We start from the raw sequence: 95,190 nt of genomic DNA, 5'->3' as shown, positions 1-95,190 counted from the left end.
TTCCTGGCCGACGGCATGGCCGACCGGTTCGCCGATCAGCATCTGGTGTTTGACCGCGACGCGTTCCTCAGCGCGGCAGGGCTGCTCGACGCTGTGGAAGCCGTGGCCCCGACTCCGCACTACGGCCGCAAGGTAGACGCCCCCACCGCGTTCGACGATGTCCGCGTCGGTGACTGGCTGTACTTCATTAACTCCGGTGGCAGGGACTTCGTGGGCCAGGTTGATGGCATGACCGACAAGACCATCAGGATCGCGGCAGGATTCCAAGATCAGGTGTCTGGCGTGCGTTTCGGTGGCCCAACCTCGCTGCGGCGGGCGAACTGGTCCCGCCTGCAAGTCCACCTGTGGGAGCCTGCCCCGACAGCAGAGACCGACGCCGAGCCAGCGAGCAAGTCCCGCAGCGCCGGCGGGGCAGCCCAGGCATTCCCGCGCTCACTGCGGCCGGTGCAGTCGGCGGTACAACTGGCCGCCGCCCCGATCTTTGGAGCCGGGCCTGGGCGCCCGGACAGCCCGGGTCGGCGCTCGCGGTAACGCCGACGTGGTAGCGGCGCCGCTCACGCCACGGCTGGCGCTGCTGCCTCCGCAGCCGGACCAGGGGTCGCCGAGCGATTGGCGTCTGTGACCCCCGGGCCGTCTCTTGCCAACAATCCTCGAGCCCTGTGAGAGGGAGGACCTGTCGTGTCCACGCCAACGTCTCGTCTGTTCGGCGGGCGCACGGAGATTGCGATCATCGTTGCGCGGGCTGGGTGGACTAACCGTCGCCGCGCGGCGGTCGCATTCTGGGTGGTGACGGGTCTGGTCGGTCTGTTGGCCGGCGTTACCGCCTCGTCGTATCTGCCGCCGGTGGCTGGGTGTCTGGTCGGTGCCCTCGTTGGTGCGGCGTGTGGTGTGGTCGCGTTCGCGTTGGTCGCCGCCTGGCCCGTGCTGCGGGCGTTGTGGCACTGGCTGCCGGAGTTGGTCCTGTCGGCGCTGCTGTTGTGGGGTTGGACCGCGCTGATGGATGCCGCGAACCTCGTCGTGTCGCTGCTGCTGATGGGCGTGGTCGTGGGGGTTCCTGCGGCTGTTCGTCCGCTGCGCCGACAGGTCGTCGGCTGGCTCTGGTGCTTGGTGGTGCGGCATCGACTGCGGATGTGTCTCGCCGCATTCGTCAAGACCAGGGGTCGTAACACGTTGCCGTTGATCGGGTGGGCCAGGCCGACGCCGGCTGGTGAGCAGGTGTGGGTGTGGCTGCGCGGTGGCCTGTCGCTCAAGACGTTCGAGGATGAGGGCCAGGTCCAGAGCCTCGCGGTCGAATGCTGGGCGAGCGAGGTCCGAGTCGCCCGCGCCTCGGCGCGGAATGCCGCGCTGGTGCGGTTCGACGTCACCCGCCGCGATCCGCTGCGCCACACACGGTGGCCTCGCCAGTGCCGGTATCTGCCGTCGGAGTTCGAATGTGACGCGCCGGTGTCCCCGAGCCACGGCGGCGGTCGGAGCGGAAGGCCGAGCGCCATCCGACCCGGCAACCTCGGCCGCCGCAGTAGCGCACGGGTGGTAACGGGAGCGCTCACGCCGCTGGCAACACCTCCACCGCAGGGTTGGCGGCGATGGATGCCAAGCAGCAGACGCCGCGTGCCCGGCATCGGGCCCATACGACGCCGGGCCGGCCGCATGCCGTGCTGGTGCGGCTGTCGGATGAGGAGAAACGCCTCATCGAGGCTGCCTCGGCGGCGGCGCACCTGACGCCCACCGGGTACACGGCGAAGGCGGCGCTCGAGGCAGCGGCGGCCGGCCAGGCGCCGACCGGTGCTGCTGGGGATCTGCGGGAGCTCCAGCACGAACTGTTCGCTGCTCGCCGCGCGGTGAACATGTTCGGCTCCAACGTCAACCAGGCTGCCGCGGCGTACAACGCCACGGGCGAGTTGCCCGACTGGGTTGCCGATGCAGTACGGCTGTGCACCGCCGCGGTGACCCGGCTGGACGAGGTCACCGCCCGCGTCAACCGGAAGTTGCGATGAGTCCCGCAGTGACCGAATCGGCTTGTTGCGGCGAAACCCCAACCGATCACGGGTCCGCCGGTTGGGTCCAACGCGATGCCTCCGACGAGGTCCTGCGGACGCGCCGACCACGCACCGATCACCCGCGCCCGGCCCAATTACTACGTCAGACCACGCCGCCACGACGGCGGCGTTGCCCGCGCACCGGAGGTACCTCATGACCGAACACGTGCCGGACCTCGACTACGTGAAGATGCTCGGCGCAGAGCTCGGCAAAGCGCTCGATCGCCGTGACGGCCCCGGAGCTGTCAATCTTCTTGAGCTGATCGGCGAAGAGATCGGCCGGGACAGGTTGAGGGTCATCGTCGACGGACTCATCAACATGGCCCTGCAGCGCATGGAGCAGACCGTCCACTCCACGTCTCAATCGGCCCAATCGGCTCAGCCGGCCCAGCCGACCCGATCGAACCCGACGCCGGTCCGAGCCGCGGTGGGATTTCCGCCGCTGCGGGTTGCCTCCGGGCCCGCGAGCGCTGCGCGGGGGCCGGCCGCGCCGGTCAACAGCGGGTATCAGCCCGGGGTGCACCGGCCAGGGCGCGGTTGATGATCACCCGAGTGCATCGGCGGGGCAGCCGTGTCGGAGGACTGCTGCGCTACCTGTGGGGCCCGGGCCGTGCCGAGGAGCACGTCAACCCGCGGCTGGTCGCCGCATGGGACGGCGCTGGCGAGCTCAAGACCCTGGAACCACCGGTCACCGTGAACGGCAAGCGGGACTACCGGGCGCTGACCGCATTGCTCGAGGAGCCGGTGCGGGCGGGCCACCGCCCGCCGAACAAGCCGGTGTGGCACGCCTCGATGCGCCTGGCTCCGGAGGATCGCGACCGGGTCTACACCGACGCGATGTGGGCGCGGATGGTCCGCGAGATGCTTACCGAGGCCGGGGTGGCCACCGCCGTCGACGACCCGGGGCTGCGGTGGATCGCCATGCGCCACGGCGACGACCACGTGCACATCGTCGCCACCCTGGTTCGTGAGGACGGGCGTACCAACTGGCTGCGCAACGACTACCCGCTCTGCGTGCAGGCCACAGACAACGTGGCTCGCCGGTACGGTCTGCGCCGGCATGTGCCGCCGGCCGACCGCACCGCGCACCGCCGCCCGCACCCGGTGGAGGTCGGCAAGGCCCGCCGCACCGGCCGGTCGCAGACCCCTCGCGACGAGCTGCGCCGGAAGGTCCGCACCGCCGTGGCCGGTGCCGCCGACGAAGACGAGTTCTTCGCCCGGCTGCGTGACGCCGGAGTGCTGGTGCGACTGAGGCACAGCGCAACCAACCCGGACCAGGTCACCGGCTACGCCGTCGCGCTGCCGGGCAACCGGGCCGCCGACGGCAGCCCGATCTACTTCAGCGGCGGGCGCCTCGCACCGGACCTGACCCTGCCGAAACTGCGGCAGCGTTGGGGCACCGCCCCGTCGGCGAACATGTCGTCGCCGGGGCCGCGGTTCAGCCGGGCCGAGCGGGTGGAAGCGCTGCACCAGGCGGCCACCGCCACCCAGGCCGCCGCCGAGGACATCCGTCGCGGCGCCAACACCGCGCCGCACCAGGCGCAGGCCACCGCCCAGGCCACCGCCGACCTGCTCACCAGCCTGGCGTATGCGGTGGAGGGCGAGCGGCGCGGACCGCTGCACCGCGCCGCCGAGGTCTTCGACCGCGCCGCCCGCGACCTGTACGGCAGGGTGGCGCGTGCGACCTCACGGTCCCAGCAGATGCGCGCGATGGCGCGGTTGGTCGCGCTGATGGGCCGCATCTCCGGCGATGACGACACCATCGCCGCCCTGGCCCTGGTGCTGGATCTGGCCCGGCTCGCCGACACCCTGGAGGAGCTGCGCACGGCGCAGCAGCGGCTGCACCAGGCCGAGGCGGCGCGCGCAGCGGCAGCGGCGCTGCGGGCGGCTGCCGACGTCGGCCGGCCGGTGGTAACGGCGCCGCCCATTCCGACGGCAACCGCCGAGCCGACAGTGGACGGCGGCCGACGTGTCCCACGCGGCCGGTAGCAACCCCAAGGGGAGGTGACCATGACCGATCAATTCCAACCGGCCTATGTGCCGCACGACGACCCGTTCGGCGAGGCCCGCGACCGGTGGCTACAGGGCCTGAGCGTGCTGGCCACGCTTGGTGAGGCCGGAGCCCGCATGGCCGCGGTGGAAATCCAAAACCGCGCGGCAACACGGGAGTGGCAGGCCCGTCAGGACGAGGCGGCGGCCGCGGCACGGCGAGAGGCCGACGCCCTCACCGCGAAGGTCCGCGGCGAGCGACAGCGGATGGCCGACTCCCTCGACGAGGACTGGCTGATCAACCACGCCTCATTTTCGGAGGCCGCCTGGGTGTGGCGCACCGCAACCGTGTACGCCACCGGCGACGACCCACTGGCGGGAAGGGCGGCCAACCTCGCCGAGGACCGGCTGCGCAAGCTCCACCCCGACCTGATGGCCGCCTATGACCGGCTCCGCCAGCCCGGCCCGCACGGCCCAGGCCTGTCGAAAGCCGAGGCGATGCGGGAGGCTGCCTACGAGGTATGGCAGAACGCGGCTGGCAACGACCGGGCACCCGGGCCGCAGGCGCGCCCACACGGCAACACCTGGCCCAGGCCCGAGGTGACCAACTACGACGAGGCCACTGCGGGACTGCGGGCCCGACGGTCCGACCAGGCGGCGCTGCCCGTGGGTGGCTGGCAGGTCCTCGACGAGCTCGACCGGCAGGTGCGGCTGGAGGTGGCAGAGCTCGCCGAGTATGTCAGCCTGGAGGCCCTCGAAGATCTGCAGCGCAGCTGGCGCAGTCTCGGGAAGCTTCCCCCCGCCGATCCCACAGCACTCTTGCGGGCCCACCTCAACGAGGCCGTGGGCCGAGGCCACCTGCAGCCGGTAGTCGCCGAAGGGATCATCAGCAACCTTGAGGCGCAGGCCGCAGTAGAACGCGCCAACGGTCGGCGGGCTGGCGGCGCTGCCGATGACCCCCGCACCGGCGTTGACGAGCACACCGCCGGCCAGGTCGCCAGCGTCGTCAGTGACGATCGCGCCGACCAGACGGCAACCACCGCCGCGGCGATGCGCCACAGCGAGCCAGCCACCGCCCCACCTTCGGCGGCTCGCACAGGCGAGCCGTCGCACCGCGCGGCGCAGCCGGTCGTTGCCCAGGGGTTCCCCGGCCCTCTGCGCGTCCGTGCCGCTCACCCGAGCGCGGCGAGCAGGCAGCCGACTCAGCCCACGATCACGCCCGTCCAGGGGAGGGCCCGATGACGACCAACACCCCGCCCACCACCCCGAGCCGCCGTTCGAGGTCGACCGGTCCATCAACTGGTCCATCCACCGGTCCGTCCACCGACGAGCTCGCCGCGCAGGTCGCTGCGCTGAGCCAGCAGGTCGCCGAACTGCAGCAGATCGCGGCCGACCGGGCCGCGACGGCGCCGGCCGCCGGCGAGGGCCAGGACCCGCTGTACGCGAACGTGGAGGCGTTCGTGCGTGATTATCTGCTGCCGACGTTCCCCCGCCCGGTCGGCGAGGTCGGCATGATCCGCTGGCATTGGTGCGAGCAGTGGTGGCGCCACGACGAGGCCGTCACCCGGCTCACCGCGCTGTGGTACGGCTGGGAACACGCCCGGTTGGAGATGACCGGCATGCTCGGCTGGCTGCGCGAACTGGACTACCACCTGCCGATCCTGTGCGGCGAGGACGGCCCGTTCCGCAACTGTGCCCCGGGGGCGACGGTGGCCGGCACGGCCGCGACTGCGTTGACCGGCGAGGTCACCGCTCGCCATGACCTGCCACCGGTCGCCGCCGTGCAGCCGGCGCCGGAGCGCTGGTGGATTTGGTGGGACTGACGCCCGGTCAGCGGCCCGAATACGGGCGGGGCGCGGCGAGCAAGTCGGCGGGGGTGGGCTTGATGCCCGCCCCCGCCGCCGCGCCGGGCCCTGCCGCAGCAGCGAAACTCCCGACCGAGGGTGCCCGGGACAACCGAGGCGGCGCCGAACGAGGCCAGCCCCGGGGCTTCAACCCCTGTCTGAAGGGCCGCACCACCCGGTCGTCGTGGAGGAGGTCAGTGCCCACGGAAGACCCGATTGGCTGCACCCGCCGCGTGCGGTGTAACGCCGGGCAGGAACGCGCTTGGTCCGGATCCGGCGGGCGAGCCTGTCGCCACCCGCTGCTGTAGCCGGGGGAAGGCGGCGGCAGCAGCGGGTGGCGGTGGCCGGCCCGTCGGCGGCGTCGGTAACCGTTGCGCCGGGCCGGCCCCGAGCTGCGTGACGGTGTCCTGCAGGTGCTCGACGGCGGCGTCGACGACGGTGGGCAGACCGACGCCGGCGCGCCGGGCGATATGCCGGGCAATCCGGGCCGCTTCGGCGGTGTCGACGGCGCCGAACACACGGGGTGCGACGGCCCGCGCGACGGTGTGGCGACCGGCGATGTCCTCCAGCGCCCGGGGGTGCTTGGCGAGGATCCGGTTGAGCTGATGGTCGGCGACAGCCAGGGCGAGAGGCCGGGTCTGGCGTTGCAGCGCCGCGCGAAGCTGTGCCCGCCCGTTGGGCCGGGTGAGCAGATCGGCAGGGTCGGCGCCGGCGGCGAACTCGGCGGCGAGCAGCGGCCCGGGCAGCGGCCTGGCCGGAGCCGGGTGGCGCAGGAGCTCGAATGCGGCGTCGGCAGCGGCCTGTCCGGCGGTGTCGCCGTCGAAGGCCACCACCACGCCGCGGGCAGCGCCGGGCATCGCACGCAGCATGTCGGCCTGTACGGCGCCGAACGCGGTGCCGCACGGAGCGACGGCGACGGCGCCGTGTGTGCCGGAGCGGGAGTAGGACAGCCACACGGCGATGGTGTCGGCGGGGCCTTCGACCAGCACCGGCGTCCAACCGGCGCGGAGCCGGTCGTGCTGCTCGGCGATCCCGAACAGCAGCTGGTCCTTGTCGTAGATCGGCGAGGCGTGGGTGTTGATGTATTTCGGCGTGTCCGGCTTGTTGCGCACCGCCGCCGGGCTGGCCCGGCCGATGAACGCCACGACGTGCCCCGATGGTGACCGGATCGGGAAGACGATCCGGTCGCGGAAGACGTCGATGAGCCGGTCCGGGTCGTCATGCGTGCGGGCCGACAGCCCGGCGGTGACCAGTTCGTCGGCGCTGAACCCGGCCGCGGTCAGGTGCCGGGTGAGCAGGTTCCAGCCCGGCGGGGCGTACCCGACCCGCCACGGCCACTCCCGCTCGGCCAATACGCCGAGGCCGCGCTGCTGCAGGTAGCGACGCGGGCCGTCGGCGCCGACGAGCTGGGCCCGGAAGAACGCCACGGCGGCGTCGTTGGCCGCCAGCAGCCGGCGCACGTCGGCGCCGACATCGGATACTGCCGGACGGGTCGGCACGGTTGCGGCCACGACAGCCTCCTCAGCACCGCAGGGCCGGTCAGCCGGTCACGGCCTGGCCCAGCTGGGCCGCGGCGCTACGGGCGTTGGCGGTGATCTGGTCGTTGGCCGCGGCGGCCGCTCGGGCGAGCTCGTCGGCGTGGGGCCCGGCGTACCAGGGCAGCAGGTCGAGCATGGCGGCCCGGATGCCGGTGGCCAGCAGCAGCGCGGTGCCCTTGGGCATGGCCCGGATCTGCGCCGGGTCGAGGATGCGCTGCCGGCGGGTCGAGATCTGGTGTGAGGTGTTGCCCTGCCCGTCGCGGGTGCGGGAGGCGACCGAGATGTCGTGCTCGCCGATCAGCCGGGACAGGTCCTCGGCGAAACGGGCGTCGTCGATGCCGGCGCCGACGAGCTTGACGGTGGCGGCCGACCACAGTGCGTCCATGCCACGCTCGCCCCAGACCCGGGTGCCCTGCCGGTAGGACTGCAGGATGGTCAGCGGGATGATGCCGCGCGAGCCGAAATGGGAGTACAGCTCCGGCAGGTCGCGGATCTTGCAGATGTTCGCGGCCTCGTCGAGGCAGGCGATGAGCGGGGCGTCGAGCCGGCCGCCGCGTCGTTCGGCGGCAGTGACGGCAGCGTGCAGGATCTGGTCGGTCAGCCCGGCAACCAGCGGCGCGGCGTTGCCGGCGCCGTCCTTGGAGAGCAGGTAGACGGTGTCAGAGCTGGCGGCGAATCCGGCGACGTCCAGGGTCGGCAGCGATCGGAGCGGCGCCGGCGTCACCCAAGCCATGATCTGCGGGTTGGCGAGGCATGCCGCCGCGGTGCGGGCGGTCTCGTAGATGCCCTCGCGGGTCTCCGGAGCACCGGCTTGCCGGCCGGCGAGCGCTCGAGCGGAGGCGGCGAACCCGTGGCTGCGCAGGATTCCGGCCGGGATCCGGGACGTGGAGTCCGACAGCCACATCTGCACGTCGTTGAGGCTGCCGCCGTTTCTGGCGGCGGCCAGGATCAGCGCGGTGAGCAGGTCCAACGCGCCGAGGCTCCAGAAGTCGTCGCCCCGCTCGCCGCGGATCTGCTGCACGAAGTGGTCGGCCAGGCGGTGGGCGTCCTCGATGGTGTCGATCGCGGCGAGCGGGTTCCACCACCACCGTTGCGGGGTGCGGGTGATGGCCTGCGGGTCGAACACCCACACCTGGCCGTGCTCGGCCCGCCAGCCGGCGGTGACCGCCCACAGGTCCGGCTTGTTGCTGGTGGCGATTACCGCACCGGGCGCGTTGACCACGGCCGGCACGGCCAGCCCGGTGGTCTTGCCGGCTCGGGGTGCCATCACGGCCAGCAGCACGTCTTCCCAGCTGGCGTACAGTCGCCCGCCGCGCCTGCCGCGGCGGCGGTGCGCGCCGAGCAGCACCCCCGCCGACTCCGGCTCGATGTGCTTGGCCGCCTGGCTGGTGAGGCTGGGCCGCAGGCGGCGGGCCCGGTCGACGACGCCGACCAGGCTCATCGCCTGCAACGCCGTCGGGTCGGCCAGCGATGGCAGCGGGTCGTCCGGATCGGCCCGGTGGCGCTGCCAGAGCGCGACCGCGACCGTGACCGCCGCGATCACAGCGCCCAGAAGCACCGCGTACACCGCCGCGACCGCGACCGGCGGCACGCCGGGCCAGACCGCCGCCCAGTCCGCGCGCAGCAGCGCGGTGACGAACTCGGTACCGAACCCGGGCCCGGCAACGGCGTTGCCGGTGATCAGTGCGGCAAGCCGACCGGCGGCCCAGGCCAGCCACAGCAGCACGATCACTGCCCAGGCCATACCCAGCACAAGGAACGGGGTGAGTGGACCGCCGGCGTTGCCGCGCGGTTCAACGGGGCGGGTGGCCATGGATGATCCTCCGGGTCGCAGGCAGGGGACAGCTGCGGGTGTTACCGCCCGAGTCGGTGCGGCTGCGGGCTGGTCTGCGGCGACGCCGTGGTAGTGGCCGCCGGAGCGGTGTCGGTGCTGACCTGGCGCAGGGGCGGAAACGTTGCCGCCGTTGCCGGTCGCGTGGGTGTCGCTGGTGCAGGGCCGCGGTGTGGTCCGGTACCGGCGCTCAGGTCGCCGGCGGCCGGCGGATCGATGGGCTTGAAGCCGAACCGGGCGCAGGCGTAGAACCGCTGGTCGATGGCCACCACGTCACCGACCGACAACGACCGGTGGCCCTGCGCCCGGTAGGCCACGGCACGAGCGTCCGGCGTGCCGAACTCGGGATCGTCACCGACGTTCAGCGTGCAGAACACCTGCTCGCAGATCGCGAGGTCCCCTTCCGGACTGCGCATCACTGTGGTCTCGAAGGCCAGGGCCAGCGCGTGGCCGGTCGCGTAGCCGTCGAGCATGCCCAGCGGCCGGCCAAGCGCGTCCTTGGCCATGTTCAGGAAGGCGCGTACCTGGATCGTCCTTGTCATTGCCCACTTCCTCGTGTCGTAGCGGACTTGCGGGAGGGGGCCGGTCGACCGGTGCGGGCTGCCTCGACGCGTTGGCGGAGCGTGCGCCCAGCCGCGACAACGTCCGGCTCGCGGAAGGGCACGCCCAGGCCCATCGCGCCGTCGCGCTCGCGGCTCGGGTCGAAGTGCTCGAGCACGTCGGCAGGAGTCATCGGTGTCGCCCGATACTGGGATCGGGAGCTGGCGCGGGCCCGGTGCCCGGCGCGGGCGGGGCCCCTCCCTGTGCCGTGACGGTGCGCAGTCCCGGGAAGCCGGCCGCCCATGCGGGTCGGGCTGCGCCCGCTGGCGCTTCGGCCTTGGCAGCGGGGTGGACGGCGGCGGTGGTGTTCGCACGATCCGCAGCCCGGGCTTTGGCGCGGTCCAGTACTGAGAGCCGGGCGCTGGACACGTCGGTGGTGGACCGGTCCGCGTGGTCGTCCTCCCAGGACGCGAAGATGCCGCCCACGGGCTCGATGACCGCGCCAGCGTCGTAGAGCTGACCGGTGGCATGGCGAGGCCACGGGAGGCGGGATTCCGGCGGGCCAGCATCGGCCTCGAGCCGGTCTTCCAGCTCCGCGGGAACGAGCGCATACTGCTGTGCCTCGCGCAGGACAACCCGCGGATCGGTGACCTCAACGGTCTTCTCGCCGAGCCTGAATCCCCAGGCCCGTTCCGGGCCGTGCCCGACGTCGCGGAGCAGGGCGACGTCGAGGAAGAACGTGGCGCGGTCCTGGCTCCAACCGATGAACACCTGTGCGTCTGCAGACTCGGTGGGCAATTGGTAGAGGCTCATGCGGCGGCCCTCACGTTGGTGTCGGTGTCGTACAGCTGCCATTCGTCGCCGACCAGCGACAGCGCCACCGGCAGGCCGGGCCGCTCGCCGGTCTTGATCAAATACTTGCCACGGCCGGGGTGCGTGGAGCCGGTGAACCACGCCTCCGGCGCGGCCCAGGAGGACACGAGGTCGCGTTCGGGTCCGGACAGCTTGATGACCTCGTTGACCCGGGCCAGCTCACGCGGCGGCAGCCCGGCCAGGATCTTGATGGCGGACCGTTCGACGAACCCCTGTGCCTTGGCCCGGTCCTCCTGGGTGGGGAGGGCGTCGAGGTCGGCCAGGGAGTGCGTGACCATGATCGAGGCCATGCCCCGCTGCCGGTTGAGTCGGGTGAGCGCGTCGGCGTGTTCGACGAGCCCGGACGCGCCGCGCAGCGCCCGCCACAGTTCGTCCATCACGCCGACGTACTGCCGGCGTGGGGCGAGTCCCTGGTCGGCCAGCACACCGGCCGCGTCGACCATGGCGTGGCCGTAGGCCCACACACACAGCATGGCGGCGGCGACGAGCTGGTCGCCGGCCGCGGCGACATTGGAGATGTCGACGCTGACGGCGGGCGCGTCCAGGTCCAGCGGCTTGCTCGTCTGAGCGTCGAAGACGCCGCGGAGCGACCCTTCGCACAGCAGGGCGAGGGTGGGCACGAGCTGGTCGACGCGGCGGCGGTACTCGCCGTCGGAGCGGGCCCGCGCCGCGACGCGCAGCTCGTCGCTGCCGGTCTCGATCATGCCCAGCACGTCGGGCACGGTCGGGTCGCGATCGAGGCGCTCGGCCAGCACGTCAACGGCCCGGCCGAGGATGATCTCCTCCGGGTTGGTGATCGCCTGGCCGCGGACCAGCGCACATAGTGCGAGCAGCAGCGACATGCGCCGGCCACGGATCTCCAGGCGCAGCTGCCGGGCGTCGGTGGCCCCCATGCGCTTGACCGCGGCGCCCAACGGTCCGCTGTCGAGGGGGTTGAGCCGGTCCAGGCCGCGGCCGATCCGGATGACCTGCCCGTCGAGGTACTCGACGAGCTTGGTGTAGTCGGGCTTGGTGTCGCCGAGGATCAGTGCGCTGGTGCCGCAGGCGGTCATGCCGGTGATCAGCCGTTTGACGATGGTTGACTTGCCGACGCCCGGCTGGCCGAGGACGAACATGCCGGGGTTGGTGACGAGGCCTTCGCGAAGCCATTCGAGGGGGTCGAGGCAGACGACCTCGCCCCAGAGCATGTGCCGGCCGATCGGCACGCCGGTGGTGGGCGCTCCGGAGCCGGCCACGAACGGGAACAGTCCGCACAACTGCACGGTCGTGCCCTGGTACTCCATGCCTGGGTCGACGTGGGAGGCCCGGCCGGCGCCGGGGACGCGGTGCCCCCAGGCGGGGGCCAGGATCTCCTGCTTGGTGCTCGGCTTGGTGCTCATCGGTGGGCTGCTCCGTGCCGTCTGGCCGGTGACGTCGTGTCGGCCGGCGTTGGATGGTTGGAAGCACTGGCGGAGGAGGCGACGGCGATCGGACCGAACGCCAGCGCTGATCGCGGCTTGGCATGGCCTGCCTGGGTGGCGTCCTGGTCGGCGGCGCCGCCGCCGGCGGCCCGGCCTGTGGGCGCCGGATGCACCGAGGTGCCGCCGGTCAGGTCCAGCTCCTCGACCACCGGCACCCCGCCGCGAACAGCCACGACAACGTGGGCGCTGGGCCGGGTGTTGTTGAACGGCCGGTATTCGCGGGCCAGTCGCCGTGCCTCCTGCTCGTCGGCGACCACACGCTGCTCCGACCGTCCGTTGATCGCGTTGGTGAATCTCACCGTGATCTGGCCGATCAGCGCCGCGTCGCGTTCGGCCAGGAACACCGCGGTGCGTTCGGCCCAGTCAGTGGCGGCCGTCGGCATGTTGGGCAGGCCGGGAACCTGCGCCAGCATCCAGCTGAATGCGGCCGCCTGCTCGGCGGGCCCGGACCGGGCGGCGGCCAGCAGCTGCCGCGCCTGGTGTGCGGCCCGGTCCAGGCTGTGGCCCGGATGCGCCGCCGTCGCCTCCAGCCACACGGCGGTGCCGGCGCCGACGGCGTCGCGTACCACGCCGGTCACGGTGGGGAGACCCGCCGGGGCTGTGGCGACCTGCCAGCGCGTGGCCGGATCGGTGACGGCGCTGTGGATGCGGGGCAGCACCAGGGCGAGGGCCTGCGCACTGACCAGCGGCTGCAGCGGCTGTCTGGGCAATCGAGCCAGGTTGAACAGGTCCCACTGCGGGTCGCCGGGTGCGATCGTCAGGGCCAGGCTCAGGCTCAGATTCCCCAGGGTGGACTGGCGCGGAGGATGCGCGGTCAACGTCTGGCTGATGATCTCGAACTGCCACGGCACGTGGCTGCTCCGGACGGTCCAGCCTTCGTGGAGTTCGCCGGACCGGTTGACGTTGTGGTCTGCCATTGCGTGCGCTCCTGGATGATCAGGGTCGGTGCTACCGGTCGGTGCGGTCAGTGCGGCCACGGTCAGTGCGGCCACTATCTGGCCAGTTGGGGCGGACAGACGCCGCACGGCAACGTCGTGGCGAAGCCGGTGGCCTGGCTGGCCCGCAGGCGACGGAGTCGGATCTTGGCCACGTCGGCGCGGGACTCGACGTCGGCGACGGCTTTGCCGAGGTCGCTGGACTCGAGCACGGTTGTGGTGACGAACAGGGTCATGAGGCCGACGCCGGCGCCGGTGGCTTCCTCGCGGGCGGTTTGCAGCGCACGTTCCCGGTCGGCGAGGTCGCGGGCGGACTCGTCGCGTCGCTGCGCACGGTGGTACGCCGCCCGGAACGCCGTGGCGTTGACCTCGGACTCGACGATGCGGGCGGCCTCGCCGGCCGGGAACGGCCGGTACACCAGGCTGACCCGCTTGGGGTACGGGCCGGGGGCCACCAGCCGGGCCAGCACATCGGCGTGCACCTGCTGGCGTGGCGCTTCGTGCCAGGCCCACGAGACCGACGTCGCGTCGTCGTGCTCGTAGCGGTCCATGTGCTCCTCGGCCGCCACCGGGCCGACGTTGGCCCAGTCCAGCCACCGGCTCAGGTCCACGCCGGAGCGGTGGGACAGGCTGGCGATGTCGCCGCGGGCGCCCGGGTCGAACGCGGTGCGCACGATCGCGGCCAGCTCGGCGGCGCTGGCCCGGCCCAGCACCGTCAGGCCGCAGCTGCCCAGCGAGTCCTGCAGCCCGGGCAGGGTCCGGCTGATCTCGGCCAGGGCCTCGCCGAGGTTCGCCGGCTTGGCCGGTGAGGCCGGTGGGTAGAACGTGATCGAGACCCGGGTCTCCACGTCGGCGGCCGCCGCCGGGGACACCTCGACTAGTTTCTGCAGGACCTGCCGCGCCGATGCCGGCCCGTTCGGGACGATGCGCCGGCTGACGTAGTCGGTCAGCCGGGAGCCGGAGTCGGGGGCGGTGTCGACGGTCACCGTCACGTGCCTGACCATCGGCACGTAGCCGAGGGTGGCCAGCCAGCCGCCCCAGTTCGCCACCCAGCCGGCCGTGGCGTTCGGGTCGGCCAGCCACGTCGACGTCGCCGCGCAGCGCAGCGTCACCGTGATCATGCCGAGCCGCTGGTTGTAGACCGCTCCGTACGGGCCGTGGCTCTCGTCCGGGACGTCGAGCAGGGTGGTGGCGGCGAGCACCCCGGGCAGCTGCCAGGCGTGCTCGCCGGCCACCATGACCCCGGAGCGGTAGGAGGTGTAGCCGCGGGTCGTGCCGACCAGCCACCGGACCCGTCGGGTGATCCCGGCCGACAGCGGCACACCGTCCCAGCGCAGCAGGATCATCGCGATCGTGACCAGGCATGGCACGGCCACGATCGCCAGCAACTGCAGCCCCACCGATGCAGTGATGATCAATGTGACCAGCGCTCCCAGCACGGCGACGCTCTGCGCGGGCCCGAGGCCGAACAGGCCCATCCCACGGCTGCGCCGCCATCCGCCGTAGGTGCGTGCCTGGTTGCTGCTCATCGCGCGTCCTCTCCGTGCATCGTCGAGCCGGCCGCGGCCGCGCTCCGCCGCGCGCCGTCAACGGCGCCCTTGCCGACCATCGCGGCCCCGGCCACGGCGATGCCGATCGGCCCGCCGGCTGCGCCCGCGGCTGCCGTGCCGCCCGCTGCCGCACCTCCAGCCGCACCTCCAGCCGCACCGCTGGCGGCTCCGGTCGCACCGGCGCCGCCTGCCATCCCGCTCATTGCCCCGGCCGTCGGTGCCGTGGCACCGGTGCCGCCCGCGACATTGGTTTGCACGGTGGCCTTCGCCGTGGTGGAGACGGTCTCGGCGAGCTCCCCGTCGATGACCTTCGGCTTGGCAGGCCCGTTGCCGCCGCTGGGACCCGAGCCGGGCGACGGCGGTGTCGGTACCGCCCCGGTGGGGCCAGTGCCGCCGTGACCGCCGCTGCCGGGGCCCGTGGTTTCCAGGTAGCGGGCGTGGTCGTTGGCGTTGTTGCCGCCGACAGCGCCGCGCAGCGACGACGCGGCGTGCATGCCAGCCGCCGCCCCGGCGCCGAACATGCCGATACTGCTGTTGCCGCCGCCGACGCTGCCGGTGAAGATCGTGAAGAACTTCAGCAGGACCGGCAGGGCGATGATCGACATGCCGAGCATCGCGAGTCCCATCACGAAGTCGCGTGGGGTGCCGGCCATCATCGCGAACGCCGCGGCGTAGGCGGTGCAAGCCGCCGGTTTGTACAGGGCCAGGGCCAGCGACCAGCTCAGGACCTTCTGCAGCCACTGCGAGGTGGTGCCGCGCGAGATGGTGCCGGCAGCGGCCAGCTGCGTCAGGCCGGCGAGGATCACCACCGACCCCTCGCGGAACACCATGAGACAGACCTGCAGCAGCGCGACGACCATCGTGAGGGTGCCAATGATGATGATCACGAACGGGGCGATCATTCCGCCGGTCGCGGCTGAGGCCGGGACGAGGAGCGCGACCAGGGCGGCGCTCATCGTTTCGTTGGGCGGTTTCGCGGAGTCGCTGAAGATCGCCTTGTCGAGAATCCACCACGAGTAGGCGTCGCCGGCCTTGAGCAGGGCGTGCGTGCCTGCGATGCCGATCGCCGTCCACAGTGCGGTGTTCCACAAGCCCCGCGCGACCTGCAGCAGGGGTTCGCCTTTGCGGCTGATGGTGGCGTTGATGGCTTGCCACAGCACTGCGCCGACGGCGACCAGCAGGGTGATCGGCAGCAGGTAGCCGCGCAGCTGCTGGGCCGGATAGTCAGCGCTGTTGCATTGCTGGATCCAGTCGGTGGCCCATTCGGCTGGCGACTGCTCGCCGGTGGGGCACAGGTTGCTGGACGGGATGAGCACCCACACGGTCAGCTGCTGGGCGACCCACTCGACGCCCATCTCCACTGAGGCGGCCAGGCTGGCAATGACCTGGTCGGCGACGGCGTTGCCGACCACCTTGGGGGTGATGAGCGGTGGGAAGACTCCCGGGCACGTGACGGGTTGCATCGGGTTACACATCGCTGGCCTACCTGCCTGCCGTGAACGGGACGAACTGCTCGATGTCCTGCTGCGTGGCGCGGGTGACGTCGGCGTCGAACGAGCCCCCGGCCGGTGCGACCAGGGCCCAGTCCGAACCGGTCCACCGCATCCGCACCTGTGAGGCGGCCAGGACCGTGCCGCTGCGGCCGTCGCCGGCCTCGGTCAGCAGCCCCAGCGTCGCCTCATCGGCGATGTAGCTGGTGATGCGGTAGCCGCGCAGGGTGGTGTACAGGCGGCCCAGCGGCTGCCCATACGCCACCCCGGCCACGCCGCGCAGGTTGTCGTAGTCCTGCGCGACTCGCACCCGCAGCGCGTCCGCGTCGGGTCCGACGACTTGGGTGCGCAGCGTGGCGTCGAACACGGATGGGCCGACCTGCGGGGTGGTGCGCACGAGGATGTGCACGGCGGCCAGGACGGCGCCGCCTCGGTCATGCGCGAACCCGCGCGCCAGGCCCCCACCCGTGGCGTGGGGGCCCGACCGGCTGGACACCGGCAGCGACACACCGGACACATCGGCCCAGGTCAGATCACCGGGCAGGTCCGCCGCGCCGTCACCGGCAGCACCGGTGGGGACGCCGGAACGGACCGGCTCGGTGGTCGCGCCCGGTGCACTGGCGGGCTGGCCAGCGCCGGTTACCGAGACCAGCACCACGGTGACGAGCCCGGCGACCGCCGCGGCGGCCAGGAAAACGGCGGTGGCGCGGCGGCGCGTGCTGCGACGGGCACGGGCGATGACGTCGTACGTCATGATGCAGCCCCGGCTCAGCCCGGCAGGACCGCGCCGACGATGACGGCAGCGACTGCCCCGAGGGTCAGGCCGCCGAGCACCCACGGGATGCCGGCGGCGCCGTCGGCGGCGAACGCCGAACGGTTGCGCCGGCCGACGGTCATCATGATCCCGCAGGCGAGGAGCCCGCCCACGCCACAGACGACCAAAATCCATTTCAGCCAGCCGATGAACATGTTGCCGACGGTGTCCAGGCCGGGCGGGGCGGCAGGGGCCGGAGTCGGCGGCGCGGCCAGGATCAGGTCGGCGGCGCCGGTCAGCACATCGAGGGTCACAGCATGCTCCCGAGAAGGTGTCGGTCGTTCGGTGCGCCTAACCGGGCACCTGCCGACGACGTTGCCCGCGCAGGGCTGACGGGAGCGTTACCGACGCCGTAGTTGCCAGCGTTACCGGCGCTGCGAGCGCGTCCTGGCAGCGGTAACGGCGCTGGTCGATCGCCACCGTGGGGCCATGTACCCGTCTGCGCGCGCCGCCGCGCTCGCCACGCTGCTCATGCTGGTCCTGGCCGGCTGCGGCGGCCCACCCCAGCCCAACGGACTGTCCGGACCGTCCGGCTGGCCAGACCTGCTCGGTCATACGGCAGCCGATGAGACCGGTGCCCCCGCCGCGCCAAGCCTCGCGCCGACGGTGAGCCCGCCCGTCGAGCCGGGTTTCGACTACGCGGACTCGAGCGAGGTGTGCCGCCGCTTCCTGGCCGCGCTGTACAGCGCCGACACCACACGCGACCGCGGCCCGGGCGACGCCTACGCCCGCGCCTCCCGGTATGTCACCGGGGCGATGGCGGGACAGAGCGCGGCCGCCGAGCACGACGGTCGGTGGGCGACCTGGGTCGACCACGGCGCCCGGCTCGAGACCCAGCTGACGGCGTACGTCGACGGCGAGCAGATGCCGGACAGCACCGTCGCGGTCTACCGGGCCTACCGGGTGACCGTCACACCAGTGGGCGCCGACGGCTGGCGCGGGTGGAGCGAGCGCAGTCTCATCTACTGCACGTTGCACCGCGACGACGGCGGCTGGCGGGTCGCCGGCTACGACCTGTACCCGGTGAGGCCCTGATGAGCCGGGCCCTGCCGATCGCGTTGGCGGCCGCGGCCGTGCTGATCCTCGCACCGGTGGTGTTGGTCGTGCTGGTCGCGGCCACCGTCGTCGGCAGCAGCCCGGCATGGGCGTGTACGGCGGTTCCGCTCACGACCAGCGCCACCGGCCCGACCGGCGACCCGGCCGCGACCGGCGATACATGGCCGGCTGAGGGCTCATGGAGCGGCGAGCAGGTCGGCCATGCCGCGACCATCGTCGAGGTCGGCGCCGAGCTGCATGTGCCGCCGGCCGGTTGGACCATTGCGGTGGCCACCGCTATGCAGGAGTCCTCCCTGCGCAACCTCGGGCATCTCGGCGGCCGCAACGACCACGACTCGCTCGGGCTGTTCCAGCAGCGGCCTAGCCAAGGCTGGGGCACGCCGGAGCAGATCCTCGATCCGCGCTACGCCGCCGGGAAGTTCTACGAGGCTCTGCTCAAGGTCGACGGCTGGCAGAGCATGTCGCTGACCCAGGCCGCGCAGCAGGTCCAGCGCTCGGCCTACCCCGACGCCTACGCGAAATGGCAGGCCGAGGCCGAGCACCTGGTCGAGCTCATCAAGGGCCGGCTGGGCATTACCTGCAGTGCCGGGGGCACGGGACCGTGGCGGCTGCCGCTGCCCGAGGGCAGCTACGAGTTCGGCAGCCCCTACGGCCCGCGTGGCGGCGCGATGCATCGCGGCGTGGACCTCATGGCCTCGTACGGCACGCCGATCCTCGCCGCCGCGGCCGGGACGGTCACCTCCGCCGAGTGCACCAGCCCGTTCTGCGACCGGCCCGGTGACCGCGACCGCAACGGCTACGGCATCACCCCGGGTTGCGGCCTGGCGGTCGAGATCCAGCACGCCGACGGCATCGGCACCACCTACTGCCACGCCTCGTCGCTGAGCGTCCACGTCGGCCAGCAGGTCAACGCCGGCGACGAGATCGGCCGGGTCGGATCCACCGGCCACTCCAGCGGCAACCACCTGCACTTCCAGGTGCACCAGCCGGCCCCGCCGATCAACAACAGCACCACCATCGACCCGGTCCCGTTCATGGCCGGCGTCGGCGTCCACCTCTAACAAACTGAGCTGTAGGTTCTCACGCCCGATGTCGCTTTCTCCCCGACATGTCACCGGCAAATGTCGCCCGCCTGGCCAGAGCCGCTGCATCTCGTGCCGACGCGCTCTCGCCCGTAGGAAAACGACACATCGATGAGAAAAATCCGCCGACATATCGATGAGTAACCGCTCCTCAGGTCCTGGTCAACGACCCGGGCACCGACATCTCAGCGGAGAACCTACATGAGCAACGGGGGACAACCCATGGACGAGAGCAGCACCGCCCGGGCCGAGCGCTACCTGGAGCAACTCAAGCCCGGCACCGCACTGGGGCACGGCACCGGACCCGTCACGCCGCCGTCGCATCCACGGCGGTGGCAACCGATGGACGAGGCCAGCGTCCGGCAGGCCCTGCTGTCCGTGGCCGACCTCATGCCCGATGCGGCACCGGGCCAGCTTACGGGCGCTGTCATGCGGGCCTGGAACAGCGACCGTGACGGCCTAGCCGATCTGGAGCGCGCGCAAGCCGACGTCGTCGACGCCGCCTGGATCCGCGGCTACTGGAGCGGAGCCCAACTCGCCCACCATCACACCGTCACCCGGTATCACGACCGGGCCATGCAGGAACTGTCCAACATCGCACGCGCCGCGGCCGCCAACGCTGAGGCGCCGAACCACCCCGATGCGGTCAAGGTTCTGAGGGCCGTCGCGAGCGCCGCCAACGCCGTGGCCGACGAAGGCGTTGCCGTCGAGGACCCAGGGCCAAGCCACGGCGACTACGCGACCGCCCGCGCCGCCCGGTTCGACGACAGCCATTCCGCACGGGTGGCCGCCGCCGCAGCGGTCGGGTGGAGGAACGGCCGCCGCGCGGGCGCCGGCGATGCGACCTGGTCCGCCGGCGAGGCGATCGCCGGCTACGTCATCACGTGGGCCGGCGCCGCCGTCGACACCGCCCACATCGGCGGCTTGCCGGCCCGCCGCTGGCTCGCCCGCCTCCAGCACGACGACGCCCAGTTGGCCGGCCCCGGCCGAACCGCTGCAGCACAGCCAGACATCACGCCACAACGTCAACGGGCGTCAACGAGCTCCCGCAGCGCGTTCTGGCTCAGCCGCAGGTTCGGGCACGAGGACGCCGCGCCAGCCATTCCTCCTAGCGCCGGCGTCGGGCAGGCCTTCGCCTCGCCGTTGCGCCTCAACGCCCTTGGGACCCCGCACGCCAGTGTCGCCGCCGCTGCCGGAGCGGCTAGCCCTGTGACCGGACCGGTGGCGATGACCGCGGCGTCGACGGCAGCGGTGGCCGCAAACAAGCTGCTCGGCCAGCGTGGCCGCCGATGAGGACGCCGCAGTCCGCGAAAGCGGTCTGTGTCCGCCGCCCGCCACCTGAGGGAGTGACTGCCATGCCCGACCTGAACGACCGGCAAGCTGATGCACCATCCCCAGGGGCAGGTGCGCACCGGCTGTCCCCGCCCGACCCGGCCGCCACGGCCCCGGTCGGCTCGACGCCGACTCACCGGCCGGACCCCGGCAGCCGCCATCCGGTGGGTGGCGCGCTGATGCAGCCACCGCGGATGGACCGCGATGCGGTGATCGCGGCGCTGCAGGACCAGATCGACGACCTGACCACCGTTGTCGAAGCCCACCGCAGGCAGCTCGACCAGCAGCAGCTGATCATTCGACGGCTCGCCGCCCGCGTCGGAGTGCCCCTCGAAGGCGTGAACTGACGTGGCGCCGCGGCGTAGCAAGCCGCCCAGCGCGCAACAGCGCGCGAAATGGGACGCCGAGCGGCGGGACAAGCTCGCCGTGCTGCAGCAGCGCATCGTCGATGAGGTCGGCAAGCTCACCGACGGCGAGCAGTGGCGCCAATGGCTCAGCTTCGCGGCGAACTTCCACGACTACTCGTTCGGGAACACCCTGCTCATCTGGTCGCAGCGGCCGGACGCGACGTTGGTGGCCGGATATCAGCGGTGGCAGGAGATCGGCCGTCAGGTCCGCAAGGGCGAGACCGGCATCGCGATCCTGGCCCCGATCACCGTCCGAGCCTCCTCCACCGCAGACCACCGCGACCGAGTCAGCGCCGCCGGCCACGGTGCACGCGGCGGTGAGCAGGACACCCACGACGCCACGGCGGGCGAGGACGTGGACCAGCCGACGCGGCTGCGCTTCAGGGTGGTCCATGTCTTCGACGTCAGCCAGCTCGACGGAGGAGGGCCCGAGGTGCCGACCAAGCCGAACGCGGCCACTCTGGCCCCGCAGCTGCTCACCGGTCAGGCACCGCATGGCGTGTGGGATGCGCTCGCCTACATCGCCGAGAGTCGCGGCTACACGGTCGCCCGCGGTGACTGCGGCAGCGCCAACGGCTACACCGACTACGCCAACCGGCTGATCAAGATCCGCGACAACGTCGACGACGCGCAAGCCGTCAAAACCATGATCCATGAGCTGAGCCACGTGGCCCTGCACGAGCCGTCCGACTTCGGGTGGGCCACGACGGCCGACTGCCGGGGCGCCAAAGAGGTCGAGGCCGAGAGCGTCGCCTACCTGGTCGCGGCGCACTACGGGATGGACACAGCGACCTACTCGTTCGCGTACGTCACCAGATGGGCCGAACGCGCGGCCGCGGAGACCAAGAACAGCCCGGAAGACGTCGTACGAGCCAGCGGTCAACGCGTCATCAAGACCGCGTTGGCCATCACCGAGGCAGCCGACGCCGCACTCGGTGCCGCGCCGCCGGAACCGTCGCCGGACCTCGCCGCCCGCGTCAGCGCCGGCGCGGAACGCACCGCCGCGTTGCGCGACGCCGCCGAGGCAGCCGAGGCGCAGGCGGCGCTGTTCGACCACGCCTCCGGCGACCCGGCCGAGGTGGTGGACGCGGCGAGGCGCACGTCGGCGGCCCGCGCGTTCCCGCCGTTTGCCGCCCTCAACCCCGGCGCGCGGCCCCATCCCGCGCCGATCCCGGTCGCGGCGGCCGCCCTGCAAGCGGGACGGCGGAAATGACCACCGCACCTGCGGGCCACCCGCGCTGGCGGTCCACGCCACGAACACCCGGCCCCGCCATGAGCACCAAGAGTCTCAACGCCTCCGGCCACCACCACGGGAGAAAGTGATCCCACATGTCTCGGCACGATCCGAACCAGACAATATTGGGCAGCCTGTGGGCGGCCGGGCCCGGACGCACCGGAAATGACGACCGTGACGATCGAACGCCCGGACCGGCTCCAGCGGGGCAAGCCGCCGCCGTGCCCACCGACAGTGCTGCAGCCCCCGCTGCGACGGCCCCGCCCTCGGCCACCTCACCGCCGGAGAACTCAGCGGACGACGGAGGGCCGCCCGGCGCAGCGCTGAACCGGGCTGCCGAGGCGGATCCGACCCAGCACACGACCGCCGAAACATCGGCCAGCCAGGCAATCCCGGGCGACGCCACGCCGGTCGACGGCGTCGACGGCTATCACGTCACGCGCACCGACCGGCAGATCACGGTATACGGCCCGGACAATGCACCCGTGGCGACGGGGCAGCGCCTCGGCACCGGCATCACCGCTGGCGTGGTGGACGGGGTCCGTATTCCCGCCGCTGGGTACGGCACCACCGACTGGGCGCAGCTCGCGGCCCGTCAGCACCGAACTGCCCGCCTGCCCGTACAACAGCAGGACCGGGTCCGGGTAGAGATTGCACAGGACCAGACCGCACAAGCCGGCTACATCGTGGAGGTCTACGGCGCGCTCAAGGGGAATACCTCCGACTACCGGGCGTGCAAGGGCGTCGCGCACTTCATGTGGTCCGGTGAGAAGCAGGCGTGGGTCAGTGGCCGGAAGTGGAAGCCGGAGACGGTTGAGGCGAACTTCGGGCGCCTGCTTGCGGAGTTCGCCCGGCAGGGCCGAATGGTCGTGGTTCGCAATGCCGGCGTCGACCGCGCCAACGTGCCGACCGCAGCACAGGAAGCGGTCAGCGCCCCGCAGCCGGAGGCCGCACCAGATCCGCAGTCGTTGAGCGACTCGGAGCTGTCCGAGGCGATCAGCAGGGAGGACGCCCGGGTCGGCTACGAACTGTATCGCAACGAGGCGGCTGCTGAACGTGCTGCGGTGCTGAAGGCCGAGCGCGAGGACCGCGTGTTGCGACGTATCACCGCCGCGCCGGACGTGACCGACATGAGCGACGAGGAGCTGACCGCCGAGCACCGGTGGCTGACCGGGTCGTTCGTGTTCGGTGCCTTCACGACTGGAAGCGACGGCGACCGGACCGTGAAGGCCCGCCGCGGCGCCGTCGTGGCAGAGCGGCAGGGGCGCGAGGCCCGCACCGTGCTGGCTGGGCCGGCGCCACAGGATCTGGACGACGAGACGCTGGACGCGGTGCACGAGCAGGCCTACCAGCTGTGGGTTCGCATGTCCTCCGGTCATGAGCTGCACGACGCGGTAAAGCAGCACCGCGAGGACTTGCGCACTGAGAAAGCGGTCCGCCGGATTCGCCACTACGAACGGCGGCCCGACGTTGCTGGCATGACCGTTGAGGAGCTGGCTGCGGAGAGGGTCGAGCTGGCCGGGTTGAAGGAGGAGTCCGCGTTGTCCGACCGCGCCGACGTCACGGCCGCCCGGCGGGCAAGGTCGAGGGCCGTCGACGCCGAGATCGAACGCCGCGAGAGCGACAAGTACCCCAACGAGTTGGCTCGCGCGGAGGTCGGCACGCGCGACGGCGCGTACGGACGGGCGGTGAGTATCGACGGGATGCCGGACGTGTATGGCCACGTCAGGACTCCGGCTGACCGGCGAGGTGTCGAAGCCCAGCTCGGCTACACCATCGAGAAGTTGGGCGTGTTCCTGTCCCAGTCTGCAGCGGTTGCCGCTCTGGTGCGGCACTACGACGAGAACCCCAACACCTTTCCCCAGCGGACCTGGGGAAAGCCTCGGCAAGCGTTGCTGCCGGTAGGTGCCCGGGATGAGCTGGTCGCGTGGCTTCGGCCGCGATCCGGCGAGGACGGCACTGCCGAGTGGCGCCGCCTGTGGACGATCCTGCAGAAGGTGCCGACCCGGGAACCGCACCGCAATCCGCTGACCGGCAAGACGATGCTGGCCTTCCCGTACATGGTCGAGGAAGGGCTGCTCAGCGAGTTGTCCCGGGTCGCTGACCGGGCCACGCAGGCTCTGCGCGAACGGTCCGTCAACCCAGAGGTACCGCGGCCGGAGCAGAAGGCGGCCAAAAGCCGCATCCCCGCCATGGGTGCGGCCCTGCACAACATCAACGGCCTTCGGGACCGGATGGCCGCCGCCGGCGTCGACACCGACCGCCGCGCGGTGGACCCGAACGAGGTGGCCGCCCAGCTCGCCGCCCTGGCGGCCGGTAGCGTCGACAACAGCGGCGAGACAGGGGGCAGCAGTGACGGTGAGCCGGTACAGCCTGAGGGCCAGGCGGCACTGGGAACAGTTCCGTCCCAGGGAGCTGGCGGCGATGCGGGACCCGGAGGCATTCTTCGCGCGGAAGGGCCGGGAGTTGCAGAACGCGGTGATCGCGGCGCAGGAGGCGCTGGAGGAGACGCTCGAGCCGGAGACGGACTACTCCGCGCGGGTGGGCCAGATGGAGCAGATCCGGGCCAGCGCCGAGCAGCAGGTGATGGCGGAACTGCTCCCGGAGCCGGAGGAGGACGAGAACCCGCCGACGCCGCCGAGTCCGGCGAGCCCGATCCAGGACGAGCTGGACGCGATCAGGCGGGACGTGAACAACCTCTAGGCCGGTTCCGGCCGGACCCAGCCGACACCCCCCGAGGCCCGCTGGCCCGGTCGGCGGCGAACCTCGAGGCCATCAAGGTCCTACGCCGTCTCGAGGCGGAACGGCGCCGCGCCACCAACGACGAGCAGCGCATTCTGGCCCGCTGGTCAGGGTGGGGCTCGATGTCGATCGTCTTCCTCGAACAGCCAGACGAGAAGAATCCCACCTACCGCCAGGGTGGTGACCGTGAAGGACGCTACGCACAGGACCTGATGCGGTGGGAGGAGTACTCCCAGATCCGCAACGAGCTACGCGACCTGCTGGACCCGTTTGAGTGGAAGGCGGCCACCCGCGCCACCCTGTCCGCCCACTACACCCCGCGGGCCCTGGCCCAGGCGATGTGGGACGGCGTCGACGCCTTCGGATTCGACGGCGGAGAGGTCCTGGACGCCGGATCCGGGTCGGGAGTCTTCCTCGGCGCTGCCCCCGAACGTGACGCGGTACGGCTGACCGGCATCGAGCTCGACCCGATCACCGCCCGGATCAGCCGGTACATCTACCCCCACGCAAACGTCCTGTGCGAGTCCTTCGCCGACACCGACGCCCCCGCCGGCGCATTCGACGCGGCGATCGGGAACGTCCCGTTCGCGCAGGTGCCCTTCACCGAACGCCGCTACGGCGCGACCGGCCACAGCCTGCACAACGGCTTCCTCATCAAGGAACTGGCGCTGGTCCGGGAGGGCGGCCTCGTCATGGCCATCACCTCGCGGTGGACGCTGGACGGCGAGGACGACGCCGCCCGCCGCCAGATGGCCCGCTACGGCGACCTGCTCGCCGCGTACCGGCTGCCCGCCGGCGTCTTCGCCGAGACGGCCGGCACCGACGTCGTCGTCGACGTCCTGGTCTTCCACCACCGCCCCGAAGGGCAGGAACCCGCCGACCAGGCCTGGCTGGACGCCCCCAAGCGTGACCTCAACGGCAGCACCCACACCATCAGCGCCTACTTCACCGCCCACCCCGAGCACGTACTCGGGGCGCTGACCACCACGCCGGGACCGTTCGGGCCGACGGTGACCGTCAAGGGCGACCCGGTCCGCGCCGTGGAGGACCTACGCGCCGCGCTGCGCCGGACCGCCGAGCAGGCCAACGCGGCCGGCCGCGGCTACCAACCGCACCCGGCCGGCGGCGGCCGCAAGCCGCTGAACCTGCAGACGGCCCGCGACAAACACGCCAACGACTACACCGGCCGCCTCTACGTCGGCGACGACGGGCGGATCTGGCAGCACATCAACGGCGCTGACCCCGTTGAGGCGGTCCCCGCCGACGGCAACACCGCGCAGCTGCTCGCCCTCATGCGGTTGCGTGACGTCGCCGCCGAACTGAAGGAACTCGACCGTACCGGCGACGAACCCGACCGTGCGGACGGTCTACGGGCCCGGCTCCGACAGCTACACGCCGCCTACGTCGAGGCGCATGGCCCGTTGTCCCGGCCCCGGCAGACCCGGATGGCGGCCGCAGCCTCGGTCCGCGACCAGGCCCGGGCCGAAGGTCGGGAAGTCCGCGAAGACGAACGCACCCCGACCGCCTGGGGCTGGTTCCGCGAGGACCCCGACGCCGCCAAGGTCCTTGCGCTGGAGTCCTGGAACCGCAAGCGCGACGTGCCGGTGCTGTCCGAGGTCCTCACCCGCCGCCCCGGCGCCCTCGCCGGCGGCCTGCAACGCACCGGCGATCCGAAGGTTGCCCTGACCGCCGTCATGGCGGCCACCGGCCGGGTCGACCTGATGCGCATCGCGGAGTTGCTCGGCACCGACCCAGACGACGCCCGCCAGCGCCTGGGCAACGAGATCTTCGACAACCCGGCCACCGGGAAGCTTGAGCATGCCGGCACCTACCTGTCGGGCGCGGTCCGGCGCAAACTCGACGAGGCCCGCGCGGCCGCGGCCACCAACCCGGCGTACGCCGTGAACGTGGCCGCACTGGAGACGGTGCAGCCTCGCGAGAAGCGCATCGGCCAGTTCACGCCCCAGCTCGGCGCGCACTGGATCCCCGCCGCGCTGGTCCAGGGGTTCCTCCGCGAGTATCTGGCCGACCACACGCTGCGGGTCGACCACGACGATCGATACGGCTGGTCGCTGTACGCGGGCAAGGTCCCCGACGCGATCAACGCGGTGAAGGGCACCGGCCGCCGTACCGCGCTGCACATCGCCCGCGCGGTCCTCGGCCACGGCTCCCTGACCGTCACCGACGCCGTCGCCCAGGGCGACAAGATCGTCCACGTTGTGGACGAGGACGCCAGCCGTGCCGCACGGCACAAGGCCGACGCGATGCGGTCGGCGTTCGAGGAGTACCTCACCGCAGACAGCACCCGCGTCAAGGTCCTGACCGACGCCTACAACCGGATCATGAACGGGCACGTCGTACGCAACTACGACGGGCTGGCACCCTCCCTTGCCGGCTTCACCGACAAGCGCACCCCGCACCCGTGGCAACTGGCCGGCGCCGCTCGCATGCAGTTTGAGCGGGGCGTGATCCTCGCCCATGACGTCGGGCTCGGCAAGACCACCACCATGATCATGGGTACTCAGGCACTCAAAGCGTCCGGACAGATCCGCAAACCGTTCGCCGTGGTGCAGAAGCACCTCGCCAAGCAATGGCTTGACGAAGCCGAGTTCCTGTACCCCAACGCCGACATTTGCCTGATCACCAGCGACATGCTCGCCGGCGCCGAACGCCGCCGAACGCTGGAATGGCTTCGGGCCAACAGCCCGGACCTCACGATCTTCACCGAAGAAGCGTTCACGTCGGTGAAGATGAGCCCGGAGTACCAGGAATGGTACGAGTTCCAGGAAGTCGACAACCTGCGCGAGCAGATTTTCCGCGAGCGTGGAGTCCCCGACAGCGGCCTGGCGAGGAGAAGACTCGAACAACGCCTGGCCAACCTGGAAGCCCGGCTGCGCCGCAACGCGGCCCCGATGCGCACCCCAGGCGAGCTGTACTGGGAGGACCTCGGCTTCGATTACGCTACCATCGACGAACTTCACCGGTTCGAGGGTGTGGAGTTCCGCTCCAAGGAAGCCGGCGGCAGCGACACCGTGCAACGCGCGGTCAACCTGCACCAGGTGCTCACCTACATGCACCGCCAGGCCGCCGCGCAGGGCGGCAAACCGACCGTCACCGGCGGCACGGGCACCCCGCTGACCAACTCCATCGCCGGGCAGTACAAGTTGCTCGCCCAAATATCGCCGTGGGTACTCGAGGCGTACGGCGTCGCCGGGCCGGACCTGTGGGCAGAAACCTTCGGCCAGAAAGTACAGCGCATCGAGATGGCCCCGGACGGCTCTGGGCTGAAGGTCGTCGAACGCTTCTCCCGGTTCGTCAACAAGAGCGCGATGAAGACCATGTGGGGACTGACCGTCGACACGAAGACGGCCGACGACGTCGGGATCAAACGCCCCAAGGTGGCCGGTGGCGGCCCACAGCTTCTTCTCAGCGAGCCCATCGCTGACCAGAAGGCCCGCTTCAAGAAGCTCATCGCCCGCGGTGCCGCCATCCACGCCGGCGCGGTCACCCGCGACGAAGACAACATGCTGGCCGTGGCCAATGAAGGCGACGCCATTGCCTGCTCCCCGCGGTTCGTGGACCCCGACGCACCCATCGGCCCGAAATTCGACGATGTCGCCGACTGGTTCGCCGACCGTTACCACGCGAACAAACACCGCGTGTACGCCGTATCCACCAGCGACCCGACCCCGCACCCTGTGCCGGGCCCGCTGCTGATCGGGTTCCTGAACAAGGGCACACCCGGCGGCAACAACAAGGGCAACTTCAACGCCTACGCCGTGCTCCGCGACATGTGCATCGCCCGGGGTGTGCCGGCGGAGAAGATCGCATTCGTTCAGGACCACAACCACAACCCCGAAAAACTGGCGGAACTGTTCCGCCAGTGCCGCGAGGGCGAAGTCGCAATCCTCCTGGGCAGCACCGGGACCTTGGGAACGGGCGCCAACATCCAAAACCGGGCACTAGCCCTGGCGCACATCGACCTCGACTGGACACCGGCGAACATCATGCAACGTGACGGCCGCATCCAGCGGTACGGCAACCAGCACGACGAGGTCGAAATCGCGATCTTCGCCCTGCGCGGAAGTATGGACTCCTGGCGGGTAGGCATCCTCGCCTCGAAGGCCGAAGGTTTACGCGACATTCAACGGCCCGATGTCCGCGACGACGACAGCAACACCGTCCTGGAGATCGACGAAGCCGACTGGGACTTCGAGACCATGCAGGCCGAGATCGGCGGCAACCCCTACATGGGCCAGCTGATGAAGGCGCGCATGCACCTCGCCGGGCTGGAATCCGACCGCCGCAACCACGCCGCCGACCGGCTCCGGCAGGTCGAACTCCTTGGCCGCAAGGAACGCGAAGCGGCCGACATCCGCCAAGCCATCGCGAGGCGTGACGAGGTTCTGTCCCTGATCACGTCCGTGCGCGGCGACGACTTCACCATCCAGATCGACGCAACCACGTACGGGCAGCGTCAGAACGCCGGCGCGGCCCTGCGCCATGCGGCGACCGCCACCCTCATGCAGCACCGGGCACCGGGCATCAGTCCCTGGCAGGTCATCGGCCGCTTCGGCGGGCTCCCGTTCGGTGTGCGGCCCGAGATGACCGAACAGGGCCAACTGCAGGCCCGGATCGGTTTCCCCGATCTGCGTCACAGCGACCCCGTCTACACCGTCAAGGACCTGACCAGCGAGAAAGTCGGCAGCACCATGTTGTCCCGGCTGGCAACCGCCCTGGAGAACGCGCAGCAGCACCAAGAACTCGACCGTGCGCGGCTGCCTGGACTGCTCGAAGAGATCGCCCTGCTCACCCAGCAGCAAGCCGCCGCGGACTTCGGTGAACGCATCGAGCACGCCCGCCGACGCGTCGAACTACTCGACGACGTGGTGGCCGCCATCGCAGAACGCGACAAGCTCCCCGAGCTCAGCGCCGAAGATCTCGACCCCGCGATGTACCCGACCCCTCAGCGGCGCCAGCAAGCGGTCGCCCAACGTGTCAAGGATCGCCAGCCCATGCAGGCTGTGATCGACCAAGCCGTCGACCGGTTCGAGACCTTCGACCGTGACCACCCCGCACCACAGGTCTCGGACACCGCTGTCGAACCCGCGCCTTCCACTGCCGACGACCAGGAAGGTGACCGCGGCCGGCCGGATACAGTCGAGACCATCAGCACCGGGGTTTCCGTAGCCGACACGCCCGGCGCGGGAGAGCCCGCCGCAGCCGACGTCAACGCCGGCCCGGGTCAGCCGGAGCCAACGGCGCCGACCACCGTTCAGCGCGATGCGGCGGATGCCTCGGTCAGCGCCGCTCACCTGGCGGCGCCGCCGCCGAGCACACCGCCTGACCTCGCGCCGACGCCGGATCCGGCGGTACTACCAGCACTGCCCGCCGAGTTCGAACCTGTCGCCGCTGTCGTCGAGGAGTTGCTGGTCGCGGCATGCGGCGACGGACCGCTGCTGCTCGCCGCCCGCACCAACGAACTGGACGACTTCGCGACATTTGCCGGCGCCCGCATCGCCGACTCGATCGCCAAGTCCGCCAACCGCGGGGGTGCCGACCAGGAGCTGACCGACTTCCGCAGGCTCTACCTCGGCAGCGCAACCAGCAACGAGGCGCTGAACACCTACCTCATCGCGCAGGTGTCCGCGTATGCGAACACCCCCGCCGCACTGTCGGCCGACACCCCTGTACCCGACCTGTGGACGATCACCCATCCGTACGCTCCCGACAGCCGGAATCGGACCAGCCTGATCACGGCCAGCGGCGTTGCGTTCCTGGTCCGCGAGGACGGCCGCGACCCGCAGACAATGCGGATCGACCGGGACGGCCAGCGGACCACCGTGCGTTGGGTGGACGACCGCAGCACCGCCTACACCGCCGAGCCGGCCGAATTGCCGTGGCGTGGTTGGCTGCCGATGGAAGCCGCCACGCTTGACCTCGGCAAGGGCCCGCTGTGGCACGTACAGCCGGACCGTGACGGCAAGGGCTTCCTGTGGCGCCAGGGCGACGTGCGGGACGTGCTGCTCCAGGCGCAACGCGACGGCAGCCCGGTCGCCGTCACCGACTGGGGCATCGCCACCGTCTACGGCGGCGGGCCGGTGGTGTTCATCCGCGACGGCGCCGCCATTCCGGACGTGCCGGATGTGCCCCCCGCCGAACTCGAGCCTGCGACCCATTCCGAGCCCGGCATGCCAGCAAGCCTGCAGCCCTTCGACCCGGCCGCGGTCGGGTTTGAACGCCACCGGGCGAGCGTCACGCAGGGGGAGGTGTCGGTGTCCTACCGCGGCGAGTTGCTTGGCCGGTTCGGCGACGACATTCAGCTCTGCACCGACAACAGCCACAACCACGGGGGCGGATCATGCTTCGGCGGGTTCCACGGCCGCGGAGACCGTTACTGGGTCGAAGCCGCCGCCGCGATCGTGGCGCAGCGCCAGACGGTCGCAGGGGCGCCTGCGGAGGCGGAGGACCAGGCCGCCGACGAGTTCGTGTCCGGCCCGTGGGCGGTCAATGCGCCGCCCACCGACGCGGCAGCGCCGGCCAGCGACGCCAACCAGGACGAGACGCGTCGCGCCGAGTCTGACGTGCCCGCGGGCGAGCCCGCGCCGGGCCCGTGGATCATCCGCGGGCCGCTCCCGCCGGTATCGGCCGTGCCCGTGTGCGACGTCGGTCGCGAGGACCTGCCCCGCGATCACATGTGGTGGCTCGTGGCACTCAACGACCCGGGCGACCCGGACGACCGGCACGCCGCGTGCGCAACGCACACGGGCGTTGACCCAGTGCCGTTCATCCCGCCTGTCACGCGCAACGCGTACGGAGACGCTGTCACGGCCCAGCTGGAGATGGCGGTCGAGCGCGAGGCGCACGAGGCTGAGCGCGACCGGGGCGCCGGGCTGCCGCTCGACATCCGACCGGGCCGCAGTGGTGGAGGAAATGGGCTCCCGACGCCGCGGGCTGACACTGTAAAGACCACCACCGGTGAGCCAGTATCCGACACTGCCGCGCAACTCAGCGCGGGCGCTGCTGCGCAGCCCACCGACGCAGCAGCACCCCAGGTGCCTGCCCCCGGCCCGGATAAGCGTCACCCCGCGGAGCTGGTTGCGTGCACCTGTTGTCAGCCCGCCGGCCGCGACGGTGAAAGTTCGGCGGTCGCCACCGACGCCGGCAAGCCGCCACGCGGCCGCTTCCAGTTCGAAGCGGGCTCCACTCTTGGGGTGGTTGCCGGCCGACGCTGGCTGAAGGTTGTCACGATCACCGACGGGGCACCGGCATCCGCCCTCGCCTTCGTCGACCCGAAAACGGGGGAGTGGTACGCGGCGGCCTCGTGGAGCTCGCCGAACATGAGCCACGCGATCAACACCGGCGACCGTACGTGGCTGGCCGCTCGGCTGCCCTACCTCGCCCCTTCTGCCGCCGTCGGCGACGACACGTCACCGGCGGAAGCGGCCACGCCCGCGGTACCAGCATCAGCGGCTGCGGCCGAGCCGGACTCGCCGGCTGGCGACATTGTGCAGTCGTTGCCGACGGCGCCCGCAGAGATCGCCTCTGCAGGGCGGGACGACAGCAGCGTCAGCCCGGCGGTGTCGGCGCCCGAACTGGGCGTCGACCGTTCGGCCGCGCATGCGACCGCGCCGGCGCTGGCCGAGCCAGGCCGTGACGATGCCTCAGCTGACGCACCCCAGGCATCCAACCTCATGCCGGTGACCAACTCGACTCCGGTGTACGACACTCTCCTCGCCACCGACGTCCCTGGCGCGGTGCGGAACAAGAGCATGCGGCGCCTCATCGAACAGATGGAGGCGCACGGCTGGGAACTCACCGGTCAGGACCAGCTGGTCAGCCTGACCGACTGGAAGGCGCCGGACGGCCGGGAGCTGCGCATCCAGTTCATCGGCGGCAAGCAGCCGGTCATCTACGACGGGCCGGGCTTCCGCAGCCGCACCCTGACGTTCAAGGCCGCCACGGCACACGTCGTTACACCCGCCCCCCTTGAGGAAGTCGGCAGGCCTAGCGTCCGGGGCGCGATGAAACGGCTCGGTCTGCCAGAGATCGACCCATACAGTCACGACCCTTACCTGACTCCGTTGAAGGACGCGGAACGTGACCTGCACCCCGGCCCCCACTCCGGCAAGGAAGCCAAGGCGCTGCCGGACGTAACGGCCAGCCTCCGCAAAGCCGCGCGCCGCAACCGGGAGAACGCCGCGAAGGCCGACGAGCTGTTTGGCTACGGCAGTGCCCGCGATCAGCGCTCAGAAATGTGGGAGCAACGCGCCGCCGAGTTTGAGCAAGTCGCCGACGAACTGGAGACGATGGCGGTTCAGCGCATGGCGTACGAGGCCGAACGCGACCGGAATGCTGGGCTGCCGCTCGACATCCGACCGGGCCGCAGCGGTGGAGGGAATCGGATCACGACGCCGCGGGCTGGTACTACGGACGCCGAGACACACTCCACGGCGCCGGCGGATGACGCCAACCCCGCCAGCGACCAACGCCTCGAGACCGCCACCGCCGAGCCGCAGGACCGCACGGTGTCCGCAGCTGACGCCATGGTGCGTATCGGCCCACTCATCAGGGCGGGGGACAGCCCGTCCATCTATCTGCTGCTGGCAAACACCACCCGCGCCGACGTAGACCTTGACGAGGACCTTTCCGCCAAGACCGCCGCCGACGTAGCGGTCGTCATCGCGCAGAAGATGCGCGCTCTGGTCGAAACCACCAAAGGTGCACTCAGTGAAGAGCGGCTCACCGAGTTGGAGCGCCTGCATGGTTTGGTTGACCTGCCTGGGTGTGCACCGGAGGTATTCGCAGGGATCGACCCCAACAACATGTCACCGAGGCCGCTGCCGACCCCGCTGGATATGAGCACCACTCAGCGCGACGCGGCGATCGTCGACGGTGGGCACACGCTGTGCACCTGGCACCCAGAGGTCGCCGGGCGCGAGCCGGAACGGCCGTGTGAGGGCAACTTGCAGCTGGTGCTGTGGCACGACTCCACAGACTTCGGCGCGCCCTACATCTACGTCTGCCAGGCGCACGGGCCGGTTGGCGGCCGCCGGATAGAGCTCCCACCCGACCATCCGCTCGTGGTCTGGGACCGCATCCGCGGGTCGGTGCGCAAGGAACCGTGGGACCGGCCACCCAGCCCCCGCTACGGCCGCATCACCGCCGCCGAGCACGCCGCCCACGGCCTGCCCCTCAATGCGCCGGCCGTGGAGGTCCGCCGGGCTGAGAGCTTCGAACCGCGCATGAGCGTCGACCCGCGGGCTGAGGGCATTGACACACGCGTCGCCTACCGGTGGGCGCTGCCGTACCTGCGGGCGTACGCCAACTTTGTGGACCCAAGTCAGGCCGACGACATCGACCTGGCCGCGCTGCCGTTCAGGGTTGCCGCGCCGCCGCGCCTGGAGTTGCAGCAGCAGGCGATCGCCGATGTCGTCGACCTGACCCTGTGGCCGGACGAGCAGAGCGACGCGGTACGCCGCGTTGACGGTGCCCGCGGGAGAGAACCCGCGCCGGACGGCGCAGACCAGCTTCGCCTGATGCCTGACTCGGCCGTGGCCGAGCAGTCGACTGCCCATCTGGCCGCCGGGACCCGCCCGCCAACCCGGCATCTGCCGGCCGAGTTGGCGGGAATCGAGATCGACCAGGAGGTGATCACTGCTGATGGGCAACACAGTGTCTCCCGCAGGGTGAGTCGTTCCGGCCTGACCGTGCACGTGGACGCTCGGCATCCCCAGGTCGGCATGCTGCCGCGCGGCAGGATAACGCTGCTGCCCCCTCAGGACGGCAACAGCACCGCCCCACGGTGGGAGGTCATCGACTACGACAGCAACCCGCTGGACATGTTCACCGGGCCCTATGTCGCCGCGGAACGGCAACTGCTGGCCGCCACCGCAGCACTGGATGAGCTGATGTCGCCGGAGGAACTCGCCGAGATGGCCGACGAGGCGACCGACGACACGATCAGCGAAACGACCGAAGACACGACCAGGGCCGTCGCGGAGGATGCCATGGCTGGACGCGTTGCAGACGCTGCACCAACGGACGCGGAGCCGGCCCCGGTGTCCACCGTTGCCAAACCCACAGCCCAGCTGGTTGCCGCAGACGGGATTCGGCTGGAGGTCGGGCGTGGGGTGGCCGTCAAGGGCACCACCGGCGGGTCGGACGAGGCAGAGCTACGTGAACTGCTCAAGCTGCACGGCTTCAAGTACAACAAGGACAGCAACAACAACGTGGTGTGGCGCTACCGTGGGGGAACCGCCGGCCGCGCAGCGGCGATCGCCGCCGCGCAGGAGTGGCTTGACAAGCAGAAGACGCCAGGGAAGTTCCCGCCGACCCCGCAGCAACAGAAGATCATCGACGCCTACCTGGCCGGCCAGGACATCGTCGTACAGGCCCTCGCCGGGACCGGCAAAACCTCCACGCTGCAGATGCTGGCGGCGGCTCGCCCCGAACTGCGGGTGGCCTACATCGCGTTCAACGCGTCCATCGCGGCCGAGGCGGCGAAGAAGTTCCCCCGCAACGTCACCGCCAGGACCAGCCACGGGTTCGCCCGCGTCGCCCTGATGTCCACGGAACTGCGCGCCAAGGTTGAACAGGCCAGCCCCGGCAACCGGTGGCCGAATGACGTTGCGCGGATCCTTCAGATCCGCGACTGGCACCACGGCGACGAGGTGATCGAAGCCGAAACGCAGGCCGGGCTGGTGATCGCCACCATCAAGACGTTCCGCGAAAGCGACGCGGACACAATCGGTGACGAACATCTGCCCGAACGCCTGCGGGAACCGGGCATGGCCGCGCTCGCCGGGCCGACACTCGAGTACGCGCGCCACGCATGGGCGGACATCACCGACCCGGTCGGCGAACTTAAGTTCGAGTTCGACGACTACCTCAAGATCTGGGCGCTCGGCAATCCCCGCCTGCCCTACGACGTGATCTTCTTCGACGAGGCGCAGGACATCAACCCGGTACTGCGCAAAGTCATCCAGGACCAGCCGGTACAGACCGTGGTGGTCGGCGATTCCAACCAGTCCATCTACACGTTCCGCGGGGCGATCGACGCCCTGAAGCGCTGGCCGGCTGACGTCACCCTGCCGCTGACCCAGAGCTGGCGATTCGGTCCGTCGATCGCCGAGGCCGGCAACGTGTTCTTGAACCTGCTCAAGTCGCCGCATCTGCTGACCGGCAACCCTGGTATGACCAGCAGCATCGGCCCCGTCGATGCACCCGACGCAGTGGTGACCCGTACCAACGCCGGCGCCGTCGCCGCCGTGTTCGAAGCCTTCGCCGAGGGCAAGAAGGTTGCCCTCGTCGGCGGGGGCGGCGCAATCAGGGACCTCGCCAAGGCAGCGAAAGAACTGCAGAACGGAAGTCGCACCAAACATCCCGAACTCTCCGCGTTCCGCGACTGGGAAGCGGTGCAGAACTTCGTCGAGGACGAAGACAACAACGCTCAGTCGCTACGGGTGTTCGTGCGTCTGATCGACCGGCACGGGCCGGACGAGCTGATCCAGATGGCCGAGGATCTGGTCCCGGAGGAAGCGACCAAACCGGACGGGACACCCGCATGGGACTCGATCGTCTCCACCGCACACAGGAGCAAGGGCCGGGAATGGCCCAATGTCCGGCTCGGCGATGACTTCCCGCAACCGGAGGCGGATCTCAAAGGCAAGGTACGCCTACCCGATCCGGAAGAGCTGCGTTTGCTCTACGTCGCAGTAACGCGGGCTCAGAAGAACTTGGACCCGGGGTCAGCGACGGCGTACCTCGACCTCCCTGCCGAATCGCTGCAGGTTGCTGGCCTGAGCCGAGCTGCGGCTCAGCCGCAGCCGGAACCAGCGGACCTGGTCGAAGTTGCTCGAACAACGGATGCCGCGGTTCCCCAGGCCGACATGACGCAGACACGCCTGTCCATCGACAGCCAGCTCAAGCAGGCAGCGAACCTCCTGGACCTGCCGATCGACGTCAGCACGGTCAACGGAGCGCTGGCCTACGCAATCGCGGGGCAGCGCATGTCGCCGGGTGAGGCCTCCGACTACCTGCTGGAGGGCGGCATCAAAGGTGCGCTCGGACGGGCCGAGACACTCGTGCATCCGGACCGGCTGGCCGAACGCGCCCAGGCCGCGACGACCGGCCCGGACCCTGCCGCGCCCCCGGCCGCGAACATCGGGACGACCCGGGCTGCCCCTGCAGCAGTGCAGCCGGGCGCGGTTGCGGCCGGGATCGACCCGGGCCCGTTTACCCGGCTCGAGCTGGCCAAGATCCGTGCAGCGGTGCAGGACCACGCAGCAACCTACTACGGCCAGCGCGGGGCGCTGCGTTTGAGCGAATCCGACGCCGCCCGGTACGTGTCTGAGGGCCACCTCGACGACCTGGCCCGCACATACGGCCTCAGCGCCGTGTGGGATGCGGTGGCGGCAACGATCGCGCAGGACCCGACGGTGCTGACCCACGACCCGAAACCCGTGCGGGCAGCGCTCGACGCCGCGTCGGAAACGGCGTCGAACGAGATCCGGCAGTTGCTCGACGCGGAGGACTACGAGGGTGCGCTGCACCACCTCGACGCTGCCGAACTCGACAACCCGAACTACCAGGTCGACGGCCGGCGCTCGTGGAACGACATCCGCACGATCATCCAGACACACGCGAACGGCGGCGTCGCCCCACGGCGTGGGGGAGTCCTCGGAGTCCTCGACGAGCTCTTCACGGCGCTATACGACACGCCCGGGGTCCCCCCAGCCGAGCGGGAACGCCTCGGTGGAATCACTGTCCGGATGCGTTCCAACGTCGAACGGGGCTACAACTCCGACGAGCAGGTCCGTGCAATCCTCGAGGGATTGGTCGTCGAGCACGCGGACACCCCGGTGCTCGCGGCCCTCCTTGACCGAGCGGCGCGGCAGGCGCACGGTGAACCCGAACCGGCACCCGAGACCGCACCGGACCCCGCCCCCGGCATCGCTTCGCTGCCGCATGACACGCTATCCACGCCTCAGGGAGACGAGGGGCTGCGGCAGGCCGACGCGACCCGAGACGAGACCGCCGGCCCGGCAGTCGCCAATCCCATCCAGGCCGCCGCCCAGCCGGATCCACGTCAGGATGGGCAGCCCGTAGCGGGCGAGGCGCCGGTCAAGCCGGACGCAGCGGAGGCAATCGCCGCGACGGCCAGTGTCGACGATGCGGTTGGCGCATCCGTCGCGTCCGGCGGTGGCCCAGTGAATAACTACCCGCCAGTCCACGCGAGGTCGCCTTTCGGGCTCGGCGCACGTGTGCAGTTGCATGGCTATGCCGGATATCCGCCCGGGCCACGCCGTGACGGCTGGCGCGGCACCGTTGTCGGCGGGTTCGGGACGAACGCCCTGTGGGTACACACCGATGCCGGCTTCGACGCCGTCGAGGAGTGGTCGCACCTGACGCCCGAGGGTGTGCAAGAACAGTCCGCCGTCGCCTGTACCTGCTGCAACGGAGACCCGGCAATCAACGCCCGCCACCAGGCTGCCGCCCAGCCGGCGCCCCCGGATACACGCGGCGCGACGGCAGACCCACAGCCGGCGGTCGTGGAGCCGCACCAGGCCTCCGCAATGCCGGTGCCAGCAACGGCCGGGGTGCCGGTCGAGTCGGAGGCGGCGAACGCCTCCGCCACAGTGGGTCCTGACCCTGGCGAGCAACTGGTGGCAGGCCTTGGCGCTCCGGCCACCGAGCTCGACACCAACCCGGAGCCAGAGACTCTGCCGCTCCCGGTCGGCGGGTGGGGGCAGCAGGGCCCCGAGGCCGTCCGAGCCGAAGACTCGGCCGACCGCGGACCGAGCGCCAGCCCTGCGTACGAATCCCGGCTGGGACGGTTGCTGCAGCTGGCCGACGCCGCCGCGCCGCGACTGGCCGCCGTGGAGGTCACGTACGTCGTCGACGGCGCGTACGCCAGGGTCGACGGCACCCTGCCCGATGGCAGCGCCACCAGCATCGCCGGCTACGTGCTCGATGTGCGGGACGTCGTGCAGAACTACCAGGGGTGGACGGCCAGCGCGTGCACGGTCGTCACGTTGGGCGAGGACCCGAACATGCTTGACGGCGTCGCGATCGCCGTAGCGAGCGACCAGTCCGTCACCATCCTGCAGCCGCCCGACGACATGCCGCCCGGAGCGCCTGCGCCGTGGCGGCGACCTGACAGCCACGAACTCGTTGTGGCGGCGCTTGCCGAGCTCGGTCTTGCTCTGCAGGAGGCCCGCGACCACCTCGGCCGGCCGGCATGGCGAATCCCCGGCGTGGACCGGGTGTTCGCGGGCACTGACCCGAGCGATCGGATGGCCGGCTTCCTGCTGTCGCCATCCAGTGGCGGCGGGCGGCCCCGTCCGCTGCTGCACCAGCGCCACATCGACGAAGCGATCGCCGAAGGCCGTTGGCGCGGTCACCTTGAGGTCAGGCCAATGCCGCTGCGCCAGGTCCGCGCAGGCGCGTACGGCGAACTCATCGGCCTTGTCAACGGCGAAGAGCGGACCGTCGAGGGTGAGTTCGACTACTGGTGGAGCCGCAGCCACGGTGCCGTCCGCTCCGACACCGTTAACGTCTGCGTCTGGGTCACCGACTACAGCCCGTCCGCCGAGCTGCACCGCAAGCGGGTCGTTTCGGTGGAGGTGCCTGCGACCGGCGCGACCTTCACCGTCATCGACCGGCACACCACGGACAAGCGTGCCCGGGACGACGGTCAATACCAGGTCGCCGCAGCCGACCGCAGTATGCACGACTCCACACAGAACGGCGCTCTCGAGCCGATGCTGCATCAAGGGCAGCTACCGCAACCCGAACGCACAGATGCCCGGGGGGAGACGTTCCCGGCGGCCGAACGGCAGACCGGCCCGACCACGGATACCCGGCTGCGCTCCAGCGAGGCCGTCGACGGCGAAGGCGCCGCGGACGAGCAACTCTTCCTGTTTGGCGGGCAGGAGGCTGCGGCCAGCGGTGATTCCTGGGACGCCGGTCGGGCCGAAGACCCGGGCGGCCGCGGGCCGAGCACTAATGCTGTGTACGAAGCCAGGCTCGCCCGACTGCTGGAGCTGGCCGCGAACGCTCCGCAACTGGCCACCGTTGAGGTGGCTCAGGTTGCCGACGGCGCGTATGCCAGGGTCGACGGCATCCTGCCCGACGGCAGCGCAGTGACCATCGCCGGCTACGTGATTGACATGGCGGACGTTCCACAGGACTACGAGGGGTGGACGCCCAGCGCGTGCGCGTTCGTCACGCTGGCCGAGGACCCGAACGCTCTCGACGGCGTCGCGATCGCCGTACCGAGCGAGCATTCCGTCACGATCCTGCAGCCGACCAGTGATATGCCGCCTGGCGCGCCAGCACCCTGGCGGCGGCCTGACAGCCACGAATATGTTGTGGCGACGCTCGCCGAGCTCGGTCTAGTCCTGCAGGAGCACCGCGACCACCTCGGCCGGCCGGCATGGCGGATTCCCGGCAACAACGAACCGTTCACGGGCGCAAACGCCATCGAGCAGGTGGCCAACTCCCTGATGTCGGGTTCCCAAGGTGCCTTCGGACGGCGCCGTCCGCTGCTGCACCAGCGCCACATCGACGAGGCGATCGCCGAGGGCCGCTGGCGCGGTCACCTCGAGTTCGGGCCAATGCCGCTGCACCAGGTCCGCGAAGGCGCGTGGGGCACAATCACCGGCCTCGTCGACGGCGAAGAGCGGACCGTCGAAGGGGAGCTCTTCTACTGGTGGAGCCGCAGCCATGGTGCCGTCCGCTCCGACACCGTCAACGTCCAGGTCTGGGTCGCCGCCCCCGACGGCCCGCCCGCCTACGGCAAGCGGGTCGTCACGGTTGAGGTGCCTGCGACCGGTGTGACCTTCACCGTCATCGACCGGCACGCCAGCGACACACGCGTCCGGGACGAGGGCCACGGCCTGGACGAGGGCCACGGCCTGGACGAGGGCCACGGCCTGGCCGCCGCAGCCGAGAGCAGTATGAACTCGGCGCACCGCGACGCGGTCGAGCCGGTGCTGCTTCAAGAGCGGTCGCCGCAGTCCGACCCGCACACGCGTGCCGAGGCGGCGACGTCCCCGGCGGCCGAACGGCAGAACGGCCTGACCACGGAATCACGGCCGCGCTCCGGCAAAGCCGTCGACGACGAGGGCGCCGCGGACGAGCAGCTCCTCCTGTTCGCCAGGCAGGAAACCGCAGCCAGCGCCGATAACGCGGCGAGCACGGCCCGCGACGAGGCCGCCGGCAGCACCGACGGCCTGGCCACGGCACAGCAGGGCCCAACCGCTGCCGTTGCGGACTCCAGCAACCCCCTGCAGCAGGCTGGGGCTATCAGCGCGGCCGCATCGCAGTCGGCGGTAGTCGACGACGAGGACAACCTCGACGACACCGACGACGATTTCGACGACGACCGCCCCAGGGCCAAAGCCAAGCGACCGCCGAAGCCAGAGACGAAGAAGGTCCGGTTGGACCACTTGCTGCCCGGTGACATCGTCGCGCCGCGCTCGCCCGGCGACGAGTCGTACGTGGCGGGAGGCATGTTCGTCTACGACGCATTGTCTCGTGGCGGGGACGAGCAGCGGGTCTTTCAGTCCCGCAACGTGTGGGGGGCGACGGGGGAATTCGACGAGGGTCTGCGATTGACCGCGTCGCGCAACGACGATCCGAACGACCTTCCGACGTACAAGGTGCTGCGGCGGTCGGAGATTGAGCCGCTCAGTGAAGGGCAAGCTCGCCGGTACGCCATCGAGTACCCCAACGAAGCCAGATCACACCAGTACACGATGCAGTCCGCGCAGCGTGCGATCGACGCCCTGCAAGAGCGGCTGGCAGGGGCCGACGACTCCGAGCGAAGCGGCCTTGAGAGTGCTCTCGCCGGCGCCACCACGTACCGCGCCCGGCAGGAGGGCATCCTGCGGGCCTTTGCGGCGGTCAAGGACGAAGCGCGCGCACTCGAGCTGCCGACCGTTGACGCAGACCCGCCGCAAGACCTGACCCAGAACGATGCGGCACCGACTGCCGAGCACGAGCCCGAGACGCCGCAGCTCGCCGAGGCCGGTCCTGAACACGACCGCGCCCCGGACGAGGAACCCCACCAGCAGGTGCTCGAGGCCGGTCACGTATCGGACCCAGCGGCCAGCGCTGCGCCGGCGACGCCGACAGCCACGGAGCCGAGCCAGCATGACGGTGCGGCGGCGGGTGAGGACCTGGACGCCTCCGCCCCGGCGGGCGCCGCCGGCGGGTTGACGGACGAGGAACGCGTCGAACGCCACCCACAGCGCATCCGAGAGGCGCGTCGGTGCGCTAGAGCGGCATACCAGCACTTCAGGGCGGGGAACCGGGACGAGGCGTTGCGCCTGATTGACGAAGGTCAGCGCGTCGCCCCTGAGTATCGACCCAGCAACAACACCTGGGCCGACCTGCGCGCGCTTGTCCAGGTGCCCGGCGGACCGCAGCCCGCGTCGCCCACCGCTGCGGTACAGGTCAACACGGCCGCGGCCAGTAAGGCGGCCAAGTGGGCACCGAAGCACACCGCCCTTGGGGAACTGCAGCGTCGCGCGCGCGCTTTCGAGCAGCTACGCAATAGCGTCGACCGGACCCGTCCCGGTATGGCGTTGCGGCTTCCGGGTAGCAAGGATCGGCATGTTGAGACCGCTGAAGCCGTGTCGCTGTTCTCCCGCATGATCGATCAGGTGGAGCAGGCCGGTACGGTGCCCGCTGCACTGAGCTGGAACGGTGTGCCGATCGCGGTCGACGGCGCTGTCGGTCGGCTCCGGATCACCGTCGGTGCGGGCGACGCCCAGATTCCGATCCCGCTGCGCGATGCGTGGCCAGCTGAGCGCGACCGCGGTGCTCTGCTCCTCAAGATTGTGGCTTACCTCGACTCGGCCGGGCAGCGGGCCGCGCAGATCCGCGACTGGATCGACGCACATCCGACCCGGGAGCAGGCGTCAACAGACGGTGCTGCGGTGCCGTCGACCGGCGTGGACGGCGCAACAGCCGGCCCCTCCATCGCGGCACGCAGCGAGATTGATGACCTTGTCCGCCATGCCAGCGCGCTGGAGCGGATATCGGCCTTGATCGACCCGGCGCGGGGCATGATTCTGCACCGCGACGGGCAGCCAGGTCAAGCGGTGGACATCCCCACAGCGATCGCTCTGTTCTCCCTCATGATCAATCGGGTGGAGCAGGCCGGTACGGTGCCCGCTGCACTGAGCTGGCACGGCGTGCCGATCACGGTTGATGCGACCGACGGCCCCGATCGTCGGCTCCGGATCACCGTCGGTACCGGCGTGGCTCAAGTCGACATCCCCCTGCGTGAGCACTGGCCCGCCCCGGCCGAACGCGCCCTAATCCTCCGAAAGATTACCGAATACATCGACGGGGCTGGCGACCACGCCGCCCGCCTCCGCCAGCGCGCCGCCGGGTTGAGCGCAACACCCGGACCGGCTGCCACTCGAACCGGACCGGGTGGTGCGCGCCCAGGTCGTGGGGTTGAGCAGGCGTTCACTGCGCGTCCCCGGCCCAGCACGAATGGAGGGGACGGTGTCCGACCTACACCAGGCTCGACCAGGCCAGCAGGTTCATGGTCAACCACGCGCCAGCGATGAAGAGCGGGCCGAGCGATAGCGCGGTGGGGACGCGGCCTCGACCTTCGAGCTACACCGGCCCGGACCAACTCAGCAGCGCCAACGCCAGCCAGGTCCCGGCGATGAGGAACGGGCCCAGCGGGATGTGCTGACCGCGGGTCACCCGTCTGCTCGCCAGCAACACGACGCCCACCACGCCCGCGAAGACAAAGCCCAGGAGCAGCCCGGCGACGACGGCGCCCGAACCCCACCACCCAAGCAGCGCCGCAATCGACACCGCCAACTTGACGTCGCCCAGCCCCATGCCGTGCCGGCCGAGCAACAGCGCGGCAAGCAGGAGCACCAAGCCGGTCCCGGCTGCCGACAGCACCGCATCGACCAAGTGCCCCCACTGGCCGGAGAGCACGGCCTCAACCGTGTACGCCGCGAGTACCCCACCTGCGGCGAGACCGGTCAACAGGTCTGGAAGACGGTGGACCCGCAGGTCGACGAAGCACAGGATCACCGCGCAACCGGACCACCACAGCACCGCCAGCAGCGCCGCGAGGGTCGGCGCGGCAAACACCGCGACCGCGGCTGCGGTGACCGCCAGCACTTCCAGCAGCAGCGGCGGGGCGCCAGCACGGATGCCGCACGACCCGCATCGCCCGGCCGGCAGCAACAACGCCCCGCCCGGCTCGGCCAGCTCCGCCGCGGCGCCGCAACCCGGACACAGCCGGGCACGCGGCGCGCCGGACGGCACCGCCATCCGCAGCACCTGCTGCCGCAGCAGCGGGACAACTGCCAAGGCCCACCAACGACGGCCCGGCCGCCGAACCGCCTCCAACTGCGGCCGCCGGGCGTCGGCCGGTGCCGTCACGACCGCCCCAGGCCAGCAGCAAGCACCCAACGGCGCGCAAAGTACTGCGGGGCGGGCCAGGGGCGCGGCGGTGAAGTTGTGGATGTAGGTGGATAGCCCGGCTGGGGAGTCGTCGTCGTCGAGTGCCAGGAATTTGTGCACCTGGTGATCGCCCATAACCGCGTGTTCGAAGCTGCCAGTCGAAACGTCCAGGCCGCTTCGCCGATCTCACCGCCGAGGCTGTCAACGATCTTGATGGTCATGGCCGCCTTTCCTACGCATACGGATCGTCCGACGGGATTGGTACAACGGGCTGCGCAGCGAACGGCACGCTGCGTCGAACGGCGTTCGCTGTGCCGCAGTGCGGGCTGGTCGATGGACAGTCTGCGACAGTGACCCGGGCATCACGGAGCTCGTGGGTGCCAGGTTGGTGCCGGTGAGCGACAGATCCACGATGGCTGGCCTGCGTTTTCCGTGCTCCTGTCGACTTGGGGCGGGTCAGGCGCCGAAAATGGTGGGGTGGCGTTTCGCTCAAGGCTTGATGCGGTAGGTCCCAGGCTGGCTGGACTGCGATTCTGGTCCTTCGCTCTTGGTGGTAGCGCGGCGGTGGCCTTCGCCGGTGCGGCGCTTGTGCTCGATGATGCGCCGTGGCAACGCGTTGTCTTCGTCGGTGTGGTGGCCACGCTCGGGCTATGGCTGGCCGGCGCGGTAGCGACCGCCCTGATCGTGGGCTACACGGTCGTCAAGCTGGTCACAAGCCAGCACCGACCCACCCCACCTACGGGGGTTATCGAGCCGCTCGGGTCAGGCGACCCCTTCGTGCAGGCCGGCGCGGCACGGCCGGCCGGGGGCGCGGTGTGGTTACGACTTGGACCGCGGCGTCAGTGACGGCGGCAGGGGCCGGTGGCCGTGCCGGCCGAGAGCAAGTTCGATCTTCGCTCGGCTGCAGCCGATCTTGTCTGCGAGTGATCGCGCGGTGAAGCCCTCGTCAATGAGGGCGGCGAGCAACTCGGCGAACTGCCTGCTGTGCTCGCGTGCGGGGTGGTCGGGTGACGTTTGCCCGCGGACCTTCGCGGCCAGCGCGCTCAGCTGCCGAAGCCGGCCGAGCTCCAACGGCGCCAGGGCACGCGGGTCGGGCTTGTTCGGGCGTTGAGCGGGGCGGCGGCGCTCGGACGATCCGACCAGGGAGTAGATGAGGTTCTTGGACACGCCGAACGTGGCTTTGATCTCTTCCAGCGCCGTCCCGTCGATATACAGCTGACGGATCGTTGCCCTGTCGGCGTCCGACAGGGTCGGCTGCCGCCACACGGGACGCCCCAGGTCAGGCGGATCGCCGAGGTCCGATGGCAGTCGGACGCCCTCATCGGCCTGCTGCCAATGCTGTACGAGTGCTCTCGCCACGGCGGCAGTCCACCGTCGGGCTCCCTGGCTGGTCGGCACCTCACGCTGGTTGAGATCCTCCGCGATCTGCGGCCAGGTCCAGCCAGCGAGCCGCTGAGCGCGCATGCGTAAGCGGACCTCTTGGGGCACGGCGGTCGGCCGGCTCATCCCAGGACCGCCGTACGGCATACAGACCGGTATTGGGTGCCTGCGGCCGGCGTCGGGCTGGGTCGGCGTCCGGCCCGGCGGATCTGTAGCACGCAGCCCACCTTAAGGCGGGCGGCCGGCGCTGGTCCGCGCGGCCCGGCGGGGTCGGCAGCCCCACGTGGGCTGCGGGCATGCGCGATGAAATCTGTCGCGCACCGACAGCACCTCGTCGCGAATGGGCAACGCCCCGCGGGTACCCCTCGTGCCAGGGTATCGACGGGGAGTGACGGCGCCGTCGCCTCGGCCGGTCGTGCCGGCCGGACCCCGGCATGGTCATCAACGGCGGGCAGGAGTGCAGCGGTGCAACGAACGCCAGGAGCTCAGGTACCCACGATCGGTCTGTTCGAGGTGCTGCGGCAGTTGCGTGATCCGGTCGGTCTGCTCGCCAAGTTGGGACGCCGGTACGAAGGGGCGACGGTCCGCTTGCAGCTGCGGCCCGGTTTCGCGCCGTACCTGGTCGTCGATCCGAACCTCGTCGAGCAAGTCTGGGACCGCTCGGACGAGACCTACCTGCGTACAGGGATGATGTGGGAGGAGCTGGCGAAGCTGCAGGGGCGGCAGGGTATCGGCCGGGAGGGTCCGGACTGGAAGCCCAGCCGAGAGCTGCTGCAACCGATGTTCACCCCCGCTCGGGTCCGCGAGATGTACCCCGCGATCGCCGACGCGGTGCAGCAGTCGGTGGGGGACCTAGTCCGCCGTGCCCGCCAGTCGCCGAAGCCGGTTGCGCTGGTTCCGGCGATGAAGGTCATCACCCACACCGTGCTCGGCAAGATGTTCTTCGGTGACCGACTGTCCGCCGAAGACGCCCTGCGAGTCGGCGAGGCCATCGACACAAGCTTCCAGGCGATGCAATCCCGAGTCGCGATGCCAGGAATGCCGGATTGGGTGCCGATGCCGGGCGACCGGGCACACCGCGCCGCGGTACGGCAGGCCGACAGCATCGTCAAGCCGCTCATCGACGCCGCCCGGGCGCAGCCGCCGAGCTGGGACGTCATCTCCATGCTCGCCCACGCGACTCTCAACGACGGCACCCGGGTCAAGACGGACCTCGCCCGTAACAACGTCGTCGCCTTGTTCACCGGGGGTACCGAAACCACCGCGATGACCCTGGGCTGGACGTTTATCGCCCTGCAGGAGCATCCGCAGATCGCGCGACGGCTGCAAGAGGAGGTCGACGCCGTCGTCGGCGGCCCCGGTAACCCGGTGCTACCCGAGCACCTCGAGCGCCTGGAGTACACGGGGATGGTGCTCAACGAGGTCCTGCGGCTCTACCCGCCGGCGTGGATGCTGCCACGCGGCGTCGTCCAGGATGACCTGCTCGGCCACATCCCGGTCCACCCCGGCGACACGGTGATCGTCTCTCCGTATCTCACGCACCGGCTTGCGTCGCTGTGGCCCGAGCCGGACCGGTTCGACCCCGACCGGTGGAAACCGGGCGCTCGGCGACCGCACAAATGGGCATACCTGCCGTTCGGTGGTGGTGTCCACCGCTGTGTCGGCGCGTACCTGTTCCGAGCTGAGGCCCTCCTGGCGCTCGCTGCGCTACACACCGACCTGCGGATTCGGATACGGGCGCCGCGCGGCACCCGCCCGCAGGGATCGATCTCGTTGCAGCCCCGTCACCAGGTCTACCTGGACCTGGCAGTGCGTAGTGCCCGCACTAGCTGACCCGCATCGCTACGGCCGCACTGGTTGGTGTCTGCCCGAGCCTGCCCGAGCCAGCCCGACCCCACTGACTGTGAGGAGCATGTGGTGACAACCCGGCGATCGCGCAGGCGGACGACATCGCTGCGGCAACGGCTCTACCTGCAGATTCTCGTGGTGGCGACGCTGTGGCTGTTCGGCGCCTGGGTGACGATCAGCAGCGGATTGACCTTGGCTTGGGCCGGGACGCTGAACACGACCATGGCCGAACCGGCCGCGCCGCTCGAAGTGGCGCTTCAGGCAGAGCGCAAGGCCACGGTTCGCTTCCTTGCCGCGCCGACGGCAAGCCACCAGGAGCAGTTGCTCGCCAGCCGTCGCCAAGCTGAGGGCCGGGCAGCGAACTTCACCGCATCGGCGCAGCGTTGGCTGGCTGGCATGGCCGCCGGCGACGAACTGGAACGGCGAGTCGACGGCATCATCAGCGCCTTGGCCGGCCTGGCGGAGACCAGGGTAGCGGTCGACGCTCGCACCATCGGTCCGGCCGAGGCCGCCCGCGCGTTCACTGCGACGCTCGATCAGTTCTGGGCGTCCTACGAGCTCATGGCCCGGCTCGACGACCGGCAGGTGATGCACGACGTCAGCACGCTCATCAGGCTCGAACGGGCTTGGGAGCTGCTGTCCCAGGAGGACGCCCTGTTCAGCGGAGTACTGGCGGCCAACCGCCTCACCGACGCCGACCGGACGCAAATCGCGCACCTGGTGGGGGCCTGGCGAGTCGGCACCGAGAGCGCTGTCACCGAGCTGCCGGCATCGACGCAACGGCACGCCACTCAGGTCCTCAACGGCGACAGCTTCGACCGGCTCCGCGCGCTGGAAGACCGGATCGTTTCCGCCCGCGCCGGCGGGCCCGCTCCGGTCACCGCAGAAGAATGGCAGACCGCGATGGACCCGGCCGCCGCCCAGCTGCGCACCGTCGTGCTGACCGGAGGCAGTGAGCAGGTGGCCCGGACAACGGCCCTCGCGGTCCGGATCGGCCTGCAACTGCTCGTCATCGTCGTCGCCGGCGCGTTCGCCGTCGTCTACCTCATTCGCGGCTGGCGCGAGCAGGCACGCCGGCTGATCACCCTGCAGATGGCGGCGCAGCGGCTCGCCGATCAACAGCTTCCCGCCGTGGTCGAGCGGGTCGGCCGAGGCGAGCGGGTCGACGTTGATACCGAGGCACCGCCGTTGAACCTCGGCACGGACGAAATCGGACAAGTCGGGCAGGCGCTCAACGCGGCCCGCCGCACCGCGCTCGAGGTCGCCGTTGAGCAGGCGGAACTTCGCCGCGGCGTCGGCGAGGTATTCCGGAACATCGCGGGGCGATTCCAGTCGCTGCTACACCGGCAACTCCGAGCGCTCGACGAGATGGAGCGGCAGGAACTTAACGAAGATGCGCTGGCGAAGCTCTTCGGCGTCGACCATCTGGCCACCCGTATGCGCCGATACGCGGAGAACCTCATGCTGCTGTCCGGATCCAACCCCATGCGGACCTGGTCGACACCCCAGCCGGTCGTTGACGTTATCCGCGCCGGTTTCAGCGAGGTAGAGGGATACCAGCGGGTGAGGCTCCGCAACGTCGAGGATGCCACCGTCGCCGTGCATGCCGTGCTTGACCTGTCCCATTTGCTGGCCGAACTGGTCGAAAACGCGTTGGCGGCGTCTCCGCCCAACACCACGGTGGAGATCACCGGGCAGTGGGTTGGCGCTGGCTACAGCATCGACGTCGAGGACCGGGGTCTGGGCATGCCGGCCGAGGCGATGGGCGAAGCGAACCGGCGGCTCGGCGCCGCCGCCGAGATCGCGCTGCTCGAATCCACCCAGCTCGGCCTGTCCGTGGTCAACGTGCTCGCCCACAAGCACCACATCTGGGTGCAGCTCAAGGGGTCACCGTACAGAGGTGTGACCGCGGTGGTCGTGATACCCGCCGAGTTGATGACCGATCCGGCCGACATCGCACTCGACGCGGTGCCGCAGGCACCTCGACCGCTCAACGCCGTTCCCGCGCCGGTACATGCATTGGCAGCAGCTGCCGGTACGGCGCCTGCACCCCGGCACGCTGCCGGTGCCGCCGACGTGCCGGGCGGGTCCGGGGCCGCCTCGGGCAGTGCCGGTGCGGCGCACGGGTTGCCGGCACGGCGGCCGCAGGCAAGCCTGCATGAGGGTCTGCGGGCGGAGCCGCATTTGCCGTTCGGCCCGGCCGACACAACCGGGGCGAGCACCACGCAAGAACCCGAACAAGACCCGGCCGACATCAGGCGGCGGATGGCTGCCCTGCAGGCCGGTACCCGCCGCGGCCGGGCCGACAGCGACCCGTCGGAGTACACCGAACCCGGCAACCAGTCGCCGCGCAGCGGGACGCTCTGAACCCACGATCGTCGAGAGGGGCAATGTCGTGACGGAACCGACGAAGAAGCTGACCTGGCTGCTGGACGACCTGGTGGGGCGGGTCGGCGATGTGGACCACGCCGTCGTGCTGTCCGCCGATGGGCTGGTCATCACACACTCGACCGGGCTCGGCCGCGACGAGGCCGACCAGCTGGCGGCGATCACCTCCGGCCTCCACGGGCTTGCCAACGGTCTCAGCGCGCAAACTCAGGGCGGCGAGCTCCGGCTGGCCGTGCTCGAGCTGCGCGAGGCGTACTTCCTGTCAACCGCCGCAGGCGAGGGCGCGTACGTAGCGGTGCTGGCAGGCCGGGCTGCAGACATCGGTGTGGTCGCCTACGAGCTGGCGCGCCTCGTCACCGGAGCCCGGCCGTTCCTGAGTGCGGCACCACGCCCGTTCATCACCGCGCTATGAGCCGCGAGGCAGATCATCTGCCGGCGGGAGGGCCGGTCGAGGAAGCCGCCGGGCCGCTCGTGCGACCGTACGCCCTCATCCAGGGCCGCACCCGTACACCAACCACGGTCGACCTCATCGCGCTGGTGACCGCGACCGGCACCCCGCCGCCGGCCACCGCGTACCTCGGCCCGGAGCACCTTTCGATCATCCGCCTGTGCGGGCGGCGACCGTTGTCAGTGGCTGAGCTCAGCGTGCACCTGGCAGTCCCGCTCGGCGCCGTCCGCGTCCTACTCGGCGACCTCGCTGAGCTGGACCTGGTGCGGCTCAATGATCCTGTGCCGGACGTCGTCCCCAACGACGTGCTGGCGAAGGTCCTCGCTGGCCTTCGGCAGCTCTAGTTGGGCGAGGCGGACCTTCGAACGGCCGATCTTGTTCCACGGTGGCAGCCGCATACGCTCCCACAGAGGGAATGCACGCGGCCGGATCATGTACCGACCACCACGATCAACGCACGCACGCACAACACGGGGAAAACACGCACAACACGGGGAAAAACAGCATGCGGTTCACGGCAGTCAACACATCGGAACTCGATCTCACTGGCAGAACGGCGATGATCACCGGCGCGAACTCCGGCATCGGCCTGGCAACGGCCAAACTCCTGGCCCGCCAGGGGGCCACCGTGATCCTGGCGTGCCGTGACCCGCACGCGATGAGGGACGCGGCAGACCAGGTCATGGTGGCCGCCGGTGACGCGAGCCGCGTCGACCAGGTCGTGCTCGATCTCGCGGAGCTCAGCTCGGTCGACGCGACCGCTGCGACGATCGGCGGCCGTTACCCGCGCCTCGACATTCTGGTGAACAACGCCGGTGTCATGGCTCCGAAGCGGCAGCGGCTGACCCGCGATGGGTTCGAGGAGCAGATGGGCGTCAACCACCTCGGCCACTTCGCGCTCACGGGGAGGCTGCTGCCGCTTCTCGTCGCCGGCGAGGGCGCACGGATCGTCACGCTGTCGAGCAAGACTCATGCCGCGGTCATGGACGTCGAAGCCGACATTCCAGTGCCACGCCGCTACCGGCCCTGGGCGGCATACGGTGCTTCGAAGCTGGCGAACCTGCTCTTCGCCTTTGAGCTGCATCGCCGGCTGGTCGCCGCTGGTCATGCAGCCGTGAGCGTTGCTTGTCATCCCGGATTCACCTCGACGCGGCTCACCCGGGAGATGGCGAGTTCCCGGGTTGGCGTCGCCCTGCTCGCGCTGGTTCAGCGGCTGCTGACCCAGCCGGCGGCGGACGGAGCCCTGCCGGCAGTCTGCGCCGCCGCTCACCCTGCGATCACTGGTGGCGAGTACCTCGGACCGGTCCGGCTGGCGCATACCCGGGGCCCGGCCGGCCTGGATCGGCCCAGACAGGTCGCCGCCGATCGCGAGCTGGCGGCGCGGTTGTGGGAGCGTTCCGAGGCGCTCACCGGGGTGGTGTACCGCTTCGTCCAGCGACTGCAGCCATCAGACTGAAGCAGCAGCAATGGACTGGCAGTGTGCGACGCTCAGCGGGCCCGGCGGGCGGCTGGCGCCCGCCCTGCTCGGCCCAGTATGGCGTGACGGTCTCGGTATTCGGTAGGTGTCATGCCGTAGGCCCGCCGGAAGAACTTGGACAACGCCGAGTTCACGATGCCGTGGCGTCTGGCGATCTGGTGGATTGCCATCCCGGCCAGCCCGGCGTTGAGCAGATCCCGGCGGCAGCGTTCCAGGCGCAGGACCTTGATTTCCTCGGTGACCGTCCGCCCACCTTCAAAGAGGCGGTGCACCTGCCGTACGGAGATGTTGTGTGCAGCGGCGATCGCCGGCACACCAAGGGCCGGGTCGCTCAAGTGGGCGTCGATGAAGCGGTCGATGCTGCTGCGCAGTACACGCCGCCTGGCATCGTCGGAGAGGTGTTCGGAAACGTCGAGGTACTGGCCGATGGTCGCGGCGGTCAGGTCGATGAGGTGCTGGCCGAGAAAGTTCGCGTCGCTCGGACGGAACTCGTCCGCGTGTCTGACGATGTGCAGCATCTGGGTGGCCAGCAGCGCACCGAATCCGGTACTGGAGTCGAGGCGCTGGCCGGCCAGTCGGACAACTCTGTCCCTGGGCACTGGCACTAGCACGCGAGGGATCACGATCGTGACAGAGTGGGCGCGCTGGCCCGGCCGGTCCGGTGCGTGCTGCGCGGCGTGGGGTTGCGACGAGTCGATCAAGGCGAAGTCGGCGGCCGGTCGAAGCACTGTCTCGTGCCGGTCTTGCGCGATGAGGCTGGCGCCGGTGACCGGCAGCGCAAGCTGATAGGTCTCCGGGTCACCCTGGCGGATCTGGCGGAGCCCTCGCTTGGAGTCGAGCGACGGGTATTGGAATGACGTCAGCGCCACCGGGCCCAGGGCCAGCAGTTCGGCCCGGGCGTTGAAATTGTGCTCGTGCTCACTGCCGACCACCTGCGGGGAGGCCGCGGCGGAAACGATCGCGTGCCACCGAGCGAATCGCTCCGCGGCGGGGAATTCCGCCAAATCGATGACGTCCGGCTCCATGGCCCCAATCCCTCTGTTCTCACAGCGTGTGCCCGCCCGGCCACCTGCACGGTGCACCGCGCAATGTAGCGCACAGTTTCGCGGCATTCACCACCCTCGTTCACTGTGCGTGGACTCGGATCGGGGGTCGCGGCCGACGGAAGCGGTCGGCGGTTAGCTGTCTGGCGGCGCTCGCCAGTGCTGGCGAGGCGCCACCGCCATCTGGGAACAGACGAGTGAACAGCGGAAATGTCATCCTGGCCCTTCTGAGCGATGACCGACGGTCGTGCTGAGATCGCGGCCGAGCTACTCGGGCCAGCCACACGTAGCGGGCCTGAGGCGGCCGGAAAGCTGGCGCTCTGGGGCAACATCATGGCGCTCTCGGGCACTGCGCATCCCCCTTTCGCTGCAGCCCAGGCGCCGCGCCGCCGGAACGTCATGGCCGAACGTTCCAGGTCTGGCACTGGAGGGCAGCACCCTGGCGCTGGAGGGCACTGCTTCCGGCCGCCGGCCAGGGCACGCTCTGTTTGCAACAAAAAGTTCCACGAGGGCGGCGGATCCGACAGGTCCGGGGGTCGCCACACATCAGCACGGTCGAACGACCGGCGATGTTGACACGCGTTTGTTCTGGCTTGGCCCGGTTCGGTCATGACCGGTCCGGCCCCAGGTCGCAAACGGCTGTCGATAGGAACAAGAACAGGGCAAGAATGTGACGCGGAATCGGGGGATGTGATGTGAGGCGATCGGTGCCTTTCCATCGCTCCGCGTCGAATGCTGACTCGCTCGGCCGCATGCGAGACAGCGGCAAGACTGCCCACCGTCCCTCGCCCCCGGTCGCGCACCTGTCCGGGGGCGAGTGCCGGGCGACAGATTCCACCAACCGAGACGCTATTTTGGCCGGTGTCCCGATCCGGACCGCGAGCGGCAGTGTGCGCCACGGGCCCAGGTTGGATGCCTGGCTGCGGCGCCGGTACCTGGATGATCGGGCGCCGGTCCGGCAACTCGCCGCCGACCTCGCCGTTACCCCGACCACCATCTACCGCTGGCTCCACGCGGCCGGCATCACATTGCGCCGGAGCACCCCGACATTGTCCGCGACCTGGCTCGACGAGCAGCTCACCGCTGGGCTCAGTATCAATGAGATCGCGAAACTTGCGAAGGTCAGCCGGTCAAGCGTGTGGGATCAACTCAGCGCGCACGGGCTCCTCGACGTGGCCGACGAGCCGGGCGCGAGTCAGGCCGAGACTCTGTATCGGGAAGGCGCCCCGATGGCCGCGATCGGCGAGCGGCTGCAGGTCGGCCGCCGCCGGGTGAGGGGCTGGCTTAACGCCCGCCACGTGCCGATCCAACGGCCTGGCGGTCGGGCAGCCACGGACCATCCAACGGGTCGTCACACCGCCTCAGACCAGCCGCTGTACGGACCACCGCTCGACCAGCATCGCCGACGGCCGGTGGCCCCTGACGATCAGCACGATGCGAGGCCGCCGTGGCTGTCGTCGTAAACCCGAATCGCGGCGCCGACCTACCCGCAGCGCGGCCTGCTGGCAACCGGCGGGTTCTGGGAGTCGTTCTGGCTGCGGTCGCCGGCGTCGCGGTAGCTGCGCAATCGCGGGTCAACAGTGACCTCGCCGTCCAGCTCGGTGATGGACTTGCGGCAGCGGCCATCTCGTTCGGCACCGCCACGTTGGTGCTGGCCTCTGCAGTGCTCGCCACCCGTGTCGGCCGCCGCGGGTTGGCCCGTCTCCGCGCCGGCATCCGCACGCGCTTGGTGCGACCCTGGCAGTGCCTCGGCGGATGCTGCGGGGCCGCGCTCGTGGTGACACAGAGCACAACGGTGCCGTGGACCGGTGTTGCGATCTTCAGCGTGGCGATGGTCGCAGGGCAGACCGTCGGCGGCCTGCTCGTCGACCGTCTCGGAGCCGGCCCGGCAGGCCCGCAACGACTTACCCCGACCCGGGTCGCCGGTGCCGGACTTGCCCTGGCTGCGGCATTCATCGCCGCCGTTGACCATGTGGACCAGCTGAGCGACCTGCGGTCACTCAGTCTCGTCCTGCTGCCCACAGCCGCCGGGGTCGGCATCGCCTGGCAGCAGGCCGTCAACGGCCGGATCGGCGAAGCCGCCGGTCCGACAGCAGCGGTCTTCGTGAGCTTCCTGGCCGGCAGCGCGGCGTTGCTGCTGGCGATCATCGTGGCCGTGTCGGCCCGCGGCGGGCCGACAGGCTCACTTCCTTCGCAGCCGTGGCCCTACCTCGGCGGCTTGATCGGCGTGGTGATCATCGCGATCGGCGTGGCCGTGGTGCCGCACGTCGGGGTGCTCCTGCTCACCCTGGGCATGATTGCTGGTCAGCTCGCCGGCGCCATTGCGCTGGACATCGTCGCGCTTCGGGCGGGCGCCGGGCCGACCACCCTGTGGACCCTGGTCGGCGCCTCCCTGAGCCTGCTGGCCGTTCTCGCCACCGCATTCCGCGGAACTGCCGCCGATCCTCGGCCGGCCAGGTCAGCAACCTGACATACAGGAGGGAATCCCTATGCCGGGTGTCACTACTCGAGACCCGCACTTGGGCCTATACAACCTCACACGACCGGAGACCATCGCCAACCCCGCGCCGTTCTACGAAGCGCTGCTGGACCAGGCGCCGGTGTACTTCGACCCGGACTATGAGACCTGGATGTTGTCCCGGTACCGCGACGTCCAGCATCTGTTGGCCCACCCGGACGCCACTGTCGCCATGGACCACGCCAGCAGCCTGACCCGGTTCGGTGGCCTCGGCCTCGAAGAGGCGTTCGCGCTGCTCGACCATCACGTCTCGTTCGTCGACGGAGCGGACCATCGCCGGCTGCGGCGTGTGCTGTCCGAGCCGCTGCAGGTGCGCCGCGTCCGTACCGAACTCGCCGATCCGATACGCCAGGCGGTCGACGACACCCTGCACGCGCTGGGGCGGGAGGCTGTCATCGACGTCGATGTGGTGTCGGCGATTGCGGCCAGCGTGCCGGGCCGGGTCACCAAATACCTGCTGGACCTTGATGTGGACCTTGCGACGGTGCAGCGGTGGTCCAACGCGTGGGGTGATGTCGTCGCTGCTCCCGGACACGTGCCGACAACCAACCGCAAGCAGGTGCTGGCAGTCATCGCCGAACTGACCACCTACCTCAAGGCACTGGTGGCCCGCTACGAGGAACAGGCGACCCTCCCGGACACGATGGTCGGGCGGCTGGTGCAGGCCATGCGGGATGACACCGACCGGCGCATCACCAGGGATGAGGCGATCGGCAACCTGATGATGCTGATCACGGCCGGCACCGAGACGACCGCCAATCTGATTTCGAATGCGGTCGGGGTGCTGGCTGACAATCCGGATCTGTGGACACTCATCAAGCGCCAACCGGATCTGATTCCGACCGTCCTTGAGGAGATCGCCCGACTGCACCCGCCCACGCAGTTCACGGCCCGCCGGATCAAAACGCCGATCGAACTGCCCAGCGGGGGTGTCCTGCCCGCTGGTGCCTCCGTCGTGCTCATGCTTGGCGCGGCCAACCGTGACGCCGAGGTGTTCCCGGAGCCAGACGTGGTCCGGCTCGACCGCGCCGGTACACCGTTGCTGACGTTCGGCCACGGCGCGCACTTCTGTTTCGGTGCGCCTCTGGCCCGCCGGGAGGCCCAAGCCACGATCGAAGCCCTGGCCGCTCGGTTCGGGCAGCTCACGCCACTGCCGGGCCGCGCCTGGCGGCAGAACTCGAATCTCCGCGGACTGGCCGCGCTGCCGGTGCGGTTCGCCACGGCGACGGCTGAGGAAGGCATCCAATGACAACGCCCACGCAGCATCCCAGCACCTACGTCCATGCTCAAATCTGGCGCCAGGCGAATCGCCGCCCGGGCGCGCCCGCGGTCGTCGACGTCGATGACCGCGTGTACAGCTACGAGAACCTGGTCGAGCAGGCGGACCGAGTGGCGGACCACCTGGTCAGCCTTGGCGTCGGCCCCGACCAGGTCGTCGGTGTGTCCTATCCGCGGTCGATGACCGGACTGGTGCATCTGCTGGGCGTGCTGCGCTCGGGCGGCGCCGTGCTCTACCTCGACCCCGAATGGCCGCAGTCGCGCCTGGACTTCATGCTGTCCGCCTGCAACGTCTCGATCGTCGTCAGCGAAGCGCGGGGTGTTGAGCGACTCGACGCCCATCACATCGGCCCAGCCATCGACAGCGGACGCGCACCGCTGGCCTACGTGATCTTCACCTCCGGCTCGACCGGCACCCCGCGGGGTGTGCTCATCGAACACCCGGGCGTCGTCAACATGACCACCGCCCTGGCCAGCCTATTCGAGGTCCACGAGGGCACCCGGATGCTGCAGTTTTCGGCATGGAGCTGGGACGCGGCGATGTGTGAAATCCTCGTGACCCTGGCCGCCGGCGGCACCCTGGTCCTGGCTCCGCAGGAGGCGCGGGTCGGCGGTACGGAGCTCGCCAACCTGCTGCGCCGGCACGCGGTCGAAGTCGTTACCCTCACGCCGTCCGTGCTCGACGCCGTTCCGGTTGCCGACCTTCCCAACCTGCGCACCGTGGTGTCGGTTGGCGAGCCGTGCCACGCCGGCCTGGTGCGGCGATGGACCACCCGAGACCGGCGCGTCTACAACGGCTACGGGCCGACCGAGGCAACGGTCGCGGCGACCATCACGGACGGACTCACTCCCGGCGACGACATCCACATCGGCACACCGCTCCCCAACGTCTACGTGCGGGTCCTCGACGATGCCGGACGGGAAGTGCCGGTCGGCGCGACCGGCGAACTGCTCCTCGGCGGCGTGGGTGTCGCGCGTGGCTACGCGCAAAACCCCAGGCTGACGGCAGCCCGGTTCACCACCGACAGCGACGGCATCCGGTGGTATCGCACTGGAGATCTCGTTTCTCCCCGGCCGGACGGTGCCCTCACCTATGTCGGCCGCAGCGACGACCAGGTCAAGCTACGCGGCAACCGGGTGGAACTCGGCGAGGTCGAACAGATGCTTCGCACCCACCCTGCTGTGCGCTCGTGCGCGGTCGTCGTGTTCGCCGACCGCTTGATCGCCTACGTCGTCGGGTCGGACCCCGACGCGGGCGACACTGACGTGCGCGAAGCAGTACGCTCCCAGGCCCTGTTCTGGCTGCCTGAACACATGCGGCCGAGCGAGGTGCACGTGGTGACGGAGCTGCCGCTCACCGTCAACGGCAAGCTGGACCGGGTTGCTCTCGCCGGTGGGGAGCGCAGCGTCCCGGCTATCGTCGTCCCGGCTATCGTCGTCCCGGCCACCGTCACGCCCCGCAGCGACGACGGTCTGAGCGGCGCGGCGGCCGACACCTCCCCGGATCCTGTGCTCACCCGAGTCATGGAGATCGTCCAGCGCGTGCTGCAAGTGCCCGTCGCCGCCGACCATGACGTGTTCGAGGTTGGCGCCCACTCGCTGCTGGCCGCCGAGCTCAGCGTGCATCTCGCCGAAGCGTTCGGCGTCGACGTGGCCTACCAGGACGTGATTCTCCACCGGACTGCTGCCGACCTTGCTGGCCTGATCAGCGGCCGCATCGGGGGGCTGATGACGACCGGAGGTGTGTCATCGACGTCGTCGTAATCGACCAGCTGGCCGATCAGCTCGCTGACCAACCGGCTGACCAACCGGCTGATCGGCCGACCATGATGCGGCTGCCCTACGGTGTGCGCGTTGCCGCACGGTGCCAAGCCGGTAGCGGCCCGCCTGTGGTGTTGCTGCACGGGCTGGCCAGTACTAGCCGCTGGTGGGACCTGGTCGTGGCGGAGTTGCCCGGCCGGCGCCTGCTCCGCTGGGATCATCGTGGCCACGGCCTGTCGTCGTCACCGTCCGCCGGCTACCGCGTGGACGTGCTCGCGGCCGACGCCGCGGCCGTGCTGGACACGCTGCGGCTCGCCGGCTGTGTCGTCGTCGGTCACAGCATGGGCGCCAGTGTCGCCCTCATGCTTGCGGCGTCGCGGCCCGACCTCGTGTCGGCTGTCTGCTGCGTGGACGGCGGCCTCTACGACCCCCGGACCATGTTCGGGTCAAGCTGGCCGGTCGCGCAGCCGGTGATGAGCATCGACCGCCGGATCAACCCGACGCGCGCCATGCTCGACGCGTGGGCGGCAGGCGTGGGGTTGCCGCCGACCGCGGCGCCGTCGATCGCGGCCAACTACCAGCACGCCGCGCCCGACCAGTCGGCGATCCGCTCCGGGTCGGCGCGGCTGCGCCTGCGACTGACGCCGGAGCGAGAGCAGGCCCTGGCACGCAGCGTGTGGCAGCAGCGGCCCGACTGGGTACTGGCCAAGGTCACCGCGCCGGTGACGGCCATCATGGCGCGGCCGAGCGACCCCGCCGAGGTGGGCCTCCGCCATGACGCGCTGCACAGCACCCTGACCCGGGCCGGTCGTTCGATTCGGCAGATCTGGGTGGACGGCGGCCACGATCTGCCGCTGCAACAGCCGCAGCGGATCGCCGAGGAGATCACCACCATCTGTACGGGGGTGCGGACATGAGCACGTACGTGGACCTGCGCAGCGACACGGTCACTCAGCCCAGCGCCGGGATGATCGCCGCGATGGCGTCGGCGGAACTCGGCGACGACTGCTACGGCGAAGACCGCAACGTCACGAAACTCCAGAAACGCGTCGCCGAGATGTTCGGCCACGAGGCGGCGTTGCTGATGCCCAGCGGGACGATGGCCAACCAGGTGGCCCTGCGGGCGCTGCTGCGTCCAGGCGACGAGCTGCTGTGCGCCCCTAAAGCACACGTCGTACGCCTGGAGGCCGGGGCCGCGGCCGCGCTCGGCGGGATCTCCACCCGCACCACCTGTGATACGCGCGGGCTGCTGGATGCCCAGACGGTGACCGCGCATCTGGGCTCTGCCCAGTACTACAGCAATCCCACGCGAGTGATCGCCGTCGAGCAGACCGCCAACCTGGCCGGGGGACTGGTCTATCCCGTCGAAACGCTGACGGACCTGCGCAAGGTGGCCGACGAATCCGGCATGGCCATCCACTGCGACGGCGCCCGGATCTGGCACGCGCACATCGCCACCGGCACGCCGCTGCCGGTATACGGGCAACTGTTCGACACGCTCGCGGTATGCCTGTCCAAAGGGCTCGGCGCCCCGGGCGGCTCGCTGATGGTCGGCCCCGCCGACCTTGTCGAACAACAGGCGCGGCGACTCCGCCAACAGCAAGGCGGCGCGATGCGGCAGGTGCCCGGGCTCATGGCCGCCGCCGGCCTCTTCGCCCTCGACCACCACCACCTGGAGCGCCTCGTCGAGGACCATCAGCGGGCCGCTGCCCTGGCCTCGGCGCTGGCCGACACCGGCGTCGTGTCCCACACGGTTCAAACGAACATCGTCCTGCTCGACCTTAGCGCCACCGGCTGGACCACCAAGGGGTTCGCCGCCACCGCAGCCGAACTCGGCGTCCTGCTCGCCCCGATCTCCGACGACGAGGTGCGGCTCGTTCTTCACCTGGACGTGACCGACGGCCAGCTGCAGCACGCCATCCGGGTGCTGAGCGCGCTGCTGAAGCACCCCATGGCCGCCGCAGCCCGCATCGCGAGCATGCTGCGCAGCACCGCTGCGCAGCAGCGTGACGACACGTCGGCGACCACGACCCAGCCACAGGACCGGGAGGCGGACGACAACGCAGGCGCAGGCGCTGCCCCGACGGCGGCCGGGCCGGTGGATCAGGTGATGGCCGCGGCTCCGGCACCTGCCACGGCCGCCGCCGAACCGGTCGTTCAGCCAGACACGACTGCGGACACAGACCCGGGACGCGCCCGCCGACCCCACACCGTCGTGCGCGCGGCGACAACTGCCCTGACCTTCGTGCTCGCGCTGGCCGCGGCCGGCTGCGGCGAAGGCCCTGGCCAAGCCCCCCGCACGCCGACCGTCTCGTCGGCCGTGTCGTCGGCTGTTTCCCCGACGGTGACCGCAGAGGAGGCCGATGCACGCACCAAAGCCGTCGACGCCTACACCAACTTCCGCAAAGCGCAGGTCGCAGCCTCCGCCAACGCCGACCCACAGGGTGGTGACCTGCCCAACTACACGGCAGACCCGCTGCTGACCCAGTTGCGGAACGACATCTACCTCAAGGCTCAGCAAGGACTCGTCACCACCGGCACGCCGACCTGGAAGCCGGCCGTCACCAGAGTCGACATCAGCACCAGGCCGTTCACCGTCGACATCGACGACTGCCTGGACACCAGCGCCTGGAAGACGGTGATCAAGGCCAGCGGCAAGGACGCCGCCGTGCCCGACCAGGCCAGGCGCTACCTCGTCCAGGCCAAGGTGGTGCAGTACGACGACGGACGCTGGCTGGTCAACACGGCCAACGCCCAACGGGACCGGCCGTGCTGAGCCGCCCAATCACCGCCGGCGGTGTCACGCTGGCCGCCGTCGCGGCGCTGCTCGTCGCGACCGCGAATCCGGCCGCCGCCGACTACGTCTACTGCCCGCCCGGTGGGGGCGACTGCTACGTGGTGGTCGAGACCCCCGGCGGCCCTGGCGGTCCCGGCGACCCAGGCGGTCCCGGCAGCCCCGGGAACGGAGGCGGCCCGCTGAAGTGCACGACCGAGTACGAGGGCGGCATGATCATCGGCTGCCTGCACCACTACGGCTACTACATGGGCGAGGGCTGCTTCGCCAAGCTCATGGAGCCCCAGCCGCCGGCAGGCGACCCGCTCTGGGAAGGCCACGCGCCCGGCGACGGCGCGGTCTACGCCATCAGCTGCGGCTGGCCCGGCGCCGTGCAACCCGACTTCCAGTGGCGGGCGACACCACCGCCTGGCTTCGGCGGACTCCCGTCACCGGCCGACCTCGCGGCACAGGCGATCAACCAGCTGCCGATCCGGGGACCGATCATCAACACCGCACCGGACGCCGGCGGCACCGGCGTGGTCGGCCTGCCGGTGTGGATCTGGACACCGGCCACTGAGGCGACCTGGGGGCCGTCCAGCCGCACGGCATCCGTACCGGGGCTGTCGGTGACCGCCACCGCAACCGCCTCCAAGATCGTTTACCGGATGGGCGACGGGGCCTCCGTCACCTGCCTCGCGCCCGGCACGCCCTACACGGTGCCGTCTGAGCCGGTGCCCGACTCCCGTCAGCTCAAGTCGCCGGACTGCGGCTACGACGGGTATCCCGCACCCACCCCAGGCGACAGCCGCTACACGATCACCGGCACCACCACCTGGCAGATCCATTGGGTCGGCGGCGGGCAGTCCGGTGATCTCACCGTTACGCGGACGTCCACCGCCACGATCGACATCGACGAGATCCAGGTGATCACCTCATGACGAGTGCACCGCCGACCGGTTCCACCGCCACTGCCGTCAATGCCGGCCGGCCGCCGACCGCCCCGCTCGCCGTGCCGCGGTTGGCCCCGCAGCGCCGCTGGCAGCCCCGGCTGATCTGGCTGGCCGTGGCGCTGATCGCCGCAGGCGGACTGATCGCGGCAAAGGTGCTGCTCAGCGTCGGCTCGACCGGCGAATACCTCGCGGTCGGCAAGCGCGTCGAAATCGGCACACAGCTCACCCGGGCCGATCTGACCGTCGTACGGATCAGCGTGGATCCGTCACTCAAACCGGTGCCGGCCAACGCCGCCGACCGCGTCGTCGGACGGTTCGCCGCCGTCGCGCTCGTGCCCGGCACCCTGCTCACCGAGGGCCAACTGACCGACACGGCGATCCCGGGCGCCGGCAAGCAACTGGTTGGCATCAGCCTGTCACAGGACAAGCTGCCCGCCGAGCGGATCAAACCCGGCGCGAACGTCGTCCTCGTCATCACCGGCGAGACCAACCCGGTGCCGGTGCCGAACCAGCAGAAGGACCCGGCGACCAACGCGCCGCTGAGCATCAAGGCGACCGTCATCGACGTGCGACCCGGCACCAGGGAGGGCACCACCCTGCTCAACGTCGCGGTCGTGGAGCGTGACGGCCCGCTGGTCGCAGCGCGGGCGGCCGCCGGCCGGATCGTCGTCACGCTGACCGCCCGGAGTTGACATGGCCGTGATCGCGATGGTGTCGGCGAAGGGCTCGCCAGGCGTGAGCACAGCGGCGCTCGCCTGCACCCTGGCCTGGAATCGCCGGGTCGTGCTCGCCGAGTGTGACCCGGCCGGCGGCACCATCCTCACCGGCTACCTATCTCGCATGCAGATCCAGCCAATGGGCCTGCTCCAGCTGGCCGCCGCCGCCCTACGCAACCAACTCCCCACATCATGGAAGCAGCAACTGATCGACCTGGACCGGCAGCGGCCGCGTCGGCGCATGGTGCTGCCCGGCATCACCGACCCGGTTCAGGCCGGCACGATCCGCCCCACCTGGGCGGCGTTGACGGCCTTCTTCGCGGAGCTCGAACGGATCCACCCGGGTTTCGACGTCATCGCCGACTGCGGCCGGCTCACCACCTCGGCACCGCCCTGGCCGCTGCTGCACCGTGCCGACCTCCTTCTGCTCGTCGTGCGCGCCGACAGTCTGCGCACCGTCAGCCCGGCCGCGCCCGCCGCCGACCTGCTGCGCCGCGAACTCACCCAGCACGGCAGCGGCCCGGGGTCACTCGCACTCGCGCTGGTCGGCGAAGGCCCCTACAGCCGCCGCGAGATCGAGCAACAGCTGCAGCTGCCGGTGCTGCTCGAGCTACCCAACGATCCGCGCACCGCCGCCCTGCTCAGCGACGGTGCCGGGCGGCTGCGCAGCAGCCCGCGACTGCTCCGCGCGGCGGCGGCCGCGGAGACGCCCGTCCGGGACGCGATCGCCAACCGCCGCGCCCACCTGCTCACCGCGTACACCGCACATACCGGCCAGGAGGTCAGTCATGTCCGGTAACCCGCACCAGTACCCGCACTTACCAGCGGCGGCAGCGCGGCTCGTCGGGGGACACGGCCCGAACGCCGGCACGAACGGCGGAGTCCAGCCCGGGCCCTCGGCCACTGCCTTCACCCCGGTGCCTGGCTTCCCATCGCCGGCCGTCGTCGCCCAGCCACCGACCGTCGCACCTCCAGCGATCGATTACGCCGTCGTCCGGTGGCTGCGGGAAAAGGTCAGCGAGGAGCTGACCATCGCACTGCGCAGCACCCCTCACGCGACCGCCGAAGACCGTCAGGCCGAGGCGGAACGGATCGCAGCCCGCGTGATCCGCGACTACGTCGACGGCCTACACGCCGCCGGGCAGCCGATCCCTCACGCCACCGAAGACGCCTTGCAGGACGCCGTCGCCGCCGACATGTTCGGCCTGGGCCGACTGCGGCAGCTGCTCGACCGCAGCGACATCGTGAACATCCACATCCTCGGCGACAACGTGCGCATCGAGCACACCGACGGGCGCATCACCATCGGTGCGCCGGTCGCCGACAGCGACCGTGAGCTCATCGACATGTTCCGAGGGCTCGCGATGCGTGCCGCCACCACCGAACGGTCGCTGTCGTCGACGAAGCCGTGGCTCGACATGCAGCTGCCCGACGGCAGCCGGCTGACCGTGCTCTTTCAGGTGTCGGCGCGACCCTACGCCGCAATCCGCCGGCACACCCTGCTCGACGTCAGCCTTGAGGACCTGCGCGACCGGTTCGCGTCGATGGACCCGCTCATCTGCGAGTTCCTCAGGGCGGCGATGGCGGCTGGCCTCAACATCATGATCGCCGGTCTCGCCGACGCCGGCAAGACCACCATGCTGCGCGCGCTGGCCCGCGAGATTCCACCATTGGAGCCGTTCGTCGTCCTCGAGGAGAGCCGGGAGCTCGGCCTGCACACCACCGGCCGGCACCCGTACGCGATGAGCCTGGAGGCACGCGAGGGCCACGGTGCGCGCGGAGCCGACGGCCGACCCGCTGGCGAGGTCACCATCGCCGACCTGATCCCTCTGACGCTGCGTATGTCGGTCCAGCGCATCATCGTCGGTGAGGTCCGCTCCAACGAGATCGTCCCCATGCTTCAGGCGATGGCCACCAGCAAAGGCTCGCTGTGCACGATCCACGCCCGCCAGGCTCGGCAGGTGCTCGACCGCATCATCAGCCTGGCCCTGACGTACGGCCCGGAGATGACCCCTGACCTGGCCCGGCGGATGACTGCCGACGGCCTTGACCTCATCGTCTACCTCACCGTGCAGGACGAGACCAAGATCGGCGGACTGAAATACCGCTACGTCTCCGAGATCGTCGAGGTCGGTGGCATGTCCGGCGACCGGCTCGTCACCACCACGATCTTCGGCCCGGGTCCCGACGGCCGGGCGGTGCCCCGCCACCTGCCAGAACGACTGAGCGGGCCGCTGCAGCGGGTCGGCTACGACCCGCGCGGGCTCACCCCCTACGTCGAACAGGGCGAGGAGTACAACCGAGGTGCCTGGCCGACACCATGGCCGGCACCTGGAATCCCGGTGAGGCCGGCATGAGTGTGCTGACCCTCGCCGCCGTCCTGGCCGGGCTGCTGGCCGTCGGCGGCGCCATCGTCGCCGTGGCGGGAGTCGTCGGCACCACCCGCCCGCCCCGGCCGCCATCGGTGCTGCAGCAGCGACTGCGCGGCTGGTGGACCGGCAACGGCCGGAGCCGCCGCGAACAGCGCGCCCACCAGACCAAGCTGCTCACCGCGATCGGCGCCGGCGCCCTCGTCTGGTTGCTGACCGGCTGGCCCGCCGCCGGCGCGATCATCGGCATCGCGATCCCCGGCATGCCGTGGCTGTTCGGTGCAGGCCGCGTCGAGAAGCTGGCGATCGCCCGGCTGGAGGCGGTCGAGGCGTGGACCCGCCGGCTGGCCGACATCGTCGACCGCGGCCTGGGCCTGCAGCAGGCGATCGCCGCCACCGGGCAGCACGCGCCGCACCTCATCGAGCAGGAGGTCCGCGACCTCTCCGCCCGGCTGCAGTCGGGCGACGACCCAGCCGCAGCGCTGCATCGGTTCGCCGACGACCTCAGCGACTACACGGCCGACCAGGTCGTCGCGCCGCTGCTGCTGCACATCAGCGACCGCGGCGAGGGCTTACACGATGTCCTTACCGCGATCAGCCGCTCCATCGCCGCGGAGATCGAAATGCGCAGCACCGTTGACGCCAAACGCGCCGGGCCGCGCTTCGTCGTGCGGTTCCTCACCTTCATGACGATCGCGTTGCTGGCCTACGGCGGGCTCAACCCCACCTATCTTCAGCCGTACGGCAAGGTCGCCGGCCAATTGGTGCTGCTGATCCTGGCCGCGCTGTACGTCGTGCTCGTGACGTGGGTGCGCAACCTGAGCCTGCCGCCGCGGCGGGAACGGCTGCTGCCGCCGGCCGACACCCAACCCGGCATCCAATCAGTGCAGGTGCCGGCATGAACGGCCACCTCACACTGATGATCATCGCCGGTGGAGCAGTCGGCCTCGGCGCCTTCCTGCTGGTGATGCCCCTGGCGCCGCGACCGCCCGCGCTCGGGCCGGCGCTACGCCGCCTGCATACGACGGCCAGCACCGGCCGCCAGCCGGCGACCATGAGCTGGCTGCGCCGCCGACTGCGGGTACCGCACGCCGACCTGCAACTGCTCGGCCGCAGCACCGAACGGTATTTCCTCACGATGGGCCTGTCGGCGCTGTTCTCGCTCGTACTGCCCGCCGTTGTCACACTCGTCGTCGCGGTCCTGCAGCTGTCCATATCGGTGTTCGTCCCGGCAGGCGCCACGGTGGCGGCGGCCCTCGCCGGCGCGGCGCTGGCGCACCGGGAGGTGCTCACCAAGGCCGCGACCGCCCGCGCGGAGTTCGCCCGGGCCATGTGCACCTACCTCGACCTCGCCGCCCACCAGGTGCTCAGCGGGCACGGGCCGGTCGAGTCGCTGGAGCGTGCGGCCCGGGTGTGCCAGGGCTGGGTCTTCGAGCGCATCCGCGAGGCGCTGCTGCGGGCGCAGCTGCAGCTGAGCCCACCATGGGACCAGCTCACGGTGCTCTCCCGCGACATCGAGGTAATCGAGCTGGGAGACGTCGCCGACATCATGCGCACCGCGGGCAATGAGGGCGCCAACGTCTACCAGACGCTGCGGGCTCGCGCCGACTCGATGCGCGACCGGATCCGCACTGACGCACTCGCCGCGGCCGAGGTGCGCACCAACCAGCTCGACATCCCTGCCGCAGCGCTCGTCGTCATCCTGCTTGTGCTCATCGGCTACCCGTTCATCGCGCGCCTTTTCATCAACTAGGCCGGTACGGCCGCACACCACCGGAGGAACGAACACGATCTTCCCGCTCGCGCTCATCGGCTAACCGTTTATGGCGCGCTTGTTCGTCAACTCGGCCGTTACGGCCGCTCATTACCGGAGGAACGAACACCATGCCGCTCACCCCGTTCGTCGTCGTCGCCAGCTACCTGGTGGCACGGTGGCAGGAACTCACCGACCCGGCCGAGCGCGACCGCGGCGACAGCCCGGTCAGCACCGCCGTCATCGTCGCGATCCTGGCCGTCGGTGCGGTCGCCATCGCTGGCGCGATCGTCGCCGTCGCGCAAGGCTGGGTAGACCTGATCCCGGAGGCGGGCTCAGGCCCGGACGGCCCATGACCTGGCCTTTGACCTGGCCTTTGACCCGGCCTGCGACCCGACGCGCTACGAGCTGGCCGCGCGGGCAGCTCTCGCCGCGCCGGCGAGATGCTCGCGCCCCGGACCGAGGCAGCTCACCGGTCGAATTCGCGATCACCGCGCTGCCGGTGATCCTGCTGACGTTCGCGATCGTCCAGGCCGGCCTGTTCTACTTCGCCCAGTCGATCGCGCTCGGCGCCGCAACCCAGGGCGTCAGCGCCGGCCGCGGCTACCAGGCCGACGCCGCCGCCGGCCAACGTCGGGCATCGAACTTCCTGAACAGCGTCGGAGTCGGCCTGGATGACCCGCAGGTGACCGTGATCCGCACCGCGACCGAGATCCGGGTCACCGTGACCGGACATGCGGTCTCCGTTCTGCCCGGTCTCACCTGGACGGTCACCAAGACCGCCCACGGCCCGATCGAACGGCCCACGACACCATGACCACGACCGGGTGGCGTCACCGTCACCGCGACACCGGCTCCGTGTCGATCGAGCTGGCCATCATCACACCGGCCGTGCTTGCGCTACTCGCCACAGCGGTCATCGCCGGCCGGGTCAACCTCGCGCGACAGTCGATCGAAGCCGCCGCGTTTGACGCCGCCCGGACCGCCTCGCTCGCCCGCACCAAGGTCACCGCGCAGGCCGAGGCACTCGCCGCGGCGACCTCCACCCTCACCGCGCAGGGCCTGCACTGCAGCAGCATTTCGGTGGCCGTCAACACCACTGGCTTCGACGTGCCGGTCGGAGCACCCGCCACCGTGACCGTGATCGTGACCTGCCAGGCGACGTTCTCCGACGTCGCCCTGGCCGGCATGCCCGGCCGCGCCACCCTGTCGGCCTCGTTCACCAGCCCGCTGGACACCTACCGGAGCCGCGGATGATGCGCCTGATCCGCTTGATTCACCCGCTGCGCCGCGACGACGGCCGCATAACGGTCTGGTTCGCCATTCTGGTCCCGGCATTCCTCTCCCTCGTTGGCCTGATCGTTGACGGCGGCGGCAAAGTGCGGGCACTCCAGCGCGCCGACAACATCGCCGCCGAGGCCGCCCGGGCGGGCGGCCAGGCCATCCGCGGCGCTCTGGCCATCGACGGCGGCGCCAAAGAGATCGACCCCACGCTCGCTGTCGCTGCCGTGCAGGCGTATCTCGGCGCCCTCGAGGGCGTCACCGGGACCGTCACGATCGACTCCGCGCAGACGCTGTCCGTCACCGTCACCGTCACCTACGACCCGATCCTGCTGGACGTGTTCGCCGGCGGCGGCACCGCCACCGTGACCGGCCGCGCCACCGCGACCCTCATCGCCCAGTAGCCGCAGACGAAGGAGCATCCGTGGCCCGAACCGCGCCGCCGAGCAGCCGCGGCAGCCAAATCCTTACCGGACTCGGCGCCCTGGCGGTGGTCGTGCTCATCGCCGCCGTGCCGGTGCTGCTGCTGTGGGCCGCCGGGAACCCACTGCCCGGCCTGGCCGACTGGGTGACCGCCCTGGTCACTGACCCGGATGCCACCCTGCGCGAGCTGTGGCATGCACTCACCAGCCGCGACGACGGCTACCTGTTCGTCCACACGCTCACCCTCGTCGGCTGGGTCGCCGCCCTGCTGGCCGCCTACGGCTGGGCCACGTTCCTGCTCGCGGTCGTGGTGGAGACCGTCACCCAAATCCCCGCCCGCCGCCGGGGGAGGGTACCGCGGCAGGCGGCGCCGCTGCCCGGGATGCGGCTGCAGCAGCGCGCGGCCGCGGTGCTCGTCGCGGCGATCATCGGCGTCTTCGCCGCGCCCGCCCTGGCCTCCGCCGGGCCACCGGCCGCGCCCCAGCCGGCGGTGACGACACTCGTCGAGCTCGCCACCGGAGCGGACGCACCCGGGCTCGCCGGCTCAGCGGCCGCGACGACTGGACAGCCGACCGCCGGGCAGCCGACGACGTACGTCCAGCACCCGGTCCAGCGCGGCGAAGCCTTGCTCGATGTGGCCGAACGTCACGGCGTGCACTGGCAGCGCATCGCCGAGGCCAACTACGGCCTGGCCCAGCCTGACGGACGCACCCTGCAGGCGGGCAGCACCCGCATCTACGCCGGCTGGGTTCTGCGTATCCCGGTGACCGACGCAACGCCGACGATGACGCCGGTGGCGCAAACGACCAGCACCGGCCCGCTGGTCTACGAGGTCGCCCGCGGGGACTGGCTGTCCGGCGTCGCCGCACGGTTTCTTGGCGACCCCGACCGGTACCGTGACATCGCCGCGATCAACCCACAGCTGGAAGCGCGTGACGCCCGGTTCCCCAACCACATCGAGCGCGGCTGGCAGATCATCCTGCCCGGCGACGCGCAGGACCGCGGGCCAATCGCTCATGCGCAAGGCAGTGTCGTGTCCGCGAGCGCCGCCGAAACGCAACCCGCCCCGCCCGCCAGCGACCTGGATGACGAGCCGCGCAGTAACCCCGGGCAGCAGCCGTCGGTCGACACCCCAGCGCCGAGCGTCTCCGCAACCACGGCGCCGGCGCCGTCGACGAGCTCGTCGCCGTCCGCCACACCGGGGGCCTCTGCGACGGCTAGCGCGTCGCCCGGTGCTACGTCCGGCCCCACGACGGCGAGTGTCCCTGCCAACCCCGCGGAAACCTCGGCGCCGGGCCTGGCCGGCCCGGCCGGTGCACCCTCCGCGCCCGGGCCGGCGTCGACTAGCGGCGACAGCACCGACGACGCCATCGTGGTCGGGGCCTTGGCCGGCGCCGGGCTGCTGTCGGCGCTGCTGCTCACCGCGGTCTTTCGCCGGCGGCAGCGGCAGCGGCAGCACCGTCGGCCCGGCAGGCGACTGCCGCACCCGCGCGGCGGTGCGACCGAGCGGGCGCTGCGGGTGGTCGAGGCACCGGCCGACATCGACCGGCTCGACCTGGCCCTGCGGGCGCTTGCCGCAGGCCTCGCCGACCGGGAGGTGGCCGCGCTGCCGGACATCGCCGCCGCCTGGATCGCCGGGCAGACCGTCACCGTCGTCCTCACCAACCCGTGCCCGACACCACCCGCCCCGTGGGTTGCCGACGGTGCACATTGGACGCTGCCCGGCGACGCGGCGCTGCCTGCCGTTGACGAGCAGCTCGCGCCACTGCCCACGCTGGTCACGGTCGGTTCTCAGCCCGGACGACACCTCCTGCTCGACCTTGAGCGGCTGGGCAGCCTCACCATCAGCGGCGACGGCGAGCGCAGCCTCGCCCTGCTGCGGTACATGGCCAGCGAGCTGGTCTGCAACAGCTGGTCCGACGACGTCGAGGTGATCCTGTGCGGCTGGCCCGCCGACGAGGTTGAGCTGCTGGTCGCGCTCAACCCCGACCGGGTCCAGGTCGCCGGATCAGTCAGCGCGGCCGCCGCCCGGCTGCGTCGCCGGATCGGCGTTGTCACCCGCGCCCTGCAGGTGTCCGGCGCGCCCAACACCTTCGCCGGACGCCTCACCGACCTCGGCGAGGCGTGGGCGCCGCAACTGCTGCTGGTCGCCGACCCGGACCGCGACGACCTGGCCGCACTCGCCGACCTCCGCGAAGAGCTGCAGGCCACCAGCGGCTGCGCCGTGGCCGTGGCCACCCGTGCTGGCACTACCGGCCAAACCGGCGCTACCGGCGCGACCGTCTCCACCGACGGCACGCTGCAGCTGGGCCTGCCCTACCTGGACGTCCAACTGGCCGCGGCTGGCCTGCCGGTCGCCGAGCTCGAACCCCTGGCAGAGATCATGACCCAGGCGCGGAACACGGTGGTCACCGACCCGACGCCTCCGGCCGCTGAGCCGGAGCCGTGGGCCGCCGACACCGACGCCGCCGGCGCCGTACTCGAACTCTTCCATGAACCGGCACCTTCGGTGGGCGAGCCGGCTGCATCGCCACCGGCCGACCCGCCCACGGCCTTTTCGGCGAGCTCGAACGGCAGCTGGGGAGATCCCAGCCCTTCAGCCGTCGCTCCGAGCGACCCAACCGTGGCCATCCCCGCGATCGCGGCCATACCCGATGCGGCGACCCTCAGCTCGCGACGCGACGTCGCCGCCGCGGTCCGTCAGCGGCGTCGGCGCACCGACCCGGACCTTGACGACGACCTGCGGGCCTGGCGGGAGGGTGACTCGAGCCGGCCACGGATCGGTGTCCTGGGCCCGGCGGCAGTGGAAGCGCCCGGCCCCGCCCCGGACCAGCGGCGCCTGTTCCACGCCGAGATCATCGTGTTCCTCGCCCAGCGTGGCAGCCGCGGCGCCACCGGCGCCCAGCTCAGCGAGGCCCTCTGGCCCGACCAGCGAGTCAAAGACGCTTCGCGGCGGGTCGCGATCACGCGGGCCCGCCGCTGGCTCGGCGACACCGCCGCCGGCACCCCGTGGCTTCCGGAGATGGGGTCCGACCGCGTCTACCGGCTGGAGCCCGGATACCTGCTGGACTGGCACCTGTTCCGCCGGCTCCGCAGCCGCGGTGAGAGCCACGGCCCCGCCGGCGTCAAAGACCTTCGTGCCGCGCTCGAACTCGTGCGCGGCGCCCCGCTCGACGGCGCCGACCGCGCCTATGCCTCCGGCGCGCGCAACCCGTACGCCTGGCTGCCCGAATCCGACATCTACCCAGGCCACCTTGTGTCGGCCATCGTCGACACCGCCCACGAACTCGCCGAGCTGTATCTCGACGCGGGCGACACCACCGGTGCCCGCTGGGCCGTGCAGCGTGCCTGGCTCGCCGATCCGCACCGCGGCGACGACGAACCGTGGCGCGACGTCATGCGTGCCGCCCACGCCGAAGGGCACACCGCCGAGCTGCGCAACCTGCTCGCCGAGCTGATACGCGCCCGCGAGGCTGAAGTCCCCGAAGACCTTGCCCCGGACACCTACGCCTGGCTCCGGCCGCTGCTTCCCGGCCTACTCGGCGCGAGCACCGTCGCCGGGTGACCGCATCGAAGACAACCGTCGAGGGGATGGGGGGAGGGGCCCAGCGGCAAACGTCGCTGGGCCCCTGGACGTTGTCGATGACGATCGCCCTCGGTGAGCTGTTCCGCGAGGACGCTTCGTCCGTTCGGCGTCGTCGGATACTTCCACGTATCCGACGTCAGACGCTCAGTCGACCACGTGGGTTGCTCGGCCGATAGGCGCGCCACGGCCCGGCGCGGCACCGTGAAGGGCATGAACGAATCCCCTAGCCAGGCCGAGACTGCCTACCTAGTGTCGGGTGCGACGCTGGACGACGAGTCGGTTGGGCCGCTGTTCGCCGCCGGATTCTGAAGCGCCAGGTTGCCGACCCTTGACCTTCGGGATGTTGAGCGGCTGCCGGAGCACATCGTGGGTCGAAGCCTCGCGGACCAGGCGAAGTACGAAGCGGCGTCTCGCGCACGGGCGGCGCAGGCAGTACCGACGGTAGATCACCGGCGGCGGGCGCTCTACTCGCACTCGTCGCCGCGGCCGCCAACCGGACGCCCGGGCTGCTCGAGGACGAGGTCGCCGATGTCGAGGCCGTGCCGGTGCAACAGCTCCTGCAACTGCGACGTGGTGCACCAGTGCTCTACGCCCCATGGGTCGAGCGCCCGGTTCCAGGCGCGCTCGCCGCAGCCGTCACGGTCGAGCCACACCGACTCGACCCGCCACCCGCCGGCGTGCAGCACGGTCACCACACAGCAAGGATCTCGCGGTGTTTGCACAGGTCAAAGCGTTGCGAGCTAGATCACCTAACTACACGAATGTCGTTCGCGGCGCCGAGAATGCCGCTTTTCCATCGCTGCAAACCACGGCTGATCACTCCGCGCTACCGGGCGTGCGAGAACTCACAAAGCAGAGAGATATGTACACATTTAACAATTTAGGCTACCGCCGCTGCGAGCAAGGGTGAGATCATCTAGGTGATCCAGAACGTGCGTACTGCTTGAACGCCCGGGTTCCGCGAGCCCGGCTGGGGGTGTCTGTTGTCGGCCATTCAGGACGTCAGGGTGGGCACGGCCGGTTCGGTCCCGTTGCGCCGGGCGCTGCCACGGCTTCTCCGCAGTCCGCTTGACGCGCTGGTCGGCTTCGCTGATGAGGCCGGCGGCGAGGTCGTGCGGTTGAGTTTCGGCACGTTCCGTCCGTACCTGGTGGCGCATCCCGAGCACCTGCAGCATGTGCTGCGCGACAACGCCGCCAACTACGTGCGTGACGGCAAGGGTCTGCTCTGGCGGCCGGTACGCCGGGCGGTCGGGGACGCGATCCTCGTCGCGGAGGGGCCACGATGGTCGTCCAGCCGTGACGTCCTGCAACCACTGTTCACGGCGAAACGGGTCGAGACGCTGGTCGACGGGATGGCCGTCGCGATCGGCGAGGCGGTCGACGTGCTGAACGAACCGGCCAGGACCGAGCAGGCGGTCGACGCCAACGAGGCACTGTCCCGGATCGTCTGCCAAGCCACGATGCGGGTGCTCTTCGCCGACAAGATCTCCGTACCGGACGCGGTGCGGGTCGTCGCCGCACTGGGCACGATCGCGACGGCGATGGTGCCTCGGCTACTGGTGCCGTTCATGCCCTACGCGATTCCGATGCCGGGCGATCGCGCATTCCGCGACGCTGTCCAGACCATCGACGACGTGGTACTCCCGATCATCCGCGAGACCATGCGCCAGCCGAGCGACAGCCCGGATATCATCTCCACCTTGTGCCGGCCGCGCAGCGTCGACGGTCAGGAGGTCACTGAGCAGCAGATCCGCGATGACGTCGTGGCGATGATCTCGACGTCAACCGAGACCACCATCGCGGTGCTGTCCTGGTTGTGGCCCGTGCTCGAGAGGTATCCCGACGTGGCGGGCCGGCTCTACGACGAGATCGACCGAGTGGTCGGCGCAGGCCCGATCCAGCGATCGCACATAGCTGAGCTTCAGTACACCCGGATGGTCCTGGACGAGCTTCTGCGCCTCTACCCGGCCGGCTGGATGATCCCGCGCACGGCCGTGGCGAGCGAGACCCTGGGCCGAACGCGGATCCCGAGCGGAGCAACGGTCCTCGTCAGCCCATACGTCACCCAACGGATGGCGGCGTTCTGGGACGATCCGGAGATCTTCGATCCGGAGCGGTTCGCTCCCACCGCGCCACGACGTCAGCACCGGTACTCGTTCTTCCCTTTCGGCGGCGGCCCGCACCAGTGTCTGGGCCAGTACCTGTTCCTGCTGGAAGCGCCACTGATCATTGCGACCCTCCTGAGCCGGTTCCGGATCCAGTTGCGCGGCAACGCCGACCTCACCCCGCGGATGGGTGCCTCGCTGCGGCCACGGCAGAACGCGCAGCTGACGCTGGTACCAGTTGACCGTTCCCACGCGGGCTGAGGCGTCCGCGTGCGCACACCGCTCACCAGCCACGACGAAATCCTGGTGGGCTCGGAGCACGGCAGGATCTGCGCGCTGGCGGCCGCCGGCCAACGTGATTTGCAGGAGCGCGCCGCAGCGCACCACGAACTGTTCGCGGCCAAGCCGTTCGACGCCGCCCTCTTCAGCGCCGTCGCCCATGCCACCGCGTTCGGTGCGCCGTGGTGCACGGTCGAGCAGCTGCAGGTCGCCAACCGGGCGTCGCTGTGGGTCTTCGCGGCGGATTGGCTGATCGACTCCCAGGCGACATCGCGGGACGAGGTGACGGCGATCGTCGCCGATTGCCGCGCTGTCGCGGATGGCGCCGCGGGCGCCAGCCCGATCGGGCGGTTCCTGGCCGAGATCCGGGACACGTTGGCGACGGCACCCTCGTTCCGGTCCGGGTGCAGGTCCGGGCGCCAGCGCTGGCGCGACGAGGTCGAACGGATGCTGGCGGCCATGGCCCGGGAGTGGGAGTGGAGGTCCGCCCTCACTGGCGGGGCGGCCGGGCCGGCAGGGCCGACATTCGACGAGTACCTCGACAACGCCGACAACACCGGACTCTCGTTCGTCAACGTCTCACACTGGCTGTTCACCGGTGACCTGGCCTGCCTGGACCAGTTCGACGAGCTCACCACCGCCGGCCGCGAGGCCCAGCGTGTGCTGCGCCTCGTCAACGACCTGGCCACACACGAACGCGATGCGGTCTGGGGGGACCTCAACGCCCTCATGTTTCTCGACCACGCAGACGTGTCCCGGCGGATCACCGCGCTTGTTGAGCGCTGTCAGGACCTGCTGCGCCCCTTGGAGCCGACCTGTCCTCAGCAAGTCATCTATCTGGCGCGACAGATCGGGTTCACCAGCGGCTTCTACCAGGTCACAGACTTCTGGGGTGTCACATGACGATCGAGGAAGCCGACAAGCGCCTCACGACGCGTGCGATGACGGACGCCGATATCACCGCTTCGGCGCACGACCTGATCGCCCAGCTGACGGCCAAGCCCTGGGGGCAGGTCGGCCCATCGGTGTATGAGACCGCACGACTCGTGACCGCAGCTCCGTGGCTGACCGGCCACGACCGGCGGGTGCAGTACCTGCTGGACACCCAGCGGCCCGACGGTGGCTGGGGGCCTCCGGAGGCGTACGCGCTCGTCCCGACACTGAGCGCGACCGAGGCCCTGCTCCATACGCTTCGCCGTCGTAACGCTGGTGCACCCAGCAGCGGCATCGAGGCGGAGTTGGCTGGCGCGGCCGATCGAGGCCTACAGGCGCTGTTCGGCTGGCTGCAGCACGGAGCGCTGTCCATTCCGGATACGCCAGCGATCGATGTCATCGTGCCGGCCCTTGTCGCCGCCATCAACGAGCACCTTGACGAGGTCCGCGACGCGCCGATCAGGGGACTGGACGCGTGGTCGGGCGATCGCCGCCTCGGCCTGCCCCCGGGCATGAACGGGAGACGCCTCGCCGCGGTCCGGCACCAGCTGGCGGCCGGGGCCGAACTGCCAGCAAAGCTGCGGCACTTTCTGGAGGTACTGGGGAACGCCGTGCAAGACGCGCCCGGCATGCGCCCCGGATCGCCGGGCGCGGTCGGTGCCTCGCCCGCGGCCACCGTGGCGTGGCTCGGCGGTCCGGCTGCGGCGGGATCGGCAGGGCCGGCGAGGGAGTTCTTGGAGGACGTCGTCGGCTGGCACCGCGGGCCGGTGCCGTGCCCGATCCCGATCACGGTGTTCGAGCGCGCCTGGGTGCTCAGTTCGCTGGTGCGTGCCGGTGTACCCCTTACCGTGCCGCCGGCGTTGCTCGATGAGCTTTCCGCGACCGTGGCGCCGGCCGGCATCGCCGCCGGCGCCGGACTCCCCGCCGACGCGGACACCAGCTCCGTGACGCTATACGCGCTCGGCAAGCTCGGCCGGCGAGTTGCTCCGGACAGTCTGTGGGCGTTCGAGACGGAGGCTGGCTTTTGCACCTGGCCGGGTGAGGACGGCTTCTCAGTCACCACCAATGCCCATGTACTGGATGCTTTCGGGCAGTACACGATCAATGGTGCCGATGCGTCGCCGCGCGAACTCGCGGTGGTGGACAAGCTGTCGGCGACACTGCCGGGCGAGCAGCAGACGGATGGATCGTGGCGCGACCGGTGGCACGCCTCGCCGTACTACGCAACGGCCTGCTGCGCGGTCGCGCTCGATCAGTTCGGCTGCGGTCCCGCAGCGGTCGAGGCGGTCGCCGCGGCGGTCGACTGGGTCCTGGCGACGCAGCGAACTGACGGGTCGTGGGGCCGCTGGTCCGGCACAGCCGAGGAAACGGCGTACGCCATGCAGGTGCTGCTCACCACCGGCAATCCCGCCCGCCGCGCGATCGGCGAGGCATTGGGGCAGGGCCACACATTTCTCGCAGTGGCCTTCGACCGACAGTCCGACCCCCCGCTCTGGTACGGCAAGGAACTCTATCTGCCGACAGCGATCGTGCGCGCCGCAGTGCTCGCCGCGCTGTACTCGACGCCAGGGCAAGATCAGACTCGGTAACGTTTGGTAATTGCCGTACGCCGGTAGCAACAAACAGCGGCTGACCAGGCAAGCTTGAGGTAGTGGTTGATCACTGTTACGGTGCCGGATGTCTACGAGGTCGGAAGTTTGCAATCTGATTAACTTCCGCCAATTAGCCGATGACATTGCTTGCTTTCCGCGCCGCGGTGGATGGTGTGATGCGTTCTCGCAGTACGAATTTGCGCGCGAAGATTACCGCGCTACTGCTTTCGCTGGCCGCCCTGTGGGCGTTCGCGGCCTGGGTGACCCTGCGCGAGGGGTTGAACCTGTTCTGGGTTCAGGCCCACAACAGCAACATCTACCAGCCGAGCGAACCGTTACTGAGAGACCTGCAGTCCGAGCGGCGGCTCTCCACGGCCTACCTCGGCGCCCCCGGCGACCAGCAACGCCAGAACCTGACCGCCGGACGGCAGCAGACCGAGCAGGCCAGCGCGGCGTTCCGGACCTCGGCGCAGAGCTGGCAGGCCAACCCATCGGGGGATGAGGACCTGCAACGGGCAGTCGACAAGGTCATCGCCGGCCTGGACGGACTAGCCGCGGTGCGGGCCCAGATCGACGCCCGAACGATCGACCGTGCCGCCGCGTCGACCGCGTTCACGCAATTGGTCGACTCCCTCTTCGAGGTCTATGACTCGTTGGGCGGCCTGGACGACAAGGTCATCGCCGCCGACGCGGCCGCCCTGATTCAGCTCAACCGGACCTGGGAGCTGATCTCCCAAGAAGACGCCCTGCTGACCGGATCCATCGCGGCCGGCCGCATGACGGCCGACGAGCACGCCCAATTCGTCCAGATCGTGGGGGCGCAACGGTTCCTCGCCAGCGATACGGTGGCCAGCCTCTCAAGCGCCGACCAGGCCCGGTACAGTCAGATGGCTGGCGGCAAAGACTTCACGGCGTTTCGCGCCGTGGAGGATCGCGTCATTGCCGAGACACGGGCGGGCGTCAAGCCGCCGACCAGCAACGACGAATGGCGCGCCGTGGTCGACCCCGCCCTGGCTGACCTGCACGACGTTGTGGTGACCGGCGGTAAGGACATCGTGGCGCGCTCCACGCCAGTCGCGATCTGGGTCCTCATCCGCCTGGTGCTCGCCGCCGGTCTCGGGCTCGCGACGGTCATCGCGTCGATCATCGTCTCGATCACCACTGCCCGACAGATCGTCCGGCAGTTGGAGCGTCTGCGCGACGCGGCGCGGCAACTCGCCGATGAGCGACTGCCGAGCGTCGTGGCCCGGCTCAGCCGCGGGGAGCAGGTCGACGTCGATCACGAGGCGCCCCCACTGGAGTTCGGCGACGATGAGATCGGCCAGGTGGGTCAGGCGTTCAACGCGGTGCAGGAGACCGCGATCCGCGCCGCGGTCGAGCAGGCCGACCTCCGCCGCAGCGTCCGTGACGTCTTCCTGAGCATCGCCCGCCGGTCCCAGTCGTTGGTCCACCGCCAGCTCAAACTGCTCGACGGCATGGAGCGGCGGGAGGGCGACCCTGCCAAGCTCGACGAGCTGTTCCGCGTCGACCACCTCTCCACCCGTATGCGGCGCAACGCGGAGAACCTGATCGTGCTCGCCGGGTCGAGCCCGGGACGCGTCTGGAAGCGCACCGTCCCGATGGTCGACATCGTCCGCGGCGCTATCGCGGAGGTTGAGGACTTCGCGCGGGTTAAGGTGTACCCGATCAAGCCGGTCGAGCTGGCCGGCCGGGCGGTCAGCGATGTGATCCACCTGGTCGCCGAGCTGGTCGAGAACGCGCTGTCGTTCTCGCCGCCGCATACCGAGGTCCACGTCAAGGGCCAGCTGGTCGGCACCGGCTTCGTGCTGGAGGTCGAGGACCGGGGCCTGGGCATCGCGCCCGACGAGATCGCTGAGCTGAACCAGCGCATCGCCAGCCATCCCGAGTTCACTTTGAGCAGTGCGGCGCGGCTGGGGCTGTTCGTCGTGAGCCGGCTCGCCGAGCGGCACGGGATCCGGGTCCAGCTCAAGGAGTCGCCGTACGGCGGGACGACGGCCGTCGTGCTGATCCCGAAGCACCTGCTGGGCGAGGGCACCGTCAACGGCGAGGCCAACGGCATCCCGGCGTCGAGCCCGCGCGCCGCGGCGGCGGTCAGTGGTACGCACCGACTGGAGGGATCTGATGTTGACTTCGTACCGCCAACGAGTGAACGCAGGCCGGTCGCTCTTGCTGAGCCGCCCCGGATGCTCGGTGTGGACCTCGCCGCGGCGATGAGCGCGATACCGACGCCGGAACCGCAGGAGCCGCCCGGCGCGATGCCCGCTGCCGGGAACGGTGCCCAGCTGGGAGCCTCCGCCGACGCGGAGGGCACGTTCACCCAGGGCGGCCTGCCTGTTCGGATGCGCCAGGCCAACCTCGCGGCAGGGCTGCGGGACGGCGACCCCGTCGCCGACAGCCCGGCGCCGGCGACGGAGCTGCGGTCGCCCGAGCAGGTGTTCAGCCGGATCTCCTCCTACCAGCAGGGCAGCCGCCAGGGCCGCGCCGACGCGCCCCGCGACATCGACTCACCGCCATCACCCCTTCCGACCCGCGCTGCGTCTGACGGCAACAACGAACAGCCGACGACGTGAACAGACCGACGCGGACCGAAACCGCCCACAGCGGGCATGACATAAGGGGAACACTGTGGTTCTGAAGACGGCGGCGAACGCCGACCTGACCTGGCTGTTGGACGATTTCGTGACGCGGATCGACCACGCGGATCACGCGATCGTCCTCTCGGTGGACGGCCTGCTCAAGGCATCATCGCAAGCGCTCGGCCAGGACGACGCGGAGCATCTATGCGCGATCGCGGCGGGTATCCAGAGCCTGGCTCGGGCCGCGGGCAAGCGGTTCAGCGGCGGGCCGCTGCTGCAGACGATCGTCGAGATGCAGGAGGCCTCGCTGCTCGTCACGGCGGCGGGGGACGGCTCGTGCCTGGCGGTCCTCGCAGACGCGGACGCCGACCTGGGCGTCATCGCCTACGAGATGGCGATGCTCGTCACCCGCGTCGGAAAGTACCTCGGCTCGCCGCCGCGCACGGACGATCCGGCCGGGAAGGGGTGACGCGTCACGATGACCGCCCCCGAAGATCCAGTGGAGACGTGGGTCGACGATCACGCTGGCCCGGTCGTGCGCCCATATGCGATGACCCGTGGACGGACCCAGCCGGTGCGGGGCACGTTCGACCGCATCGCTCTGGTCAGGGCCATGGTGACCACGACGGCGCCGGAGGTCGGGCTGGAGCCCGAGCACCTGTCGATCATCAGGCTGTGCCAGCAGCCGACGTCGGTGTCCGAGCTGGCCGCCTACCTCGACCTGCCGCTCGGCACCATCCGCGTCATGCTCGGCGACCTGCTCGACCGATTTCTTGTTCAGGTTTCTGAGCCAGCCGGGACTGGTCCCGACATCGAACTCATAGAGGCGGCGATCAATGGCCTACGGGCACTCTGACGGGGTACCCACCGCGATCAAGATCCTCATCGCGGGCGGGTTCGGCGTCGGCAAGACCACGATGGTCGGTGCGGTGAGCGAGACCGGCCCGCTGCGCACCGAAGAGGTGCTCACCGAGGCGAGCACCGGCGTTGACAGCCTCAGCGGCGTGGAGACGAAGTCAACCACGACGGTGGCGCTGGACTTCGGCCGAATCACCATCAACGAGCATCTGGTGCTGTACCTGTTCGGCACCCCAGGCCAGGACCGATTCTGGTTCATCTGGGACGAACTCGCCTTGGGCGCGACAGGCGCGGTCGTGCTGGCCGACACCCGCCGGCTCGCCGACTGCTTCCCATCAGTGGACTACTTCGAGCAGCGCGGCACACCCTTCATCATCGCGGTGAACTGCTTCGACGGCGCGCCCCGATACGAGCTGCCCGAGATCAAGCAGGCGCTGAACCTCGAGAACGAAGTGCCCATCATCCTCTGCGACGCCCGCCAACGGCAGTCCGGCAAGGACGCGCTGATCACACTGCTCCAGCACGCCAGCAGCACGCTCGGAGCGCCAGCGCGCATCAACGCGTAACGCACGACCGGGCGGAGCAACCCAGCCGCCCGGCACCCATTCCCCGTTCACGCTGTAACGGCCCGATCAGGTCGCTGTGCTCGCAGCCCGCCCGGAGGTGTTGGCGCGCCTGCTCGAGCAACGCCCTTCCTCGCTGCCGGTCCCTGCGCATCTGCGGCGCCGCTAGATTGGGCGCGGTGCGCGAGGCCTTTCCGGGCCTCTCGCCTTCGCTCGCGCGGCTGCGTTCAGGTCTGGCTGCGGCGCTGCTTCCCCTTGGCCGCGCCCATTCCACGCCGGGCCGCGGTCTTGGGTGTCGAGCTCGGGTTGGATGGCGCGCCCGGGAGCCCCGGCATGGCGGCGGCGCGTTGATCAAGTGCGATGAGTCGCTGTGGGTGCACCTTGGCCAGGACTCTTACCCGGCGCAGGGTGCCGCCGTCGCCGGGGTCCCTCACAGCCCAGCAGGGCTCGCCCTTGACCGAGAAGCAGATCGGGCACAGCAGCGGGTGCGTCTGTGGCGCCGGGCGCCGGGGCAGTCGGTGCACGGTCATGGCGGTGCCGCGAATGCCCTTCATGGCTTGCAGTGTCGCACCCAGCGGCGGTATCTGCGGGGAGGCGCGCGGCGCCAGCATGACAATGCCCGGGCTGGGCGCCGCCGCCCAGCGTGCCGTCGCCGATGGCGACAAGCCCGCCAACAAGACTGCGCTCGCGCAGCTGTTGCGGCATTGAAGGGTCGGCGTAGCCACGGTCGCGCTGCGAGGTTTCCCTGGCTCCAGATACCGTTCCCAGAACCGCGAGCAAGAGATGCGCGTCGGCGAAGATTGGAGCCGAGTCTCAATGGAGGACAATCCCACAAGCCCTTACGGCGGCGGTGCCGACTACGCCGGTGTCGATCTCGCGGGCGCAGATTTCGCTGGTGTGGACCTCGCGCGCGCGAACTTTGTCTTCGCCAACCTCGCCGGGGCGACCCTCGCTGGCGCGAATCTCGCCCGCGCCGATCTCGCCTACGCTGACGTTGCCTACGCTGACCTCGCCCACGTCGACCTCACGGGCGCCAACCTTGCTGGCGCGGCACTTGCCTACGTCAACCTGACCGATGCGACTGTCGATCGTGCCAACCTCGCCGAGGCGCGCCTCGCCAATGCCCAGCTGCCCGGCGCCAGCCTCAACCGAGCCGATCTCCGCGGTGCGAACCTCGGTTATGCCAACCTCACCAACGCGGTCCTCGTCGACGCCAACCTCGTTGGCGCCTATCTCGCGCGTGCCCATCTGGCCCACGCTGACCTGCGCGGCGCTGTGCTTGCCGGCGCCAATATCTCCTCAGCCGTTCTCACCAGTGCCAACTTCATCGCCACGAACCTGGCCGACGCCCTCCTCTTGGGAGCCAACTTCGCTGGAGCGCGGTGGGACTCGGACACGATCTGGCCTGCCAGGTGGGCAGATCAGATCCGACGAGGGTCGAGAGAGCGGGAACCAGGGGTGTTCGAGGTGACCGCGGAGCACGGCGCAGTGGTCGCCGGTCCGCCGTCCAGTTGACGGCGTTGCCTGGCAGGTCCGGACCGGGGGCGCCAGCCGGTCGGCGTCGGTCGCGCGCCGGAGCGGGCCGGGCCGACGCTTCAGGTTGACGTCGATGTGCGCCGCTGCGCCATGGCGCTGACCCGGCGAGCGGCTGCGGCGGCCGCCTGCTCGGGGGTCGAGGTGATCCAGGCCAGAACCTCTGGCGTGCAGACGTCGTCGTCCGGGTCCGGACCGATCCAGCGGGAGGAGAGGCAGCCCCGGTGGAGGCAGACCCGGGTGTGGTGGCCGCCGCACTGGCATGGGATCCAGCCGCGGCACGCTCGCGCCGCGTCGAGGTAGCCGGTCGGATACGGGTGTCCGGCCGGGCATTGCTCCGGCGGCGCACCGTCGAGGCGCCGCACGGTGTGGTAGCGGACGCTGATGACGTGGACATCCGCTCTGGCCTTGTCGACCAGCTGGCGGAGTCGGCCGGCGCTGACGACAGTCTGGTACCTAACGGCGCCGACCGGCGAGTTTTCGGCGCTGCGCCAGGTGATCGTGAGGCTGTACCTGACGACCCACTCCATCGCCACACGCTATCGAACGTACGTGCCAAATGAGTCGGAATTGCTGGGTCGGGTCGCAGGGATGGTGTCTTCGTCCGCCCCGCCGAGCCGGTGCCGCGCTCGGCCCGCCCTCAAGTCGCTGGCGGCAGCACCAGTGGCCGTGCACCGGGCGGCGCGCGGAAAGGACTGCGCGTCGGTTCTGACGCTGCCGGCCGACGAGACCCCGCCTACCGGTCCGGGTGGGTGAGCTCGCGGTAGGCGGCGAGCACGGCGGTGGTGTGGTCGGTGAGGTCACCGGCAGTGTTTCCAGCCAGCTGAGTCGACGGCCGGCCACGGCGCTGGTCGGTGGCACGGATCGTCGCCTGGGCCCGGGCCAGGGCGTCTTGCTCGGTGACGAACGCGTGAACCTCTCTGGCCAGCTGCTGCAAGCACGTTCGCCGCTGGGCGATGACGGTTTCGACCTGAACGAGGTCCTGGTCGACGTGGGCGATCCGGTCGGCCAGCTCGAGCGCGGTCGAGGTGGTTGCCGGGACGCCGACGCTGGCGGTGGCCAGGTCCTGCCGGAGCCGCCGGGTGCTGGCCCGCTCGCCCACGAGCATCGTGAGCTCCCAGAGTTGCCGGGCCAGCACGGGCGACGGGTCGTCGAGCGCCACGTGCCCGCGCAGCCGCGGCCAGGCCACGGCTGCGGCGCGGACGTTCTGGGCGGCACGCTCGATCACGTCGCGATCGTCGTAGTGGGTCAGCACCTGGTGACCCACGTCCCATCGGCGGGCCGTCCGCGTGTATCGGCGCAGCGCCTGCCACGCGGTGAGGCCGATGCCGGCCGCGGCCACGACCGCGCCGGTCCACGGGCCAGCTGCCCAGGTGCCGCCGGCGGCGACGGCTACCGAGCAGGCAGTCCCGACCCAGCCGATCCGGGCGCCGCCGGAGCGCGGGGTGTGCAGGCCGACTTCCGCAGGCCGGGTTGCGTACATTCCGCCGGGGCGGGTTACCGGGTCTGGGGTGACCAGGGTTACCGGACCGGCGGTGTCGTGCCGGGAGGGTCCGGCGACCTCGGGCGCCAGCACGGACACGACCAGCTTGTCCTCGTCGTCGGCCAACCACAGATGCCCGGGATTCAGCCCGCCCGGCCGGGCCGTAGTCGTCACAGCCATCAATGGTGACGTACGGGTACGACATTTTTGTGTTCCGCGAATCCGACCCATCGCGAGAGCTGGGCGCTGTCCCCAGGGGACGTTGGCCGACTACAGGTAAAGAACATCTACAGGAAAGAACTACAGGGAGCCCGAGAAAGCCCGACTTGAACTGGGGAAACACGGCAGGTGGTCGGCCTGGTATGCGTACCGGTCGGCAGGTTATGCGCGGCCGGCGCGCAGCACCGAGCGGCGTCGGTCGGCAGGTTATGCGTGGATCACCACGCGTCGAGCCGGTTATCCACAGGCTGGTCGGGATCCGGTCGGCGAGGTATGCGTGGACAAGCGGCCCGATGTCCACTGCTGTGGACCGGGTCGGCAAGGTATGTGTGGACAGCCGACCCGGGGTCCGGAGCGGTCGGCGCGTTATGCGTGGACAACCGGTGTCCTCCGGCAAGGACGCACATCGCCCCACCGATGCACTTGCCGCTTTACTGGTGAAAGATCCGATTCGCAGGTCGGCAGGTTATGCGCAGTCGTCGACACCGGCGAGCGCGCCCGAACCGGGTCGGCAGGTTATGCGTGGACAGCAAGGCTGCCGTCCACAGGCCACCCCGAACCGAACCGACCGTGGTGCTCACGGTCGGCCTGATATGCGAAGCGTCCACACGTTCGACGTGACCCGCCGCTGCACCGGCGTGGCGGTCACCGGTCCGGAACGGGTCGGCAGATTCCTACAGAGCAAACCGTCAGGTCAACGAAGCAGAGGACGGCGCCGGGCAGATCTCCTCGACGAGCTGCATCTCCGTGGCTGGACCCACGGTCGGCAAGGTATGCGCGTCCACCGTGGGCCCCGGCCCAGCCCCGCCGGCAACGGCTGCGAACGCCGGAAGCGGGTCGGCAAGTTATGCGTAACGTCGCCGCAGGTCAACGACCTTTTTGCGCGACACGGCCACGCGAGGCTTGGGCAACGCCGGGGATCGTGACAACCTCCGCCCATGCCCAGGCAGCGAAGAGACGAGATGGACCGGTTGCGGGCCGCGGTCGAGGTGTGGGACGACGAGAACCCCGACATTGGCTACCTCACGCGCCTGCTCACCCAGACGAACCTGCCGTACCGTGACCCTGGGCCCATCCCGGAGTGGACCCGCCGCAACGGGGTCGTCACCCTGATGGTCGAGCCGGGCCGGCGCAAGAACCCGGACGGCACCTACACGCCAATCTACCCGTACGGCATCCTGCCGCGGCTGCTGCTGATCTGGATGTCGAGCCAGGCGGTCAAGACCCGTTCCCACGAACTCGTCCTCGGCACCAACCTGACCGAGTTTATGGGCGAACTCGGCCTGCGCCCGACCGGCGGCAAGACCGGCACCATCACGCGTCTACGGGACCAGGCTGAACGGCTGCTGAAGGCCAGGCTCAGCGTCGAGGTCGACGGCGGCGCCAACCGCGACCGGGCCGCACAGATTTCGGTCGCACTGCACTGGGACCTGTTTTGGAACGACCGCGACGATGGTCAGGAAGCGCTGCTCCCGTCCACCATTGTGCTCTCGCGCGACTTCTACCAGGAGATCATCAACCATCCGGTGCCGCTGAACATGGCGGCCATAGCAGCATTGCGTGGCTCGCCGATGCGGCTGGACATCTACGCGTGGCTCACCTGGCGGATGTCATACCTGAGCAAGCCCACCGTCGTGTCGTGGGAGATGCTCATGCTGCAATTCGGATCGAACCTCGCCGACACCAAGCAGGGCCGACAGCAGTTCCGCCGCGACTTCGCCGCGAACCTGCGCGAGGTCCTGCTGGTCTACCGGGAGGCCAACGTCGAGGTCGCCGACTCCGGGCTACGCCTGCGCCCGAGCCGGACCCACATCCCATTCCGCGGCCTGCGCGCCCTGGCCGCCGCCGGAGAATCCCCGAACGGCAACGTGGCGGCGGCCAGCTGATCCAGGCCAGCCTCCGGACATCGCGATCGGCTGTTCGGCCAGGCCAACGCCCCACGGATCAGCAAGGACCGCGAGGGTCCGTACCAGGTCGGCGCGGACCCTCGCGAGGGCTGCCATGTGCAGTGCCCGTACGGACACCAGCTGCGGCCGCCATATGGAAGTTCTCGCAGGGTACCAAGGCCGGCCATGGCTTCGGTGGCATGTGACCGCAGGCGAAACGGTCGACCCCACTGGGGAGCCTGACAGACCTGGGCGGCTGGCTACTTGCCGGTGGCGTACGACGGCAGCGCCCAGCATGAGCACGACACTGCAGGTGAACCGGCCGATGACGAGACCAGTCTTCGACGATCCGGGTCAATCCAGGTCACGATTGCCCGGCGAGTCGGCCAGCCCTGCGATCATGCCGGAGAGGGTTGGGTCACGCCGGTTGCCGCAGAGCTCTGGGTCGTGGGCCATTTTCCGCCGCGGCCGCGAGACGCGAGCCCGTACGCGATCGGGTCGTGGTGGGAACCGGGCTCGTTGCACGGGTTGGGCGCGGGGGCCGCTGCGCCAACAGCGGCCCCCGCAGTGCCGAGGCGTGTCCGGCCTAACAGACGCGACGTCGGGCTTTCACCATGCTCTGACGGACCGCGTTCCGGCTATCAGGCCCCCGATGATGTCCGGGACTTGTGGATCATCGTTGTTCGCATTTGCGGAGTGGATCTCGATAATCGGGGTCTTGTTCTGGCTTACCGGTTTCGACTAGGCCACGATGAGGTCCGGTGTCAATGCCGGGTCCGCGACGACGCCAATCGTCGCGGGCAGGTTCCAGCATGCGGCACCACATCGTGTCCGGCCTATCGACCGAAGGGAACATCGAACTGATGTCCGGTGTATCGTCGCATGCTTATCTTGATCTGGTGCTGCGGACGCGGTTGGCGGTGTTGACTGCGACCGCTGGGGCGGCCGGTGCGCTGCTCGCCGACGGAGTTCCGCCGGTGCAGGCGGCCGCGGTCGCCGCGGCCGCGACCGTGGGTGGGGTGGAGGTCGGCTGCCGGCTGACGTTGCCGCACGTCGCGCCCAAGACCGTCGTGTCGGTCCTGGTCGTGGTGCTGGCGCTGGTCGTGTCGGTGGTGCGGCTCGGCTACCCGGTTCCGGAATGTCTGGCGGTCGTGCTCGCCGCCGCCTGGTGCACCGCCGAGCTGGCCCGCCGGGTGACCGGTCTGGTCCTGCGGCCGACCGCTCCCAGCGCCTGACCGGGTGGTCGAACACATGGTCGGGAGGCGGGAGACCCCCATCGACCCGAGCAGGCCGTTCGCGGACTTCGCGAACGGCCTGCGGGAGCTGCGGGCGAACAGCATGAAGACGTTTGAGGACATCGCGGTGGAGGTCAACTACGGCAGGTCCGTGCTGTGCGCGGCGGCGAGCGGACGGCGGTTGCCGACGTTCGGCGTGACGCTCGCGTTCGTCCGGGCCTGCGGCGGCGAGGAAGACGAGTGGGCCCGCCGGTGGCAACTGGAGGCGCCCCGGCAGCAGCGGAGGAGGCCTCGATGGTGATCGTGCAACTCAGGGCAGCGCCACACGCGAGCCGGGGTGTTGATGTGTTGGGGCTTGCGACGTGCGGACAGCTGTCCAGCCACTACGCGGCGGTGACCGGTGCGCAGCGGCGAGCGGTCATGGCGGCGGTCTATGAGATCGTCGCGCCGGTGGTGTTCCACGGCCTCACCAGCAGGGTCGAGCGTGGGCGTGGGCACTTCGCCTGCAGCCAGTCGGTTCGGGCGCTCGAACCAGACTGCCTGGACCGTTACCACGACGACGTTGAGGCGGTCATCGACGACGTATTCCGCAACGCGACGATGCCCATCGCCAATCTCGAGGGCTGGGTCGCGTCGCGGTTGACCGCGGCCACCGTCGATGGGCACCGCCGTCGACGGTCCGCCGTGGGCGCGCTCCAGCGGCCGCGGGTCCCGCGCTGGTTGCGGGACGGGCTCGGTGGTGACCCGTGGCTGGTCGACCTTGCTACAAGGATCCTGATCTGGGTCGGCAGCCCGGCCACCGCCGGTGTGGAGGTGTGGCCGATGCAGGCCTGGGCCGACAGCCGGGCCGAGCTGACGGGCAAGCCTCTGGACGTCCAGGCCACCGCGGCGGACATCCAGCGTGTGCTCGCGGCCATGCGGCAGCGTCGCACCTGGTACGAGGCATACGTCGAGCAGCCGCTCGGCCGCAAGCCGGCGCCGTTGGCGCGGTTGCAGGGGGAGTCGGACGAGCCACCCGCCCCGCTGCTGTTGACCGATCCGCACGACGCGGCCGACGCGCAGCTGCGGGCCTTGGCGTCGGTGGCCGTGGAAGCGATCACCGACCGGCTCCGCGCCGGTGACGAGCCGTCCGCCGCGGTGACTGAGGTCCTCAGCACGGTGTTCCCGCCGAGCAGCGACGTCGGCGACGTGATCGCGGACCAGGCCGTTGTCGGCCGGGTCGTCAACACCGTGCTGGAGATGGTCGATCCGCCGCAGCCGGCCGACACGTCCCCCTCACGGCGAGGTGGCCTGACGATCACCATGCCAGAACTCGACAACACCGTTATCGGACGGTGGCACCGCAGGCTGTCCAGCAACCCTTCGGCCAAGCGCAGCCATTGGCGGACCAAGACGATGTACTTCCTGGCGGTGGCCGGTCTGGTGGAGTCGGCCCCGCGCGCCCCGCTGACCTGGAAGAGCATCGTCGACGCGGCAAAGCCGGGCGGCAGCCGCAGCACCTTCTACGAGGTGGCCGGTGCGCACGCCCGCCACCCGCTGATCGACGACCTGATCCGCGACGGGCGTGTGGACTCGATCCAGCTCGCCGTGGTGTACCAGCGCAACGAGGCCGTCGCCCAGCTGGTGGACGAGACGAAGGTCTGGTCGTACTGGCCGTACCGGGAGCGCCTCCTGGCCGCGTTCGCCGCCGCCCCGCGCCCGCCGTACGCGATGGAGGAGGCCCTGACCCGCTCCCTGACCGTCTGGGCGAAGCGCCACCCGCACCTGGCCGCCGCCCTCGACTACACGCCGCCAGCGTGCGCCGTGGAGGACCTGATGATCCTGCTGCACGGCCGCGTCGCCGCGGGGCGCGCGGCCAGCGTCCTCACGGAACGCCTGCGCCGCACGGTGTGAGCCTCCCTGCCCTACCAGGTTGCTCGGACGGCTCAGGACCCCGAGCAGGCGCTGTCCGTCAGAAACAAAGCATCCGGCAGCCCGCGGACCAGGACCAGGTGGACGAGATGCCCGCTTTGCGGCACTCCACCATCTTGTGCGTCGGCTGGCGGGGGCAAACCCGGCGAAAAAATGTCGGTGCATCCCGGGACAATGACTGGCTGTGTGGAGACACGAGGGCCGGGGGTTCCGGATGGCCGACGGCGCCCGGTTGGTCGGGCAGTCCGGCAGCACCTACGAGCTGAGCGTCAGCATGCCCAACGACGCGGACGGCTTCTTCGGCCGTCAGTGCCCCGCGTGCCGGCGACTGTTCCGCATGCAGGGCGACGACTACGACGCCCTCCCCGACGACCTGCAGCTGTGGTGCGTCTACTGCGGCCACCACGATGACCGCGCCGACTTCCGCACCGAGCAGCAGGACGCCCGCGCGATGCGGGCCGTCGACGACGTCGGCGAGCAGATCGTCGACCAACTGCTCGACCGTGCGCTCGGCGGCCGCACCCGCCGCCGGCCGCGCTCGTCGAGCGGCGGCCGCGCGGGGCTCCGGTTGAGCATCACGGTCACCGCCCGCCGCCCGGCGTTTCGGCCGAAGCCGCTGCCCGCCATCCAGGAGGAGCAGCTCATCCGGATCCGACAGTGCCAGTCGGGTGGCTGCGGGGTGCGCTACGCCGTGTTCGGCGAGCACCGCTTCTGCCCGGTCTGCGGCCCGCTGCCGGCCGCAGTGGTGGCCCGGGACGCGCTCGCCGCCGAGACCACCCGGCTCGACGCGCTGGCCCAGCTACCGACCGAGGCCGCTGCGGCCCTGCGCGAGCAGGGCGGCCTCACCCGGCTCTGGGTCGACACCATCGAGAACCTCGTCGGCGTGGTCGAGACCCTGGCCAAGACGACATTCTTCGCGCTCGTCACCGACGCCGCCCAGCGCGTGCAGGGCAAGGGCAACGTATTCCAGCGCCTCGACGACACCGCCACCCTGTTCGTCGACGCCGGCCACCCCGACCTACGTGACACGGTCGGCGTGGCGGTGTGGCAACGGCTGCAGCAGGTGTGGGCGGCCCGGCACGTCTTCACCCACAACGACGGCGTCGTCGACGCCAGGTACCTGACCCGGGTGCCGTCCAGCACCGCCCGGGCCGGGCAACGCCTGACCATCACCGAGGCCGACTGCCGCCAGGCGATTGCCGACACTGAGCGGCTCTGCGCAGCACTGGCGACAATCGGCGTGTGACCCGCTCTGGCGGCGACGCTGAGCACTTCGTCCGCGCGGCCACCGATCTCGGCGCGGCGATGCTCCGGCTGCCGGAGACGCCGCCCAAAGGCACCCTGTACGGCCAGCGCCGCGACCCCTGAGATCGACCTCGATCCACCGCCGCGTTGCCGACCGGCAGACCATGCGAGTCGGCCTAGGCGAGCAGCGCGTCGACCTCGTCGATGGTGAGCCCCGGCGGTGCTGGAGAGGTGCGGGGTTCACCGCCGGGCATCTCCGGTTCCCGGCCGGCCCGGCGGGCCCGCGACACCCGCCGAGCGGGGCCATCGATCTGCTCCGGCGCGACACCGGCGCGACGAGCGGCCTGGATCGCCGCGGCGTTCGTCCGCATGGGTGGCACCCACATCGGTGAGTCTCCGGATTCGGACGAGCAACACCTGGCGCGAATCGACTACGGCGTGGCGCGAATCGGCATTGTCCGCTGCGGTCTTTGCTCCCGAGACTGATCCCCAATCGTCACGATCACGGGCGGAATGCGACATCGGGAGCGGGGGTGCGGTGAGGCGGCAGAGGGTGCCTTCCCATCGCTCCGCGTCGCCCACGGCCGCTGGCTTGCTCGGCCGCACGCGAACCGGCAACTCCGTCCATCGTCCATCGTCCATCGCCCCTGGCATCCCCCCGGACGCGCCCACGCGGGGCACCGCCGGCCAAGTCCACCCAGGTAGGAGTCGCTTGATGACCTTCGATCGCAGAACCTTGTTGCGCGGTGGTGCAGCCGCCGGCCTGCTGGCCGCTGGCGGGTTGGCTGTGTCGGGAGGTGGCGAGGCGGCAAGCGCCGCCGTCCCGTCGGCGGCCCGACGCACCTTCCTGTTCGTCCACGGTGGCTGGGGCAACGCCTCTAACTTCCACCCGCTCCTCGAGGAACTGCACATCCGGGGTCACCGTGCCCTGGCCATCGACTTCCCGGGACACGGCACCAAGGCGAAGTTCCCGGCTTCCTACCTCGCGCAGGATCTGGCCGCGCTCGCCACGGAGCCCTCTCCGGTCGCTGGCAACACGCTGGATGACTACATCAACTACACCCTGAGCATCGCCACCGAGTTGGCTGGCATCCACGGGCCGATCATCCTCGCCGGCCACAGCCTGGGCGGACTCACGATCGGCAAGGTCGCGGCCGCGGCTCCGCAGACCATCCGTCGAGTCGTGTACATCGCTGCGTTCATGCCGGTGGCACTGCCGAGCGCATACGCCTACACCCAGACCCCGGAAGCGCTGACCAGCCCGGCGCCGCTGGACCCGTTGTTTGTCGCCAATCCCCTGGACGTCGGCGCGCTACGGGTCAACTGGGGCTCCCTGGACCTGACCTATCGCGCCGGCGCGAAGGCCGCGACGTTCGCCGACGTGCCCGACGAGGTGTACACGGCCTACTCGCGGTCCTGGAACTCGGACGAGCCGCTGGCCGTGCTCGGGGCCGACGCCCGACCCGCGATCAGCACCTGGGGCTGTGTTCCCCGCACCTATATCCGCTTCTCGCAGGACAACGCGATCCCGCCTGCACTGTCGAACCGGATGATCCAGGAAGCGAACACCGCCACGCCCAGCAACCCGACCGACGTCAGAACCGTCACCGGAAGCCACCTGGGCCCGCTGTACTCGTCGGCACCGCGACTCGCGCAGATCCTGTCCACGCTGTAGTCCAGCCCGTCAGCTCCCAGCGGCGACGCCGCGTCCGGGCCACCTTGGCCCGGACGCGGTTTCATGTCGTCTACGGCGAGCAGCCGAACGGTACGTGTGCGGTTCGCTGACCGCTGGCCAGGTCGGCGGGGCACCCCGATCAGCCGACGCCGGTCGGGCGGGCGCGGCCCAACGCCATACCGCCCGCTGCGACTTCCCGACGCCCTCGTGCTCGCTGGCGGCGGCGCGAGGGAGCCCGCTCGGCCTGGTGCGCGACCGGTCCGTCAGGAGCAGGCAGATCCTCAGCACATGGGCGGCAGCGGGACCCACGACCTCAAGGAACGAGGGTGGCGTTGCACGCCTGGTCAGAGAGCTGGTAGCGGGTCGTGGCTAGGCTGAGCACCGGGAAGGGGGCGTGCATGGCAGACTCGCCCGCGGCAAGGGCATTGGGTGCCGAGCAGGTACGTCAGGACTGGCAGGCGCTGGTCGAAGCGGGGGAGCTGTTGCGCGGCACCGGCTTGGGCGCGTTGAGCACCAAGATGCGGCAGGACGGGCAATGGCCGGTGGACCTCCGTCGGGTACCCATGATCATCGACACGGATGTTGGCGGTGATCCCGACGATGCGTTGGCCCTGATGGCCGCCGCCGGCGAGGTTGCCGAGTTGGCGTTGGTCGTAACAAGCGACGAGACCGGGCCGACGTTCGGGTCTGGGCAGCGCAGCCGTTTCGCCCGGGTGCTGCTCGACGCCTGTGGTCGAGCCGATGTGTCGGTGGTCGCTGGCGCATCCCTCGGTGACACGCGCTACTTCTGCGTCGACGGGCTCATGCCCGCCGCGGTCGGTGCGCAGCCTGGTGATGTCGTGGCGGCCGCGGCCGCGGTGTGCGCGGCTGCGCCCGGCCCGGTGCGCTGGGTGGGGCTGGGCCCGATGACCAACCTCGCCACCGTGATCCGGGAAGCACCGCAGGTGGCCCGCCGACTGCATGTCACGCAGATGGGTGGGGCGTTGGCCTACCGCGACCCGACCCGTGCGGAGCACAACGTCCGCCTCGACGTCGATGCGGCGCGCACCGTGCTCCAAGCGGTCGACGCGGGGCTGCTGCCAGCGGCGGAGTGGGTCACCTCGGACGTGACCTTCACGCCCGAGACGGAGCTGACCGTGCAGAGTCCGCTCTATCAGACGTTGACGGCGTCGGACACGGCGTGGGCAAGGCTGGCAGTTGCGCACCTCGACCGCTGGTTCGAACGGTTCTACCCGCACACGATGCAGCACGACGCGCTGACGCTGTCCGCCGCTCTTGAGTTGCCCTTCGTGGAGTCCGACAAGGTCGCGGTCACCCTGGACGAGATCGGTCGGATGATGGCGTCCGACGATGGCGTGCCGCTGTGGTTGAGCGTGTCCGCACGGTATGCGCCATTCATGACGTGGCTGACTTCGGCGCTTGACGCTTCGAACCGCCGGCTGTCGTGAACGAGTCGGAGCAACCGTATCGCCGCATCACCGACCTCGCCGCAGGTTACCGCCTCGACGCGGCAGGCCGGCGGGCCGTCGAGACGGCGTACGACGTCTTCCGCCGCCATCACGCACCGTTCTTCGTGTCGGTGGCCGCGCAGATGCTGCCAGACCTGCGCGCCGATGCCGCCCAAGGGCGGCGCGTGGCGTTCCTTGGCCGTGACGGCCACGGCTACGCGATCGCCGCCCAAGCGCTCGATCCGGTGTTCTTCAGCCGGTCCTGCCACGTCGTCGTGCTGTCCCGGGTGGTGGTCGAAGCCGCACTGCAGGACCTCGAGGTCAATACCGGCGGGTCCTATTCACAGATCGACGGGTTCCGCGGGGCCCGCGGTCGCGTGGACCCGGCAGACGTCACGGGCTCCTACCGGCACCTGACCCGATACCTGCGCCAGGCCGGAATCCCCATCGGACTCCCCGGCAGCACCGTCACCCTGGTCGACAGCAGCCTCAAGGGCACAGTCCAAGAACTGCTCAGTGCCGCGTACCCAGCGACCGCGTTCACCGGAAGGTATGCGTTTCTCAGCCAACTCCCCGGTGATCCCCACCCGGGCAGCAAGCACGGCTACGTCATGCATCGTGGTCCGGACGAGGTTCCCCACGGTGATCTGTTGATGACGCTGCCAGACGACCCGGCGCTGACCTTCGCCAGCAAGGAAGCGATCAGTGTCCTGGAGGACACGCTGCACGGCCCGCTGGACACCCCGCGACGCATCATCGCAACCGGCCCACACCAGATCGGTCAGCGAGACGACCCGGACACCCTCGGCGGGTTCAACCCGATCATGGTCGACCCGGCCTTCTCGGATCCGGTCATCCGGGAGGCGGTCAAGGCCGCAGGGCTGCTCGCCGTGCACGACGCCGCAGTCGACGCGGCTGCCCGCCGAGACGCAGGACAGCCGTGGACGCGTGACCTGCTGGCCAGCCAGCAGCGGTTCACGGACCAGGTCCGGGCCTGGGTCGGCACGGGAACGACGTCCGATCCAGATCTCAACCGGGTGCTCGACAGCTTCGTGCGGCGCGCCGATAACCCGCTGGTGCGTCAGCTCGCCGCGACGCTGCAGCAGGCGCAGATGCCACCGGAACCCGCCGAGCAAGTCTGGCGACGGTTCGCCGCCGCCGGGTCGTTCGAGGCCAAGCGCGCGCTGCTGGAAGCTGGCCCCCTCCCGGCACCACCGCCGCAGCATCAGGTGCGGCAGGCGTTTCCGACACCTCCCGGACCCGGCCGTGCCACACCACCGCCCACGTCACCGCCCCCACCGCCCGGCCCAGGCAGCGCCCCGCGACGGGGCCGGTGAACCGGAGCGAAGAATCCTCGCGGGAGACGGGCGACGCCGAGAGCACGCGCCGATCAGGGCGCGGCGGCCGGACCGGTTTCACACCGGGCCGCTC

At 70.4% G+C, this 95,190-nt stretch carries 69 protein-coding genes; 51 read left to right on the top strand and 18 right to left on the bottom strand.

The window, feature by feature from the left end; translation table 11 throughout:
* From IEZ31_RS13120 to IEZ31_RS13095, 6 genes are all read left to right on the top strand, one after another.
* Window positions 1-531 (top strand): hypothetical protein (locus IEZ31_RS13120; RefSeq protein WP_190250084.1); only part of this gene is annotated, 531 nt, incomplete at its 5' end.
* A gap of 1,052 nt (window positions 532-1,583) precedes the next feature.
* Entirely contained in the window at window positions 1,584-1,994 is a 411-nt protein-coding gene (locus IEZ31_RS13115) for a DUF1778 domain-containing protein (RefSeq protein ID WP_190250083.1), read from the top strand.
* A 196-nt stretch (window positions 1,995-2,190) separates the two neighbouring features.
* Complete coding sequence (locus tag IEZ31_RS13110; protein WP_190250082.1) at window positions 2,191-2,577, top strand: hypothetical protein; 387 nt, start codon at window positions 2,191-2,193, stop codon at window positions 2,575-2,577.
* Window positions 2,577-4,025 carry a relaxase gene (locus IEZ31_RS13105; protein ID WP_190250081.1) on the top strand — a complete coding sequence of 483 codons (1,449 nt, stop codon included), beginning with the start codon at window positions 2,577-2,579 and terminating at the stop codon, window positions 4,023-4,025. Before IEZ31_RS13110 ends, IEZ31_RS13105 begins: the two co-directional genes overlap by 1 nt.
* 21 nt (window positions 4,026-4,046) lie before the next feature.
* Entirely contained in the window at window positions 4,047-5,267 is a 1,221-nt protein-coding gene (locus tag IEZ31_RS13100) for a hypothetical protein (RefSeq protein ID WP_190250080.1), read from the top strand.
* Window positions 5,264-5,848 carry a DUF4913 domain-containing protein gene (locus IEZ31_RS13095; RefSeq protein WP_190250079.1) on the top strand — a complete coding sequence of 195 codons (585 nt, stop codon included), beginning with the start codon at window positions 5,264-5,266 and terminating at the stop codon, window positions 5,846-5,848. Before IEZ31_RS13100 ends, IEZ31_RS13095 begins: the two co-directional genes overlap by 4 nt.
* A gap of 215 nt (window positions 5,849-6,063) precedes the next feature.
* On the opposite strand, the gene IEZ31_RS13090 is transcribed toward IEZ31_RS13095, so the two are convergent.
* The 10 genes from IEZ31_RS13090 to IEZ31_RS13045 all read right to left on the bottom strand — a co-directional run bounded on the left by IEZ31_RS13090 (window position 6,064) and on the right by IEZ31_RS13045 (window position 17,154).
* On the bottom strand, window positions 6,064-7,380 hold the full coding sequence (locus IEZ31_RS13090; protein WP_190250078.1) for a toprim domain-containing protein: 1,317 nt from the start codon (window positions 7,378-7,380) through the stop codon (window positions 6,064-6,066).
* A gap of 28 nt (window positions 7,381-7,408) precedes the next feature.
* Window positions 7,409-9,220, bottom strand: coding sequence for a type IV secretory system conjugative DNA transfer family protein (locus tag IEZ31_RS13085; RefSeq protein ID WP_190250077.1), 1,812 nt, complete (start codon window positions 9,218-9,220; stop codon window positions 7,409-7,411).
* Between the two features lie 41 nt (window positions 9,221-9,261).
* Window positions 9,262-9,780, bottom strand: a complete 519-nt coding sequence (locus IEZ31_RS13080; RefSeq protein WP_190250076.1) for a hypothetical protein — start codon at window positions 9,778-9,780, stop codon at window positions 9,262-9,264.
* A 187-nt stretch (window positions 9,781-9,967) separates the two neighbouring features.
* Entirely contained in the window at window positions 9,968-10,591 is a 624-nt protein-coding gene (locus IEZ31_RS13075; protein WP_190250075.1) for a hypothetical protein, read from the bottom strand.
* The gene (locus IEZ31_RS13070; RefSeq protein ID WP_190250074.1) at window positions 10,588-12,030 is read right to left on the bottom strand and encodes a putative type IV secretion/conjugal transfer ATPase; all 1,443 of its coding nucleotides are present in this window, start codon (window positions 12,028-12,030) and stop codon (window positions 10,588-10,590) included. The genes IEZ31_RS13075 and IEZ31_RS13070 overlap by 4 nt, the downstream gene beginning before the upstream one ends.
* Window positions 12,027-13,028: a hypothetical protein gene (locus IEZ31_RS13065; RefSeq protein WP_190250073.1), complete on the bottom strand. Its 1,002-nt coding sequence runs from the start codon at window positions 13,026-13,028 to the stop codon at window positions 12,027-12,029. Before IEZ31_RS13065 ends, IEZ31_RS13070 begins: the two co-directional genes overlap by 4 nt.
* A 74-nt stretch (window positions 13,029-13,102) precedes the next feature.
* Complete coding sequence (locus tag IEZ31_RS13060) at window positions 13,103-14,575, bottom strand: SCO6880 family protein (RefSeq protein WP_190250072.1); 1,473 nt, start codon at window positions 14,573-14,575, stop codon at window positions 13,103-13,105.
* Window positions 14,572-15,918, bottom strand: a complete 1,347-nt coding sequence (locus IEZ31_RS13055) for a hypothetical protein (protein WP_190250071.1) — start codon at window positions 15,916-15,918, stop codon at window positions 14,572-14,574. The genes IEZ31_RS13060 and IEZ31_RS13055 overlap by 4 nt, the downstream gene beginning before the upstream one ends.
* A 160-nt stretch (window positions 15,919-16,078) precedes the next feature.
* Window positions 16,079-16,840: a DUF8175 domain-containg protein gene (locus IEZ31_RS13050; protein WP_190250070.1), complete on the bottom strand. Its 762-nt coding sequence runs from the start codon at window positions 16,838-16,840 to the stop codon at window positions 16,079-16,081.
* 14 nt (window positions 16,841-16,854) lie between these two features.
* Complete coding sequence (locus IEZ31_RS13045; protein ID WP_190250069.1) at window positions 16,855-17,154, bottom strand: hypothetical protein; 300 nt, start codon at window positions 17,152-17,154, stop codon at window positions 16,855-16,857.
* Between the two features lie 175 nt (window positions 17,155-17,329).
* On the opposite strand from IEZ31_RS13045, the gene IEZ31_RS13040 reads away from it, so the two are divergent.
* The 6 genes from IEZ31_RS13040 to IEZ31_RS13015 all read left to right on the top strand — a co-directional run bounded on the left by IEZ31_RS13040 (window position 17,330) and on the right by IEZ31_RS13015 (window position 43,343).
* The gene (locus IEZ31_RS13040) at window positions 17,330-17,935 is read left to right on the top strand and encodes a hypothetical protein (RefSeq protein WP_190250068.1); all 606 of its coding nucleotides are present in this window, start codon (window positions 17,330-17,332) and stop codon (window positions 17,933-17,935) included.
* The gene (locus IEZ31_RS13035) at window positions 17,935-19,017 is read left to right on the top strand and encodes a M23 family metallopeptidase (protein ID WP_229834868.1); all 1,083 of its coding nucleotides are present in this window, start codon (window positions 17,935-17,937) and stop codon (window positions 19,015-19,017) included. The genes IEZ31_RS13040 and IEZ31_RS13035 overlap by 1 nt, the downstream gene beginning before the upstream one ends.
* Window positions 19,018-19,260: 243 nt before the next feature.
* Window positions 19,261-20,331, top strand: coding sequence for a hypothetical protein (locus IEZ31_RS13030; RefSeq protein WP_190250067.1), 1,071 nt, complete (start codon window positions 19,261-19,263; stop codon window positions 20,329-20,331).
* Between the two features lie 62 nt (window positions 20,332-20,393).
* Window positions 20,394-20,717 carry a hypothetical protein gene (locus IEZ31_RS13025; protein WP_190250066.1) on the top strand — a complete coding sequence of 108 codons (324 nt, stop codon included), beginning with the start codon at window positions 20,394-20,396 and terminating at the stop codon, window positions 20,715-20,717.
* Between the two features lies 1 nt (window position 20,718).
* Entirely contained in the window at window positions 20,719-21,990 is a 1,272-nt protein-coding gene (locus tag IEZ31_RS13020; protein WP_190250065.1) for an ArdC-like ssDNA-binding domain-containing protein, read from the top strand.
* 116 nt (window positions 21,991-22,106) lie between these two features.
* Window positions 22,107-43,343, top strand: a complete 21,237-nt coding sequence (locus IEZ31_RS13015) for a helicase-like domain-containing protein (protein WP_190250064.1) — start codon at window positions 22,107-22,109, stop codon at window positions 43,341-43,343.
* A 49-nt stretch (window positions 43,344-43,392) separates the two neighbouring features.
* Here IEZ31_RS13015 and IEZ31_RS13010 read toward each other — a convergent pair whose 3' ends face one another.
* On the bottom strand, window positions 43,393-44,337 hold the full coding sequence (locus IEZ31_RS13010) for a prepilin peptidase (RefSeq protein ID WP_190250063.1): 945 nt from the start codon (window positions 44,335-44,337) through the stop codon (window positions 43,393-43,395).
* 684 nt (window positions 44,338-45,021) lie between these two features.
* On the bottom strand, window positions 45,022-45,666 hold the full coding sequence (locus IEZ31_RS13005) for a hypothetical protein (protein ID WP_190250062.1): 645 nt from the start codon (window positions 45,664-45,666) through the stop codon (window positions 45,022-45,024).
* Window positions 45,667-46,047: 381 nt separating this feature from the next.
* On the opposite strand from IEZ31_RS13005, the gene IEZ31_RS13000 reads away from it, so the two are divergent.
* The 5 genes from IEZ31_RS13000 (at window position 46,048) to IEZ31_RS12980 (ending at window position 51,722) form a co-directional block, all read left to right on the top strand.
* Window positions 46,048-47,415: a cytochrome P450 gene (locus IEZ31_RS13000; RefSeq protein WP_190250061.1), complete on the top strand. Its 1,368-nt coding sequence runs from the start codon at window positions 46,048-46,050 to the stop codon at window positions 47,413-47,415.
* Window positions 47,416-47,499: 84 nt separating this feature from the next.
* Complete coding sequence (locus IEZ31_RS12995) at window positions 47,500-49,797, top strand: sensor histidine kinase (protein WP_190250060.1); 2,298 nt, start codon at window positions 47,500-47,502, stop codon at window positions 49,795-49,797.
* Between the two features lie 28 nt (window positions 49,798-49,825).
* The gene (locus tag IEZ31_RS12990; protein ID WP_190250100.1) at window positions 49,826-50,230 is read left to right on the top strand and encodes a roadblock/LC7 domain-containing protein; all 405 of its coding nucleotides are present in this window, start codon (window positions 49,826-49,828) and stop codon (window positions 50,228-50,230) included.
* Window positions 50,227-50,610 (top strand): DUF742 domain-containing protein, encoded by a 384-nt coding sequence (locus tag IEZ31_RS12985; protein WP_190250059.1) that lies wholly within the window; start codon window positions 50,227-50,229, stop codon window positions 50,608-50,610. Before IEZ31_RS12990 ends, IEZ31_RS12985 begins: the two co-directional genes overlap by 4 nt.
* Before the next feature lie 161 nt (window positions 50,611-50,771).
* Window positions 50,772-51,722 carry an oxidoreductase gene (locus IEZ31_RS12980; protein ID WP_190250058.1) on the top strand — a complete coding sequence of 317 codons (951 nt, stop codon included), beginning with the start codon at window positions 50,772-50,774 and terminating at the stop codon, window positions 51,720-51,722.
* A gap of 32 nt (window positions 51,723-51,754) precedes the next feature.
* On the opposite strand, the gene IEZ31_RS12975 is transcribed toward IEZ31_RS12980, so the two are convergent.
* Window positions 51,755-52,768 (bottom strand): AraC-like ligand-binding domain-containing protein, encoded by a 1,014-nt coding sequence (locus IEZ31_RS12975; protein WP_190250057.1) that lies wholly within the window; start codon window positions 52,766-52,768, stop codon window positions 51,755-51,757.
* 926 nt (window positions 52,769-53,694) lie between these two features.
* Between IEZ31_RS12975 and IEZ31_RS12970 the strand changes: the two genes are divergently transcribed.
* From IEZ31_RS12970 to IEZ31_RS12890, 17 genes are all read left to right on the top strand, one after another.
* Entirely contained in the window at window positions 53,695-54,249 is a 555-nt protein-coding gene (locus IEZ31_RS12970) for a hypothetical protein (RefSeq protein WP_190250056.1), read from the top strand.
* Entirely contained in the window at window positions 54,234-55,256 is a 1,023-nt protein-coding gene (locus IEZ31_RS12965) for a DMT family transporter (RefSeq protein WP_190250055.1), read from the top strand. The genes IEZ31_RS12970 and IEZ31_RS12965 overlap by 16 nt, the downstream gene beginning before the upstream one ends.
* Window positions 55,257-55,305: 49 nt before the next feature.
* The gene (locus IEZ31_RS12960) at window positions 55,306-56,553 is read left to right on the top strand and encodes a cytochrome P450 (protein WP_229834867.1); all 1,248 of its coding nucleotides are present in this window, start codon (window positions 55,306-55,308) and stop codon (window positions 56,551-56,553) included.
* On the top strand, window positions 56,550-58,346 hold the full coding sequence (locus tag IEZ31_RS12955; RefSeq protein WP_190250053.1) for a non-ribosomal peptide synthetase: 1,797 nt from the start codon (window positions 56,550-56,552) through the stop codon (window positions 58,344-58,346). Before IEZ31_RS12960 ends, IEZ31_RS12955 begins: the two co-directional genes overlap by 4 nt.
* 62 nt (window positions 58,347-58,408) lie before the next feature.
* Window positions 58,409-59,260 (top strand): alpha/beta fold hydrolase, encoded by an 852-nt coding sequence (locus IEZ31_RS12950; RefSeq protein WP_190250052.1) that lies wholly within the window; start codon window positions 58,409-58,411, stop codon window positions 59,258-59,260.
* Window positions 59,257-61,119 (top strand): threonine aldolase family protein, encoded by a 1,863-nt coding sequence (locus tag IEZ31_RS58860; RefSeq protein ID WP_190250051.1) that lies wholly within the window; start codon window positions 59,257-59,259, stop codon window positions 61,117-61,119. The genes IEZ31_RS12950 and IEZ31_RS58860 overlap by 4 nt, the downstream gene beginning before the upstream one ends.
* Window positions 61,113-62,057 carry an ATP/GTP-binding protein gene (locus tag IEZ31_RS12940; protein WP_190250050.1) on the top strand — a complete coding sequence of 315 codons (945 nt, stop codon included), beginning with the start codon at window positions 61,113-61,115 and terminating at the stop codon, window positions 62,055-62,057. Before IEZ31_RS58860 ends, IEZ31_RS12940 begins: the two co-directional genes overlap by 7 nt.
* Entirely contained in the window at window positions 62,054-62,761 is a 708-nt protein-coding gene (locus IEZ31_RS12935; RefSeq protein ID WP_190250049.1) for an SAF domain-containing protein, read from the top strand. Before IEZ31_RS12940 ends, IEZ31_RS12935 begins: the two co-directional genes overlap by 4 nt.
* A 1-nt stretch (window position 62,762) precedes the next feature.
* The gene (locus tag IEZ31_RS12930; protein ID WP_190250048.1) at window positions 62,763-63,584 is read left to right on the top strand and encodes a CpaE/TadZ family protein; all 822 of its coding nucleotides are present in this window, start codon (window positions 62,763-62,765) and stop codon (window positions 63,582-63,584) included.
* Window positions 63,574-65,142, top strand: a complete 1,569-nt coding sequence (locus IEZ31_RS12925; protein WP_373294570.1) for a TadA family conjugal transfer-associated ATPase — start codon at window positions 63,574-63,576, stop codon at window positions 65,140-65,142. The genes IEZ31_RS12930 and IEZ31_RS12925 overlap by 11 nt, the downstream gene beginning before the upstream one ends.
* Window positions 65,139-66,056 carry a type II secretion system F family protein gene (locus IEZ31_RS12920; protein WP_190250046.1) on the top strand — a complete coding sequence of 306 codons (918 nt, stop codon included), beginning with the start codon at window positions 65,139-65,141 and terminating at the stop codon, window positions 66,054-66,056. Before IEZ31_RS12925 ends, IEZ31_RS12920 begins: the two co-directional genes overlap by 4 nt.
* Entirely contained in the window at window positions 66,053-66,907 is an 855-nt protein-coding gene (locus tag IEZ31_RS12915) for a type II secretion system F family protein (RefSeq protein ID WP_190250045.1), read from the top strand. The genes IEZ31_RS12920 and IEZ31_RS12915 overlap by 4 nt, the downstream gene beginning before the upstream one ends.
* A 131-nt stretch (window positions 66,908-67,038) precedes the next feature.
* Entirely contained in the window at window positions 67,039-67,263 is a 225-nt protein-coding gene (locus IEZ31_RS12910; protein WP_229834866.1) for a hypothetical protein, read from the top strand.
* Window positions 67,260-67,724: a TadE family protein gene (locus IEZ31_RS12905; RefSeq protein ID WP_268241662.1), complete on the top strand. Its 465-nt coding sequence runs from the start codon at window positions 67,260-67,262 to the stop codon at window positions 67,722-67,724. Before IEZ31_RS12910 ends, IEZ31_RS12905 begins: the two co-directional genes overlap by 4 nt.
* Entirely contained in the window at window positions 67,721-68,164 is a 444-nt protein-coding gene (locus tag IEZ31_RS12900; RefSeq protein WP_190250043.1) for a TadE/TadG family type IV pilus assembly protein, read from the top strand. The genes IEZ31_RS12905 and IEZ31_RS12900 overlap by 4 nt, the downstream gene beginning before the upstream one ends.
* Window positions 68,161-68,592 carry a TadE/TadG family type IV pilus assembly protein gene (locus IEZ31_RS12895; protein ID WP_190250042.1) on the top strand — a complete coding sequence of 144 codons (432 nt, stop codon included), beginning with the start codon at window positions 68,161-68,163 and terminating at the stop codon, window positions 68,590-68,592. Before IEZ31_RS12900 ends, IEZ31_RS12895 begins: the two co-directional genes overlap by 4 nt.
* Window positions 68,593-68,612: 20 nt before the next feature.
* On the top strand, window positions 68,613-72,176 hold the full coding sequence (locus tag IEZ31_RS12890; RefSeq protein WP_190250041.1) for an AfsR/SARP family transcriptional regulator: 3,564 nt from the start codon (window positions 68,613-68,615) through the stop codon (window positions 72,174-72,176).
* Between the two features lie 485 nt (window positions 72,177-72,661).
* Here IEZ31_RS12890 and IEZ31_RS12885 read toward each other — a convergent pair whose 3' ends face one another.
* Complete coding sequence (locus tag IEZ31_RS12885; RefSeq protein ID WP_190250040.1) at window positions 72,662-72,892, bottom strand: hypothetical protein; 231 nt, start codon at window positions 72,890-72,892, stop codon at window positions 72,662-72,664.
* Between the two features lie 336 nt (window positions 72,893-73,228).
* Between IEZ31_RS12885 and IEZ31_RS12880 the strand changes: the two genes are divergently transcribed.
* The 7 genes from IEZ31_RS12880 to IEZ31_RS12850 all read left to right on the top strand — a co-directional run bounded on the left by IEZ31_RS12880 (window position 73,229) and on the right by IEZ31_RS12850 (window position 81,127).
* Window positions 73,229-74,563 carry a cytochrome P450 gene (locus tag IEZ31_RS12880; RefSeq protein ID WP_229834865.1) on the top strand — a complete coding sequence of 445 codons (1,335 nt, stop codon included), beginning with the start codon at window positions 73,229-73,231 and terminating at the stop codon, window positions 74,561-74,563.
* 9 nt (window positions 74,564-74,572) lie between these two features.
* Complete coding sequence (locus tag IEZ31_RS12875) at window positions 74,573-75,484, top strand: terpene synthase family protein (protein ID WP_190250038.1); 912 nt, start codon at window positions 74,573-74,575, stop codon at window positions 75,482-75,484.
* Window positions 75,481-77,103 carry a prenyltransferase/squalene oxidase repeat-containing protein gene (locus tag IEZ31_RS12870; protein ID WP_229834854.1) on the top strand — a complete coding sequence of 541 codons (1,623 nt, stop codon included), beginning with the start codon at window positions 75,481-75,483 and terminating at the stop codon, window positions 77,101-77,103. Before IEZ31_RS12875 ends, IEZ31_RS12870 begins: the two co-directional genes overlap by 4 nt.
* A gap of 140 nt (window positions 77,104-77,243) precedes the next feature.
* Window positions 77,244-79,697: a sensor histidine kinase gene (locus IEZ31_RS12865; RefSeq protein ID WP_229834851.1), complete on the top strand. Its 2,454-nt coding sequence runs from the start codon at window positions 77,244-77,246 to the stop codon at window positions 79,695-79,697.
* A gap of 55 nt (window positions 79,698-79,752) precedes the next feature.
* Complete coding sequence (locus IEZ31_RS12860; RefSeq protein WP_190250037.1) at window positions 79,753-80,172, top strand: roadblock/LC7 domain-containing protein; 420 nt, start codon at window positions 79,753-79,755, stop codon at window positions 80,170-80,172.
* Window positions 80,173-80,181: 9 nt separating this feature from the next.
* Window positions 80,182-80,559, top strand: a complete 378-nt coding sequence (locus IEZ31_RS12855) for a DUF742 domain-containing protein (RefSeq protein WP_190250036.1) — start codon at window positions 80,182-80,184, stop codon at window positions 80,557-80,559.
* Window positions 80,540-81,127 carry a GTP-binding protein gene (locus IEZ31_RS12850; RefSeq protein ID WP_190250035.1) on the top strand — a complete coding sequence of 196 codons (588 nt, stop codon included), beginning with the start codon at window positions 80,540-80,542 and terminating at the stop codon, window positions 81,125-81,127. Before IEZ31_RS12855 ends, IEZ31_RS12850 begins: the two co-directional genes overlap by 20 nt.
* A 224-nt stretch (window positions 81,128-81,351) precedes the next feature.
* On the opposite strand, the gene IEZ31_RS12845 is transcribed toward IEZ31_RS12850, so the two are convergent.
* Entirely contained in the window at window positions 81,352-81,678 is a 327-nt protein-coding gene (locus IEZ31_RS12845) for a hypothetical protein (RefSeq protein WP_190250034.1), read from the bottom strand.
* Window positions 81,679-81,940: 262 nt separating this feature from the next.
* Between IEZ31_RS12845 and IEZ31_RS58855 the strand changes: the two genes are divergently transcribed.
* Window positions 81,941-82,639: a pentapeptide repeat-containing protein gene (locus tag IEZ31_RS58855; protein ID WP_190250033.1), complete on the top strand. Its 699-nt coding sequence runs from the start codon at window positions 81,941-81,943 to the stop codon at window positions 82,637-82,639.
* 80 nt (window positions 82,640-82,719) lie between these two features.
* On the opposite strand, the gene IEZ31_RS12835 is transcribed toward IEZ31_RS58855, so the two are convergent.
* Both IEZ31_RS12835 and IEZ31_RS12830 read right to left on the bottom strand, forming a co-directional pair.
* Complete coding sequence (locus IEZ31_RS12835; RefSeq protein ID WP_190250032.1) at window positions 82,720-83,187, bottom strand: hypothetical protein; 468 nt, start codon at window positions 83,185-83,187, stop codon at window positions 82,720-82,722.
* A gap of 206 nt (window positions 83,188-83,393) precedes the next feature.
* Entirely contained in the window at window positions 83,394-84,320 is a 927-nt protein-coding gene (locus IEZ31_RS12830; protein WP_190250031.1) for a hypothetical protein, read from the bottom strand.
* Between the two features lie 1,001 nt (window positions 84,321-85,321).
* Here IEZ31_RS12830 and IEZ31_RS12825 point away from each other — a divergent pair.
* The 6 genes from IEZ31_RS12825 (at window position 85,322) to IEZ31_RS58170 (ending at window position 90,759) form a co-directional block, all read left to right on the top strand.
* Complete coding sequence (locus tag IEZ31_RS12825; RefSeq protein ID WP_190250030.1) at window positions 85,322-86,245, top strand: replication protein RepA; 924 nt, start codon at window positions 85,322-85,324, stop codon at window positions 86,243-86,245.
* An 899-nt stretch (window positions 86,246-87,144) separates the two neighbouring features.
* Window positions 87,145-87,480: a hypothetical protein gene (locus IEZ31_RS12820; RefSeq protein WP_190250029.1), complete on the top strand. Its 336-nt coding sequence runs from the start codon at window positions 87,145-87,147 to the stop codon at window positions 87,478-87,480.
* Between the two features lie 16 nt (window positions 87,481-87,496).
* A complete protein-coding gene (locus tag IEZ31_RS12815) occupies window positions 87,497-87,781 on the top strand; it encodes a helix-turn-helix domain-containing protein (RefSeq protein ID WP_190250028.1) in 285 nt (94 codons plus the stop codon).
* Between the two features lie 44 nt (window positions 87,782-87,825).
* Window positions 87,826-89,373 carry a hypothetical protein gene (locus IEZ31_RS56560; protein ID WP_229834847.1) on the top strand — a complete coding sequence of 516 codons (1,548 nt, stop codon included), beginning with the start codon at window positions 87,826-87,828 and terminating at the stop codon, window positions 89,371-89,373.
* A gap of 202 nt (window positions 89,374-89,575) precedes the next feature.
* On the top strand, window positions 89,576-90,637 hold the full coding sequence (locus IEZ31_RS12805) for a hypothetical protein (RefSeq protein ID WP_190250027.1): 1,062 nt from the start codon (window positions 89,576-89,578) through the stop codon (window positions 90,635-90,637).
* Window positions 90,634-90,759 carry a hypothetical protein gene (locus IEZ31_RS58170; RefSeq protein WP_268241661.1) on the top strand — a complete coding sequence of 42 codons (126 nt, stop codon included), beginning with the start codon at window positions 90,634-90,636 and terminating at the stop codon, window positions 90,757-90,759. The genes IEZ31_RS12805 and IEZ31_RS58170 overlap by 4 nt, the downstream gene beginning before the upstream one ends.
* A gap of 53 nt (window positions 90,760-90,812) precedes the next feature.
* On the opposite strand, the gene IEZ31_RS12800 is transcribed toward IEZ31_RS58170, so the two are convergent.
* On the bottom strand, window positions 90,813-91,007 hold the full coding sequence (locus tag IEZ31_RS12800) for a hypothetical protein (protein ID WP_190250026.1): 195 nt from the start codon (window positions 91,005-91,007) through the stop codon (window positions 90,813-90,815).
* Window positions 91,008-91,351: 344 nt separating this feature from the next.
* Here IEZ31_RS12800 and IEZ31_RS12795 point away from each other — a divergent pair, with 344 nt between their 5' ends.
* From IEZ31_RS12795 to IEZ31_RS12785, 3 genes are all read left to right on the top strand, one after another.
* The gene (locus IEZ31_RS12795) at window positions 91,352-92,311 is read left to right on the top strand and encodes an alpha/beta fold hydrolase (RefSeq protein ID WP_190250025.1); all 960 of its coding nucleotides are present in this window, start codon (window positions 91,352-91,354) and stop codon (window positions 92,309-92,311) included.
* A 398-nt stretch (window positions 92,312-92,709) separates the two neighbouring features.
* Window positions 92,710-93,759: a nucleoside hydrolase gene (locus IEZ31_RS12790; RefSeq protein ID WP_190250024.1), complete on the top strand. Its 1,050-nt coding sequence runs from the start codon at window positions 92,710-92,712 to the stop codon at window positions 93,757-93,759.
* A complete protein-coding gene (locus IEZ31_RS12785; protein WP_190250023.1) occupies window positions 93,756-95,096 on the top strand; it encodes an ABC transporter permease in 1,341 nt (446 codons plus the stop codon). The genes IEZ31_RS12790 and IEZ31_RS12785 overlap by 4 nt, the downstream gene beginning before the upstream one ends.
* Window positions 95,097-95,190 lie beyond the last annotated feature (94 nt).

Source organism: Dactylosporangium sucinum (assembly GCF_014647515.1).
Taxonomy (GTDB): domain Bacteria; phylum Actinomycetota; class Actinomycetes; order Mycobacteriales; family Micromonosporaceae; genus Dactylosporangium; species Dactylosporangium sucinum.
The sequence above is the reverse complement of the archived record's forward strand: the minus strand, read 5'-3'. Positions and strand labels throughout refer to the sequence as shown.

Excerpts from the sequence above, each read along its gene's own strand:
- IEZ31_RS13115 (WP_190250083.1), top strand. The coding sequence starts at position 1,584 with ATGGATGCCAAGCAGCAGACGCCGCGTGCCCGGCATCGGGCCCATACG.
- IEZ31_RS13110 (WP_190250082.1), top strand. The coding sequence starts at position 2,191 with ATGACCGAACACGTGCCGGACCTCGACTACGTGAAGATGCTCGGCGCA.
- IEZ31_RS13105 (WP_190250081.1), top strand. The coding sequence starts at position 2,577 with ATGATCACCCGAGTGCATCGGCGGGGCAGCCGTGTCGGAGGACTGCTG.
- IEZ31_RS13100 (WP_190250080.1), top strand. The coding sequence starts at position 4,047 with ATGACCGATCAATTCCAACCGGCCTATGTGCCGCACGACGACCCGTTC.
- IEZ31_RS13095 (WP_190250079.1), top strand. The coding sequence starts at position 5,264 with ATGACGACCAACACCCCGCCCACCACCCCGAGCCGCCGTTCGAGGTCG.
- IEZ31_RS13085 (WP_190250077.1), bottom strand. The coding sequence starts at position 9,220 with ATGGCCACCCGCCCCGTTGAACCGCGCGGCAACGCCGGCGGTCCACTC.
- IEZ31_RS13080 (WP_190250076.1), bottom strand. The coding sequence starts at position 9,780 with ATGACAAGGACGATCCAGGTACGCGCCTTCCTGAACATGGCCAAGGAC.
- IEZ31_RS13075 (WP_190250075.1), bottom strand. The coding sequence starts at position 10,591 with ATGAGCCTCTACCAATTGCCCACCGAGTCTGCAGACGCACAGGTGTTC.
- IEZ31_RS13070 (WP_190250074.1), bottom strand. The coding sequence starts at position 12,030 with ATGAGCACCAAGCCGAGCACCAAGCAGGAGATCCTGGCCCCCGCCTGG.
- IEZ31_RS13065 (WP_190250073.1), bottom strand. The coding sequence starts at position 13,028 with ATGGCAGACCACAACGTCAACCGGTCCGGCGAACTCCACGAAGGCTGG.
- IEZ31_RS13060 (WP_190250072.1), bottom strand. The coding sequence starts at position 14,575 with ATGAGCAGCAACCAGGCACGCACCTACGGCGGATGGCGGCGCAGCCGT.
- IEZ31_RS13050 (WP_190250070.1), bottom strand. The coding sequence starts at position 16,840 with ATGACGTACGACGTCATCGCCCGTGCCCGTCGCAGCACGCGCCGCCGC.
- IEZ31_RS13040 (WP_190250068.1), top strand. The coding sequence starts at position 17,330 with ATGTACCCGTCTGCGCGCGCCGCCGCGCTCGCCACGCTGCTCATGCTG.
- IEZ31_RS13035 (WP_229834868.1), top strand. The coding sequence starts at position 17,935 with ATGAGCCGGGCCCTGCCGATCGCGTTGGCGGCCGCGGCCGTGCTGATC.
- IEZ31_RS13030 (WP_190250067.1), top strand. The coding sequence starts at position 19,261 with ATGGACGAGAGCAGCACCGCCCGGGCCGAGCGCTACCTGGAGCAACTC.
- IEZ31_RS13025 (WP_190250066.1), top strand. The coding sequence starts at position 20,394 with ATGCCCGACCTGAACGACCGGCAAGCTGATGCACCATCCCCAGGGGCA.
- IEZ31_RS13015 (WP_190250064.1), top strand. The coding sequence starts at position 22,107 with ATGTCTCGGCACGATCCGAACCAGACAATATTGGGCAGCCTGTGGGCG.
- IEZ31_RS13010 (WP_190250063.1), bottom strand. The coding sequence starts at position 44,337 with ATGGGCGATCACCAGGTGCACAAATTCCTGGCACTCGACGACGACGAC.
- IEZ31_RS13005 (WP_190250062.1), bottom strand. The coding sequence starts at position 45,666 with ATGCGCGCTCAGCGGCTCGCTGGCTGGACCTGGCCGCAGATCGCGGAG.
- IEZ31_RS12985 (WP_190250059.1), top strand. The coding sequence starts at position 50,227 with ATGAGCCGCGAGGCAGATCATCTGCCGGCGGGAGGGCCGGTCGAGGAA.
- IEZ31_RS12980 (WP_190250058.1), top strand. The coding sequence starts at position 50,772 with ATGCGGTTCACGGCAGTCAACACATCGGAACTCGATCTCACTGGCAGA.
- IEZ31_RS12975 (WP_190250057.1), bottom strand. The coding sequence starts at position 52,768 with ATGGAGCCGGACGTCATCGATTTGGCGGAATTCCCCGCCGCGGAGCGA.
- IEZ31_RS12955 (WP_190250053.1), top strand. The coding sequence starts at position 56,550 with ATGACAACGCCCACGCAGCATCCCAGCACCTACGTCCATGCTCAAATC.
- IEZ31_RS12950 (WP_190250052.1), top strand. The coding sequence starts at position 58,409 with ATGATGCGGCTGCCCTACGGTGTGCGCGTTGCCGCACGGTGCCAAGCC.
- IEZ31_RS58860 (WP_190250051.1), top strand. The coding sequence starts at position 59,257 with ATGAGCACGTACGTGGACCTGCGCAGCGACACGGTCACTCAGCCCAGC.
- IEZ31_RS12935 (WP_190250049.1), top strand. The coding sequence starts at position 62,054 with ATGACGAGTGCACCGCCGACCGGTTCCACCGCCACTGCCGTCAATGCC.
- IEZ31_RS12930 (WP_190250048.1), top strand. The coding sequence starts at position 62,763 with ATGGCCGTGATCGCGATGGTGTCGGCGAAGGGCTCGCCAGGCGTGAGC.
- IEZ31_RS12925 (WP_373294570.1), top strand. The coding sequence starts at position 63,574 with ATGTCCGGTAACCCGCACCAGTACCCGCACTTACCAGCGGCGGCAGCG.
- IEZ31_RS12920 (WP_190250046.1), top strand. The coding sequence starts at position 65,139 with ATGAGTGTGCTGACCCTCGCCGCCGTCCTGGCCGGGCTGCTGGCCGTC.
- IEZ31_RS12915 (WP_190250045.1), top strand. The coding sequence starts at position 66,053 with ATGAACGGCCACCTCACACTGATGATCATCGCCGGTGGAGCAGTCGGC.
- IEZ31_RS12910 (WP_229834866.1), top strand. The coding sequence starts at position 67,039 with ATGCCGCTCACCCCGTTCGTCGTCGTCGCCAGCTACCTGGTGGCACGG.
- IEZ31_RS12905 (WP_268241662.1), top strand. The coding sequence starts at position 67,260 with ATGACCTGGCCTTTGACCTGGCCTTTGACCCGGCCTGCGACCCGACGC.
- IEZ31_RS12900 (WP_190250043.1), top strand. The coding sequence starts at position 67,721 with ATGACCACGACCGGGTGGCGTCACCGTCACCGCGACACCGGCTCCGTG.
- IEZ31_RS12895 (WP_190250042.1), top strand. The coding sequence starts at position 68,161 with ATGATGCGCCTGATCCGCTTGATTCACCCGCTGCGCCGCGACGACGGC.
- IEZ31_RS12870 (WP_229834854.1), top strand. The coding sequence starts at position 75,481 with ATGACGATCGAGGAAGCCGACAAGCGCCTCACGACGCGTGCGATGACG.
- IEZ31_RS12865 (WP_229834851.1), top strand. The coding sequence starts at position 77,244 with ATGACATTGCTTGCTTTCCGCGCCGCGGTGGATGGTGTGATGCGTTCT.
- IEZ31_RS12855 (WP_190250036.1), top strand. The coding sequence starts at position 80,182 with ATGACCGCCCCCGAAGATCCAGTGGAGACGTGGGTCGACGATCACGCT.
- IEZ31_RS12850 (WP_190250035.1), top strand. The coding sequence starts at position 80,540 with ATGGCCTACGGGCACTCTGACGGGGTACCCACCGCGATCAAGATCCTC.
- IEZ31_RS12845 (WP_190250034.1), bottom strand. The coding sequence starts at position 81,678 with ATGAAGGGCATTCGCGGCACCGCCATGACCGTGCACCGACTGCCCCGG.
- IEZ31_RS58855 (WP_190250033.1), top strand. The coding sequence starts at position 81,941 with ATGGAGGACAATCCCACAAGCCCTTACGGCGGCGGTGCCGACTACGCC.
- IEZ31_RS12835 (WP_190250032.1), bottom strand. The coding sequence starts at position 83,187 with ATGGAGTGGGTCGTCAGGTACAGCCTCACGATCACCTGGCGCAGCGCC.
- IEZ31_RS12830 (WP_190250031.1), bottom strand. The coding sequence starts at position 84,320 with ATGGCTGTGACGACTACGGCCCGGCCGGGCGGGCTGAATCCCGGGCAT.
- IEZ31_RS12825 (WP_190250030.1), top strand. The coding sequence starts at position 85,322 with ATGGACCGGTTGCGGGCCGCGGTCGAGGTGTGGGACGACGAGAACCCC.
- IEZ31_RS12815 (WP_190250028.1), top strand. The coding sequence starts at position 87,497 with ATGGTCGGGAGGCGGGAGACCCCCATCGACCCGAGCAGGCCGTTCGCG.
- IEZ31_RS12800 (WP_190250026.1), bottom strand. The coding sequence starts at position 91,007 with ATGCGGACGAACGCCGCGGCGATCCAGGCCGCTCGTCGCGCCGGTGTC.
- IEZ31_RS12795 (WP_190250025.1), top strand. The coding sequence starts at position 91,352 with ATGACCTTCGATCGCAGAACCTTGTTGCGCGGTGGTGCAGCCGCCGGC.
- IEZ31_RS12790 (WP_190250024.1), top strand. The coding sequence starts at position 92,710 with ATGGCAGACTCGCCCGCGGCAAGGGCATTGGGTGCCGAGCAGGTACGT.